We start from the raw sequence: 89783 nt of genomic DNA on the forward strand, positions 1-89783 counted from the left end.
CTGGGGGGGCAGGCAGCCCCCCCAGCCGGGTCCGCAGAGCGCCGTCCCTGACAGAGTGATCCGAACCACATGACCGAAACCCCGCGCGACATCGAAGCCCTGATCGACCTGATGGCACGCCTGCCCGGCCTCGGGCCGCGTTCGGCCCGGCGCGCGGTGCTGGCCATGCTCAAGCGGCGCGAGGGGTTGATGGCGCCCCTGGCCCAGGCCCTCGCCGGCGTGGCGCTTTCGGCGCGCGATTGCCGGGTCTGCGGCAATATCGGCACCTCGGACCTCTGTGCCATCTGCGCCGACCCGGCGCGGGCAACGGACGAGCTTTGCGTCGTCGAGGATGTGGCCGACCTCTGGGCGATGGAGCGCAGCCGCGCCTTCAAGGGGCGCTATCATGTGCTGGGCGGCACGCTGTCGGCGCTCGATTCCATCGGGCCGGACCAGCTTCGCATCCCCGATCTGATCGAGCGGGTGGCGGCTGAGGCGCTGCGCGAGGTGATCCTGGCGCTCAATGCCACGGTCGATGGCCAGACCACGGCGCATTACATCTCGGACGCGCTGCAGACGACGGGGGTGAAGATCACCTCGCTGGCGCAGGGCGTACCGATCGGCGGCGAGCTCGACTACCTGGACGACGGCACCATCGGTGCTGCCCTGCGTGCCCGGCGCGGAATCTGAGGCGGGATCTGATCCGGAGTTTTGCCCGGCTCAGTCGATCAGGATATGCCCGGCCAGACCTGTGGTGCTGTGCAGATTGACCAGCGCAATCTCGTCGGCGCCGAAGTCCAGCACGACATGGGTGTTGACGATGCGGGAAAACTCCTCGACCACCTCGGCTGCGGTCTTGACCACCCCACCCCACAGCGAGGCCGCAAGGCGCAGCACATCCAGCGCATTGTCGAAATCGTTGACGGTATCCCTGCCCGACCCCGCGCCGAAGACGAAGGTATCCGCCCCGCCATCGCCGGTCAGAAAGTCGGCGCCCGCGCCGCCGGTCAGCGTGTCATCCCCATTGCGGCCAAACAGCCGGTTGACCCCGGCATTGCCGATGATCGCGTCCGCCCCTACGCCGCCGACCGCATTTTCGATGCTGCAGCCCAGCGCGATCGACACATTGCCCTTATACCCTCCCACATCCGAGAAATGCCCAGCGTTGAGGTCGATCTTTTGCGCCTGCGTGAAGCCCGACAGGTTCAGCGTATCCTTGCCCGCGCCATCCCAGATGCACAGCAACGGCGCCTTGTTGGCGCTGAAATCATAGGCCCCGCCCAGCTTGCTGCGAAAGCCATAGGTGTCATTGCCGGCATGGGTGGCGGTATTGACGCCATAAAGCTGCTGCAGCGCGTAGATGTCATACATCATCAGCGTGTCGGCATAGTGCTGTGGCGCCGCCGATTCGGTATCCACCGCGTCGAAATAGCTCATCACCGTGTATTGTTCGCTGTCCTCGGCGAACTGGGCGCTGTTGTCATAGGTGATCGTCACCCCGGGCGCGGCATTGTAATCCCCGGGATGGGCCAGGCCCATCGCATGGCCCAACTCGTGCAGAAAGACGAACTGGCTGTAGCTGCCCATCGCAATCTTGTTGCCATTGACCCAATGCGTGTTGATCCACAGATCCCCCGCGCTCGAACCGGCAAGGGTGGAGCCGGGATACATCGCATAGGCCCCCGATCCGTCCGTGGTCGACGTATAGCCCCCGACCAGGATCGTCGCCTTGTTGGTGAAACCGCCCGGATTGACCTGCTGGAAGGTGATATTGGCCACATCGGAGAAATTCGCCAGCGCATATTCGGTCGCGTGCTGTTGGGCGGCGGTCATCCGGAAAAACGGCGACGCATCGCCGCTCGCATCCGTGGCGGGACCGCTGGAGCGAAAGCCCCAGGTCACGGTGGTGGCGGTCTGCGGCGTCGCAGCCCAGGACAGGCCCGGGCGGTACAGTTCGGCCGCCCCCAGCTCGACCCCGAAGGACACGCGGTTGCCCTCGGTCATGGCAAGGCCATAGCTGCCCTCGACCGCACCGGCGATGGATTTGACCTCGACAAAATAGGTGCCGCCGGTGACGGCGGTGAAGGTCATGCTGCTGCTTTTGCCGGGGCCGCCATTGTCGTCAAAGGCGATGGCAGAGCCGGTGGAATTGTGCAGGTAAAGCGCGGTGTTGGTGACCCCGCTTTTGACCGCGCCGAGGCCGACCGCCCCGAAAGTATAAGTGTGGCCCGCAAGAAGCGTCACCCCCACCCAATCCGACCGGCCCGCGCTGGTCCTGCCAAGAAATTCGTCGCCCACCTGCATCAGATAAGAGGTCGCCACGGATTCGGGCGCATCGGTGGTTTCAATGATCCTTGCCATCGGCTCCGTTCCAAGCTGAAATTGAGGCTCCTGCCCCACAATGCCGGCAGAGAACCACAGCCCGCCGAGGCCGGTCAACCTCCGCGCGAGGAATTTCCCTGCATTCAGGCACAATTAAAGGTTGAATTTTATGAAAAAGCCCGCGCATCGCTGCACGGGCCTGGCGGTACCGAACGTCGGTGTGAAACGCCGGTTCGGGAAGAGGGACGCGCGCTTACTCGTCGTCATCCTCGTCATCATCGCCCTGCGGCAGGTTGAAGAAGCTTTCGGCATCCGAGAAGTCGGCGGGCTTGGTCTCGCGCGGGCGCTCTTCCTGACGGGTGAAGGCATCGAGGCCCGAGGGCATCTTCGGCTCTTCCGACATGCCCAGCGATTGTTCGGTCGAAACCAGCTTGCGACGCTCGTCATCCGACATCACCACGCCTTCGGCAGCCTTGCGGCGGGCGGCGACCTGGACGGCGGCGTCAAGTTCGGACTGTTTGCACAGGCCAAGCGCCACCGGGTCGATCGGCGTGATCTGGCCGATGTTCCAGTGGGTGCGCTCGCGGATCGCCTGGATGGTGGGCTTGGTGGTGCCGACCAGCTTGCCGATGGCACCATCCGACAGTTCCGGGTGGAACTTGACAAGCCAGAGGATCGCAGCCGGGCGGTCCTGACGCTTGGACAGCGGCGTATAGCGCGGCCCGCGGCGTTTTTCCTCGCCGACGGCGGATTGGTTGAACTTCAGCTTCAGCTTGTAGAGCGGGTCTTTCTGACCGCGCTCAATCTCGATCGCGTCCAACTGGTTGTTGGACACGGGGTCGAAGCCTTTCACGCCGGTCGCCACGTCGCCATCGGCGATGCCTTGCACTTCAAGCTCGTGCATGCCGCAGAAATCAGCGATCTGGCGGAAGCTGAGCGTGGTGTTGTCCACCAGCCAGACGGCGGTGGCCTTGGACATCAGCGGCTTTGTCATCGGATCACTCCTTTACAAATCTTTCCCAAGCCGGGAAAACGGCTGCGGCCGGAACCGCGATCTTCTCGTTTTCAGGGGGAAGTCCCGCCCGCTATAGTGAAATTCTTTTTGCGAGGAAAGTGCCAAATGCGCCTTGTTGCCCTGGCCCTGCCCCTGCTTTTGCTGGCCGGGGCGTCAAAAGCTGATAGCGAGCGCGCCGGAGCCTTCGATTACTACGTCCTGGCCTTGTCGTGGTCGCCGAACTGGTGCGCCCAGGTGGGTGATTCCCGAAGCAATCCACAGTGCGATGCGGGGCTTGGGTTGACCTTCACCCTGCACGGACTTTGGCCGCAGTATGAGGCCGGCGGCTATCCCTCCGCCTGCCGGACCGGGGCTGCCGACCCGACCCGGGCCCAGACCGCCGCCATGGCCGACCTGATGGGCGGCGCGGGGCTGGCCTGGCACGAATGGAAGGCGCATGGCCGCTGTTCCGGGCTGGAGGCGCCGGCCTATTTCACTGCCATGCGCAAGGCCCGGGCCTCGGTCACGGTGCCGCCGCTCTTCGCCAAGGTCGCCCGCACTTTGAGGGTGGCCCCCGGGGTCATCGAGACTGCTTTTCTGGAAAGCAATCCCGGGCTCGCGCCAGAGGATATCGCGGTGACCTGCCAGGGTGCGATGATCCAGGAGGTGCGGATCTGCCTGACCAAGGACCTCGCCCCCCGCCCCTGCGGCCCCGACCTGCGCGCCTGCACGCTTCCCGCAGCCGAGATGGATGCCGTGCGCTGATTTGGGGCGCTATATTTTCCCAGTTAATCAAATCTGGCATTTATGCCATAACCTAGGTTAGCTGCGCTTTAACGCAGCACGGCAATGGCGGTCAGAAAGGCCGCCTTACAGCAAGGGACAGGCTATGATCAAAGAGTTCAGAGATTTCATTGCCAAGGGCAATGTGATGGACCTCGCCGTGGGGATCATCATTGGTGCGGCTTTCACCGCCATCGTCAAATCCCTCGTCGATGACCTGATCAATCCGATCATCGGTTTGATTTTGGGCGGCATCGACTTTTCCAATATGTATGTCGTGCTCAAGGGCACGGTGCCGGCCAGTGCCGGCTTGCAAGTCGCGCGCGATGCCGGGGCTGCGGTCTTTGCCTATGGCGCCTTCATCACCGCTGTCATCAACTTTCTCATCATTGCCTTTGTCGTCTTCCTTCTGGTCAAGGCGGTGAACCGGATGAAGGACGCCGCCATCAAGAAAGCCCCGCCGCCGCCCGCCGAACCGGCCGGTCCGAACGAGCTGGACGTGCTGAAGGAAATCCTGGTCACGCTGAAGAAATAAGGCAAAAGAAAGGCCCCGGCGCGCTGCCGGGGCCTTCTGCTCTTGGCCTTGGTGCGCCTAGATCTTCAAAGCCTCTGCCGCAGTGATCGTCGGCAGGCCAAGCGCCACACCCACCGCCGCATAGGTCAACTTGCCCGCATGGACGTTGAGCCCCGCCAGCAGGTGGCGATCTTCGGCGCAGGCCTTTTTCCAGCCCTTGTCGGCCAGGGCGAGCATGAACGGCATGGTGGCATTGCCAAGCGCGAGGGTCGAAGTCCGCGCCACCGCCCCCGGCATGTTGGCCACGCAGTAGTGCATGATGCCGTCCACCGCGTAGATCGGGTCCTGGTGGGTGGTGGCATGGCTGGTCTCGAAACAGCCGCCCTGGTCGATCGCCACATCAACCAGCGCCGCCCCGGGCTTGAGCTCCGACAGCTGCGCTTTCGAGATGAGCTTGGGCGCCGCCGCCCCCGGGATCAGCACCGCGCCGATGATCAGGTCGGCCTGACGGGCCAGCTCGATCGTGGTGGCCGCATCGGCATAGCCGTTCTTGAACTGACCGCCGAAGACATCATCGAGATAGCGGAGCCGGTTGACCGAACGGTCCAGCACCGTGACATCCGCCCCCATCCCCGCCGCGACCTTGGCCGCATGGGTGCCGACGACACCGCCGCCGATCACTAGAACCTTGCCCGGCAGAACTCCCGGCACGCCGCCCAGCAATACGCCGCGCCCGCCATTGGCCTTCTGCAAGGTCCAGGCCCCGACCTGCGGCGCGAGCCGGCCCGCCACCTCCGACATCGGCGCCAACAGCGGCAGCCCGCCGCGGTCGTCCGTCACCGTCTCATAGGCAATCGCCGTGACGCCCGAGGCGAGAAGGTCGGCCGTTTGCTCCGGATCGGGGGCAAGATGCAGGTAAGTGAACAGAACCTGCCCGGCGCGCAGGCGCTTGCGTTCAATGGGCTGCGGCTCCTTGACCTTGACGATCATCTCGGCCGCGGCAAACACCTCCTCCGCCGTGGCGAGGATCTGCGCCCCTGCGGCGACATAGTCAGCATCGGCAAAGCCGGCGCCAATCCCGGCATTGGTCTCGACCATGACCTGATGGCCACGGTTCACCGCCTCCCTCGCGGCGTTGGGCGTCATGCCGACGCGGAATTCCTGTGGTTTGATTTCTTTCGGACAACCGATTTTCATAGCTTTCCCTCCCATGGGCCATGGGACAGCTTCGCGCCATTCGCGCGCCGATGGGTCCAGATTTCGATGGCAGCAAGGCAGCGAAACGGTAGATTGTCGCGCAAAGTGGTCAAAAACCGAGAGGATTTCCCATGGCAGAGGAACTTGACGCAATCGACCGGCGCATTCTGGGGGTCCTGCAAAAGGACAGCCGGATCACCAACGCCGAATTGTCCGAACGGGTGAACCTCTCCGCCTCGGCTTGCCACAGGCGGGTGCAGCGGCTGGAGGAGGACGGCTTCATCGCGGCCTACGTGGCCCTGCTCGACGCCCGCAAGATGGGGCGGCCGACCACGGTCTTTGTCGAAATCACCCTGCAATCCCAGGCCGAAGAACTGCTCGACGCCTTCGAGCGCGAGGTGGCGCGCATCCCCGACATCCTGGAATGTCACCTGATGGCGGGCACGGCGGATTACCTGATCAAGATCATGGCCGAGGATACCGAAGACTTCGCCCGAATCCACCGCCGCTTTCTCAGCCGCCTGCCCGGGGTGCGCCAGATGCAAAGCTCCTTCGCGCTACGGACTGTGGTGCAAACCACCGCGCTTGCCGTCTGAATGAAAGCGAGATTTGTGATGTTTCGAACCGTGCGCACCACATTGTTTCTGCTCTTTGCTACAGCCGTCGCATACGGAGACACCTTCGCCGTCCCTGCCGAGGCGAATACTGCAGAGCCGATCTTATCCTGCACGGCCCCCAAAAGTCTGGTGCCCGTGATCTCTGGACTTCTTCCGCTGGATGCCTATGTCGCCCGCGCAACACGTTCTCCCGAAGGCGACTATGTACGGGCTTTTTATCAGCTGAACGGGCGCGTTGACGTCCAAGGCGATCAGATGGTCACTTTGGACCTCGACGCTGCGGCGATCTGTGAAAAGATCGCGGGTGGGGATGCCAGTCCCGAGCTGAAAACCGCGTTCGAAACGGCAATCTCACAAGAAGAATATTGGTGGCCCGCAAAGTGGACGCCACGGGCGATCGGCGGCACCGACGAGCTTTCAGATATGCAAACCGAAAGCGTCGTATATGTGTCCGCGAAATTCGTCTCCTTCGTCACGGAAGACGCGTGGAGGAAAGCGCAGCCTGATCTCAGCCAAGGAACCTTCCCGCTTGACGCACACCATGTTGAACTGCCGATCATCAGCGCGGACGGACTCGACACAAGCCACGCAAAGATCGTCGCGCAAGGTACCCCCGATGCCCTTGGCTATTGCCTCTATGCCTTTGCCTGGTACGACACCCCCTTTTGGATCGGGGAGACTGATCCTAAGGCCACGTTCAAGGCCCATGATCCATCCAGTGCCATCGAGGACGGGGTCTGGTCCGGGTGCCGCACCGGCGCAGAAAGCGAAATGATGGAGCCCAAACCCGGCGAGGTTTACGAGGCAAGGGCAGATTGCGTGACGGGGCGGATGACATTGCCGGACTTGGGCACCATCGACGTGGATAGTGATGTCGTCTTGGATGGCGTTGGGACCGGCGCTGGCGCGGGCGTCGCCGAACGGTTCATTGCGCTCTGTCCAAAGACGGCAAAGCGCATGTTCGCAGCGGCGTGTGCCGCAGGAGCCGCTGCAGCCTGCGAGAGAGGTAATTGAGTTGCCCCTACTTTCGCTGGCCTCGCCCCACTGATGAAGTCCAGCTTTGCCTTGCGCACCGTGGTGCAAACCACCGCGCTGGCCGTCTGACCCCGCGATTTTTCGCCGAAAAATCGACCCCGAATTTTCGACGAAAATTCGTTTCTGGCAGAGTTTTCGCAGAAAACTCGTCGCCAGACCTCATCCTGGAATTTCGTCCGTCCAGACCTCGAATTTCTGCAACACATGCGCCCCGAACGAGTGGATCAGCGGCACATCCGCCGCATCCCGCCCATAGGCCACGACGATCCGCCCGATCCGCGGCTTGTTGTTGCGCGGATCGAAGGTGTACCACTTGCCGTCAAGATAGCATTCCATCCAGGCCGCGAAATCCATCGGACCGGTGACCGGCACGCCGATATCGCCGAGATAGCCGTTCACATAACGGGTCGGGATGTTCATGCAGCGGCAGAGCGTGATCGCGAGATGCGCGAAGTCTCGGCAGACTCCGGTGCCCTCCTGCCAACCCTCATAGGCGGTGCGGGTGACGCGGGCGTTCATGTAGTTGAACTTGATGTGGTTGTGGACATAGTCGCAGATCGCCTGCACCCGGGCCCAGCCCGGTGTGGTCTGGCCGAACATGTCCCAGGCGAACTGGCTCAGCTTGTCGGTCTCGCAGTACCGGCTGCCCAGAAGATAGACCACCGCCTCGTCCGGCACTTCGGCGATCGGGGTTTCCTTCAGCCAGGGCATGACCGGGTCGGCGAGCGGGCTCGACTCGATCGTGCAATCGGCCCGCAGGGAAAACTGCCCGGCGGGCGCCACGAAGCGGCGGCAGGTGTTGCCGAACATGTCGCGGTAGGTCGTCGTCGGCACCGGGGGCGTGGTCACGATGGCGGCCTGCATCCGCAGATCATCCCGCCGCTCGTCGCGCACCGACATCATCGAGATCATCGGCGTGTCCTGCGGGCAAGAGACGGTGATATCGTAACCATAGCGAATGAGCATAGAACGCCTTTCAAAAGGGCCGCACCAAGGAGGCTTGGGCAAGCTGACCCCATGCTTAGGCGCATTTCGCGGCAAAGGCCGCTCAAATATGTAAGTGCGTCGGGGAAATGCACCCTTTGCCCGGAAAAGAGGCACAGGCGCGCGCGCGAGGGGGCGCGGCGCTACCCCCGCAACCTGTGGCCCGCCGCGGGCAGGATCGGCACTTGTGGCAAGACCATGGCACGCCCCCGGTGCGAAACCCTGCGGACAGGCCGTTCGAAGACCGCCGTTTTCCCGCATCCTGCCCCGCGGTTCGGCGGAATCGGAGCCCTGCGAATCGCTCCCGGCCCGGCCAGAGCGGCTTTTTCTCGCCACATTTGTTTCCTTCGGGCGCGGGATCGCCGGTTTATGCATAAACTTTAGGTCGATCCCTTGGCAAAACACACTGTGAAACCTGACTTCGGCATCCCAATGCAGATTTGTGATCCAAGAGGCAAACATAGATCAGTTTCTGCACCCGCATAATACGCCAGCCTTAATGTCGATGAACTCAAAGTGAACTTCCGGCTGCCAAGCCCCCTGAGCATATTACCGCAATCGCGTTGAATTAAGCGCGTCAACACCCCGAAAGGCGGTGATCGGGACAGGTCTGCGCCGCTTCGGAAGAACGCTCTGCATTTCGCAAAGTTGACGGCAAATAATCCTGCAAAATCATAAGGGAACGATAAAATATGGCGCGACTGTCTGTATTTGGAATTGGCTATGTTGGTGTGGTTTCGGCGGCCTGTCTGGCCCGCGATGGCCACCGGGTTGTGGCCGTGGATATCGTCCCCGAACGGGTCGCGATGATCAATGCGGGCCAATCGCCCATTGTAGAAAACGGGCTTGAGGATCTGATCCATGCTGCAGTTGCATCAGGCGCCCTCACTGCAACCCTGGATGCTGAACAGGCGGTGCAGGACACGGATGCAAGCTACGTTTGCGTCGGCACCCCCAGCAACAAGGACGGCTCGGTCGGGCTGGCCTATGTCTCGGAGGTCTGCGGCATCATCGGGCGGGCGATTGCCACCAAGACGGGCTTCCATTCGGTGATCATCCGCTCGACCATCGTGCCCGGCACGATGGAACAGGTCTGCGTCCCCCTGCTGGAGGCCGCATCGGGCAAGAAGGCCGGAGTGGATTTCGGCGTCGGCTATTACCCGGAATTCCTGCGCGAAAGCACGGCGATCGCAGACTATTACGACCCCGGCCTGATCGTCTTTGGCGCGCTGGATCAGCCGACCTTTGCCCTGCTGAACCTGCTCAACCGCGACATGCCCTGCGTGGCGCATGAGGTGGATCTGCGCACGGCCGAGATGGTCAAATACACCTCCAACTCCTGGCGGGCGGTCAAGGTCACCTTTGCCAATGAAATCGGCAATATCGCCAAGGCCTGCGGTCTGGATGGCCAGCTGGTGATGAAGCTTCTGTGCAGCGACGAGAAGGTCAATATCTCGTCCCATTTCATGCGGCCCGGCTTCGCCTTCGGCGGCTCCTGCCTGCCCAAGGATGTCCGTGCCCTGCGCCAGCTGGCAAGGGCCAAGGATGTGGCCGCCCCCTTGATGGGCGCTGTCCTGCAAGCCAACGAGGATCAGATCGAGCGGGCCTCGCAGATGATCTCGGACACCGGGGCGCAAAGCGTCGGTCTGGTCGGGATCAGCTTCAAGCCGGGCACCGATGACCTGCGCGAAAGCCCCCTGGCCGAGCTTGCCGCAAGGCTGATCGCCAAGGGTCTGGATGTGCAGGTCTATGACCCCAATGTCAGCATCGCCCATGCGCTGGACGAAGGAGCCGCTGGCCGGGGCAACGATGTGGTGCCCGATCTGCGCGACCGCATGGTGCCGACGATCGAGGCCCTGATCGACGGCGCGGATGTGCTTCTGGTCGGCAACAGCTATGCCGAGGCGAAGGACCCTCTGTCCCGCGAGATGGACAACCGCCCGATGGTCGATCTGGCGCGTCTGCAGGCGGGTGTCGTTTCGCACGGCACCTATCAGGGCATCTGCTGGTAAGATGCAGATCCTGGGTCACACGCTTTACCTGACGGTCATGGTGTTGATGGCATTCGCCATCCCACCTGCGGCCCTGTCGCATGTGCAGGGCGCGGTCTTCGTGCTGGGGGCCATCGGCGTCTGGCGCTATGCCTGGGCGGGGATCAACTTTGCCCGGGCCATCTGGTACCAGCGCGTGGCCTTCCCGCGGATGAAATCCCGGGTGCTGGCGCTTCATGCGGCGCGCACAACGGCGCCGCATGCCTTCTTCCTGGTCACCAGCTTCAAGATCGAGCCGGAGGTGACGACCAGGGTCTACCAGTCGATCTTTCTGGCCGCGGCCCGGGCAACCGGCGGCGGGGCCAGCGTGATCGCCTCGGTGGTCGAGGGCGGTGACGCCCGCCTGATCCGGGCGATCTTTGCCCAGATGCGGGTCGACATGACCGGGGTCAGCCTGCAGATCGACCAGATCGCCGGCACCGGCAAGCGCGATGCGCTGGCCAAGGGTCTGCGGCTGATCGCGGCGCAGGCGCCGTCCTGGCGCGACATGGTGATCTTTGTCGACGGCGACAGCTGCGTGCCCGAAGACATCGTGGCGCAATCAGCCCCCTGGTTCAGCGACACCTCGGTGGGCGCCCTGACCACCGACGAACAGGCCGAGATCCCGGACGCGCCGACATTCCGCGACTGGTTCGACCTGCGCTTCACCCAGCGCCATGTCCTGATGTCCTCGATGGCTTTGGCCGGCCGGGTGCTGACGCTGACCGGGCGGATGTCGGTGTTTCGCGCCGATCTGGCCACCGACCCGGGCTTCATCGCCCAGGTCCACAGCGACCACTTGCAGCATTGGCGGCTGGGCCGGGTCAATTTCCTGACCGGCGACGACAAGTCCACCTGGTTCTGGCTGCTGAAGTCGGGCTACCGGATGCTTTACCTGCCCGATGTCCGCACCCTGTCGATGGAGCGCCAGCCGCTGCCGGGCTTTGTCGCCTCGGCCACCACGCTGATGGTGCGCTGGTATGGCAACATGATGCGGACCAATGGCCGGGCGCTGGCACTGGGGCCTGCGCGGATCGGGGCCTTCACCTGGTGGTCGATCTTCGATCAGCGCCTGACGATCTGGACCACGCTGGCCGGACCGATCGGTGTGTTCCTGACCGCGCTGGTTGTCGGCCCAAGCATCCTTCTGGCCTATCTCGCCTGGGTCATGCTGACGCGCTATGCCTTTTGTCTTGCCCTGTCGCTGGTGCGCGGCACGGCCTTTCCGATCCGTTACCCTTTCCTTCTGTACTTCGGCCAGATCATGGGGGCGGCGGTCAAAAGCTTTGTCCTGTTCCGGCTCGACCGACAACGCTGGACCCGCCAGGCCAGCGGGGCGCGCCGCAAGGCCACCACCTCGGACCGCATCTCCACCTTCATTCACATCCTGACCCTCGGCTGGCTGACGCTGGGCGTGACCGTCATCTCCGGCCTGCTTTGACCCCTTTGAAAGATAGATTTCATGGAAAATTCCTCTGCCTTGCTTGAAGCCTCCCCGATTGCCCCGCTCAGCGCGGGAAATGACCATGCCGTGATCGATCTGCCCTTCACCGCGCTGATCGACGGGCGGCAGTTTCGCGGCCATGGGCTGTCGCTGGTCAGCGCCCATGTCGTGGGACTGATGGGCGCCACCATGCCCGGCCTGCCCCGGCTGGTCCGGCTCGTCTTCGGCTTTGACGGCTTTGCCGTGACGCTGGTCGTGCTGGCCGACGTGCGCGAAGCCCCGGCCGGCGATGGCGAGCTGGAGCTGAACTTCACCGAGCCGTCCGGCCCGCACTTGCCGCAACTGCGCCATATCCTGAACGCCTATATCGCCCGGGACCTCGTGTCGCTGGGCGCGGTGATCGGGGTGGCCGGCACCACGCCGCCCAAGCCCGCCCGCGCGGCCGCCGTCGATGACCGACGCCGTCTGTTTCAAGGCAGCGGTCTGGCGGCGCTGACCCTGGCGCTGGTCGCCCTGGCCGGCGGGCTGATCTACCAGCGCAGCTATGTTCAGCTGCTGCCCGACCTCGGGCAGGTGACCCTGCAGGGCGAGACGCTGCGCGCCACCGCCAGCGGCCAGATCGCCTTTCTCGACACCGCGGCCCCGATGGGACAGGTGGCCCTGGCCATCACCACCGCCAGCGGCGATGTGCTGAGCCTGACCAAGCCCTGCGACTGCACCGCTTCGAGCCTCGGCCTGCGCGTCGGCTCGACCGTTCTGGCCGGTGAGCCGGTCCTGCAGCTGACCCAAGCGCAGGCTGCCGTGGTCGTCGCCGTTCCGGTGCCGCCGGCGCTGGCCTTCGACCTCGCCCGCGGCGACCGGGTCGAAGTGACCCTGCCCGATGGCACCATCACGACGGCCAGCGCGGTGCTGAACGGCACCCAGCCGGCGGTCCTCACCCCGGCTGCGGCGCTCGACCCGGCGCTGGTCGGCGAGCCGGTGCAGGTGCGGCTGGTGCGCGATGGCGGCTGGCTGACCCGCCCGTTCTCCACGTTGCGCCAATGGTTTTATGTCATGTCAGGGAAGCTTTGAAATGCACAAGATTTATCCTCTCGTTCTGTGTGGCGGCATGGGGTCGCGCCTGTGGCCCATGTCGCGGATCGAACAGCCCAAGCAGTTTCAGCCCGTCGGCGGCAAGGACAGTCTGACCTATTTCCAGACCACCGTGCAGCGCCATCGCGGGCCGCAGTTCCATGACCCGATCGTGGTGACCAATCACCGCCACGCCGAACTGGTCCGCCAGCAGCTGGACGAAATCCAGTGCGGCGGCCTGATCATCGGCGAGCCGGTGGCCCGCAACACCGGCCCGGCGGTTCTGGCCGCGGCGCTGAAGGTCCTGTGTTCCGACCTTGACGCGCTGTTGCTGGTTCTGCCCGCCGATCACATCATTCTGGGCGATCTCAATGCCACGATCCTGCAAATGGCCGGGGCTGCCGCCGGCGGCCACATCGTCACCTTCGGCGTGGCGCCGGGCTATGCCGAGACCGGCTACGGCTATATCATCGATGGCGGTCCCACGGGGTCGCAGGACGGGTTGCATCTTGTCGAACGCTTCGTCGAAAAGCCCGCCGCGCACATCGCGCAAAGCCTGATCGACAGCGGCCGCGCCTATTGGGCCTCGGGGATCAGCCTGTTCAGCGCCAAGACGATTTCGGCCGAATTCAAGCGGCTCGACCCGGAAACCCATGCCGCCGTCCTGTCTGCCGTGATGCATGCCCGCAAGGAGATGCAGGGCATCACGCTGGAGGAAGGCGCCTTCCGCAGAACGCGGGAAGAGCCGACCGAACGCGCCGTCTTCGAACATTCCTCTGCCGTCCGGCTGGCACCGATCAAGGTGAAGTGGGATGACATCGGGGCCTGGGCCTCGGTCTATGACGTGAACCTCAAATCCGAGGCTGGCAATGTCACCACGGGTGATGTGCTGGCGATCGACACCACGAATTCGCTGATCCGTTCGGATGGCCGGCTGGTCGTCGTGGTCGGGCTGGATGACGTGATCGTGGTCGATACCAAGGATGCGCTTCTGGTCACCGACCGCGCCCATGCCCAGAAGGTCAAACAGGTCGTCGAGGCGCTGAAGTCCAGCGGCCGGCCCGAGGTTGTCAGCCACGTCTATCAGGCGAAATCCTGGGGCGGGATCGAGGATCTGTTGTCCGCCGCCGGCTTCAAGCTGGAGATGCTGACGATCCGCCCCGGATCGACCGCGCAGATCAATGGCCACGGCCTCGGTGCCAGCTTTCTGTCGGTGGTGACCGGCGAGGGCAGTTTCATGGAGGATCACGCCTGGCCGGGCCGCGCCCTGCCCGCAGGTGGCCTGGCCACGGCGGACGGGTCGGGGCCGGACCTTCCCGGCGCACCGCAACCTGCCCCGGCGCAACCTGGTCCCGATCTGCCCGGCCCTGATCTGCCAGGCCCTGATTTGCCCGGTACCGATCTGCCCGGCCCGAACGCGCCCGGCGACACGCAACCCGGCGTGCCACAGCCCGACCGGGCCGAGTTCGGCGCCTCGCAGTTCAGGGCGGTCCAGATGGTCCTGGGGCAGTTGTCCTCGTCCTTGTCGGTGCCCCGCCCGCGCGCGGCCCGGATCCGGCAGTCCATCGGCCTTGGCGCGATGCTGTCGATCGACAAGAACACCCAGGTCAGCCTCACCAACACGCAGTCGACCAACCTGCAGGCGCTGCTGTTGTCGACCGGACAGCACCTTGGCGCGGCCAAGGCCTCGCGCCATGATTGAGCGTTTGCGACTTGCGGCGGTTCTGGCCGTGATGGCCACGGGAGGCGTCTCTGGCAGTGCCGGGGCGAGCCCCTTCCTTACGGGCAAACCCGGGCTTGATGCGGCTTTGGCGGGGATCGGCGGCTTGCCCACCCTCGCCGAGGCGCAGGCCGCGGCCGCTGGACTGAAGGACAGTCTTGGGCTGGTCAGCGCCCTGCCCGCCGCCCCGCAACGCGCCCCGATCCCGGCCTTCCCGGCCACCGGCACCGCCGTGGTCGAGATGGTCGACATGCGCCTGCTTCTGGCGCAGATCGCGGTTCAGACCGGGGCCCGCGACCATCTGGCGCTGGCCCGTGCGCAAGACCCGGGCGCGCAACAGGTCATCCTGCTGCGCGGCGGCCATGTCACCCTGCCCGGGCTGCTGGCCCTGATCGCCAAGACGCCGGCTGCGGCCTTCGTGTCCAGGACACCCGAGGGCGTGACCCTGACCCGCGCCATCGTCCTTTGGCCGGACGCGGGGCTGAAGCTCGGCGCCAAGGACACGCTGATCCTCAGCCGGGCCGACGGCGCCTTTCTGGCCAATTTTGGCCGGCTCGACATCCAGGGCGCCGCCTTGCGAGGCACCGAGGCTGCCAATACCGGCGAGCCCGCCTTTCGCCCCTTTCTGCTGACCGCCGGGCGCGGCAGCCTGACCGTGTCGGGTGCCCGCTTTGCCCATCTGGGCTTTGGTGACACCCAGCGCTTTGGCGGCGTCGCGGTCGACACTTCCGGCCTGCAGCCGCCGCTTCTGGCCTCGTCCGTAACGGCGAGCGCCTTCAGCGATGTCGCGACCCTGGCCCTGATCAACACCGCCGACGCCAGAGCGTCGGGCAACTGGCTGAGCGGTGGCGCGATCCTGATCGCCCATGCCGCCCGGACCGAGGTTGCGGGCAACCTGGTGTCGGGCGCTGCGGAACAGGCGATCCGGGTGTCGAACGGCTCCACCGATGCACGCATCACCGACAACATCCTTCTGGGCGCGCAGGGCGGCATCGCTGTCGATCAGGCGAGCCTGCGTATCACCCTGACAGGCAATGTCCTGAGCGGTCAGACCAGCACCGGCATCAGGCTCGACAAGGTCGATTGCGTCCGCGTCTCGGGCAATCTGATGGCGCTTGGGCAGGGCGCGGGCCTGTCGATCTCCAAGACCGGGCGCGTCGCTGTCGCGGGCAATGTGATCGTGGACAATGGCGGCTCCGGCATCCTTCTGCGCGATCAGCAGGCCAAGGCCAGCGTCCAGATCACCGGCAACACGATCGCCGGCAACCACGAGGGCCTGCGCGGCGCCACGGCCGGGGCCCTGACCCTCAGCGGCAATGACATGGAGGGCCAGCTGCCCCGCCTCTTCGCGGGCGACCTCGCCCCCCGCACCATCGCCTGGCTCGAGGACCGCCGCTCGCGTGGCGCGCCGCAAGCCCTTCTCACCGATCTGTCGCCGGTCTGCCCGGCAGAGGGGAGCATCTGATGGTTTTCTCCTCTGAAACCTTCCTGTTTCTGTTCCTGCCGCTGTTTCTCGCGGTCTATTACCTCACGCCGATGCGGTACCGCTCGGTCACCATTCTGGTCGGCTCCTATGCCTTCTACGGCTGGTGGCGGATCGACTATCTGGCGCTTTTGTTCGCCACCACGCTTTGGACCTATATCTTCGGCCGCAGCATCGGGGCCGCGAAAAGCCAGCGAGCGGCGCGGATCTATCTGATCATCGGGCTTTCGGGCTGCCTTGCCGTGCTTGGCGTGTTCAAATACCTGAATTTCTTCATCGAAAGCTTTGCGGCGCTCTGGGGCACCACCTCGGACGGCCTTGGCGTGCACTGGCGCCTGATCCTGCCGATCGGCGTGTCCTTCTATGTGTTCCACGCGGTCAGCTATCTGGTTGATGTCTACCGCAAGGATGCGGTGGCCACGGCGCGGTTCTTTGACTTTGCCGCCTTCATCGCGCTCTTTCCGCAGCTGGTGGCCGGGCCGATCCTGCGCTTCAAGGACCTGACCAACCAGTTCGCCCACCGCACCCATTCGCTGCCCCTCTTCATCGACGGCACCACGCTGTTTGCCATCGGTCTGGCCAAGAAGGTGCTCCTGGCCGATACCGTGGCGCCTCTGGTCACGCTGGCTTACAGCACCGACCACCCCTCGCTTCTGGTGGCCTGGCTTGGGGCTGTCGGCTACATGATGCAGCTATACTTCGACTTTTCCGGCTACAGCGACATGGCCATCGGGCTTGGCCTGATGATTGGCTTTCACTTCCGGCCGAATTTCGACACGCCCTATATCAGCCGCTCGATCACCGAGTTCTGGCGGCGCTGGCACATCAGCCTGTCGGTCTGGCTGCGCGATTACCTGTATATCCCGCTGGGTGGCAACCGACTGGGTCAGGCGCGGACTTACGTCAACCTGATGCTGGTGATGTTTCTCGGCGGGCTCTGGCACGGGGCCAACATGACCTTCGTGATCTGGGGCCTGTGGCACGGCGGCTGGCTGGCTTTGGAGCGGGCGACCGGGCGGGCCAAGGGCAAGTCCGCGCTGGATCTGGCCGTCACCTTGATGATCGTCCTCCTTGGCTGGGTCATGTTCCGCGCTGTGGACCCTGCGCAAGCGGGCGGCATCTATGCCGGCATGCTCGGCCTGAACGGGCTTGTCACCGCGCCTGAGATTGCCCTGCAGGTGACACGCGAAAGCCTGCTCTTCCTGACCCTCGCCATCGCCGTCGCGGCCTTCGAGCCGCGCCTGAACCGCTTTGCCGCCACCCATCTGCATCCGGGCGACAACACGTTGAGCTGGCTCAACGCAATGGTGCCCGCCGGGCTGATGAGCCTTCTGGCCATCGTCACCCTGATGAAGATGTCCGAGCAGAGCTTCTCCCCTTTCCTCTACTTTCAATTTTAGGTTTCACATGGATCCCCTTTTCAAAACCGCCCGGCTTGTACTGCCGCTTTTGCTGTTCGGCTACGGCGTCGCGGCCAATATCTCGGTCCTGACCGGCCCGCCGACGCCCTTGCGCCTGCCCCATGCCGCCCTTCTGGCCGGTGGCCTGACCCGCGACTTCGAGCGCGATTACAAAGGCACCCTGCCGCATTTTGCCGCCTCCTTCGGGCTGATCGGCGCGGCGCGCTATGCCGTGCTGGGCGAAGCGCGGCATGGCGCGGTGGTGGGGCGCGACGGCTGGCTTTTCACCAATGAGGAAACCCGCCCTTTGCCTTCGGCCCCGCAGATGCAGATGGCGGTGGACCACATCAAGGCGGTGCAGGAGGAGCTGGCCGCGCAAGGCGTGGACCTTCTGCTCTTGCCCCTGCCCGCCAAGATCGACATCGCTGCGCGCCATGCGCCCGACCCGGCCCTGTCCGCCGCCATGGCGGCGCTGGACGCCGATTTTCTCGCCCGCCTTCAGGCGGCCGGAGTGAAGGCGCTGGACGCGCGCCCGGCGCTGATGGCGCAGGGCGACAGCGCCTTCTTTGCCACCGACACCCATTGGACGCGGCTTGGCGCTGCGGTGACCGCCGGCGTGGTGGCGGAAAACCTGCCGCACGGGCCTTTGACCTTCACCCGCAGCTCGGCGATCGAAAAGCCGCTGACCGGCGATCTGATCCGCTTTGTGACCGAGGATGCCATCGCCCCCCTGATCGGCCTGCCGCCCGAGAAGGTGACCCTGACCCATATCGCGGCAGAGGGCCCGCCCGCCGACATCTTCAACGCCGCGCCTCTGGATATCGTGCTGATCGGCACCAGCTACAGCGCCAATGCCGACTGGGGCTTTGCCGATGCCCTGAGCCAGGCGCTTGGCCGCGAGGTCGAGAACCTCGCCGCGGTCGGTCTGGGCCCGGTCGTCCCGATGCAGGCCTATCTTGCCGGGGCAGAGTTCCACGACACCCCCGCCAAGCTGGTGCTGTGGGAGTTTCCGGTTCGCTATCTGACCGACCCGACCCTTTGGCCCGAGGTGCCTGCCGCGACCCAGCCGCTGGCCGGCACCTTGCCTGCAACGGTGGCCTCCAATGGATAAAGCCCTGTTCCTTGCAATGCTCCTCGCCCTGACGCTGGGCGAGACGACCCAGGCCGGGCCGCTGCCCGCCGCGGTGATCCGCGTCGATTTCAAATTCGACAACAAGGTCAACCACACCAGGGACCTGCCGAGCATGTCCCTGCAATCCGCCCGCAAACGGATGGTGGGCAGCGGCAAGGTCTCGTTGAACGAGCTGCGCGCGCTGGCCGATGCCGGCGATGGTCTGGCGGCCTTCCGCTATGCCAAGGCGCTGCAAGAGGCGACCCCGCCAGCCAAGGCCGGGGCCGCGGCGCATTACTATGCGATCTCCGCCTATACCGGGCGCAGCTTTGCGGTAAGGCCGCTGGGCCGGCTCCTTCTGTCCGAAGGGGCGGGGTACAGCCCGAGCCTTCTGAAGCAAAGCCTGAACGCCCTGACCATCCAGGCGATCAGCGGCGATGCTGACGCGGCACAGCTCTTGGGCAAGATGTATTCCGACGGCCTGCCCTTTGGCCGCGATCTGGGCCAGGCGCAGCATTTCCTGGCGCTTGCCGGCCAAAGCGACCCCGGGGCCGCGCTGAAACTCGGGATCGCGCTGATGTCGGACCCCGCCGATGCCGCCCTCGACCATGTCGGCGCCCGGGCCGCCCTCGGGCTTGCCGCCGACGGCCCCAACCTGTCGGCCCGCGTCACGGCCGAGAACCTGCTGCGGCTTCTCGACGGCCCCGCACCTGCGGCTGTCGTTGCGTCCGGACCTGAGATCGTCTCCGAAGCCCCCCCGCCGGTGCCGCTTCTGGACGACGCCGCCACCAGCGCCCCGCCGGAGCGCCCCGCCGTTCCCGCCCTCCCCTCTGTCACAAAGGCCGCCCCATGACCCCTTACCTGTTGCTTGCGGCGCTTTTTGCCACATCCGCCGGTGCAGAGACCCTGCCCTCGGCCTTTGGCTGCGCCTTCATCGACACCGCTTCCTCCCTGCCGGCGATCGAGGGCAAGGACGGCACCTTCTTCCGCGTGCTCGCCGATCTTCGGATGCGCCACCCGATGGAGGATCCCGTCATTGCCCGCATGGCCGTGCTGTCAAAGGTGCTGGCGGCGGGCGGGACCACGCTGGTCTATGTCACCATCCCGACCAAAAGCGCGGTGATGCCCGCACTTCTGCCCGCGTCCGCGGCGGATTACCAATTCGACAGCACCACCGCGAAAATGGTCTATGAAGACATCATCACCCGGCTGAAGGGTCATGGCATCCTGGCGCCCGACCTTCTGGCCGCTCTTGCCGAGGCCAATCCGAAAGCCCCGCCCTTCTTCAAGACCGACTTCCACTGGACCGCCGAGGGCGCGCAGCTTGCCGCCACGGCGATTGCGGATGCGATGAAGACGGAGCCCTTCTTCGCCACCCTGCCGCATGCCGACTATATGACCACCTCAGGCCCGATGACCGCCTCCTTCTCGACGATGCGGCGCACCTTGCAGACCTTCTGCAAGACCGAGCTTCCCACCGTCGAAGGCAAGGCCGAGGTGACGAGCAAAAGCGCCGATCCGACGCAGAAGGCCGATATCTTCGGCGGCGATCAGGGCGCGCAGATCGTGCTGGTCGGCACCTCGTTCTCGGATGCGCCGCTGGCGAACTTCGCGGGCTACCTCTCGCAATCCTCCGGCCTCGATGTGCTGAACTATGCCGTGACCGGCGGCAACCAGTTCGGAGCGATCACCTCTTACCTCATCTCGCGGGATTTCGCCGAGGCGAGGCCGCGTTTCCTGGTCTGGGAGAACCCGATCTACAATAATCTGGCACAATTCGGTCCTGATGCTATGGAAGAGCTGATTGCGGCGGCGGGCCCGCCCTGCACCCTGGTGCTGCCGACCAAGACCACCGCCGCCGACACGCTGACCGCCGACCTGACAGGTCTGGACCTGAAGCCCTACGATTCCATCCTCGCCGATCTGGGCGCCGAGGGCGGAAGACGGGCGCAGTTCCGCTTCGAGACCGCCTCGGGCATCTTGAGGTCCGCCGTGATGGACCGTTCGGACCGGGTCCAGGCTTCGGGCCGCTTCTTCAAATCCTTGGGCACGCTCTGGCATCCCGACCTGCAAACCCTGTCGGTCACCTTCGATCACCCTGTCAGCGCCGCCACCTCGCTTTCGCTGTGCCGTTCCGGAAAGGAACCCTCATGAACCGTCAAGCCATTTTCCTGCTGTGCCTTTTGACCCTGCCGCTGCAAGCCCGGGCGCAAGACCTTTACGAACCGCCGGCCGACCCGAATTCGTCCTTCGTCCGCATCGTGGCGCCCGGAGAATCGCTGGCCGTGATCAACGGCACCACCTTTGACAGCTTCAAGGGCGGGGTGACGCCGTTCCTTCTGGTCGCCCCCGGCAAGATCAACGTGGCGATCGGCAGCCATGAGGGCGCGGGCGAGATTGCCCCGGCCTCCTTCTACACCTTCGCCCCGGCGCCGGATGGCACGCTGCAGATGCTGCAGGACAAGATCACCAACAGCCCGGCCAAGGCCGATCTGGTGTTCTACAACGATTCCGACCTGCCCCTGGTCGACCTCTACGTGCCTTCGGCGGCGGCGATGGCGATTGCCGACATCGCGCCGGGCACCTCGCGGCAGGTCACCCTGCGCGCCCCCCTGACGCTGGACTTTCAGGTCCAGTCCAAGGGGGCGGTTCTGGCCGAACTGCCCGCGATCCAGATGCAGCGCCGCTCTGGCGTGACCGTGGTCTTCTCGGGCACCGCCGGCGCCTACACCGTTTACAGCACGCAGAATACCTATGCGAAATAGCACCGGAAAGCGGAACGCCATGACCTTTTTCAGACCGGCCTCTGTCGCCCTGCTGCTGTTCGCGGCAACCAGCGGCCATGCCGAAACCACGCAGACCCTGACGCTCGACTTCGCGCCGCCCGACATGGCGGTCCAGCCGATCTGTCAGGCCCGCGCCCCCGATGCCGAGCTGATCGCCACCTGGGGCGGCTGGGATGGCAAGACCCTGCCCGACCGGCCGACCAGCCTGATCGCCCGCGATCTGCGCCGTCTGGCCGAGATGGACGCCGTGCGCTGGGACCCGACCATCCAGAAGATGATCCTCGCGATGGCCAAGGCCTCGCCCAAGTTCACCGCGGATGACGTGCTGCTGGCCCAGATCGGCCAGATGATCGCCACCGGCCAGCTCAAGGCACTGACCCAGGCCGGTCTGGTGCAAAAGCTGCTGGACCGCGGCGAGGCGAACTCGCCCCGGATGCAGTTCGAGCTTTCGGGCCTGTTGACCGAAGGCACGGGCATCGCCAAGGACCCCGCCAAGGGGACCGAGCTTCTGATCGCCGCGGGCTATGGCGGCAACCCGGACGCACTGCTGGCGCTGTCGCAGCTGAGCGTCACGGGCCAGGCCCCGGCGGACTGGGACATCAGTCCCGATCTGGCCGTGACCATGGCCTTTGGCGCGCTGGTCGGCCAGATGGACCCCCTGATCTGCGACCGCATCGCCCGCATCGCCCGGGAATACACCTCGGGCAAGGTGGTGACGGTCGATGATGCGCTGGCCCTGCGCTGGTACCGCTTTGCCGCCGATCTGGGCGACCCGATCTCGGCTTGGCGCGTGGTGGAATACCAGCTGCGCTCGGAACTGGTGGCCAAGGACAACGGCGTCCTTCTGACCTATCTGAAGAAGGCGTCCGATGCCGGGCTGCCCTATGCGATGGTCACGCTGGGCCGCCTGCTGGAGGTCGGCGCGCTGATCCCACATGACAACGAGGCCGCAAAGGCGCTGTACGAGAAGGCCGCCAAATTGGGCGACCGCACGGCGCTGGTCCGGCTCTCCGGTTCGCTGGAACGCCAGATGGAGGCCGACCCCTCGCTGCGCGCCACTTATCAGGACACGCTGCAGAGGCTGACCGCCCTGCCGGATGCGCCCGGATGGGCTTTTGCCAAACGCGCCGCGATGATCCTGGAGGAACAGGGTCGCTGGAAGGGCGAGGCCGAGGCCCTGCCCCTCTGGCAAGAGGCCGCCAAGCGCGACGACCCGGGCGCGCTGCGCGTTCTGGCCGAACGCGATCTGGGACGGGCCCATACCGACGTGGCCTTTTATGCGGCGGTGGACCCCCTGATCCAGATGGTCTCGAACCTGGGCGAGGTGGCGCCCGCGACCGATGTGAAGGAGGCCTTCCTGTGCAAGGCGCCCCATGCGCCGCAAGTGCGCGACGTGGCCTACTGGGCGGGGGTTGAAACCTCGATCGGCTCGACCTCGGTCGATGTCACCCCGGCCATGCTGGCCGACCTGAAGGCGAAGCGCGACCCGCTGGCGATGGCCGCCCTGCAGACGCAGGCGCTTCTGGGCCGGTCCAAGCCCCTGGCCAACATGCTGGCTTTGCTGAAAGACACCGACGCGGCGCCTTCGGCCCAGCAATTCTGGACGACATTCGCCACCGGCTTCTCGGAGGTGACAACTGCCTCGGCCGACCTCGCCCTAGAACGGGCGCAGACGCCCGCCCAAAGGGCACAGGCGCTGGCACTTTATGCCAAGGCCATCGCCCAGGGCGACAAGACCGCCGCCCTGAAGCTGGCGTCCGCCCTGCTGGAGAACCCGAGCCTCGCCAACCGGACCAAGGCGCTGGATCTTCTGGTGCCCCTGGCCAAGGCCGGTCGGGGTCAGGCCATGACCCTGTTGCAGATCGCCGACCCGGTGCGCTACCCCGACGCGAAGGCGGTCTACACCGAATTTGCCGCAGCGATCGCGGCGGGCGGTGATTTCAGCGCGCTCATGCTGGCCATGCCTTTCCTGACCGACCCGGCCGAGCGCGAGCTTTACCGCGCCCATGCGATCGAAGTGATGGGCTGCGCCTTCCCCGAGGCGATTGCCTTTGCCGGCGTCTCCACCGGACCCGACCAGGCGGACGAGGCCCGGCGCTGGCTTGCCGTCGCCACCGATCTGGCCGGGCAGGACCCGTGGCAGATGGTGGTGCTTGGCGACGCGCAACGCGCCGCCCTGGGCGCCGAAGGCTTGCCCACCGCCGTCGCCCTTTACGAAAAGTCCAGCGATCTGGGCAACAAGACCGCGGTGCAACGCCTGGTGAAGCTTTATGGTATAAGGGGCGAGCCGGGCTATGACGCGGCCCGCGCGGCCAAGCTGTACGGCGCGCTGATCGCCCTGTCCGATCCCGCGACGATCCCGCAGCTTCTGGCCGAACTGACCCGCCGCGACCCGGCTCTTGCCGTCACGGTCAGCACCAGCCTCGACCTCGACGCGATGTACCAAAAGGCCGCCGAGGCCGGAAACCCCGCCGGCATGCGCGAATACGCCCGCCGTCTGCGCGAAGTGGCGCAGAAACCGGAGGAACTTGCCACGGCCACCGACTGGCTGATCCGCGCCTCCGAGGCGGGTGACGCCAAGGCGATGGTCATGCTGTCGCAGGCCTATGCCCTGGGCGTGGGCATTCCGCCCTCGCTTGATCTTGCCCACAGCTGGCTGCAGCGCGCCGCCGATGCCGGAGACCCGACCGCCCTGGATCTGGTCAATCTGCTGCACGCCCAAGGAGAATCGAATTGATCTTGTCCCTGAAACATGCCCGCCCCTGGATGACAGCCCTTCTTGTCGCCCCGCTTCTGTCTCCGATGATGACCCTGCCCGCCCCGGCCGAGACACAGAGCCCGACCAAGGCGCAAACGCCGGACAAGACCCCGGATCAGGCGAAGGAAGAGCCCAAGCCCTTCGTCTGCCCGCCGCTGGCCGATCCTGTGGTTCAGCTTGACTATGGCAGCCGCTACAAAAGCAAGGACAAGAGCCGCTCCGCCTTTGACAAGACCAGCAATGCCGAGGTGAACAAGCAGCTCAAACCGGTCGACAGCTTTGTCAACGACATGATCACGGCGGCCAATGCCGCGCTGACCGCTTCGGCATCGGAAACTGGCGCGCCAGAGGCCAAGATCGCCACGGATTGCGTGGTGGCGGGTCTGGCCGCCTGGGCCAAGGCCGGGGCGCTGGGGGACATGGGCACGCCCAACGCCAGCCTTTCGGTGCCCTCGCGGGTGGCCGGTCTGGGCTATGCCTGGGCCGAGGTGAAACCGCTCGTCGCCAAAAGCGCCGAGACCGACCAGATCGAGGCCTGGCTCTCGGGACTGGCCACCGCCAGCATGGCCTTCTTTGACACCGACGCGCCGGGCAATTCGGCCAAGAACAACCTGCGCGCCTGGGCCGCCCTTGCGGTGGCGCGGGTCGGGGTGACCTTGCAGGACAAGACGATGACCGATTGGGCCGATGCCAGCGTGCAACTGGTGGCCTGCCAGGCCAAACCCGACGGCAGCCTGCCCTTGGAGATGGCCCGCAAGGATCTGGCGCTGCATTACCAGCTGCACGCCGTCACCGCCCTCGTCTCGGCGGCGGCGCTTCTGCAGACCGATGGCCATGCCCTCTTCGCGGCCTGCGACGGAAGTCTGCACCGCAGCGTCCGCTTCGTCCTCGACGCCTTTGCCAACCCCGACCTCACGACAGAGCTTTCCGGGGTCAAGCAAAGCTATTTTGATGGTTCGGACAAATTGCAGGGCTTTGAACTGGCCTGGGCCCCGGCCTATCTCGCAACTTTCTACGCGCCCGACCTCGCCGGCTTTGTCGCGCCCTTTGGCGACCTGGCCAATTCCAAACTGGGCGGCCAGCAATCGCTTCTCTGGGGCGGAACGCAATGAGCCCTCTTGGCGTTAGAGCTGCAGAGGCGGGGCCTTCCGCGCAGCTCCTCTTCCGCGACAGCGTGTCGGATGTCTCCTCTGCGCTCCACCCCGTGGGAAAGCTTGATCCCTTGCGAGACAATCCCCTTGCCCGAAAACTGGCGACCTTCACCAGTCTTCCGGCTGGCGATTTGCAGACGCTTTCGGATTGGCACGGCCTGCGGCGCAAGTTCTCCGCCAGCCGCAGCATGATCCACCACGGCGAAACCGCGCAATCCGCCTTCATCCTCGCCAAGGGCTGGGCCTGTTCCTACAAGATCCTGCGCAACGGCGGGCGCCAGATCTTCGACTTCAAGATCCCCGGCGATTTCATGGGCCTGCGCTCCATGCTGTTTCGCAGTTCCGACCATTGCGTCGAACCGATCACCGCGATCGAGGCTTCGCAATTCCTGCAAGGCGACATGATCGCGACCTTCAGCAAATCTCCCGGCCTCGCGGCCGCGATGCTGTGGGCCGCCGCACGGGACGAGGCGATCGTGGTCGAACACATGGTCGGCATGGGGCGGCGCAACGCGATGGAACGCACCGCGCATTGCCTGCTGGAGCTTGGCGCCCGGCTGCGGCTGGTCGGGTTGTCCGATACCGATGGCTATGATTGCCCGCTGTCGCAATACCTTCTGGCCGATGCCCTGGGCCTGAGCGCGGTTCACGTCAACCGCGTGCTGCGCGACCTGCGCGAGCAGGGGCTTTTGACCTTTCAGCACGGCAGGGTCAGCTTCGACAACCTCAAGGGGCTGGTCGACATGGCCGGCTTTGACACCGCCTATCTCGATCACGACGGCGCCACGCAGCCGCCGCCGTGATCCGCGCCTCACAGCAGAAGATCGCTGGCGGCGGGGCCTTGGCTGCCGAAGTTGATCGCCAGATCGGCCAGCCCGTCGCCGTTCACGTCGCCGTAAAGCATGCCTCCCGCCAGCCAAAGCACCCCGGCGCCGCCCGGCCCGGCCTTCAGGACAAAGTCCTGGTTCCCCGCAAGCAGCGTGTTGGCGTCGATGGCGCTGAGGTCGATGCGGTCCTGGCCAGAGTGGAAATCCCGCACCAGATCGGGCGCCGCCGCGGTGCTGTCCGCGACCGCGACAAAGACGAAGACATCCGCCCCGTCCCCGCCTTTCAGCTTGTCGCGCCCCGCTCCGCCGTCGATCACGTCATCTCCCGCCCCGGCAAAGAGCGAATCCGCCCCTTCGCCGCCTGAGAGATGGTCGTTGCCATTGCCGCCGTGCATCATGTCATCGCCGCCGAGACCCGACAGGATATTGGCCGCGCGGTTGCCATGGATCCGGTCCGCGAGGCCCGAGCCCGTGCCATTGATCGCGCTGGCGCCGGTCAGGATCAGCTGCTCCACATCCTCCGACATGGTGAAATCGACCGCGGCGTTCACGATGTCCCATCCCGCAAGACCATGCACGATGGTGCCGGCCACCGTCACGTCAAAGACATCATCGCCACCGGTTCCGGCCAGCGCCGGCGCCGGTGATGGCGTTGGCGTTGCGCCCTGCGCATAGGTGCCCGCACCGCCAAACACCCCCGCCACGGCCGAGGTCGCAAGGAAGGCCATGTCCGACACCCGCAAGGCGCCGTCGTCGAACAGCAGCCATTCGACCTGGTTCAGGATATCGCCGTAGTGGTTGGCAACGGTGTCGGTGACATGCACGCCATCCGCATCGGTGGAGATCTTGAAATTCGCCCGTACCCCGCTGTAGCTGGCGATATCCACCCCGGCGCCGCCGAAGAGCAGGTTGTGCCCGTCGCCTCCGGTCAGAAGGTCATTGCCGGCGCCTCCGGTCAGCGTGTCATTGCCGCCCATGCCCGACAGCCAGCTGCCATTGTCATAGCCGTGGACATCGTCCGAAAGCCGCGTCCCCACCACATGGCCGAACTTGGTGATATTGGTGCTGGCATCGGTCGCCGTGCCGTAATGCGAGCTTTCGGTGTTCACGAACACCGACATGCCGATGATGTCGGAGGCCACATCCCGGATCGAGGCATCGACCATCACCACATTGTCATGGTCGCGCCCGCCGTGAAAGTTGATGTCGCGGTCGGTCTGCAGCACATGGACGAAATTCCCCGCCGCCGAGGTCCAGGAGGCGAAGACCACCGAATGGCGCATGTCCTCATCGGTGAGGTTGGTGAAGCGGCTGTTGTAGACATCGCGGATCTGGATGGCATAACCATTGCCGCTGTCGCCCTTGTTGTGCGATCCGGTCATCGTCATGTGATCGACTGAGGCCCCGATGCTCGCCGCGACATTCACCCCCAGCGAGGGCACATCGCGCGAGGTGATATCGAACAGATTCAGCCCCGCCGTGCCCTTGACCTCGATCACCGCATTGCGGTCATAGTTCGACATCGTGTTGGAAAAGTTCGACGGATCCGCCTTGTTCAGCCCGTAGCTGACGGTGAAGCCGCCGACCGAGACCCGCTCGGCCATCGAAATCTCGCTGACCGTGGTTTCGCCCGGCACGAAGTCGAAATGCACGCCCGAGGCGAGGGTGATCTTGTTGCCATTGACCGAGGCGACCTGGGCAATCGAGGTGCGCAGGGCCACATCGGTGTTGCGCCACTCGGTATCGCCGATGGAATCATAGAAGGCCGTGGTGCTGGCGCGCGAAAGGTAGACGAAATCCCCTGCCACAAAGCTGTGCGACCCGGTCAGGGTGATTTCGGTGCTGCCGGTGGCCACATCGGCGGCCAGTTTGTAACTGCCCGACGTGTTGCCCTGCCCGATCTTGAAGGCCTCGGCGCCAAGGCCGGGGGCCACGTCGATGACGGTCTTGTCGGACCCCGCCCCCACCACGCTGATATCATCCCGCGCGACAAGGATGGTGCGGTCAAAGCTGAAATGCCCGGCGGCAAGATGGATCGTGCTGCCCGCCGCAGCGCCGTTGATCAGGCTTTGCAGCGCCGCCGCACTGGTGCCCGCCGCCACGGTGATCTGGTCGCCCATTGCCGGCGCGGCCGGAATGGCGCTGGGGGCCGCCAGTGTGGCCACAACCGGCGTGGCGCTGACGATCGACGCGGCAGGAGCTGCGAGGCCGGACAGAACCGGGGCCACAAGGCTTGATCCAGCGACAGGAACCGCAGTCACGCTATCCTGCATCAGCAAATGATGCGGTGCGGGTGCTATGGTCTGAGGAGAAGCGACATCATGCGTCCAGGTCGCATAGACAGACAGAGCCGAAAGATCGGTCATGGTACGCCTCTTGGATGGGGTGGAAGCAGCCGCCAGTGAGGTCATGCCCAGCAGAGTGCGGGGATTTCCTTTGGCTCGTGAGGGCATGTCGCACGACAAACACGCCGCTTGAATGGCGGAATTGAGGCGAACTTTGCCTTATTGACTCATCTCAGGGTTGGCCTGGCCATGATCATTCGGCGGGCCCTTGCGCGCTACACTGGCCCTTGCCGCCTCAACCCTGTGCCGCCGTCAGAATCCCGCCCAGCAGCACCCCGATGTCCGAGGCCAGAAAGGCCGGCCTTGCCACCAGATGATACCCGCGCGCCGAGGTCAGCGGCGCGGCGTCCAGCGCCACCAGCAGGCCATTGGCGATCATGTCGTCAATCACCCCGAGCCAGCCCAGAGAGATGCCCTGCCCCATCAGGGTCTGGTGCAGCGCGATGCCATGATTGGTCACCTGCACCCCAGGATCAAGGCGCTGCACCTCCGGCGCGCGGGCGCGCTGCCAGTCGCCCCAGCCGAACCAGCGCTGATCGGCGGAATCGAGGTGGATCAGCGGACCGCGCTCCAGCATCTCGCGACGCGACCAACCCTGCATCCGGGCGGCCACGGCAGGGGAAGCCACCGGCACCACCGCTTCGGGGATCAAGGCCAGGCTTTCAAACCCCGGCCAATGGCCATCGCCGAACAGGATCGCGCAATCCACCGCCTCCAGCTGCATGTCGCGGTCACGCTCGGCTGTGGTCACGCGCACCGGCAGGTCGGGGGCGAGGTCGCGCAGCCGGGCCAGGCGCGGCATCAGCCAGAACATCGCGATCCCCGGATAGGTCACCAGCGTCAGCCCCGCCGGACCCGCAGCCCGGCGGATCCGCTGGGTCGCCCGGGCCAGATCCTCGAAGGCCGCGGCGACGCTGCGGTGATAGGCCAGCGCCAGATCGGTCGGAATGGCCTGCGCGCCCCTGCGTTCAAAAAGCGCCAGACCCAGATCCTGCTCCAGCGCCTGAATCTGATGACTGATCGCCGGCTGGCCCACGTTCAACTCCGCCGCCGCCCGGGTGAAACTGCCAAGCCGGATGCAGGCATCAAAGGCGCGCAGCGCTTTCAGGGGCGGCAGATCATGCATGACGGGGCCTCGTCCACGGAGGGGAGCTGCGCCCTTCTTCATCGAAATAATTGATGAGTCAATGAAACTTTCCGGCCTTTTCAGCGGGCCGGAATTGCTGTCTCTCTGATCCATCCATGGACCCGCCGGCCGCAAGGAGCCTGAACCTCTCATGCCCCCATCAGCACCCTCGCCCGCCTTCGACTTTATCATCATCGGCGCCGGGTCCGCGGGCTGCCTTCTGGCCAACCGCCTCAGCGCCGACCCCGCCAATCGGGTTCTGCTCTTGGAGGCCGGGACGCGCGACACCTACCCCTGGATCCACATTCCGGTCGGCTATCTCTACTGCATCGGCAATCCGCGCACCGACTGGCTTTATCAGACCGAGCCTGAAGCTGGCCTGAACGGCCGCACCCTGCGCTATCCACGCGGCAAGACGCTGGGCGGCTGCTCCTCGATCAACGGCATGATCTACATGCGCGGTCAGGCGCGCGATTATGACGGCTGGGCACAGGCGACGGGCGATGAGGGCTGGACCTGGGACAATGTCCTTCCCGACTTCAAGGCGCATGAGGATCATTACCGGATGGATGGCGGGGCAGAGCCGGAACCCGCCCCCGGCGCCAACGCAAGGTTTTCCGACCTGCATGGCCACGGCGGCGAATGGCGCATCGAAAAGCAGCGCCTGCGTTGGGATATCCTTGATGACTTTGCCCGCGCGGCCGAGGCCACTGGCATCAAGCCAAGCCGCGACTTCAACACCGGTGACAACGAGGGCGTCGGTTATTTCGATGTGAATCAACGCTCTGGCTGGCGATGGAACACCTCCAAAGCCTTCCTGCGCCCCGCCAAGCACCGCCGCAACCTGACAATCTGGACCGAGGCGCAGGCCGAGAAGCTGCTGTTCGCGACCGATCCGCAAGGCGCGCGGCGGTGCAGCGGTGTGACCTTGCGCCGCAAGGGCCAGAAGGTCAGTGTGACCGCGACGCGCGAGGTGATCCTGTCGGCCGGCGCCATTGGCTCGCCGCAGATCCTGCAACTGTCGGGGATAGGCCCCGCAGCCTTGCTGAAAAACCTTGGGATCGCGGTGGAACAAGATCTGCCCGGCGTGGGCGAGAACCTGCAGGACCATCTGCAAATCCGCGCCGTCTTCAAGCTGAAGGGGGCCAGGACGCTCAACACTCTGGCCAACTCCCTGAGCGGCAAGGCGCGCATCGGGCTGGAATATGCCCTGTTCCGCAGCGGCCCGATGAGCATGTCACCCAGCCAGCTGGGCGCTTTCACAAGGTCGGACCCCAGCCGGCCCCATGCCAATCTGCAATACCATGTCCAGCCCTTGAGCCTTGATGCCTTTGGCGACCCGCTGCACGGCTTTCCCGCCTTCACCGCCAGCGTCTGCAACCTCAATCCCACCAGCCGGGGCCATGTCCGCATCCGCTCGCCCCATGCCAGCGAGGCCCCCGCCATCGCCCCCAACTACCTTGCGACCGAAGAAGACCGCCTGATCGCCGCCCAAAGCATCCGGCAGATCCGCCAGATCGTCGCCCAGAAGGCCCTCGCCCCCTATCAGCCTGAGGAATGGAAGCCCGGCATCCAGTTCCAGACCGATGCCGAGCTGGCCAAGCTGGCCGGCGACATTGCCAGCACGATCTTCCACCCGACCGGCACGACGAAAATGGGCCGGGCCGAGGACCCGATGGCCGTGGTCGACAGCCGCCTGCGCCTACGCGGCATCGCCGGGCTGCGCGTGGTCGATGCCGGCGTCATGCCCAACATCACCAGCGGCAACACCAATGCGCCGACCCTGATGATCGCCGAAAAGGCCGCGCGGCTGATCCTTGAAGACGCCCGCCTCTAACCCCAAAGCAGAGATGATTACGATGGACCGCTCAACCCTCCCCCTTTCCGGCGTCACGGTCGTGGATTTCGGCCAGTATATCGCGGGCCCCGCCGTCGCGATGATCCTCGGCGATCTGGGGGCCACCGTGGTCCATATCGACCCGCCCGGCGGGCCGCGCTGGGACAATCCGGCCAATGCCGTCCTGATGCGCAACAAGCTTTGCGTGACGCTGGACCTGAAAACCGCCGAGGGCCTCGCCCAGGCCAAGGCTCTGATCGCCAGCGCCGATATCCTCGTCGAGAATTTCCGCCCCGGCGTCATGGCCCGCCTCGGCCTCGACCCCGCCGAATTGCGCAAGGACAGGCCCGACCTCATCACCGTCTCAATCCCCGGTTTCGCCTCGGAGGATACGCTCCGCCGCGACTGGCGCGCTTTTGAGGGCGTGATTGCTGCGGCTTCGGGCGTCTATACCGACATGGGGCTGAACCGGGTGCTGATGGGCAAAAGCCCGTGCTATTCGCCCCTGCCCCTCGCCTCGGCCTATGGCACGATGCTGGCGGCCTCTGCTGCCGTTCTGGCCCTGCAGGCGCGCGAGGCCAGCGGTCTGGGTGACCAGATCGAGGTGCCCCTGGCCAGCGCGGTGCTGGAAGGCCTCAGCTACAACTCCCTCCTGATCGAGGATTACCCCCTGCGCTACCAGACCCAGCGCGAACGCGAGATCGAGCGCCGCCGCGCCGAGGGCCTGCCGATGAACGTCAGCTACGACGCCTTGCAGGAGTTCCTCGACCCCTTCTACCGCAGCTATCTCTGCCGCGACGGGCGGATGTTCTACGTCGTCTGCCCGAGCCACCGCCACCACGCCAAACGCTGCCTGCAAACCCTTGGCATCTATGACGAACTGATCGCCCAAGGCCTGCGCGAAGAGCCGGACACCTATCTGCCGGCGGCGGAATGGTCCTCGGATGTCTCGCTCGGCGTCTATCCCCTGCCCAAGGCCTGGGCCGACCGGATCGGCGACCGCATGAAGGCGGTCTTCTTGACCCGCACCGCCAAGGAGTGGGAGCGGATCTTCGGCAAAGGCCGCTTCCCCGGCGCCCCGCAAAGATGGCTGTCAGAGTGGATCAGCGACGACCATGCCGCCGTCACCGGCCTGATGATCGAGGTCGAAGATCCGGTTTACGGCCCGATGATCCAGCCCGGCCCGATGGCCTGGCTGGCGGAAACCGGTGCTGCCATGCTGACCCCCGCCCCACGCTGCGAGGTGACCGGGGCCGAGGCTCTGACGGCCTTGCGCGCCATCCACACCCCGCGCGTCCCTGCCGACGCCCAACCCGGCAAGGGCTGGCTGGAAGGCCTGCGCGTCCTCGACCTCTGCAACGTCATCGCCGGGCCGCATTCGGCTGCCTACCTCGCCCGCTTTGGGGCAGAGGTCATCAAGCTTGACCCCGCCACGCCGCTGTTTGACTGCTGGAACACGGTGATCTTCGGCATGACCCATATGCGGGGCAAACGGTCGATCCTGGCCGATATCACGCCGGGCGACGGGCGGGCGCTGTTCGAGGCCTTGGTGAAATCGGTCGATGTGGTGGTCTGGAATGCGACCGACCGGCAGGTCACCGCGATGGGGCTGGATGCCGAGGCGCTGGCCGCGCTGAACCCGGATGCGATCTTCTGCCAGCTCGATTGCTTTGGCGGGGTGCGGACCGGGCCGCGCACCGATTATCTTGGCTATGACGATCTCGTGCAGGCCGCCACCGGCATCATGCTGCGTTTCGGCGGGTCGATGCAGACGCCCGAGGAACATGCCCATGTCGGCACGATCGACGTGATGTGCGGCTTTGGCGCGGCGCTTGGGATCGGCGCGGCGCTGTTCCAGAAGGCGCGCACCGGCAAGGTGGGACGCCCGCGCACCTCGCTTTCGGCGCTCAGCGGCCTGGCGCAGATCCCCTTCTGTCACGACTATATCGGGCGCAGGCCGTTTGACGAGGCCTCCGGCCCCGAGGCGATGGGAAGCGATGCGCTCACCCATCTCTACAAGACCGCCGACGCCTGGATCATGCTGGCCACAACCACCGCCGATCTGCCGCGGCTGGCGGGATTGCCGGGTCTCGCCACCCTGCCCGCGCTGGATGAGGCCGGCAGGCTGGCCCTCCTGACCCGAACCTTCGCCACCGCCCCCGCCGCCGCATGGCTGGCCGCGTTGCAAGGCGTCGATGTCGGCGCGGCGCCCTGTGGCAGCCTTGGCGCCATCCGGTCCGCCACGACGCGCCCTGCCGATGGCTTGCCGGGGCTTGGCGCCGACAGCTACGCCTTCTCGCGCTTTGCTGACCATCCGAGCGGTCGCGGCGTCACCCTGGCCGACCCCTGCGCCGTGCGTCCAACACGGGGCCGCGTCTTCGCCCTGCCCTCGGCGGAGAAATACGGCGCCTCGACCCGGACGGTCCTGCAGGGGCTGGGCTACGCGGCGGCGGAGATCGACCGGATGCTGGCCCAGGGCACGATCAGCGAAAGCTGGAGCCGGGAGTATCTGCCCAGCTGAGCCAGCCCTGCTAGGCCAAACCCGGCAGGCCGGCCCCGTCAGGCCAACCCGGCGGATGCGGCGGCCAGCCGGGCGCGCAGCCTTGGCCCGGCGAAATCGACAAAGGCGCGCAGCTTTTGCGGCAGGGCGCCCTGCGCGTCGAAGACCAGGTTGACCGGCAGGGCCTCGGGCTCGAAGTCCTGCAGCAGCACCTCCAGCAACCCGGCCTGATGCGCGGCGGCGATCTGATAGGACAGGACCCGCGTCACCCCGAGCCCCGCCGCCGCCGCATCTATCGCGGCCTCGGCGGTGTTGACCACCAGCCGCGAGCGGACCTGCACCGTGCTGTCCGCCCCCGGTGCGGAAAAGCTCCAGCGGTCAAACTTGCCGAAGCTGCCGAAGGTGATGCAGCGGTGCGCGGACAGATCCTGCGGCAGCACGGGCCGCCCCATCGCCGCAAGGTAGGCCGGGCTCGCGCAGGTCACCAGCCGCACCGCCCCGACCCGCGCCGCCATCAGGCTGCTGTCGGGCAGCGTCCCGATGCGGACCGCGAGATCGACATGATCGTCATGCAGGTGCAAAAACCGGTCGGCCAGCATCAACCGCAGGTCAACCTCGGGATAGGCGGCCAGAAACTCCGTCACCACGGGCAGCACATGCAGCCGTCCAAAGACCACCGGCGCCGTCACCGTCAGTTCGCCCCGCGCCACGCTGAAGGCGCCGGAGGCCGCAAGCTCGGCCTCGGCCACCGCATCCAGAATGCGCCGACAGGCCGCGACATAGGATTGCCCCGCCTCGGTCAGACTGGCGCTGCGGTTGGAGCGCACCACCAGCCGCGCGCCCAGATGGCGCTCCAGATCCGCCACCTTGCGGCTGACCGTGGTCAGCGGCACGCCCAAGCTGCGCCCGGCTGCCGAAAACGAGCCTTCCTCGACCACCTTCAGCAAAACCGCCATCGCGTCAAACCGGTCCATCCCCGCCCCTTTCGCGCCAGACTTCCGAAATATGGAAAGCCAAGCACCGATATTGCCCAATATCCATATAAAATGAAAGGGCCTATCTCGGTGACACAGCGCCACAGTGGCCTGACAGCAGATGGAGAACGACATGACCCGCATCGCCACCCCCGCCTCGATCGCCGAAGCCCCCGCCGCCTCGCAACCCGCACTGGAGGCCGTGAACAAGCAACTCGGCATCGTGCCGAACCTGTTCCGCGTCGTGGCCAACAGCCCGGCCGCCCTCGAAGGCTATCTTGCCCTCTCGGGCGCTCTGGGCAAGGGCAGCCTCGCCGCCGCCACCCGTGAGCGCATCGCCCTGGCCGTGGGGGAGATCAACGGCTGCAACTACTGCCTGTCGGCGCACAGCTACATCGGCAAGAACATGGCCAAGCTGGATGACGCGGAAATCCTGGCCAACCGCCGGGGCCACTCGACCGACGCCGTGGCCGATGCGGCCGTGAGCTTTGCCGTCGCCGTGACCAAGGCGCGCGGCCATGTCAGCGATGCCGATGTCGCAGCCGTCAAGGCCGCCGGCTACACCGATGCGCAAGTGGTCGAGATCGTCCTGCATGTCGCGCTGAACACGCTGACCAACTACGTCAACGAAGTGGCGCAGACCGTCATCGACTTCCCGGTCGCCTCGGCGCTCGCCGCCTGATCGCCACCCCTCCCGGCGCTGCCCACCCCGGGCAGCGCCATCTCTCAACACCACGGAGCCAACATGTCACGTCCGCCCCTGCCGCCCTTTTCGATCGAGACCGCCGCCCAGAAGGCCCGCATGGCCGAGGATGCCTGGAACTCCCGCGATCCGGCCCGCGTGTCGCTGGCCTATACGCCCGACAGCCAATGGCGCAACCGGGCCGAATTCCTGACCGGGCGGGCCGAGATTGCCGCCTTCCTGACCCGCAAATGGGTGCGCGAGAAGGAGTACCGCCTGATCAAGGAGGTCTGGGCCTTTGACGGCGCCCGGATCGCCGTGCGCTTTGCCTATGAATGGCACGACGCCGCGGGCCAGTGGTTCCGCAGCTATGGCAACGAGAACTGGCAGTTCGACGGCGAAGGTCTGATGTCGCAGCGCCATGCCTCGATCAACGATCTGGCGATTGCCGAAAGCGACCGCAAATTTCACTGGCCCTTGGGCCCAAGGCCGGGCGACCACCCGGGCCTTTCCGAACTGGGATTGTAATCATGGACACGCTCAAACCTGCCCCCTCCGACACGGCCTTTTCCCCTGCGGTCAAGGCGATCCAAAGCCGCAAGGGTTCGCGCGCGGCCTATGCCCGGCAAGAGGCGGCGGGCGGCTGGGCGGACCACATCACCCCCGACCTCAAAGCCTTTGTCGAGGCGCAGACCAGCGTGTTTCTGGCCACCGCCTCGGCCTCGGGTCAGCCCTATATCCAGCACCGCGGCGGCCCGGAGGGGTTCTTGCGCGTGCTGGATGACCGCACCATCGCCTTCGTCGATTATGCCGGCAACCGGCAGTACATCACCCAGGGCAATCTGGCCGAGAATGACCAGGCCTATCTCTTCCTGATCGACTATGCTCACCGCCGCCGGATCAAGATCTGGGGCCGCGCCCGCGTGGTCGAAGGCGATGACGCCCTTCAGGCGCAGCTGATGCCGGAAGGCTACCGTGCCCGGCCCGAACAGGTGATCCTGTTCGAGGTGACGACCTGGGACGCCAATTGCCCGCAGCACATCCCGCAACGCTTCGAGGCGGCCGATGTGGCCGCAGCCTTGCAGGCCAAGGAGGACCGCATCGCGGAACTTGAGGCCGAAGTGGCGGCCCTGAAAGCCCGCGCCTAAAGGCTTTCGAAGGCCACCCGCGCCCGCGCGCCGCCCAAGGATTCAAAGGCGCGCTGGCGACAGGTCAGGACCAGTATCTGTTGGTCGCGCGCCACCCGGTGCAGGGCGGTGAACATCGCCTCGATCCGGTCATCGTCGCTGTGGACCAAAGCATCGTCCAGGATGACCGGCACCGGACGCCCGCCCTGGGCGAACAGGCGGGCAAAGGCCAGCCTTGTCAGGATCGCCACCTGTTCGCGCGTGCCCCCCGAGAGGATGTCCAGCCCCTCCTCCTGCCCGTTGCGCATCAGCGCGGCCGGGAGCAGGCTCTGGTCGTCGATCCTGAGCTGCGCGCCGGGGTGAAGGATCGCCAGCAGCGGCTCCAGCTCGCGCAGGACGGGGCCGAAATAGGCGTCGCGCGCCGCCCGCCGCGCGCCTTCCAGCGCCTGGCGCAGGCGGTCCAGCGCCTGAACCTCCGCCGCATAGCGCGCGGCGCGGGCTTCGGCGGCGGCAAGCTTGCCGGTCGCCTCGTCCAGCGCCTCCTCGATCCCCAGATCCGCCAGCGCCCCGATCGAGCCGTTGAGGGCGGCCAGTTCGCGTTGCAGGGTCTCGCGCCCGGCGCGGGCCTGCGCCTCGGCCGAGGCGGCACGGGCGAGGCCGGCCTTGGCCGTCTCCAGATCGGGCGCTGCGGCGACGAGGGCTGCAACGGCTGCGGAAGCTTCGGCCTGCCGTGCCTCGGCGGGGGCAAGGGCCGCGGTCGTGGTGGCAAGGCTGGCGGCCAGTGCCGCCGCATCGCCGGCCTCGTTCCGCGCGTCGGTCAGCGCGCGGTCCGACGAGGCGAGATCCGCCTGATCCGCCGCCAGCCGCTGGCCCGACGCCACCGCAAGCTTGTGGGCCGCCTCTGCCATGACGCGCGCCTCGCCTGCCGCCGCCTCGTCGCGGGAGAGAAGGTCGCTCAGGCCCGCCTCATCCAGCGTTTCAGTCGGGGCCTCCGGGGCAACGCCGGCTTCCGCCGTGGCCAGCGCCAGCGCCTGGTGCAGCGCATCGGTGCCCTGCGGCGCCAGGCTGGTCAGCACCGCCTGCGCGGTGCGGATCACCTCGTCCAGACGCTGCGCCTCGGCCAGCTTGCCGCGGGCTTCAGCCAGATCCACGGCATCGCAAACGGTGAGCTTTTGCGCCAGCGCCGCATCCAGCGCCGCCAGATCCACTTCCGGTCGGCCCGAGGTCTCGCCGGGGTTCAGGCGCAAGCTGCCGATGCCGGGCAGATCGAAACGCGTTTCGGCGGTGACAAGATGGGGGCCTTCGCCCACCTCCGCGCCGTCGCGCGTGACGCGCAAGGCGCCGCTGTAAACCAGAGTGACCGAAGCCGATTGCGCCGCGATCCTTGAGGCCAGCTGGTCGCGTTTGATCTGGTCGGCCTCGGCCTCGGCCACAGCGCGGGCGTTGGCCAGGATCAGCGCGCGGGCGGCCTTGGCGCGGTCGAGCGTCGTGCGCTGGGTTTCGGCCTTCGCGATCCTTTCCGCCAGATCCGCCGCGCGCAGGCGAGCGGCCGCAGCGGCGCGGGCCTTCTGCGCGGCGCCCAGACGCTGGCGCAGGCCCCGGGCCGCCGCCTCCGCCTCGGTCAGGGCCTTGGTGGCGGCGGCATCCTCGGCGCGGCGGGCCTGGGCGGTGGCCTCGGCCTCACCCGCGCGGCGGGCGGCTTCGGTGCGGGTGGCGAGGGCGGTCCGGACGCGAGAGGACAGGCCCGTCAGGCGGGCGATGTCATCCTGCAGGCTTTTCAGTTCCAGCCCGGCCACGGCCAGCCCCTGCCGGGCCGCGGTGATCCTGCCGGCATGGGCCTCGGCCGCCTCCAGGGCACGGCGGGCCGCGGTCAGGGCGTTTTGGCGGACGGCCTCGGCCTCGGGATCGCTCAACCGCTGCAATTCACGCGTGGCCGTGGCGCGGCGCGCCAGTTCGGCGGACAGATGCCGCGCCTTGGCGGCGAGGTCATCGCGCAGCAGGGTCAGCCTTTGCGCCTCGTCCACCGCGCGTTTCCATTCGCCTTCGGCCTTGGGCTTCAGCCCGCTCGTCGCGAGCTTCGCCAGTTCCTGCCCGACGCGCGCCAGAACGGCATCCATCCGCCGCCCGCCGGTCATCAGCTCGATCTCGCCCGCGACCGAGGACAGAAGATCGCGCCGCGCCGTCAGCCCCTTTTCGCGCTCCTGCTTGTCCAGCGTGCTGGTGCCCTCGGGTTCCAGCCCCAGAACCCCCTGCCGCACCCACAAAAGCCCGGTGGGCCCGGCAAGCCCCTGGCCCAGCAAGCGGTCGATCCAGGCCTCGGCCTCGTCCTCCTGCGCGATCAATTTACCTGTCGCATCAAAGACCTGCGCCGCAGGGCGCGACAGCCAGCGCTTGCGAAGGCGAAAGCGGCCCTCGGGCAGGTCAACCTCGACCTCGACCTCGGGTCCACCGCCGGCATGGGGTTGCAGCGCCTTGACGGCAGATTTCGTGCTGCGGTGGCGTTCGAAGAACAGGGCGTGGAGCGCGTCAAAGAAGGTGGATTTGCCAAATTCGTTCGGCTCGGACAGGACGGTCACGCCGTCGCCGATCTGGTCGATGCGGGCACGTTGCCCGGCAAAGCGGCGCACGTTGGACAGGGTGATGGCGCGGATCTTCATGCCTGCACCTCTTGCGCGAGCGCGAAAAGCCGGGCCAGCGCCGTGGCGGCCACGGCGCGCGCCGCGGTGGTCAGGGCGGGGTCGTCGCTTTCGGCGCGCAGCGCCTCGGCTGCCTGCCGCAGGGCGCCGCCCTTGTCGATCAGGTCCAGATCCTCGGGGCGGATTTCGGCGGCAAGGGCGGTCAGATCCGCCTCGAACCAGCCGAAGTCGGGGGCGGCGGCGTCCAGATCGGCCTGCAGCCGGGCGAGGTCGGCCAGCGCCAGACGCCCGCGCGCCGCGATCCGCAGCATCAGATCGCGCCGCCCCGCCGCAGCGGGCAAGGCGGCGGTCAGCATGAGGCCGGCATCGTCGCCGGGCAGCAGGTCGATCTCGGGGCAAAGCCAGCCGAAGGCGCCGGTCGGCACCCGGGTCACCTCGGGCGCGGCGCCCGGCGCGGTCAGCGTGACCATCAGGGCCGAGGCGCGGCCCGCGTGTTTGAAACTGTCGCCCTCCGGCGTGCCGGAATACCAAGTGGCCGGCCCGATCGACAGGCAGCCGTGCCAGTCGCCAAGCGCGAGGTAATCCAGCCCCGAAAGCCGCGCCCGATCGGGCGGGATGATCCCCGGCGCGCCCTCTTCGCCCGAGAAATCCGTCACGGCGCCATGGCCTAGACCCAAACGCAAAGCGCCGTCGGGGGTGGCGACCGACATCGCCTCGGTCAGATCGCGGCCCGGGCGGCGCTGGGTGCAGGGCGCGGGCAGAAGCCAGAGGCCGGGCGCAGCCTCGAAGGCCTGCGGCTCGGTCACGGCCCGCAGGTTGGCCGGGGCCTCGGCCGCGATGCGAAGCCAAAGCTCCGAGGCGGCAAGGCTGTCGTGGTTGCCCGGGATCATGACCCAGGTGATGTCCGAGGCTTCCGCCATCGCGCGCAGGGCGTGGCGCAGCGTCTCCGGGCCGGGGGTTTCGGCGTCAAAGGTATCGCCGGCCAGCAGGACCAGATTGCTGCCCCCGTCCCGCGCCGCCGCAGCCAGCCGCCCTATCGCGCCATGCCGCGCCTCGCGCAGGCGGTTGCGGATCGCCTCGGGGAAGCCGCCGAAGGCCTTGCCCAGATGCAGGTCGGAGGAATGCAGAAATCTGTACGCCACAAAATGTCCCATCCAGTAGCCGCAGCGCGCATGCGCCGCGCCTAAAGACCAAAGCCCGCGGCGGGCGCTTTGGCAAGCGGCGGCGCATCCTCCGGCGCGCCAAGCGAGGTCAGGATCGGGCAATCGGGCCGCCCGTCGCCGTGGCAATTGTGCGAGAGGTGTTCCAGCGTCGAGACCATCTCCTGCAAGGCGCGCATCTTGGCCTGCAGGTCGGCGATATGGTCGGTGGCGATGCGTTTGACATCGGCGCTGGCCCGGCTGCGGTCGCGCCAGAGCTGCAACAGCCCCTCGATCTGCTTGACCGAAAAGCCAAGGTCGCGGGCGCGGCGGATGAAGCGCAGGGTCTGGATGTCGTTCTCGCCATAGACCCGGTAGCCGGCCTCGGTCCGCTTGGCGGCGACGATCAGGCCGGTCTCCTCGTAATAGCGGATCATCTTGGCGGAGATGCCCGTGGCCGCCGAGGCTTCACCGATGTTCATGCCGCACCTCCTGTCATCGCGGGGGAAAAGCGCCGCAGCCTCAGTGCGTTGGTCAGCACGAAGACCGAGGACATGGCCATGGCCCCCGCCGCCAGCATCGGCGACAAGAGCGTGCCGGTGAAGGGCCAGAGCACGCCCGCCGCCACCGGGATCAGCGCGACGTTGTAGGCAAAGGCCCAGAACAGGTTCTGCGCGATGTTGCGCATCGTGGCGCGGCTGATGCCGAAGGCCTTGGCCACGCCAGTCAGATCGCCGCCCATCAGCACCACATCCGCGGTTTCAATCGCCACATCGGTGCCGGTGCCGACGGCGAGGCCGACATCGGCCTCGGCCAGCGCCGGGGCGTCGTTGATGCCGTCGCCGACAAAGGCCACCTTGCGGCCGTCCTTGCGCAGGGCTTTCAGCGCGGCAACCTTGCCCTCGGGCAGGACCTCGGCCACCACCTCGTCGATGCCAAGCTCGGCCGCGATGGCCTCGGCCGTGCGGCGGTTGTCGCCGGTGATCATCGCGACCTTGAGGCCGAGGTGGTGGAGGGCGGCAATCGCGGCGGGGGTCGTCGGTTTGATCGGGTCGGCCACGGCGATCAGCGCCACCAGCCTGCCGTCGATGGCGGCATAAAGCGGGCTGCGGGCCTTGGCGGCAAGGCTTGCCGCCTTGGGCGCGAGGGACGAGACCTCGGCCCCGATCTGCGCCATGAAGCGGTCGGCCCCGATCTCGACCCTGCGGCCCGCCACCACGGCGCGGATGCCAAGGCCGGGGATGGCGGTGAACTCGCTTGCGGGGACGAGCGTCAACCCCTCGGCCTTGGCGGCAGCCACGATGGCCGCGGCGACCGGGTGTTCGGAGCCGGCCTCGGCTGCGGCGATCAGCGCCAGAACTTCGGCGCGGGTCTCGCCCTCGGTCAGGATCAGGTCGGTCAGCACCGGGCGCCCCTCGGTCAGGGTGCCGGTCTTGTCCAGCGCCACCACGGTGATCGAGGTCAGGCTCTGCAAGGCCTCGCCGTTACGGAAGAGAACGCCCAGTTCCGCCGCCCGGCCGGTCCCCACCATGATCGAGGTCGGCGTGGCCAGCCCCATCGCACAGGGGCAGGCGATGATCAGCACCGCCACCGCATTGACCAAGGCCAAGGACAGCGCGGGCTGCGGCCCCCAGATCATCCAGACCGCAAAGGTCAGCGCCGCCGCCGCCATCACGGCGGGGACGAACCAGGCGGTCACCCGGTCCACCAGCCCCTGGATCGGCAGCTTGGCACCCTGCGCCGCCTCGACCATGCGGATGATCCGCGACAGCATCATGTCGGCGCCGACCTTCTCGGCGCGGTAGGTGAAGGCCCCGCTCTGGTTGATCGTGCCCCCGGTCACCGCCGCGCCCGCCGCCTTCAAGACCGGCACCGGCTCGCCCGAGATCATCGCCTCGTCGACGTAGGAGCTGCCCTCGACCACCGCGCCATCCACCGGGATGCGGTCGCCGGGGCGGATGCGGATCATGTCGCCGGGCCGCACGGCCTCCAGCGCCACCTCGACCACCTCACCGCCGCGCAGCACATGGGCGGATTTGGCCTGCAGGCCCACCAGCCGGCTGATCGCCTGCGACGTGCGGCCCTTGGCCCGCGCCTCAAGATAGCGGCCCATCAGGATCAGGGTCACGATGACCGAGGAGGATTCGAAATAGACGTTCACCGCGCCCTGCGGCAGGAGGCCGGGCGCAAAGGTGGCGACGACCGAATAGGCCCAGGCGGCGGTTGAACCCACCACCACCAGCGAATTCATGTCAGGCGACAGATGCCACAGCGCCGGCAGACCCTTGCGGTAGAAGCGCAGGCCGGGGCCAAACTGCACCGCCGAGGCGAGGAGGAAGGACAGGACATGCACGGTCCCGTCCCCCACGTTCATCATCAGCCACATGTGCAGCGCGGGGATCAGATGGCCGCCCATTTCCGCCACGAAGATCGGCAGGGTCAGCGCCAGGGCGATGCGGAAATCGCGGCGCAGGCGGTCCTGTTCGGCCTCCCGCGCGGCGGCGGCCGTGGCGCCGGACTCCTGCACGTCCAAAGGCTCGTAGCCGGCCTTGCGGACGGCGGCCGCGATGGCCGCACTCAGGTCCGGGGTCTTGCCCGAAACGGTGATCGTCGCCCGTTCGGTCGCAAGGTTGACCGAGGCCGCCTCGACCCCCGGCACCCCTTTCAACGCCTTTTCGACTCGCGCCACGCAAGAGGCGCAGGTCATGCCCTCGATCCCGAGGTCGAAAGTCTCGGGCGCCACATCATAGCCCGCCTTGCGGATCGCCGCGACCACGGCCTCGTGCCGGGCGGGGCCGGCATAGCGCACCTCGGCCTTTTCGGTGGCCAGGTTGACCGAGGCCGAGGCGACCCCCTCGACCTTGGCAATCGCCTTTTCCACCCGCAGCACACAGGAAGCACAGGTCATGCCCTCCACCGCGATGGATTCGGTGGGGCCGGCGGGGGAAGCGGGTGTGACGGTGTCTTTCATGGCTTTGGTCCTCTGGACTTGGCCGGAAGGGTAAGGCGGGCGCCTCAGACGGGTGAGAAGCCCGCCTCGGTGATGGCCTGTTTCACGGCGGCATCGCTGGCAGAGGTCTTGACCTGTACCTTGCGCGCCTCGATGTCGATGACAAGTTCTGCTGCCGGATCAAGCTCTTTGACCGCGGCGGTCACCCCGCGGGCGCAGCCGCCGCAGGTCATGTCGGGAATGGAAAGATCAAGCATCGGATATCCTTTCAAGTCAGACGTTGAGGGTCAGGCCACCAGGTTCAGGCGATCAGTTTCAGGCGATCTGGGTGCCCTGTGCATCAGATGGGGCTTCCCATGGTGTCAAGGTCAAGAGGCCCGCCGCATTTTTTTCCGCAACCCGGCGCCTCCGCGGTCAAGGCCAGATCCGCAGCAAATGCCTATGTTCTTGGCACATTCCGGCGCGCTCCGTGTTGATCCATGTCACACCGGGCCGCGACAGGGTGCCGAAGCCGACCCTTCGGCCTACAACCCCAAATTGCCGTGCGGTTATGCTGGACAGACTGCCCTCGTTGTGTAGTCTTTCGGCCAAGCGGGCGGGCCCGAAACGGCAAGACCCGCAAAATGTGCGACAAATGGGAGGACTACATTGGACAGACGTAAATTTCTCGGGACCGCCTCGGTAGGCGGCATCGGTGCTGCCGGCGCGGCGCTGCTGGCCACCCCGGTTGTGGCGCAATCCATGCCCAAGGTGACCTGGCGCATGACCTCTTCCTTTCCGAAATCGCTGTCGGACACGATTTTCGGCGGGGCCCTGTCGCTGTCGAAATATGTGAGCGAGGCGACCGGCGGCAATTTCGACATCCAGGTCTTCGCGGCGGGCGAGCTGGTTCCCGGCGGCGCTGCGGCGACCGATGCCGTGACCACCGGCACCGTCGAGGCGGCGCATACCGTGGCCTATTACTCCTTCGGCAAGGATCCGACCTTCGCGCTGGCCGCAGCCGTGCCCTTCTCGCTTTCGGCGCGCGGCATCAACGCCTGGCACTATTACGGCGGCGGCATCGACCTCTATAACGAGTTCATGAAGCAGCATAACATCTACGCCCTGCCCGGCGGCAACACCGGCGTGCAGATGGGCGGCTGGTTCCGCAAGGAGGTCAACACGGTCGAGGACCTCAAGGGCCTGAAGTTCCGCGTCGGCGGTTTCGCCGGCAAGGTGCTGGAACGTCTGGGCGTCGTCCCGCAACAGATCCCGGGCGGCGACATCTATCCCGCGCTGGAAAAAGGCACGATCGACGCCGCCGAGTGGGTCGGCCCGGCCGATGACGAGAAGCTCGGCTTCGTCAAGGTTGCGCCCTATTACTACTATCCCGGCTGGTGGGAAGGTGGTCCGACCGTCCACTTCTTCTTCGGTCTGGACAAGTTCAACGCCCTGCCGCCGCAGTACCAGGCGCTGTTGAAGACGGCCGCCATGGCCGCCGACGCCAACATGCTGCACGCCTATGACTGGTACAATACCTTCGCGATCAAGCGTCTGGTGGCATCGGGTGCGCAACTGCGGCCCTTCTCGAAAGAGATCATGGAAGCCTGCTTCGAGGCCGCCAACGGCGTCTATGCCGACATGGAAGCCACCAACCCGGCCTTCAAGACGATCTGGGATTCCATCAAAGCCTTCCGCAGCGAGTACTACACCTGGGCGCAGCTGGCGGAATACAACTACGACACCTTCATGATGATCCAGCAGAACGCCGGCAAGCTTTAAGCTTCCCGCACAGCGCGCCAAAGGAAAGCCCCGGCACCGCGAAGGTGCCGGGGCTTTTCGTTGCAAGGGGGGAAAGGCGGGGGGCGCGAAGCCCCCCTGTCAGGTCAGGGTGTGGTGGGCTTCGGCGCGCCCAAACCACCGCCGCCCAGGCCGCCACCCAATCCGCCGCCACCCAGACCACCGCCAAGGCCGCCACCCAGACCACCACCGCCCAGGCCACCACCAAGGCCGCCGCCCAGACCGCCACCTTCCGGCATCACGATCTTGACCTGGCTCACGTCGATCGGCGCGCCCTTGTAGCGCATGACGAGGCTCGGGAAGGCGATCACGATGCCGATCATCAGGACCTGGATCAGCACGAAGGGCACCGCCCCCCAGTAGATCTGGCCCGTCGTCACCGGCTCCATCATCTTGCCGGTCACCCGGTCCTTGTAGCGCGTCTTGGGCGCCACTGACCGCAGGTAGAACAGCGAGAAGCCGAAGGGCGGGTGCATGAAGCTGGTCTGCATGTTCACCCCGAGGATGACGCCGAACCAGATCAGGTCGATCCCGAGCTTGTCCGCCGCCGGGGCCAGCAGGGGCACCAGGATGAAGGCCAGCTCGAAGAAGTCGAGGAAGAAGGCCAGGAGGAACACCAGAAGCGAGACCGAGACCAGGAAGCCGATCTGCCCGCCCGGCAAGGAGGTCAGCAGATGCTCGACCCAGAGATGCCCGTTGACCCCGTAGAAGGTCAGCGAGAAGACCCGCGCCCCGATCAGGATGAACATGACGAACGACGACAGCCGCGTGGTCGAGGCCAGCGCCTGCCGGATCACCCCCATGTTGAGCCGCCCCTTCAAGGCCGCCAGCAACATCGAGCCGACAGCCCCCATCGCCCCGCCCTCGGTCGGCGTCGCGATGCCAAGGAAGATCGTGCCGAGCACCAGGAAGATCAGCGCCAGCGGCGGGATCAGCACGATGATCACCTCGCTGGCCAGCCGCGACATCAGGTTCAGCTTCAGGCTGCGGTCGGCGAGCGCCGCGACATAGACCAGCACCACCGCAAGCGTGAACCCGAGCACATCGGCATTCACGCCGTAGCCGGCGAAAAGCCAGACCGTGGCGAAGTAGCCGATGGCCCCGGTCAGGATCAGCGCCACCAGAAGCGAGGTCACGCCATGCCCCAGCGTGCGCGCCTCTTTCGGCAGGGCCGGGGCCCAGTTCGGCCGGATCAGGGTAACGATAAGCACATACCCCACATAAAGCCCGGTCAGGATCAGCGCCGGCACCATGGCGCCCTTGTACATGTCGCCGACCGACCGGCCCAACTGGTCGGCCAAAATGATCAGCACGAGCGAGGGCGGAATGATCTGCGCCAGCGTCCCCGAGGCCGCGATGACCCCCGAGGCCAGCCTGCGGTCATAGCCATAGCGCAGCATGATCGGCAGCGAGATCAGCCCCATCGCGATGACCGAAGCCGCAACCACCCCCGTCGTGGCGGCCAGAAGCGCGCCCACGAAGATCACCGCATAGGCCAGCCCACCGCGGATCGGCCCGAAAAGCTGGCCGATCGTTTCCAAGAGATCCTCGGCCATGCCGGAGCGTTCCAGCACGATGCCCATGAAGGTGAAGAAGGGGATGGCCAGCAGCGTCTCGTTCTGCAGGACCCCCCAGAACCGTTCCGGCAAGGCGTTCAGCAGATTCCAGTTGAGGTTGATCGCCCCGTCCGAGTTCGGCGCGAGATAGACCCCGATGATGAAGAACAAGAGCCCGTTGGCCGCCAGCGAGAAGGCGACCGGATAACCGGCGAGGAGGAAAACCACCAGGGAGGCGAACATGATTGGCGCCATGTTCTGCGCGATGAGATCCAGGATCATTTGTCCAGAAGCCCCGCCAGTTTCTCGCCCTCAAGCTCGGCCGCCTGATGGGCGGAGATGAAGGGCGTGGGGTCCTCCATGTCGCCGCGCATGATGGCGATCTTCTTGATGATCTCGGAAATGCCCTGCACCGTCAGCAGCAGGAAGCCGAGCAGCAGGAGAAGCTTGCCCGGCCACATGATCAGCCCGCCGGCATTGTTGGAATATTCGCCCGAATGGTAGGACAGCATCACATAGGGCAGAAGGTAGATGTCCATCAGGATGACGAAGGGCATCAGGAAGAACAGATGGCCCAGAAGGTCGATCCAGTGCTGCCCGCGCCGGGTCATGGTGCCGTAAACGATGTCGATCCGGATATGTTCGTTGTGCTTCAGCGTCATCGCGGCGGCCAGCAGGAAGGCCGCGCCGTAGAGATACCACTGAAGCTCCAGAAACGCGTTGGATGAGACGCTGAATACCTTGCGCACCACCGCATTGGCGGCACTGATCAAGACCGCCACCAGAATGAGCCAGCCCACCGTCTTGCCGATCCACTCCGTCGCAGTGTCGATGGCCCGTGCCAAAGACAACAAACTGCCCATAAGCAATTCCTCCCCTGTCCTGTCGCCATCTCTGATGGATGGCTCGCCCTATAGTGGCGCGGCGGGGGGAGGTGCGTCAACCGATTGATGCGCGCTTTGCCCGGTTCCGGGGGGAGCGGACGCAGGGTCAATATGCCGCAGCACGGCACCTGCGCGCCCAGTCCCGACATTTTTTGGGCATTATCGTCGGATTTCGACGTTAATTTAGGCATTTCGCCGGGTGGGGCCAAAGCGCCGGGATCGGGCGGCCTCCCGCGCGGGGCGCCAGTCCGGCCGGCGGTCGTCATCGGGCGCATCTGCCGCATTGCAACGTGCCGCAAAGCGCGCAGGATCAAGCCGTCGCCAAACCGTCAGGAGAGTCCCATGCTGGAATACAAGGTCGCTGCCCGCCGGACCTCAAGCCACGGCGCCGAGGCCACCACCAAAGAGGCGCTTATCGTGCTGGACACCGACCTTGCCGGGCGTCCCGATGCGTTCAACCCCGCCGAGCTTCTGCTGGCCAGCCTCGCCGCCTGCATCCTGAAAGGGGCGGAGCGGGTGCTGCCTTTGCTGAACTTCTCCCTGCATGGGATCGATGTCGCCATTCAGGGCCAGCGTCAGGATGCCCCGCCGAAGATGACCAGGATCACCTATCAGATCGTGGTGGACACCGAGGAAAGCGACCAGCGGCTTGACCTTCTGCACCGCAACATCCGCAAATACGGCACGATTTCCAACACTCTCGCCGATGCGCTGGATCTCTCGGGCACCATCGCCCGACGCCAGATCACCCCCTGAACGGCTGCCCCAGCGAGGCGACCGAGTTCAGGCGCAGCCGCCTGCGGTTGGACGAGATCACCGCCAGCATCAGGATCGTCACCCCGTAAGGGATGCAGGCCAGAAGCTGCGAGGGCACCGCCACCCCCATCGCCTGCGCGGTCAGGTCAGTCAGGGAAAGGGCGCCGAACAGAAAGGCGCCAAAGACCACGCGCCCGGTCTGCCAGGTGCCAAAGACCACCAGCGCCAGCGCGATCCAGCCCCGGCCCGCGATCATCCCATCGGCCCAAAGCGGCGTGTAGACGGTCGAGGCATAGGCCCCCGCCAGCCCCGACAAGGCCCCGCCAAAGGCAATCGCCCCGCAGCGGATCGACAGCACTGGAAAGCCGAGCGCCCGCGCCGCCTGCGGATTCTCCCCCACCGCGCGCAAAACCAAGCCCAGCCGGCTGTGGTTCATCACCGCCCAGATCGCCAGCGCCAAAGCCAGGGTCAGCCAGACCACCACATCCTGCGCGAAAAGCCCTCCGACCCCCGGCAACTCCGCCAATCCCGGCACCGCCAGCTTGGGCAGCGGGATCAGCGTCTGGCTCTCAAACGCCTTGCCAAACAGCGCGGAGAGCCCCTGCGCCAGGATCCCCACCGCCAGCCCCGCCACGACCTGATTGGCGACAAAGCCCAGCGCGAGCGCCGCAAAAACCAGCGAAATCGCCACCCCGCCCAAGCCCGCCGCCAGAAACCCCAAGGCGTGGCTGCCGCTCGTATAGGTCACGACAAAGCCCAGCGCCGCGCCAAGGGCCATCATCCCCTCCAGCCCGAGGTTCAGGACGCCCGATCGCTCCGTCACCATCTCGCCCAGCGCCGCCAGAAGCATCGGCGTCGCGGCGGCGAGCATGCCGGCCAGAATGAACTCCACCGCGCTCACGATGCGGCCCCCCGGCGCGGCACCCAGACCAACCGGTTGCGGATGAAGATCAGGCTGGCGAGGTAAAAGACCAGAAGCAGCCCCTGAAACACATAGACCCCCGCCACCGGCAGATCGGCCGACACCATCGCATTATCCCCGCCGATATAAAGCGCCGACATCAGGAAGGCCGAGATCACGATGCCCAAGGGGTTCAGCCCGCCCAGATAGGCCACGATGATCGCGGCATAGCCGTAGCCCGTGCTGACCGAACGCTGCAGCTGCCCCAAAGGCCCCGCCACCTCGCAGGCCCCGGCAAAGCCCGCCGCCAACCCGCCGAGCAGCAGGCTCAGCCAGATGCCCCGGCTTTCGCTGAACCCGGCATAAGTCGCCGCCCGTGGCGCCAGCCCGCTGACCAGCAGCTGATAGCCCGAAAACCTGTGCCGCATCATCACCCAGGCCAAAGCCGACACCGCCAAAGCCGCCAAAAGCGAGATATTGACCCGCGTGTCCGGCAACAGGATCGGCAACAAGGCCGCATCGGGAAAGGTCACCGATTGCGGAAAGTTGAAGCCATCCGGGTCCTTCCACGGCCCCAAGAGCAGATAGTTCAGCACCTGGGTCGCAATCAGCGTCAGCATCAGCGTCACCAGAATCTCGTTCGCGTTGAACCTTGTGCGCAGCAAGGCTGCAATGCCGGCCCAAAGCATCCCCGCCAAGGCCCCCATCGCAATCATCGCGGGCAGCATCCAGCCCGAGGTACCTTCAGGATACCAGACCGGCAGCGCCGAGGCCGCAATCGCCCCGATGATCAACTGCCCCTCGGCCCCGATGTTGAAGACATTGGCGCGAAACCCGATCGCCAGCCCCTGCGCGATCAGGATCAGCGGCGCGGTCTTCAACAGCACTTCCGAGAAGTTGTACCAGCTGAGAAACGGCTCCAGCAGCAGCGAATACAGCGCCTGCCCCGCCGGTTTGCCCAGCAATGCAAACAGGATCAGACTAGCCAAGGCACTGAGCGCCAGGGAAATCACCGGCGCCACAACCATCGCCAACCGCGAGGCGCGCGCGCGGCGGATCAGAACCAGCCTCATGCCGCGCCCTCCGCGCCCGCGCCGATCATATAGGCGCCGATCTGATTGACCGTGGTGGATTTGGTGGCCAACGCCGGCGAAAGCCGCCCCTTGTGCAGGACGTGGAGCGTGTCGCAGATCTCGAACAACTCCTCGATTTCTTCCGAGATGACCAGAACCGCCACACCCGCATTGCGCATCGCCACCAGCCTTTGGCGGATCTGGGTCGCCGCCCCGATATCCACGCCCCATGTGGGTTGCGAGACCAGAAACATCTGCGGCGCCAGCATCACTTCGCGGCCCATGATGAATTTCTGCAGATTGCCGCCCGACAGCGCCCCCGCCTCGGCCTCGGGCCCCGGCGTCCTCACGTCGAAATCCGCGATGCAGGCGGCGGTGAAGGCGCGCTCCGCCCGGCGCGAGATGAACCCGCGCTTCACCAGCCCCTGCCCATGCGCCGTCAGCAAAGCGTTATCGGCCAAGGACATCTCGGGCACCGCCCCGCGTCCCAGCCGCTCCTCAGGCACAAAGGCAAAGCCGAGCTTGCGGCGGCCTGCTGCCCCCATATCCCCTACCGCCTGCCCCATCAGCCGCACCGCATCACGCTGCGACCGGGGCAAACTGACCTCGCCCGAGATCAGCGCCGCCAATTCCTGCTGACCATTGCCCGAAATCCCCGCGATGCCGACAATCTCGCCGCTGTGCACCGCCAGCGAGATCCCCGCCAGCGAGATGCCGAACGGGTCGTCATTGGCAAAATCGAGGCCCGAAAGCTGCAACCGCACCTCACCCAGACCATGCGGCGCCGGGTGCAACGCCGCCGGCATCTCGTGCCCGATCATCAGCCGGGCGAGCTCCTGCGCCGAATGCTGCGCCGGGTCGACCCGCCCGGTGACCTTGCCCAGCCGCAGGATGGTGGCGCGGTCGCACAGCTCCTTGATCTCTTCCAGCTTGTGGCTGATGAACAGGATCGCCATGCCCTTGGCCTGCAACTTGCGCAGGGTTTCAAACAGGCGCTGCACATTCTGCGGCGGCAGGACCGAGGTTGGCTCGTCGAGGATCAGAAGTTCGGGGTTCAGGAGCAGGCAGCGGATGATCTCCACCCGCTGGCGTTCCCCCACCGACAGGGCATGCACCATCGCGGCGGGGTCGACTGAAAGCCCGAACTCCTCGCCCAAGGCGCGGATGCGGCGGGAAAGGTCGGCCTGCGCCCCTGGCACCACCAGCGCCATGTTCTGCACCACGGTCAGCGTCTCGAATAACGAGAAGTGCTGGAACACCATCCCAATCCCCAGCCGCCGCGCATCGGCGGGGCTGGAGAGGCGCACAGGCTGGCCCTTCCACAGGATTTCACCCTCGTCCGGCGCCTCCACCCCATAGATCAGCTTCATCAGGGTGGATTTGCCGGCACCATTCTCGCCCAGGATGGCATGGATCGACCCGGCCTCGACCGCCAGATCGATGCCGGAATTGGCCACGACCCCGCCGTAGCGTTTCGATACACCCGAAAGCGTCAGCAGCGGGGTCGTGCCCATCTTATTTCGGCAGCGGCGTGGTGACGCCCTTCACATGCCAATCCATCGACAGGATCGCGTCATCACCCAGCGTGACGCCCGCCGCCACATGTTCGGCGCCGCTTTGGTCCATGATCGGCCCGGTGAAGGGCGAGAAGGCGCCCGAGGTCAGCTTGGCCTCGGTCTCGGTGATCTTGGCCATCAGATCGGCGGGCACATCGGCACTCCAATCCTCGACGATCACGCATTTGTCGGCCATGCCGAGCCAAGCCGAGCTGCCCTTGAAAGTGCCCGCCAGATGCGCCGCCACCGATTGCTTGAAGAAGGGCGCCCAGTCGGTCGCCACACAGCCGAGGTATTTCTTCGGCGCATAGGTCTTCATCGAGGAGTTGAGGTTGAAGACATAGGCCCCCGCCGCCTCGCAAGCCGTCACCACCGAAGGCGTGTCCTGCGCGTTGGAGAAGATCACGTCGCAGCCCTGCGACAGCAAGGCCTTGGCGGCGTTCTGTTCCGACGCCGGGTCGAACCACGAATTCACCCAGACCACCGAAACCTCGATGGACGGGTCCACCGACTGCGCGCCCAAGGTCCAGGCGTTGATCGAAGTGATCAGTTCCGGGATGGCAAAGGCGCCGACGCAGCCGATCTTCTTGGTCTTGGTCAGGGCGGCGGCGGCCATGCCCATCAGGTAGGTGCCCTGATAATAGCGCGCCCCGAAGGGCGAGAAGTTCGGCGCGGTCTTGTAGCCGGAAGCATGCAGCACCGTCACCTCCGGGTGCTTCTTGGCCAGCTTCAAGCCGCCTTCCATATAACCGAAAGAGCCGAGGATGACGAAGGTGTTCCCGTCCGCCACGGTCTTGTTCATGATGCGGTCGCCGTCCGGGCCCTCGGCCACGTTTTCCAGCACGGTCACCTTGATCTTGTCGCCATATTCGGCCTCCAGCGCCTTGGTGCCGAGCTCCAGCGTATGCGACCAGCCCACATCAGCGGCGGGCGAGGGCACGATCAGCGCCACTTTCAGCACATCGGCGGCAAAGGCCGGAACCGGCAGCGCCAAGGCGGTGCCTGCGGCGAGCGAGGTTTTCAGAAAGGCGCGGCGGTTGACTTGTGTCATGGGTTTTCCTCTGTTGGATCAGTTTGTTATTGTGTGAAGGGCGGCTTCGGCCTTGGCGAAAAGGTCGCGCTCATCGAGGCCGGGGAAAGCGCCATCGGCCCAGACGATGCGCCCGTTGATCATGGTCATATCCACCGCCATGCCGACGCCGACCTTGGCCAGAAGGCTCGCCGGGTCATGCCGCGTGCCGACATAGTCGAGCCTGCGGGTGTCGATGGCGAACAAATCCGCCGCCATGCCGGGCGCCAAAGTGCCGATATCCTTGCGCCCCAGCACATCCGCGCCGCCCTGGGTCGCGTAGTGCAGGAAGGCCGAGGGTTCGGGCACCGGATGCTTGCGGCTTTTTGCCACCAGACATTGCAGCATGTAGCCGGAATGGATGCAGTGCATCAGGTTGGAATTGTCATTCGACGCGGTGCCATCGACGCCAAGCCCCAGCCGCAGCCCAAGGGCCTGCATCGCGGGAATGTCGGTGACCTCGGCGCCGACCAGATGGACTGGCTCGGGGCAATGGGCGACGCCGGTCCGGCTCGCGGCCAGCTGCGCCAGCTCGCCATGCGACAGCTCCCAGCAGTGGGCGTACCAGACGTCCGGGCCGGCAAAGCCGATGTCTTCCAGATAATCCACCGTCCGCTTGCCGGTGCGGGCCTGCATCACCGGGCTTTCGCCCTCGCCCACATGGGTGTGCAAAAGCACGCCCTTGTCGCGCGCAAGGCGGACCGATTCCACGAAAGTCTCCCGATACCCATTGACCGGCTGACAGGGCGAGACCGCCACTTGCCGCATGCTGAAGGGCCCGGCATCGTGGTAGCTGTCGATCAGCCGCTCGCAATCGGCGAGGAACTCATCCGTCGTCTCCAGCATCTCGTCGGGGATCGTGCTGCCCTCCGACTTCGGCAAGGAGTTGCCGCCGCGCCCCGCGTGCAGGCGGATGCCGAACATCGCGGCCGCCTCGAACTGGCGGTCGACGATGCGGGAGCCGGCATGGCGGGGGAAATTGTACTGGTGGTCAAAGGCGGTGGTGCAGCCGTGCTTGATCAGCTCGGCCAGCGCCACCACGGTGGAATGGTAAAAGGCATCCTCGGTCAGACGGGCGAAGATCGGATAGATCCGGTCCAGCCATTCGATCACCGAAAGCTTGGTCCAGTCCAGATCGGCGCGGTTCCTCACGAAGGTCTGGAAGAAATGGTGATGGGTGTTCACCAGACCCGGGTAGACAAACCACCCCGTCGCATCAAGGACTTGGGTGCCGGCAGGCAGGGGGCCGCCGGACAAGTCCGCCCCGATGGCCCTGATCGCGGGGCCTTCGATCAGGATGTCCTGCCCGGTCCGAACCGGTGCCGTGGCCGAGCTGACAATCGCGGCGCAGTTCTTCAGCAGGTAGCCCATCACACCGCCTCCGCCGCAGTTTCCGGTGCGGGGCGGAGTTCATGCAGACGGTGAATGCCCGGCATCTCGATGAACCGGTCCAAAGACCGCAGCGCCCGGCTCCACAATCGGACCGAGGGATAAGCATCAAGGGTCACCCCGCCATCCGCCGCCAGCGCCACGGCGGGGAAGCAGGCGATATCGGCAATCGAGGGCGCATCACCGACCAGCCAGATGCCACCCGCAAAGCGGCGTTCCACCAGATGCGCCTCGATCTCGCGCAGGCAGTCATGCCCTGCGGCGCGCAGGGCCTCGATGTCGCCGGGGTAAAGCAGCATGTCATGCAGCCGCGCCATGCCCAGGCTGGCACCAAGCCGGGCCGAGAAGGCCAGCCATTGCTGCACCTGCGCGGGGGCGCCGCCCATCCAGCCGGTTCCTTCAGCCAGATGCACAAGCATGGCGGTGCTTTCGGTCAGGGTCAGGTCGCCATCGACCAGAACCGGGATTGTCCCCGCCGGGTTGATTGCCCGAAAGGCCGCCGAGCGATGCTCGCGCCCCGGATGGAAATCCACCGCGACCTGGTCCAGCTTCACGCCCACCAGCGCGGCCATCAGGCGCACCTTGTAGCAGCTGGCACTCAGCACATAGTCGTAAAGGATCATGCCGCCACCATCTGCGCGCCGTAGGTCAGGCCCCGCCGCTTCAACCAGCGCCGATAGGCGATCGAGGTGAGGTCGGCCTGGGTCGGAATCTCCATCCCCGGGTCGAGCGGCAACAGCCGCGGGATCTGGTTTTCCAGGATCGAGCGGTCCTGCAGGAAGATCATCTGCTGAAAGGCGATCAGTTCGGCTTGCGGCGTCGTGTCGTCATAAAGCGCCATCCAGGGCCAGACATCGCACAGCTCTTCCGTCAGGGGCTGGACGAAAATCGCGATCACGTCCCATGCGTCGGGCCTGACCGGGCAGGTCTTGTAGAGGACCGAGGCAGTGGGCGCCGGCACCCGGTACATATATTCCGTCACGATGCCGCCCTCGGCCGATTTCGCGGCCTGCGGCTGGTAGAAATGCACCTTGGTCGCCCAGACTTCATCCACCTCCTCGCGGATCTGCACCTCGTAGCGGTTGACTTCGGTATGCGGCTCGGCCCCCAGAATATCGGTGTGGACAAAGGGGAAATGCGCGATGTCGAGGAAGTTTTCCACCGCGCGCAGGGGCGAGCATTTGACCCGCACCACGCCCACATCGACCAGACGGCGGCCGGGTTGATCGGCCTCGGGAATGGCGAACAACGGATGCGCATGCGTGCCAGGGCAGGCCCAGACATGGCCATAGGCCAGGGTCACCGCCAGATCGCCCGCAGCCGAGGTCACCCGGATGCCCGAAGCATCGCGGAAGACGCGGATCGCCGCACCCAAAAGCTGGGTGTCGCGCCCGGCTTCGGTGACCATCGCGGTCATTCCCACCGGATACCATTGGTTCAAAACCGCAGGACTGATCATGCCGCCGCTCCCTCTTCCACCTGCCGCCGCAAGCCCTCCAGCCAGCGCGAGACGGCGACCCGATCCCCCGCCGCATCGCACAGAGCGTGCACCGTGGTCTGGCCTGAGGCGCGGCGCTGCAACACCAGACACAGCGCCACCGGACGCCCGCCCAAATCCACCGTACCGCGCAAGATCCCCTCGCCCGCAAACCCCGCCACCACCACCGGCGCGTCAAGGGTCAGCGAGCGGACGGGGGCAAACCCCGCAAGGTCCGGCAAAGCCTCTTCGGTGCCGGCAGGTGCCACCCAGATCACGCCATCCGCCTCGGCACAGGCAAAGGCCGTGGCGCGAATGGCCGCGGGCGGCACGAGGTCGGGATGCGCCGGGATCCGGCTGCAAGCGCCCGAGGTGCCATAGACCCAGCCGTGATAGATGCAGGACAGCGTCTCGCCCCGCACGAAGCCATGGCTCAGCCGCATGCCGCGATGCTGGCAGCGGTCCTTCCAGGCCGCAATCCGGCCCGAGGCACTGCGCCAGATCGCCAGATCCTGCCCGCCCCAGGCGCCCGCCATCACCACCCCGGCGGGGAGGTCCTGCGACAAGCCATTGGCGACCCAAGCTGATGTCATTCGTCTTCAACCTTTCCCCGGCGCCCTCCGGCGCTGCTGCCGCATTGCAGCCCAAGGCCCGGCAAAATGCACGTCCCGAGACGCTTTGCTCGCCAATAAAAGCCCTCAAATTGGGCGACACCCCGAAAGATGATCACAAATCAGGCGCAGGTCTAAGCCGAATCCGACGGCTCTGCGGGGTTTTTCGGTTTGCGCAGGACCTGATCCACCATGACCTCCTGTGGGCCAAGGCTGCAGCCCAGCGCCATGGCGTCCAGAAGGTCGGGCGGGCCCGAGACCGTCACCTCGACCAGATCGGCCCGCTGCGCCTGAACCGAGGCGAGCAGCCCCAGCCGCCCGGCATGGCGCAGGATCCAGCCGGGAAACACCGCGGCGCCGACATCGCCGGTGATCGCAAAGCCCTCGGTCCGGGTTGCGGGCGCGCCCAGATCAGCCGCCCGCCATGGCGGACAAAAGCACCGCATGGTCGCGGGCGATCAGCGCCTTGTAAACGGCGAGCTTTTCGGGCGTGAAATGATGCTCCTCGGCCAGAAGGTTGACGGTGCCAAGCACCGGCCCGCCTTCGGCAAAGATCGGGATGTTGATACAGGAGCCGAGGCCAAGCGAGGTGATCAGCGCATGGTCAAAGAAGTATTTCGCGAACTCCGGCACGGTATTGGCCACGAAAACCTGCCGCGCGGCGATGCACTGGTCATACCAGCCATCCTTCTCGATCGGCTTGGTGCCGCTGACCGGATATTCCACCGGATGCGAGGTATAGGACCGGCGCGCCAGGCCCGCGGCCTCGTCCTGCACGGTCACGGTGAACAGAAGCGTGCCCAGGGCCGCGCAATCGGTGTGGAGGGTGTCATATATGCTCATGACGCGCATATCGCCACAGGCCCGCGGGCAAGACAAGCCGGGATCGCACGCGAAATTGTGCAGGAAATGCGCGGGAAGATCGGCGCCACGCCGAAAGCCCGCTTGTCACGCAGCGCCTTGCGGCGCAAACCGGGATCACCCCTGCAGGAGACCGCCATGTCCGCCAAACGCAAGATCCGCATTCCGGTGATGCGCCGTTCGCGGGCGCTGATGGCCTCGTCGCGGCTGTGGAAATCGCGGCTGGTGTTCTGGGCCGGGGCCTTGGCGACCGGCGTGATCTCGGCCGGGTTCGCGGTGGCGGCGGACCGGGCGCAGGGCCTGTTTGCTTCAATGACCGCGGGGGGCTGGCACCGCTGGCTGCCCTTGCTGATCACACCCCTGGGCATGATGTTCAGCGCCTGGATGGCCTACCGCCACTTTTCCGGCGCGCAGGGCAGCGGCATTCCCCAGGCCATCGCCGCCCGCCACCTGCGTGACGACGAGGAAAGGGCGCATCTTCTGTCGCTGCGGCTGGTCTTCGGCAAGATCCTCCTGACCATCCTCGGCCTCGCCACCGGCGCTTCGATCGGGCGCGAGGGGCCGACGGTGCAGGTCGGCGCCTCGCTCATGCTGTTGTCGGCGAGGGTCGGCGGGATGGCCCATGCCAAGGGGCTGATCCTCGCCGGATCGGCGGCCGGGATCGCCGCCGCCTTCAACACGCCCTTGGCCGGGATCGTCTTTGCGATCGAGGAGATGTCGCGCGCCTATGACTCGCGCTCGAACGGCGTGGTCCTGTCGGCGGTGATCATCGCGGGTGTGGCCGCCCTGGGGCTGCAGGGCAGCTACACCTACTTTGGCGTCATGCAGGACACCGCGCGCTTTCCCGGCGACTGGCCCCTGGTCATCGCCTGCGGCGTCTGCGGCGGGGCTTTCGGCGCGGTCTTCAGCGCCCTGACGCTGCGGATCGGCCGCCGCCTGCGCCGCTGGCACGCCGGGGCCGAGTGGCAGAAGGTGGTGATGGTGGCCGGTGTCGCGGGCCTGGTCGTCGCCTGCGTCGGCATCGCGACCGGCGGCCTGACCTTCGGCACCAGCTACGCCGAGGCCCGCTTGGTGGTCGAGGGCCATCCCCTGCCCTGGTACTTCTTCCTCGGCAAGTTCGTGGCCACCCTCGCCTCGACCGTCTCGGGCATTCCGGGCGGGCTCTTCGCGCCCTCGCTCGCCGTCGGCGCGGGGCTTGGCAGCGTGATGGCCATGGCCTTCGGGTCCAGCGCCGGACTGGCCGCGGTTCTCGGCATGTCAGGCTATTTTGCCGGTGTCGTGCAGGCGCCGATGACCGCCTTCGTCATCATCATGGAAATGACCGGCACGCATGAAAACGTGGTGCCGATCATGGCCGCGGCGATGCTGGGCTATGGCACCTCACGCCTGATCGCGCGCGAGCCCTTGTATCATGCGCTGAGCCGGATCTGGGTCGCCGACACGATCCGCAAGATGCGCCATGCCGCGGCGGAAGTCCCCGCAACACCGCTGCCCTAAGCCTTGGTCCCGTCCCAGCGCCCCGATGACAGGATCGTCCAGCCCTCGGCGGCCTCCGGCGCCGGCGGCGGCGTGGCGCCCTGTTCCCAGACCATCAGGAGGATATGGTCCGGCGCCGTCGTGCCCGCCTCGGCCATGGCCTGCCACAGCAGCCCGAACCCCTCCATCATCAGCCCTTCGGCATAGAAGGGGATCTCCTCGGCATCGAGCATCTCGGTCGCGTCATCCTGAACCTGCCAGCCCTCTTCGACCTCGGCGGCCCACAGCACTTCGCCCTCAAGCCCGGGATGACGGGCGGCAAGGCGGGCGAGCGGGGCCAGAAAGGCCTCGGGGGTCGGGGCGGGTGTGGTTGCGGGTCCGGTCATGGCCGCAGTCCTGCCGCAAGCCTCGCCTCCTGGCAAGAGGTCCCTTCCATTTGCCCTCCCCGCTGCCCATATCTGCCAAGGGGTGCGGCGGTTCAGAACCCACCCAGGCCGGAGGATCTGATGCCGTTCATTCTGTTGCTGGTGGTGGGCGCTGCGGCGGGGTTTCTTGCCACGCGGATGATGCGGCTGCAGACCGACATCCCCACGACCATCGCCATCGGCGTCGGTGGCGCCATCATCGGCGGCCTGGTGATCCGGGTCCTGGTCGAGCTTACCAGCTACATGGCGGGCTTTGTCGGCGCCATCCTCGGCGCCCTCGTGCTGATCTGGCTGTGGAAAACCTACATCCGCCGCCGCTGAGGCCTACGACAGCCGCTTCAGCGCATCCTTCAGCTTGAAGCCCTTCTCGCCGGTGCCCTCCCACAGGATCTGCCCCTGCCAGGCCGAAAACACCATGGCGGCGCGTTCGGCGTCGTGCAGCCGCGCGGTGAGCAGGCCTTCGACCCTTGCCCGCCACTCCGCCGCCCGCAACCGCAGCCTTGCATGGCGCAGGCTGCCCGCCAGCAAGGCCGCCATCGGCAGGCTGGCGCTGCGCTCGGTCAAGGCCTTCAGAAGCGCCTGCGGCCCCTTGTCATTGGCCACGACCTCGGACTCGACCTCCGAGGCCAGGTCATCCAGAATATCCCAGCCCCAGGCCAAGGCCGCCTCGACCATCGCCGGCAGCCCGCCATAGCGCTGCACCAGCGAGGCCCCGGCCAGCCCGGTCGCCCGCGAGACCGAGGAGAAGGCCACCGCCTTCTCGCCCTCGGCAGCGATCAGCTGAAGGATGGCGGAAAAAACCTGGGAATCGGGAAGGGTGCGGGGACGGGCCATGGCGCAACGGTAGCCAAGCCTCCGGGAATGGCAAGCCGAACCTCGGGCTGAGCCCACAGCCCTACCGCCCTTTCGCCCCCGCGCCGGCCTGCGGCCCAACGCCGCGCCGGTTGGCCGCAGGCCAGAGGCGAGACAAGGACTTGCGCCGCAGGCGCGCCGTTTTTTACCCGCTTACAACAGGATCCCGGGGTCCGAACCAAGATCCAGCCCGGGAAACACGCTCGACTGCAGGCCCGCGGCCTCAACGCCGAACATGTGGCGCAGCGCCCAGGCCGGATAGGCCCGCACGTCGCCCGTGGGCATCAGATCGCGCTCGGCCAAGAGGTTGCCATCGCCAAGCCCGGGCCATTTGCCCAGCACGCGACCGCCCTTGAGCGCGCCACCCGCCAGCACCGCCATGCCGCCGGTGCCATGGTCGGTGCCGCCGGTGCCGTTTTCCCGCGCGGTGCGGCCGAACTCGGTCATCGCCAGCACCAGCGTCGTGCCCCAGGCCTTGCCCAGCGCCGCTTTCATCGCAATCAGCGCATCCGACAGGCCGGTCAGCTGCAGCACCATGGTCTTTTGCTGCATGTTATGGGTGTCCCAGCCGCTGAACGAGAAGCTGGCGATCCGCGAGGGGCCCAGCAGCCGTTCCGCCACATAGGTGCCAAGCAGGTCATAACCCGGCCCGCCCTTGGGCAGCGTCGCCCCATCCAGATTGCGCACCAGATGCTGCGCCTCGGCATAGGGCTCGGCGAACAAGGGGTCGGCGGCATTGACCGCGTTCAGCAAGGATTGCCCCTGCGCGGACAGCGGGCTTTCGGTGACCGGATACCAATGGTCGGTGTCATGCGCCCCGTCGAGGATCAACAGCCGCTGCTGGCCGACCGAAACCGCGGTGTCCTTGTGCGCGCCGGGGATCAGCGACAGGGCCCGGTTCATCCAGCCGTCGTGATTGGGCGTCAGGCTGCCATCGGCGCCGCCGGTGCCGTTTTCCAGCGCATCCTGCCCGATGAAATGGCTGCGCCCGGTGCGGTAGGGCGTGGCCACGGCATGGGCAAAGGCCAACTCGCCGGCCTGCCACAGGGGCATCATCCCGGCCGCCGCCGGGTGGAGCGTGAAGAAGTCGTTCAACGCCGGCCCGTCGCCCGCATCGGCGGCAAGCTTCGGGCGCAGGCCGGCATAGGCCGGGTCGCCCACCGGGCGCACCACATCCAGCCCGTCCATCGCCCCGCGCAGCACGATCACCACCAGACGGTTCTCGCCCGGGGCGGCGGCAAAGGTCACCGGCGTCAGCAGGGGCGAGGCCGCCACCGAACAGCCGATCAGAAAGGCACGGCGCGACATCAACAGATCATGGGCCATCTCGGGCTACCTCCGGCTGAATTCGGGCGAGGCGATCAGCACGGCCAATCCCTCCCAGCGCTGTTCGGCGCCCGCCACGGCGCGCAGCAAAAGCGGGCTGGCCGTGTCGCCCAGCGCGAAATTGGTCAAGGCGACCGGATCGGCCCGGTCGCCGGTGGCGCGGGCCAGATCGACGGCAAAGTCGACGCGGGCCGCCATCATCGGCGGGGTCATCCAGCCGCTGGCGACCTCGGGCCAGCCATCGGGGCGCAAGGCCTTGAAGGGCACCTGCCCCATGCGGCCCACGGCCGCGGGGATCTGCATGGATTTCTTGTTGAAGCCGGCCATCCCCTGCTCCTGTCCGCTCAACCCCATCAGGCGCAGACCCGCAGCCGCATATTCCTGCGGGCTGCGCACCTTCTGCCGCGCCGGGTCGCTGGCGGCGGGATGCTGCAACAGGGTGCGGTAGACCGGCACCAGCTGGGTGTCGTTGGCGAGATAGGCCGCAGACAGCGCCTGCACCAGATCAGGCGGCGGCACATCGGCGATGAAATGCCGCGCCATGAAGAAAGCCACCGCATCCGCCGTCTCCTGGCGATGCGCCACGGTTTCGACAAAGCGGCTGATCTGGTCCATCCCCTCGCCATAGGTGGCGCCAAGGATGGTCTTTTCCCCCGGCTCGGCCCGGGCTTTCATCACGCGCGGGCCGGTCTCGTCATTCGCCATCCCGGACAGAAGCTTGGCAAATTCCGTCACATCGGCCTGGCTGTAGCCATGGCCCATCGTATGCAGTTCCAGAAACTCGCGCGCGAGATTCTCGTTCAGCCCCAGGCCCTTCTTCAGCCCGATCGGCGAATGCGGCCCGATCGAATCGGTCTGGGTCAGATAGACCTGCATCGCCGGATGCCAGAGCGTCGCCTGCAGCATATCGGCATAGCGCCCGGCGATATGGGGCCGGATCGCCTCGTCCCGGAACGACTGGATATAGCGCCCGACCCCGGCCGAGACGTTGGACACGGTGATCCGGTTGGCCCAGAGGTTCACCAGCCGCTCGACAAAGAACAGATCCGCCACCGCGGGACGCGAGACGAAGCTTTGCAGGTCCATTGCCTCCATCGCCTTCAGCTGCATGCCGGTGTCGCTGAGGTCGGCATCCTTCGGCGCGACATTGTTCTTCAGCGCCATCTGCTTTTCGCTGCGAAACGACGCGATCATCGTCAGCCGCTCGGTCAGAGGCGGGCGGTCCCAGACCGCGGCAGCGGGGTCCTTGGCCGACAACTGGGCCAAAAGCCGCTCCGGCTCCACCCCGCCGGGCGCAGGGGTCGTGCCTGCACGCGGGCCATAGCCAAAGCGAATTTCCTCAATCAGACTCGATGCGTCCACGGCAGCCTCCGATCAGGTTCTGATCCCAGATGGGCCTGCCTGCCGATCAGATCAACTGACATTTCCGCGATTTGCCGTGCACCGCCGCAGGCCCTGCCCTATTCGGCGGCTTCCTGCCCGGATGCGCTGTCGTCGGCCGGCGCGCTGGCCTCAGCCGGCGGCAAAGCGCCGGTTTTTTCCGCTTTCTTGAGAGCGCGGGCCCGGTTGCGTTCCTTGCGCTCACTCTTGTCGGCGGTGTTTTCGACCTTGGGCCCCTTGGCCAGGTTCTTCTCGAACCGGCGCTTGCGGCGCAGCGCCTTGGGGTCGTCCTCGGCCTCTGCCTCGTCAGCCAGGGCGACCTTCTTGATGCCGACATGGGTGATCAACAGCTGCTTGGCATAGGCCGACAGGCCCAGTTCCTTGATCAGCGCCCATTGGCGGTAATGCACGGTGAAGATCTCGCGGTCGGTCGGCAAAGGCTCGCCCCGCGCCTTGCCGCCGAGGATGAAATGCTGCGCATCGGGGAGCAGGTTCCAGGTCAGCCCGGCCTTCTGGATCGCCAGGGGCAGGCTCATCTGGTCCAGATAGGGCCGCTTGGCGGGCAGGTCGGGGGCCGCGTCCAGCGTCTGGGCGACCTCCATCCAGACCTCGGGAAAGCTCTTGCCCTCAGGCGTCCGGTAAGCTTCCGGGAAGGAAAACAGCCCCGAAGAGAAATAGGGCATCCGCCCATTGCCCTTCTTCTGCTTCATCAGGCGGATGCGCTCGGTCGGCATCTCCATCCCGGCGGCTTCATAGATCGCGGGCCAGATCGACTGTTTCGCCCAGCCCATCGAGGCGGCCGGCGTCAGGGAAACGCAGCCCTCCTTGATGATGTTCTCGACCTTGTTGGGCCGCAGCGTCAGAATATCGCTGTCCATGAAACAGGAAAATTCCGTGTCGCGCTTCTCCAGCGTGGCGAGGATCTTGTTGCCATGCGGATAGGCCGGCGAGAAGCGCCCTTCCGTTTTCATGCTGCGCAGATCGCAGCCCAGTTTGGCCAGAACCGCCTTCACCTCGGGATGGACGAGGTCGATCTTGTGCTCCGGACAATAGCCGACCAGCGCCACCGTATCCCCGAAATTCTCGCGCAGCGAGGCCGAGAGATAGACCGCCATCACCTGATATTCCGGCGGCTCGACAATGAAATAGACGGTCAGCTTGGGGGCCATGCAATCCTCGATCCGTTCGCAGCGCCCCGCGTCGGTCGGGGCATGGCACCGGGGTGCCTAGTTGTCGTAACAGGCACCGGTGGGGCGTCGGCCCTTCGGCGCGGGTTCGTTCTGGCCGAACCATGCGCAAGCGGCACGGCTCTGTCACCCGTTTTGTGGCATCGCCGCCCGATTTGCCTCCGATTCGGGGCCAAACTGCCGGTTTTGGGCCGCTCCGCCCCGGCAAACAGCTTGCCGCCGCTTCGCCGCCGCGCCTAGGATCGCGCCAAAAGGGCGGGCAGGACCAGATGAGCGAAGACGCGAGCGAAAAGGCGGCGAAACCGGCCAAGGGCGGCGGCAAGGGGCAAGGCGGCGGCAAGGGTGGCGGCGGCCGGGCTGGCGGTGGGCAGGGCGGCGGTGGCAAGGGAGGCCCCGCGAAGAAACTACGCCTGCTCGCCCCGCTGGAGGGTCGCCCGCGTGGCGCGGCACCGCTTTGGGGCAGCGTCGATTTCCCGCTGAAAGCGCATCAAAGCCCGCATGGCCAGGTCACCGCCGTCTCGATGATGAAGGACGAAGGCCCCTATGTCATCGAATGGGTCGCCCATCACCTGGCGGTCGGTTTCACCGACCTTGTGGTCTATACGAACGATTGTTCGGATGGCACCGACGACATGCTGATCCGGCTGGAAGAGCTGGGTCTCGCCCACCACCGCCGCAACGTGATCCCCGAGGGCATCCGCCCGCAACCCTCCGCCCTGAACTACGCACAGGAAGAGCCTGTCGTCGGCCTCTCCGACTGGGTCATGGTGTTTGACGCCGACGAGTTCCTCTCGATCCGCTATGGCGACGGCACGCTCGACGACCTCATCACCGCCGCCAAGGCGCAGGATGCCAATGGCGTCGTGGTGACCTGGCGCATCTTCGGCTCGGGCGGGGTGGTGGACTGGTCGCGCGATCCGGTGACCGAACAATACCGCCTCGCCGCCCCCACCACCTGGAACAAGGGCTGGGGGGTCAAGACCCTGTTCCAGTTCGACCCCGACTATTGGAAGCTCGGTATCCACCGGCCCAAGATGAAGACCCGCCACATCAAGACCGATTTCCCCGACCGGGTGAAATGGCTGACTGGGTCCGGCGCCGTGATGGAGGATTACTTCAAGTTCCGCGGCTGGCGTTCGATCACCCGCACCGTCGGCTACGACTGGGTCCAGCTGAACCACTACGCGGTGAAATCGGTCGACAGCTACGCGATCCGCAAGCTGCGCGGCAATGTCAACAACAAGAAAGACAAGTATAATTCCGACTACTGGTCGCTGCAGGACCGCAACGAGGTGCGCGACGACACCATGCTGCGCTACACCGCGCGCCGCAACGAGATCATCGAAGCCCTGCTGTCGGACCCCGAGCTGAACCGCCTGCACCACGCCGCCCTTGCCCGCGCCGAAAGCCGCCTGGCCGAGCTGCGCGGGACCGAAGCCTATCAGCTTCTGGTCGCCGACCTCGCCCGCGCGAGCCAGGTGCCGATCAGCCAGATCGTCGCCAAACCACCCCAGGCCCGCGACAAGGAAAAGATCGCCGCCCTGATGACCGAGGTCGAAAAAAGCCGCAACGCCAAGGCGAAAGAGGACCGCAAGGGCGAGCCAAAGACCATCGCCCCCCAGGTGCCGATGGGGCTTTATGTGCCCGGCACACCGGATGTCTCGGCCGATCTGCCGCTGGATTGGGTGGAAAACCACGGGCTGAACCTGCCGCTGGATGGCCGCATCTTCCCGCCCTCGGCCCTGGCCCTGATTACCGCGGGCAAGTTCGACCGCGGTCTGGCGCGCAAGCTGCCGCAGGTCATCCCCAAGGCCTGCGCGGTGCTGGAAATCGGCGCGGCGGTGGGTTTCATCGGCCTGCATCTGGCGCGCGAAAGGCCCGACCTGCGCCTGACCCTGCAAGAGGACAACCCGAGCCTGCGCGCCACATTGGAGCGCATCATGGCCAAAAACGAACGATCGTTCACCGACCGTTTCGCCCTGTCTGACGCCACCCTCTCCGACCCCGCCGCAGCGATGGCCGCCCTCGTCCACAGCGTCAAACCCAAAGTCCTCCTGCTGGCCGACCCGCGCCTTTCGCCCGAGGTTCTGGCCGCCGCCCTGCCCCGCCTCGCCCCCCTTCCGGCGCAGATCCTGCTCTACGGCCGCCTGCTCGAAAGCTGGCACGACCGCCTGCCCGAGGTCGCTTCCCTGCTGGAGGAGCTGGACTACGCCCCTGCCTTCAGCTTTGACCCCAATGTCGCGCGCGGCTTTCAGCTGGGCGATGATGCCGACTGAACCCGCCTTCTGCCGCCATTCTGCCCCGCCAGCGCCGCGATATGCCCGCAGTTGGGCAACACATTCCGCCAGCGGGGCTGAATCGGTCCATCGCTGGACAGAACGCAACCCCTCCGGCATTGTGCCGGAAAACCAGACATTTCTTTGAGGTTCCTGATGAGCACTGAAGTCCGCCGCCCCGTCGCCTCGCTTTGGATCGGCGAAAAGCTGCATTACCTCAACCAGTTGTGCCTGCTCAGCCATGTGCAGCAGGGCCATCCGACCACCCTTTACTGCACCGATACGGTCAGCAACGTCCCCGACGGCGTCATCGTCAAACCCGCCTCCGAGATCATGACGATCGACCGCGAGATCGTGGCGCAAACCTCGGAAAGCTTCCTCTCCAACGTCTTCCGCTACAAGATGATCCAGGCCACCGATGCGGTCTGGATCGACTGCGACGCCTTCTGCCACAAGCCCTTCCCGGACGAGATGCAGAACATCTACGCCGGCCACGGCATGCGCGGCGCCCTGAACTGCGGCGTGGTCTATATCCCGAAAGACGGCGAGCTGATGGGCCGCCTGTTGGATTACTACTTCAACCTGCCCGATGCGCCGCCGTGGTTCTCCAAGCACCAGCGCAAGAAGATCGAAAAGCAGGACCCGAAACTGCCGCTCGCCGTGCGGATCTACAATGCCGAGCGCACCGCCTTCGGCCCGCAGGCCTTCACCTATTTCGCCCAGCAGACCGGCGATTACGAAAAGGCCCTGACGCCGGATTACCTGTATCCGGTGCCCTTCCAGTTGAACGACGTCTTTTACGACCCCTATGGTCGGGTCGAGGGCCACTTCACCGACAACACCCTCTCGGTCCATCTCTACACCAACGGCACCAAGCCCTGGTGGCGCAAGAACCCGCCGCTGCCCGGCTCTTATGCCGCGCGGATGTGCGAGCAGGTCGGCATCGACCCGAGCAAGGCTCTGGAAGAATGATGGACCAGAGCGCCGCCGACCCTCTGCCCGAGGCCGAGGTCGACAGCCCGGCCGAACCCAAATCCGCCGCCGAGAAAAAGGCGCAGAAGATGGTCCGCCGTGCCAAGCGCGACCTGCGCAAGGCCTGGGCCGAGGGCTACATGAAGGGCATCACGACCCTGCTTCGCCCCGGTGATCTGGTCTTCGATCTGGGCGCCAACAAGGGCGAGGTGACCGAGGTTCTCGCCGCCACCGGCGCCGATGTCGTGGCCTTTGAGCCCGACCCGGTGACCTTCGCCAAGCTCATCGCCCGATTTGAAGGCCGTGCCAATGTGCGGCTGGTCCATGCGGCGGTCGGCGTCGGCTCCGGCACGGTCACCCTGATGCGCGGCGCCAATTTCGACGACAACGAGGCGCAGGCTTCGGTCAAAAGCTCCATCCTGGCCGGCGGGCGCGGGGTGGATGCGGGAAATTCGGTCGAGGTGCCCCTGATCGACTTCCCCGGCCTTGTCCGCGACGAGGTGGCCAAACGCGGCCAGATCGCTTTTGTGAAGATGGATATCGAGGGTGCCGAGCTGGAAATCCTTGAAGTGATGGACCGCGAGAACCTGTTCGAGAACATCCGCGGCCTCGTCGCCGAAACCCATGAGCGCAAGTTCCAGGACCTGCGCGAGCGTTACAAGGCTTTGCGTCTGGCGATTGCCGACCATCAGCCCAGCGGCAAGATCAACCTCGACTGGATCTGATCAGCCCTTCTTGAAGGGCGCCATCCCGGCGCGGGCCAACTCGTCGGCCCGCTCGTTCTCGGCATGGCCAGCATGGCCCTTGATCCAGCGCCAGGTCACCTTGTGGGCCAGCCGCGCCGCATCAAGCCTTTGCCACAGATCGACATTCTTGACCGGCGGGCCGCCCGCCGTGCGCCAGCCCTTGCGCTTCCAGTTGTCCATCCACTCGGTGATGCCGTTCTTCACATAGGCGCTGTCGGTGATGATGGTAATCTCGACCGGCTTGGTCAGCGCCTCCAGCGCCGAGATGGCGGCAAGCAATTCCATCCGGTTGTTGGTGGTCTGCGCCTCGCCGCCCGACAGCGTGCGCTCCTTGATCACCTGGCCACCCTCGCGCGCCAACATGAGGACACCCCAGCCGCCGGGGCCCGGGTTGCCCGAACAGGCCCCGTCGGTATAGGCGAAAAGATCGGGCATCAGGCGGGCTCCCTCAGCAGCCGGGGGACTTTGAATTCGATGTTTTCGGTCGCGGTTTCAACCACTTCCACCGTCACCGCATAGCGGGCGCGGAAGGCGTCGATCACCTCGTTGACCAGCTCTTCCGGGGCCGAGGCGCCGGCCGTCACCCCCACCGAGCGGATACCCGAAAGCGCGCGCCAGTCGATATCCGCCGCGCGCTGCACCAATTGCGAATAGGCGCAGCCCGCCGCCTTGCCTACCTCGACCAGCCGCTTGGAGTTTGACGAGTTCGGCGCCCCGATCACCAGCAAAGCATCAATCTTGCCCGCAATCGCCTTGACCGCCGCCTGGCGGTTGGTGGTGGCGTAGCAGATGTCTTCCTTGTGCGGCGCCGCAATCAGCGGAAACCGCGCCTGCAGGGCCGCGACGATGCCAGCGGTGTCATCGACCGACAGCGTGGTCTGGGTGATATAGGCGAGCTTCGCCGGATCGCGGACCTGAAGCCCCGCCACATCCTGAGGCGTTTCGACCAGCAGAACCTCACCCTCGGGCAATTGTCCCATGGTGCCAATGGTTTCGGGATGGCCGGCATGGCCGATCATCACCATCTGCAAGCCGTTCTCCGAATGCCGCGCCGCCTCGTTATGGACCTTGGTCACCAGGGGACAGGTCGCATCCACCGCAATCATCGCCCGCGCTTCTGCCGCCAAAGGCACCGATTTCGGCACACCATGGGCCGAGAAGATCACCGGACGATCGGTGGGGCAATCGTCCAGCTCCTCGACAAAGACCGCACCCTTCTCGCGCAGGGCGTCGACGACGAATTTGTTATGCACGATCTCGTGGCGCACATAGACCGGCGCGCCCCATTTCTGCAGCGCCAGCTCGACGATCTTGATCGCCCGGTCAACGCCGGCGCAAAAGCCGCGCGGGGCGGCGAGGTAGAGGGTCAGGTCCTGGGTCATGATGGCCAGACCTAATGCCAAGCCTGCGGCGCGTCTAGTCCGGTGCGTCAAAGTAATAGGGCCCGCGCGCCAGTTCCTGCAGATGGGCGGCCAAAGCCTCGGCCTCCGCCGCATCGGTGAAAGCGGTGCGCGGCACCACGATGGCGGTCTCATAATTGCGGATGAACAGATGGGTCGGCGTCAAAAGCACCTCGCCGATCAGTTCGGGGGAGAGATAGGCCACCTCACCACGGAAAATCTCGGTTCCGGCGATGCAATCGATCCATTCCTCCAGCACGCCAGGGATCGGCGCAGACACCATCCGCCGCGCCCGCAGCCGGCGCCAGAGGTCGCGGCCAAGGAAGATCAGGGCGATCAGCCCCGCCTCGACCGCCAGAAACACCGGGAACAGCCGCCCCTCCGGCGCCAGAAGCCCAGACAGCGCCCCCCCGGCGAGACAGGCCAAAGCAAAGCCGATCTTGGCCCAATCCGGCCATTCGCGGCGCAGGCGCAACAGGGCCAGGGCATCGGCCGCGGTCAGGGTGAAGTGCCAGCGCGCCAGAAGGCCGCCGTCAAAATCGCGGGGGGCCGAAGAAACAAGGGCCGGATCAGTCACCCGATCCGGCCCTTCATGGTCTGCTGCCAAGATCAAAGCCTTACTTGGCTTCGATCGAGATATCCTCACGCTCCATCTGGCGCGGTTCGCGGGGCGGGCGGCCGATGACATCGCGCAGCTCGTCCAGTTCGATGAAATTGTCGGCCTGACGGCGCAATTCATCGGCAATCATCGGCGGTTGGCTGCGGATGGTCGAAACCACCGAAACCCGCACACCCTGCCGTTGCAGGCTTTCCACCAGCGGGCGGAAATCGCCGTCGCCGGAGAACAGCACGATATGATCGACGCGGGGCGCGAGTTCCATCGCATCCACCGTCAGTTCGATATCCATATTGCCTTTGACCTTACGGCGGCCCTGGCTGTCGGTATATTCCTTGGCCGGCTTCGTCACCATGGTGAAGCCGTTGTAGTTCAGCCAATCCACCAAGGGACGGATCGGCGAGTAATCGTCGTTTTCCAGCAGGGCGGTGTAGTAGAACGCCCGCAGGAGCCTTCCTCGGCGCATGAATTCCTGACGGAGAAGCTTGTAGTCGATGTCAAATCCAAGTGCTTTGGCAGCGGCGTAAAGGTTCGAACCATCAATGAACAGCGCAAGACGCTCGTCTTTGTAAAACATCAATTTTCCCCTTCAGTCCTTTCGCCCATCCTAAAAATGCAGCGAAAGCGATAATCGTTCCAGCCCTTTGCATTTGCCCCCGGGCTGTAGCATTGAGCTATCAGCCGGGATAAGTCCTCACAAGTATCCCTATACGAAAGTGTACCGCGAAATGACGCAACGATATACAGGTGTGTTGATCGCCCTCGGCGGTAATCTGCCATGGAATGGACAAGATTCCGTTAACATTCTGAAGGCGGCTCTCGCGGCACTGGACCTTGAGGGATTGACCCTGCGCAGGGCCAGCCACTTCTATGCCACCCCCTGCTTCCCCGCAGGGGCCGGGCCGGATTATGTCAATGCTGCGGCCCTCTTGGCCACCGATCTGACGCCGCCGCAGATCCTTGCCGCCCTGCACCGGATCGAGGCCGCCTTCGGCCGCGACCGCAGCGCGCCGCAGGCCCGGCGCTGGGGCGGGCGCACGCTCGATCTGGATCTGATCGCGGTCGACGGCGAAATCTCGCCTGACCCTGCAACCTGGACACATTGGCGTGACCTTCCCCCCGAAGACCAGATCCGCACCGCACCGGAGCATCTGATTCTCCCCCATCCGCGCCTGCAGGACCGCGCCTTCGTGCTGGTCCCCCTGGCCGATGTCGCCCCCGATTGGCGCCACCCGATGCTGCAAAAGACCGTGACCGAACTGCTCCAGGCCCTGCCATTGCACGATATTGCGGCGGTTCGTCGGCTCTAACCGGGCCATGCGACCAATTTGCCGCTTGTCAAGAGATTTTCACGGGACTAGATAGTCCCTTCCCGAGCCCCCAACTATTGGAGCATCCATGGCCCGCGTGACGGTTGAAGATTGCGTTGACAAGGTTCCGAACCGGTTCGAACTGGTGATGCTGGCCGCCCATCGGGCGCGCGAGATCCAGTCCGGCTCTCCGGCCACGGTGGACCGTGACAACGACAAGAACCCGGTCGTCGCCTTGCGCGAGATCGCGGACGAAACGCAGATCGCTTCGGTCTTGCGCGAACGGATGATCGAAAGCTACCAGACCCAGATCGAGGTCGACGAGCCGGAAGACGATCAGATGGCGCTTCTGATGTCGGGTGAGATTGACCGCCCGATGCAGGACGACATGTCCGAAGAAAAGCTGCTGCGTGCGCTGATGGAAGCGCAAGGCGACAACTAAGCAGAACCCTGACCCCTCAGGGTCAGAAAGGCAGGACGGGGATGATCGACGTCGACGACCTGATCGCCCTCGTCCGCAACTACAATCCGCGCACGAACTCCGCCCTGATCCGGCAGGCCTATGCCTATGGGCTAAAAATGCACGAGGGCCAGTTCCGCAAGTCGGGCGAGCCCTATTTCACCCATCCGGTCGCGGTCGCCGCCATCCTGACCGAGCAGAACCTCGATGACGCCACCATCGTCACAGCACTTCTGCACGACACGATCGAAGACACCAAAAGCACCTATACCGAGGTCGAGCGCCTGTTTGGCCACGAGGTCGCCGAGCTGGTCGATGGCGTCACCAAGCTGACCAACCTGCAACTGTCCTCCGGCCAGAGCGAGCAGGCGGAAAACTTCCGCAAGCTCTTCATGGCGATGTCCAAGGATCTGCGCGTCATCCTGGTCAAGCTCGCCGACCGTCTGCACAACATGCGGACGATCAAAAGCATGAGCCCGGAAAAGCAGATCCAGAAAAGCCGCGAGACCATGGATATCTATGCCCCCCTCGCCGGGCGCATGGGGATGCAGTGGATGCGCGAGGAACTTGAGGATCTCGGCTTCCGCGTGCTGAACCCCGAGGCGCGCAATTCGATCATCCGGCGTTTCCTGACCCTGCAGAAGGAAAGCGGCGACGTGGTCCACCAGATCACCGCCGACATCCGCACCGTGCTGGAGCGGGAAAAGCTCGAGGCCGATGTCTATGGCCGCGCCAAGAAGCCCTATTCGATCTGGCGCAAGATGCAGGAGAAGGACCTCGCCTTCTCGCGCCTGTCGGACATCTACGGCTTTCGGATCATCTGCCTGAACATGGGCGACTGCTACCGCATCCTCGGCGCCATCCACCAGCGCTGGCGCGCCGTGCCCGGCCGGTTCAAGGATTACATCAGCCAGCCGAAGTCGAACGGCTACCGCTCGATCCACACCTCGGTGTCGGGCCGCGACGGCAAAAGGGTCGAGGTGCAGATCCGCACCCGCGAGATGCACGAAGTGGCCGAGGCGGGCGTCGCCGCCCACTGGTCCTACCGCGAGGGTGTCAGGGCCAAGAACCCCTTCGCCGTCGATCCCGCCAAATGGATCGCGGGCCTCACCGAACGGTTCAACGAAGGCGACCACGACGAGTTTCTCGAAAATGTGAAGCTCGAGATGTATTCCGACCAGGTCTTCTGCTTCTCGCCGAAGGGCGATGTGGTGCAGCTGCCGCGCGGCGCGACGCCCCTCGATTACGCCTATGCAATCCACACAAGGATCGGCAATTCCTGCGTCTCCGCCAAGATCGACGGCATCCGCGTGCCCTTGTGGACAAGGCTGAAGAACGGCCAGTCGGTCGAGATCATCACCGCCGAAGGCCAGCGCCCGCAGTCATCCTGGATCGACATCGTGACCACCGGCCGCGCCAAGGCTGCGATCCGGCGGAGCTTGCGCGAAGAAGACCGCGGCCGTTTTGTCAAGCTGGGTCAGGAACTTGCCCGCGCCGCCTTTGACCATGTGGGCCGCAAGGCCACCGACAAGGCCCTGCGCACCGCCGCCAAGATGCTCGGGCTGGCCGATGAGGTCGAGCTTCTCGCCCGCCTCGGCTCCGCCGAACTGACCGCCCGCAAGGTGCTGGAAACCCTCTACCCCGAACTTTCGACCTCGCAGGCCGACGAGGTGGACGCCCAGCGCCCGGTGATCGGCCTCGGCGCCGACCAGACCTTCAAACGCGCGCAATGCTGCCAGCCGGTCCCGGGTGAGCGCATCGTCGGCATCACCTACCCCGGCCGCGGCGTCATCGTCCACGCCATCGACTGCCGCGCGCTGGAGGAGCTGGAGGAGCAGCCCTCGCGCTGGGTCGACCTGCACTGGGAATCGGGCCGCCACGCGCCAAGCTATTCCGTCTCGCTCGACGTGGCGATTTCGAACGATGCCGGGGTGCTGGGCCGTATCTGCACAGTCATCGGCGATCAGAAAGCCAATATTTCCGACCTGAAATTCACAGAACGGAAACCGGACTTTTACAGATTGCAGATAGATGTTGACCTCCGGGATGTCGAACACCTTCATATGGTGATGACCGCCCTTGAAGCGGAGACCGATGTGGCACAGGTTGCGCGCATCAGGAATGTCGCGCGCAAGCCATAGCGCTGCCATTCCAACACCTTGGCTCGAAAGGGGGCAGATATGTTCAAACGCCGCACCCCCCAGACCTGGACCGAATGGTCCAAGGAACAGGTTTATCCCAAAGGCGGCTTCAAGCGGAGCGGCCGCTATCTCTGGCACCGGCTGCGCCGCCTGCCCGACCCGCCGCACCGCATCGCGCGCGGGGTCTTTGCCGGGACTTTCGTCAATTTCCCGCCGATCTTCGGCTTCCAGATCATCGCCGCCGCCGCCTTCGCCTGGGCCCTGCGCGGCAATATCCTGGCGGCGATTCTGGCCACGCTCCTGTCGAACCCGGTCACCACGCCGCTGATCGCGCTGGTCTCGCTCAACCTCGGCCACTGGATGCTCGGCACGCCCGAGGGGATCAGCATCAACGGCGTCTTTTCCGCCTTTGCCGCAGCGGGGGCCGATCTCTGGCACAATTTCCGCGCGATCTTCACCGCCGACACCGCGCATTGGGACGGGCTGATCCTGTTCTGGCACCGGATCTACTGGCCCTATCTTCTGGGCTCGATCCTGCCGGGCATCGCCACTTCGGCGCTGCTGGCCTGGGTGACGGTGCCGGTGCTGACCGCCTACCAGACGCTCTCCCGCCGCCGCAGGCAGCAACGCGCCGCCCTGCGCCGCCCGCAGCCGCCGCAGGACCCTGACGCCACGCCGTAAAACCTGCAAAGCGCCCTTTCCTTGCGCGCCCGATCCGGTCTAAGTAAGCGCCAAGGACAAAGGGGAGACGCCATGACTTCGCTTGGAAAACTGCGCCTTGGCGTGAACATCGACCATGTGGCCACCGTGCGCAACGCGCGCGGCACCGTCTGGCCCGACCCGCTGCGCGCGGCCCTCCTGGCCGAGGCTGCCGGCGCCGATGGCATCACGGCGCATTTGCGCGAAGACCGCCGCCACATCCGCGACAGCGACATGGCCGCGCTGAAAGCCGGTCTCGGCATCCCCCTGAACTTCGAATGCGCCGCGACCGAGGAGATGCAGGCCATCGTGCTGGCCACCCGTCCCCATGCCGTCTGCCTCGTCCCCGAAAAGCGGACCGAGCGCACCACCGAAGGTGGCCTCGACGTCGCAGGCGACGAGGCGCGTCTGAAGGCCTTCATCGCCCCGCTGCGCGATGCCGGCGCCCGGGTGTCGATGTTCATTGGCCATGCCGCGAACCAGATCGAAGCCTCGGCCCGCATCGGCGCCGCCGTGGTCGAACTGCACACCGGCCTTTATTCCGACCTCCACGCCGAAGGTAAACTGGCTGAGGCCGAGGCCGAGCTGCAGGCCCTGAAAGCCGGCGCCGCCCTCGCCCATTCCCTCGGGCTCGAGGTCCATGCCGGCCATGGCCTGACCTATGACAACGTGTCCCCGATCGCCGCGATCCCTGAGGTGATGGAGCTCAACATCGGCCATTTCCTGATCGGCGAGGCGATTTTCCTTGGCCTCGAGGATGCTATCGCCGAGATGCGCCACCGCATGGACCAGGCCCGCAGCGCGACCTGACCCCAAGCCCTCAATCGGCCAAAGACCCGATTTTTCGCAGAAAAATCGCCCCCTCCGCCGGCGGCAAGCCCCGATTTTTCGGCGAAAAATCGTCCCTGGCCAAAGCCGTGCGCTATCTGGTCACGCGCAGCATCCTCCACCCGCAACATCGCCCCCCTGCGCCACCCGGCAGCAGGGGGCACGATTTTTCGGCGAAAAATCGTCGCTGGCCCGGGCCGCGCGCTATTCGGTGACGGTCAGGATCGTCCACATGCCGTCGATGAAATGGCCCGGGATGTTGCAGTAGACGATGTATTTGCCCGGCTTCAGCTCCACCGTCAGGCTGCCGCTCTTGCCAGGGTCAAGCTCGGCCACCTCGCCCAGATGGCCGGCCTTCTCCTCATCGACGCGGTTCTCGTCCTTCAGATAGGGCAGTTCCGTCGCCCCCTCCGGCACCGGCGAGACGATCATCTCGTGGATGATATCCTTGCTGTCATTGGTGGCATCGAAGGTCACCTTGCCCGCCGCCACCGAGGTCTTGTCGAGCGTGATCCCCATCATCCCCATGCTGGCCATCTTCATGTCCATCATGCCCATCCGCTTCATATGGGCGTCGTCCATCACCATGGAATCCGGCCCCTTGTCCCAGAGCGAGACCTTGATCGTCGCATCGGCAAAGGCGGCCGTCACCGGCAAGCCGAGAAACAGGCCCAGGGTCGCAATCGTCAAACGTGCTGAATGTTTCATCTCTTTGGTCCTTGTCGGTCTCGGGCGAATTTGCCCTGCCCCATCAGGCGCCCGAACAGAAACCGCCGCCATGATGCAAGTCATGACGGCGGGATGATTTGCCGCAAGTTTCGGACCGCGCGGCGGCTCTGCCCGGGCGTTTGCCTAGTCGACGGTGATCTCGGTCCACATGCCATTCATGAAATGCGCCGGGATGTTGCAGAACAGGATGTATTTGCCCGGCTTCAGATCGACCGTCAGCGCCCCCGACTTGCCCGGGTCAAGCTCGGAGACCTCGCCGAGGTGCCCTGCGGCGTCCTCGTCCACCTTCAGCTGGTCGGCGAGATAGGGCAGCGGCTTGCCCCCGGCGGGCAGCGGCGAAAGGATCATCTCGTGCACGATGTCCTTGGAGGCATTGGTCACCTCGAAGGTCACCTTGCCGGCCTTGACGGTCTGGGCATCGGCCTTCACGCCGACCATCGCCATCTTCATGGCCGCAGCGGCCCCGGGGCTGCCGAGGCCCATCGGATGCGCGTCATCCGGCGTGGCCGAGTCCGGCCCCTTGTCCCAGAGCGTGACTTTCACGACCGCGGCCTGCGCGGCAAAGGCCGTGCCGCCGAAGGCCAGAAGCGTCGCAGCGGCAATTCGGGTCATCGTGGTGGAAAGCTTCGTCATCTTGATGTCCATGCTTGGTACGGGCCTGGATGCCCGGGGCTCACTAACCGTCTGCCGCAGCGCAGCACCATGCGCCAAAGGCTGAGGAGCCTCCGCCTCAGGGGGTCTGCAACCCAAGTTGCACGCGGCGTTCCGCCCGGCGTTGCGCGGAACATCGCGCAGAACCTGACCCGGCATCTGGCTCCGAAACCCGCCCCGCTTCTGCTGGACAGCGCCGCCCGGCGCCCCTAGGTTGCGCTCCGACCGTGGGGGAAACCCCCAACAGACAGGGCAAGACGGCATGATCCTCGGCATCGGTGCGGACCTCGCGAATATCGAGCGGATCGAGGGCACCATCGCCCGTTTCGGCCCGCGCTTCCTCAACCGGGTCTTCACCCCCGTCGAACAGGCCAAGGCCGACAGCCGCCCGCGCAATGTGGCCGCCACCTATGCCAAACGCTGGGCGGCGAAGGAGGCCTGCTCCAAGGCGCTTGGCACCGGCCTCAGGATGGGGATCGCCTGGCGCGACATGGCGGTGGGCAATCTCTGGACCGGCCAGCCCACGCTGCACCTGACCGGCTGGGCCGCCGACCGCCTGACCGCCATGACCCCGCCCGGCCACCACGCCGTCCTGCACCTCACCCTCACCGACGACCACCCCTGGGCCCAGGCCTTCGTCGTGATCGAGGCGCTGCCGCTCGCCCAACCGGCCCCCATCCCGCCCGAGTTCGCACCAAGTTGACCGCCGGCATCCCCCGGCACGGCCCCTTTGCCTTGACTCGCCGGGCCTTCCCGCGCATCTAGCCTCCGAACCAATGAGGAAAGCCCCTTTCATGGCATCCAAGGACAAGTCCGACGGCGGCATCGTCGAAACCATCAAGACCGTCGTCTATGCGCTTCTGATCGCGGGCCTGTTCCGCACGCTCCTGCTGCAACCCTTCTGGATTCCTTCCGAATCCATGAAGGACACGCTGCTGATCGGCGACTTCCTCTTTGTGAACAAGATGGCCTACGGCTATTCGAAATACTCCTGCCCGATGGCCGCCTGCCCGATCTCGGGCCGCATCAAACTCCCGCTCCTGTCGGGCGATCCGCAGCGCGGCGACGTGGTGGTCTTCCGCCACCCGGTCAATGGCGAGGATTACATCAAGCGTCTGATCGGCCTGCCCGGCGACAAGATCCAGATGAAGGACGGCCTTCTCTACATCAACGGCGAAGTGGCCCCCCAGGTGCCCGATGGCGTCTTCCAGGAGGTCTACGAGAAGCAGGGCTCGATGGGCGGCACGCCGCGCTGCTCCAACGCCCCGGTGGGCGAGGGCGGCACCTGCGAGAAGATCCGTTCGATCGAGACTCTGCCGAATGGCGTCAAGCATGACGTGTTGAACATCGACACCAACGGCGATGCCGACAACACCGATGTCTTCACCGTCCCCGCCGGCAGCTATTTCTTCATGGGCGACAACCGCGACAACTCGATGGACAGCCGCTACAGCCAGAGCGTCGGCGGCGTGGGTTTCGTTCCGGCCGAATATCTGATCGGCCGCGCCGATCGGATCATGTTCTCCTCCGCCGGCTCCTCGCTGTTCCAGTTCTGGACCTGGCGCTCGGACCGCTACTTCAAAGCGATCCAGTGACCCGCGCATGACAGAGGCCTTTTCGCCCCCTATACTGCGGTTCTTCGGTACAGCCTCGCGCAAGCGGGGCTGGATCGTTTTCAGCCCCACCCCTGACACAGGCGCCGCCGCATGGCTGTGAAGCTTTCGACCGACCTGCAGATCTTTTCCAAGCGCATCGGCTATGCCTTCCGCGAGCCTTCCCTGCTGATCCAGGCGCTGACCCATGCCTCGATGTCGTCGTCCACCAGGGCCGACAACCAGCGCCTTGAATTTCTGGGCGACCGCGTGCTGGGTCTCGTCATGGCCGAGGCGCTCCTCTCCGCCGACACCGCCGCCGCCGAGGGGCAACTGGCCCCGCGCTTCAACGCGCTCGTCCGCAAGGAGACCTGCGCCGACGTCGCCCGCGAGCATGGTCTGGGCGAGGTCCTGAAACTCGGAAGGTCCGAGATGATCTCCGGTGGCCGCCGCAAAGAGGCGCTTCTGGGCGATGCGATGGAGGCGGTGATTGCCGCCGTCTACCTCGACGCCGGTTTTGACGCCGCCCGCAGCCTGATCCTGCAGCTCTGGGGCAAGCGCATCAATGCGGTCGAGGCGGATGCACGTGACGCCAAGACCAGCCTGCAGGAATGGGCGCAAGGCCGTGGCATGGCGCCGCCGAGCTATACCGAAGCGGCCCGCGAAGGGCCGGACCATCAGCCGATCTTCACCGTCCGGGTGACGCTGGCCGATGGCAAAACCGAAGAGGCCCGCGCCGGATCAAAGCGGCAGGCCGAACAAATGGCAGCGCGGGCCCTGCTCGCGCGGATAGAGGGTAAGAGATGACCGACGAAGTCAAAGCCGACAATGCACCGCACCGGGCGGGCTTCGTCGCCCTGATCGGCGAGCCGAATGCCGGGAAATCGACGCTGCTGAACAAGATGGTCGGGGCCAAGGTCTCGATCGTGACGCACAAGGTCCAGACCACCCGCACCCGGATTCGCGGTGTGGCGATGCAGGACGCCAGCCAGATCGTCTTCGTCGACACGCCCGGCATCTTCCGCCCGCGCCGCCGCCTCGACCGCTCGATGGTCGCTGCCGCCTGGGGCGGTGCCGCCGATGCCGATGTGATCGTCCTGCTGATCGAGGCGCACCGTGGCCTGACCGAGGGCGCCAAGGCCATCATCGACGGCTTGAAAGACCGCTTCCCCTCGGGCGGGCAGGTCGCTTTGGCGATCAACAAGATCGACAAGGTCAAGGCCGAGACGCTGTTGCAGCTCGCCGAAGAGGCCAACACCCTCTTCCCCTTCACGACCACCTTCATGATCTCGGCCGAGCGCGGCCACGGCGTCGACAAGCTGAAGACCTGGCTCGCCGAAACCGTGCCGGAAGGCCACTGGTTCTACCCCGAAGACCAGATCGCCGACCTGCCCGAACGCCAGATCGCCGCCGAGATGACGCGCGAGAAACTGACCCTGCGCCTGCACGAGGAACTGCCCTACCAGCTGACGGTCGAGACCGAAAACTGGGAGGATCAGCCCGACGGCTCCGCCAAGATCAGCCAGATCATCTATGTCGCCCGCGACGGTCACAAGGGCATCATCCTCGGCAACAAGGGCGAGACGATCAAGGCCATCGGCATCGCCGCCCGCGCCGAAATCTCCGCCTTCCTCGGCCGCACGGTCCATCTGTTCCTTGAGGTGAAGGTCCGCCCGAACTGGCTGGAAGAGCCCGAGCGCTACACCGAGATGGGCCTCGATTTCAAAGACGGCAACGCGCCGAAATAGGGCGTGCACGGGGCGGTGAAATCGTAAACGAAACCCTAACGGAGTTTTTATTTCCGTTATGGTTCAATGATTTGACAAACCTTGCACGCGTGCAATCGCGTGCAAAAGGGGGCTAAAATGGGCTTTCGTCTGGCCAGCGGCATCTGGGTCTCGGCCTATCTCAACCGCCTGAGGCTGGCCGATATCCCGGCCTATGTGACGCAAAAAGGCGACACAACCGCCGGCGCCGTCATCGTCAAGGTCGCCACCCTGAACGGCCAGGCCCGCGCCTTTCAACGCAGCTTCGACCTCGCCGCCGACGCCCGGATCTGGATCCTCCTGACCGAAGGCCCCGAGGTCGAGGTCGACGCCCACCTCACCCGCCAGAAAGCCCGCGACCGCGACCTCTGGGTCATCGAACTCGAAGACCGCCAGGGCCGCACCCTTCTGGAGGAAGACGGCCTCTCCGACTGATCCCGATCCCCCAAATCACCACCCCGCCGAGGGCAAAGCCAAGCAGGATGCCGCCCAGATTGACCGCAACCTGCGCCCCGGACAGCTTCGACAGATCGAGGAACGGATAAGGATAGATCCCGGTCGCCGCCCCCCTGATGAGGGCATAGGGCCCGTAAAGCACCGGCGGCAGCAGCCACAAGGGCAGCGCCCGCAGCCGCAGCCCTCCCGCGCCCCAGATCAGCCACCAGACCAGGGTCAGCACCGGCACCGCCCGATGCAGCAGGAAATCCGGATACCAATGCGGCGCCGGCATGGGCTGCGGCAGGGCGAGGACAAAGTGATAGACCAGCCCCACCATCACGATCGCCAGCGTCGCCGTGGCCTGCCAATTCCGCCCCAGGTGAAACCCGAGCGTGACAGCCACCAGAAGGTTCGCAAAGTTGGTGAAATACCGCAGCATCAGCCAAAGCCGGATCCCGACGCCCGACAGGCCCGGCTTGGCGGCATTGATCTCGAATTGCCAGAACAACCCGCCCAGGGCGAGGGCGACAATCAAAAGGGCGAAAGCGCGGCGCATGGGGCCATGATCCTTGGCCAAAGCCTCCGGTCAACGGATTTCTTGCGCCCGCCCCGCGGCCCGGCGATACTCCCCCTTATGGAATGGCGGGACGAGGGCGCGCTTCTTTCCGTGCGGCTGCACGGCGAAAGCTCGGCGATCATCGAGGTTTTCACGGCCAGCCACGGCCGGCATCTGGGCATCGTCCGGGGCGGAGCTTCGCGCCGGATGGCCGGGGTGCTGCAGCCCGGCGCCCAGCTGGCCCTGGTCTGGCAGGCGCGGCTGGATGAGCATCTGGGCCACTTCAAGGCCGAACCCCTGCACGCCCGCGCCGCCCTCTGGGCCGACCGCGCCGCCCTCGATGCCCTGAACGCGGTCTGTGCCCTTCTCCATGCGGCCCTGCCCGAACGCGCCAGCCACCCCGGGTTTTACGACCAGACCATCCGCCTTCTGGACCGGATGGAGGCCGGGGTAGACTGGCAGGTCGCCTTTCTTCTGTGGGAGGTCGCTTTGCTGGAGGAGATGGGCTACGGCCTCGACCTGTCCAGCTGTGCGGTGACCGGCGCCACTCAGGACCTCGCCTTCATCTCGCCGCGCACCGGGCGGGCGGTGTCGCGCGCGGCCGCCGCCGACTGGGCGCCGCGGCTGCTGCCCCTGCCCCGCATCCTCAGCCTGCACGACGGCACCGCCGCCGAGGTGGCCGAGGGGCTGGCGGTGACCGGTCATTTCCTGACCCGCGCGCTGCCCGACGCCCCCCTGCCCGAGGCCCGCAGCCGCCTTCTTGCCCAACTGGCCAAACCGGGCGGCTGACCCCCCGCCAAGTCGTTGCGAGAAAGCCCGCCCAAAAGGCAAAGTCCCGCAGCCTTCGCCCATTATTCCGTCGCGGACCGACTCAACCCGTCGCATCAAGGCCAGACGGGGCGGCGCGCGCGTGGTTTCGATAGCCATGGCCGCCGATCATTTCCCCCTGCCCCGCACCCCCGCGCTTTGGAACTTTGCCCTTCTGGCGGGGCTTGAGGCCTGTGTCAGGGGCTCGCTCATCTCGGTCATGCCGCTGGTGGTGCGCGATGCGATGGGGTCCACGGTGGGCTCCTCCAAGGCCTATTTCATCGTCGGCCTGATCTCGATGACCTGGGGGCTCATGGTGCCCTGGTTCACCCGGGTCGTGCCGCGGCGCTGGATGTATACCGGCGGCTGTCTTCTGTACTTCCTCGGCATGGCTTTGGCCTTCGTCGGCACGCCCCTGTCGGTCACCCTGTCCCTGATGGCCAATGCGATGGCCACGGCGACCACCTTCGTCTGCTTCAACGCCTATGTGCTGGACTATGTCGAGCGCGAGAATCTGGGCCGTGGGCAAAGCTTGCAGATGTTCTTTGCGGCCACACCCTGGGCGGTCGGGCCGATGCTGGGGGTCTGGCTGCATTCGGTCTGGCGGCCGGCGCCTTTCCTGATGGCGGGCTGCTTTGCCCTGGCACTGGTCATCGCCTTCTGGGTGCTGCGGCTGGGCAATGGCAAGGCCATCTCGCGCGCCAGGGGGCCGACGATCAACCCGCTGGCCTACCTCGGCCGCTTCTTCGCCCAGCCGAGGCTGATCGCCGGGTGGAGCTTTGCCGTCATCCGCTCGACCGGCTGGTGGGTCTATGTCGTCTACCTGCCCTATTTCTGCATCGAGCAGGGCCTCGGGCCCAATGTCGGCGGCACCGCCCTTTCGGTATCGAACGCGCTCTTGTTCCTCGCCCCGGCGCTGTTGAAATTCGCCCGGCGCTCCTCGGTGCGGATCTCGGTCCGGCGCGCCTTTGCGATCTGCGGCGGCCTGTTCTTCCTGGCGAGCCTGGTGGCCCCGCTGCCCTGGCTCGCGGTGGCGGCCCTGATGCTGGCCTCGACCATGCTGGTGACGCTGGATGTGGTCGGTGGCCTGCCGTTCCTGATGAGCGTCAAACCCTCGGAGCGGACCGAGATGTCGGCGATCTATTCCAGTTTCCGCGACGTCTCCTCGGTTGTCACACCCGGCATGGCCTGGGCCGTGCTGGCCGTGGGGCCGACCGCCGCCATCTTCACCGCGACCGGGGCGCTGATGGGTCTGGCCTTCACCGTGGCGGGCAAGCTGCACCCGAGGCTCGGCACGCCCCGCCCCTCGCGCGGCAGAGCCTGAACGGCAGGGGTTGAACGGCGGGGCCTGAGCGGCACGGAGTCTGGCCAACGACCCGCCTTTCTGGCATAGGCTGGCCCAAAGAGGTGCAACATGCTGGATGATGAAACCGATTTCGACGATGCCGCCGGCCCGGATGGCGCCGAGATCCATCCGCTGTTCTTTGGCGCCCCGCAATCGACCGAATTTCGCAAGCTGCGCAAACGCCTCGTGCGCGAGGTTCGCTCGGCCATCGACACCTATGGCATGATCGAACGCGGCGCGCGCTGGCTGGTGTGTCTTTCGGGCGGCAAGGACAGCTACACCCTTCTGGCGGTGCTGACCGAGCTGAAATGGCGTGGCCTGCTGCCGGTGGACCTGCTGGCCTGCAACCTCGATCAGGGCCAGCCCGGCTTTCCCGCCACTGTCCTGCCGGAGTTTCTGACCCGGATGGGCGTGCCGCACCGGATCGAGTATCAGGACACCTATTCCGTCGTCACCTCCAAGATCAAACCGGGCGGCACGATGTGCTCCTTGTGCTCGCGCCTGCGGCGGGGGAATCTCTACCGCGTGGCCCGCGAGGAGGGTTGCTCCGCCGTGGTCCTGGGCCATCACCGCGATGATATCCTTGAGACTTTCTTCATGAACCTGTTCCACGGCGGCAGGCTGGCTTCGATGCCGCCCAAGCTCTTGAACGAGGAGGGCGACCTGTTTCTCTATCGCCCGCTGTCCTTCGTTTCCGAGGCCGATTGCGAGAAATTCGCCCGGGCGATGAACTATCCGATCATCCCCTGCGACCTCTGCGGCAGCCAGGAAGGCCTGCAGCGCGCCCAGGTCAAGAAGCTGCTGGACGAATGGGAGACCCGCACCCCCGGCCGCCGCCAGATCATGTTCCGCTCGTTGATGAACGTGCGCCCCTCGCATCTGGCCGACCCCGGCCTGTTCGATTTCGCCGGATTGCTGCGGAATACTGAAGAAATTGGGGAAAATCCTCCGCAACTTCGGGATGTGGATTAAGGAACGCTTCGTAATCGGCTTCTAGGTTGGCTCGGACGCGGACTGCCATCCGCGCTCGCAGAGGAGCCCATCCCATGACCGTTCGCGACCGGACTCATGCCGTCTCTCAAGCTTTCAGGGGGCTCAGGTGGCTTGCAGGACAGTTCCGCCGCCCCGAGCTTATGGTTTTTGTCCCGGCGGTGACCCTTGCGGCCTTCTGGCTGGGCGGGGAAAGGGTGCTGATCCTGACGGCCCTCGGCGCGCCCTTACTGTTCACGATCGCCGGGGCTTGCGGCTTCAGTGCCGGGCCACAGGCGCTGCTGCCGGACGCGCTCAGCGGGCTGGCCCTGCGCACGCAGATGGTGGCCATTCTTGAAAAGATCCTGCGCGATGCGCCGATCACCGGGCTGAACACGGCCTGTGTGGTGGTGCAGTTCGACGGGATGACCGAATTGGTCGATCAGCACGGCCGATCGGCCCAGACCGAGATTCTGACCCGCTGTGCCGAACGCCTCTGCGCGGCCCTGCGCACTGGCGACGTGGTGGCCCGGCTGGAGGGCGGCGGTTTCGCCGTCGCCGTCAGCCCGGGGCGGCGGCTCGACCTCGAAAGCACGATCCAGCTCGCCGCGCGCCTGCAATCGGCCCTGACCGCGCCGATCAGCCTGAATGGCGCGCGGATCTATGTGACCGCCTCGATTGGCTTTTGCCTGGGCGAACGGGCGCCGGACGCGACGGGGGCGGGCCTGCTGGACGCGGCCCAGGTTGCCGCGGACGAGGCGTTGCGCAATGGACCCGGGGCGATCCGGGCCTATGCGCCGGATATGACCCGCACCCGCGCCGACCGCGACGCGCTGCGCGAGGATCTGGAAATTGCGCTGGACGAAGGCCAGATCCGCGCCCATTTCCAACCGCAAATCTCGACCGACACCGGCGCCATCTCCGGCTTCGAGGCGCTGGCGCGCTGGCATCACCCGACCCGCGGCCTGATCTCGCCCGCCGATTTCCTGCCCGCGATCGAGAATTGCGGCCTGTCCACCCGGTTGAGCGAGGTCATGGTCTACAACGCCCTGATGGCGCTGACCCGCTGGGACAAGGCGGGTTACAAGGTGCCGACGGTTGCGGTCAACTTCTCCAAATCCGAATTGCGCAGCCCGGGCCTCGCCAGCAAGCTCAAGTGGGAGCTGGACCGCTTCAACCTGACCACCGACCGGCTGACCGTCGAAATCCTCGAAACCGTGGTGGCCGATACCGAAAATGACGTGATCGTCTCCAACATTGCCGCGGTGGCCCAGATGGGCTGCGGCGTGGATCTTGACGATTTCGGCACCGGCCATGCCTCCATCACCTCGATCCGCCGCTTCTCGGTGCGGCGCATCAAGATCGACCGCAGCTTCGTGACCAAACTGGACGAGGACCGCGAACAGCAGAAGGTCGTCTCGGCGATCCTGTCGATGGCCGAACGGCTGGGGATGGAGACCCTGGCCGAAGGCGTGGAAACCCCCGGCGAACATGCGATGCTGGGCCAGCTTGGCTGCAACCATGTGCAGGGCTTCGGCATCGCCCGCCCGATGCCGGTGGATGAGACGCTCGACTGGATGGCGCGCCACGTCGCCCGTCAATCCGGCGCGCCACGCATCGGCAACCGTGCCCGCTGAGGCATCGGGCACAGGCAAGCCCGCGGCAAGGCCCGGATGATCCCCGCTTTTGCCCCCTCGCGGCACAGGAGTCCCGCCCAGCCCCTTGGTTTACGGCGAAACCGCTTGACCTTTTGCCCCCCCTGTCGTTGAACGTCGCCTGATTCAGCTCAAGAACGGCGGCAGTCCCCATGGACGATCAGAACAAGAACCTTCTCCTCGCAACGGTGCTTTCGGCCCTGGTCATCGTGATCTGGTTTGTCGCCGGCCCCATGCTCTTCCCCAGTTGGTTCCCGAAAGAGACGCCGACCCTGACCGCCCTGCCGCCCGAGACGGCGACGGCCGTCACGCCGCCCGCGGCCTCCACCTCGCCCGCTTTGACTGCGACGCCCGAACCTCAGGCGCCGCGTTTGACGGTGGATACGCCCAAACTCACCGGCAGCATCTCGCTGCTGGGCGGTCGGATCGACGATCTGTCGCTGAAAACCTATCACGAGACGGTCGACCCGAGCTCGCCCACCGTCAAGCTGCTGTCTTCAGTCGGCACCGCCAAACCCTATTACGCCGTTTTCGGCTTTGGCGCCGGTCAAGGCACCGACGAGGCCGATGTCCCCGGCTCCAAGACGCTGTGGACGGCACCCGCGGGCGAGACGCTGACCCCGACCACGCCGGTGACCTTGACCTGGACCAACAGCAAGGGCCTGACCTTTACCCGCACCATCTCGGTCGACGGGAACTTCATGTTCACCATCAGCGACACCGTCAGCAATGCCGGCACCGCCGAGGCGCATGTCTATCCCTATGGAATCATTGCGCGCCACGGCCTGCCCAAGCTGGAAGGCGTCTATGTCGTCCATGAAGGCCCGGTCAGCCGCATCGACGGCAGCATCACCGAGCAGAAATACTCCGACCTGCCCAAGCTGGACGCGTTCGAAGGCGTCAACGGCAAGCAGATGGAAAGCAAGGGCGACGGCTGGCTTGGCTTCACCGACCACTACTGGATGACGACCCTGATCCCCGATCAGGGCAAGCCCTTCACCGCGGTGGAAAAATACACGCCGACCGCCGACATCTACCAGGCCGAGATCCGCCAGCCGACCATGGCAATCGCCCCGGGCGCCTCGGCCACGACCTCGACCCGGTTCTTCGCCGGCGCCAAGGAATGGGAGACCATCGTCGCCTATGAAAACGACCCCGGCCTGCTGCTGCGCCTCTTCGGCTACAAGGCAAGTGCGGACGTGCAGGCCGTACCGGGTTTCATCGACTCGATCGACTGGGGCTGGTTCTTCTTCCTGACCAAGCCGATCTTTTTTGTGCTGCACGAACTGCACCGCCTGATCGGCAACATGGGTCTCGCGATAATCAGCCTGACCTTCTTCCTGAAGCTGCTGGTCCTGCCCTTGGCTTACAAGAGCTATGTCTCGATGGCCCGGATGAAGGAATTGCAGCCCGAACTGGAGGCGTTGAAGGCCAAGGCCGGCGACGACAAGGCCAAGCTGCAGCGCGACATGATGGCGCTGTACAAGGAAAAGAAGGTCAATCCGGCGGCGGGCTGTTTGCCGATCTTCATCCAGATCCCGATTTTCTTCAGCCTTTACAAGGTGATCTACGTCACGATCGAGCTGCGCCAGTCCCCCTTCGTGGGCTGGATCAAAGACCTCTCGATGCCTGACACCTCGACCCTGTTCAACTTCTTCGGCCTCCTGCCGTGGAGCGCGCCGGATGCGACCAGCATGCTGCATACGGTGTTCATCGGGCTGCTGCCGATCCTGCTGGGCGTGTCGATGTGGCTGCAACAGAAGCTGAACCCGGCGCCCCCGGACCCGGCGCAGGCGCAGATCATGGCCTGGATGCCCTGGATCTTCATGTTCATGCTCGGCCGTTTCGCTTCGGGTCTGGTGCTGTACTGGATCACCAACAACACGATCACCTTTGCCCAGCAGTACATCATCATGTGGAGCCACGGCAAAAGGCCTGACATATTCGGCAATATCCGCGCCAAGGCGAAACCCGTGGCGGCGAACAGTCCGAAGGCGCCGAGCAAAAAATGACAGGTCGGTTGACCCATATCTTCCGCCACCCGATCAAGGCACACGGACGCGAGGCTCTCGCGTCCGTTGCGCTTTCGGCAGGAGAGGCTTTGCCCTGGGACCGCCGCTGGGCCGTAGCTCATGAGGCGGCGCGGATCTCGCCGGGCTGGAACAACTGCAACAGCTTCCTGCGCGGGGTGAAATCGCCGCAACTGATGGCGATGGAAGCGCGTTTTGATGAGGCTTCTCAACGGGTTCACCTGTCGCAACCGAAGATCGGCGCCCTGTCGGTGAACCCCGATGACGAGGGCGATGCCGCCCGCCTGATCGATTGGGTGCGCCCGCTGATCCCGCAGGATCGGGCGCAGCCGGTCAAGATCGTGCGCTTTGACGGCGGGATGACGGACAGCGATTATCCGACGGTCTCGATTCTGAACCTTGCCTCGCTGGCCGATCTGTCGGCGCGGATGGAGATGGATCTGTCGATCCACCGCTGGCGGGCGAATTTCTGGATCGACGGGCTGGCGCCCTGGGGGGAATTTGACTGGATTGGCAAGCACTTGGCGATCGGGGATGCTGTTCTGGAAGTCACAGAACGCATCGGGCGCTGTCGCGCCACCTGCGTCAACCCCGTCACGGGCGAAGTCGAGGGCGAGACGCTTGCGGCCCTCACCCAGGCCTTTGGCCACACGGATTTTGGAATTTTCGCCCGGGTGATCCGGGGCGGAACGGTCGCCCTTGGCGACGAATGGAGCCTGCAATGAGCCTGACTTTCCCCCTCGCCGAAGAACCGGAATTCGAGGCCAGCGAGAAGGGCCGGCTGTTGTTCGCGGGCCCGGTTGACTTCCTCAAAGGCGTGGTCGCCATGGTGCATATGCCCCCGGCCGACCGGCTGGAGGTCTGCTTTGCCGGGCGCTCCAATGTGGGGAAGTCCAGCCTGATCAATGCCTTGACCGGGCGCAAGAACCTCGCCCGCGCCTCGAACACGCCGGGCCGGACGCAGGAGATCAACTTCTTCACCCTGGGGGAGACGCGCTATCTTGTCGACCTGCCGGGCTATGGCTATGCCGAGGCGCCGGTGGCGGTGGTGGCGAAATGGCAGGCCTTGCTGAAGCAATATCTCGCCGGGCGGCAGACGTTGCGCCGGGCCTTTGTGCTGATCGACACGCGGCATGGCGTGAAGGAAGTTGATGAAGAGATTCTGACCCTTCTCGACAAATCCGCCGTGACTTTCCAGGTCGTGATGACCAAGGCCGACAAGGTCAACCGCGAGACGCGGGAGGCCAATATCGCCCAGGTGCAGAATGCGCTGAAGAAGCACCCGGCGGCCTATCCGGAGATCATCGTGACCTCCTCGGAGAAGGGTGAGGGGATCGAGACCCTGCGCGCGATCATCGCGACTCTGGTGTGAGAGCGCGGGGTTAACCAGCAGAAAACGCTGGGAAAACGCGGTCTTGCTTGCGTCTTTTTTCCGTCTTCCTTCCGTCTCTACGCGCGGGAGAGAGGGAAGCCGTTAACCTTTGATGCGAATCGCCACGATTTTTCGGCGAAAAATCGACTGGTACCGAATTTTCGCCGAGGGTCTTGACTAGCATAGAGCCAGAAAACTGGCGCAATGCTATGAAAAGGCTTATGAATCGCTACGCAAAAAGTTCGAAACTTTCTGAAGCCCAATTTCGGGCCTTCATCAGGCTCGTCGCGGCCGATCTCACGGCCAGTCAGATCGCGCAGGTCAGCGGCCTCAACCGCAACACGG

At 65.8% G+C, this 89783-nt stretch carries 83 protein-coding genes and 1 pseudogene; 48 read left to right on the forward strand and 36 right to left on the reverse strand.

Annotated features, from left to right (window positions below; genetic code table 11):
• Positions 1-69: 69 nt before the first annotated feature.
• Positions 70-669: a recombination mediator RecR gene (gene recR / locus AC1DVR_RS18580; RefSeq protein WP_478002097.1), complete on the forward strand. Its 600-nt coding sequence runs from the start codon at positions 70-72 to the stop codon at positions 667-669.
• Between the two features lie 30 nt (positions 670-699).
• Here recR and AC1DVR_RS18585 read toward each other — a convergent pair whose 3' ends face one another.
• Both AC1DVR_RS18585 and AC1DVR_RS18590 read right to left on the reverse strand, forming a co-directional pair.
• Positions 700-2340 (reverse strand): M57 family metalloprotease, encoded by a 1641-nt coding sequence (locus tag AC1DVR_RS18585; protein WP_478002098.1) that lies wholly within the window; start codon positions 2338-2340, stop codon positions 700-702.
• Between the two features lie 214 nt (positions 2341-2554).
• Entirely contained in the window at positions 2555-3295 is a 741-nt protein-coding gene (locus AC1DVR_RS18590) for a DUF1013 domain-containing protein (protein ID WP_478002099.1), read from the reverse strand.
• Between the two features lie 126 nt (positions 3296-3421).
• Here AC1DVR_RS18590 and AC1DVR_RS18595 point away from each other — a divergent pair, with 126 nt between their 5' ends.
• Together AC1DVR_RS18595 and mscL are read left to right on the forward strand one after the other, a co-directional pair.
• A complete protein-coding gene (locus AC1DVR_RS18595) occupies positions 3422-4060 on the forward strand; it encodes a ribonuclease T2 family protein (RefSeq protein ID WP_478002100.1) in 639 nt (212 codons plus the stop codon).
• A gap of 124 nt (positions 4061-4184) precedes the next feature.
• A complete protein-coding gene (mscL, locus tag AC1DVR_RS18600) occupies positions 4185-4613 on the forward strand; it encodes a large conductance mechanosensitive channel protein MscL (protein ID WP_478002101.1) in 429 nt (142 codons plus the stop codon).
• Between the two features lie 57 nt (positions 4614-4670).
• Here mscL and ald read toward each other — a convergent pair whose 3' ends face one another.
• Complete coding sequence (ald, locus tag AC1DVR_RS18605) at positions 4671-5789, reverse strand: alanine dehydrogenase (protein WP_478002102.1); 1119 nt, start codon at positions 5787-5789, stop codon at positions 4671-4673.
• A 131-nt stretch (positions 5790-5920) separates the two neighbouring features.
• Here ald and AC1DVR_RS18610 point away from each other — a divergent pair, with 131 nt between their 5' ends.
• Positions 5921-6385, forward strand: a complete 465-nt coding sequence (locus AC1DVR_RS18610; protein WP_478002103.1) for an Lrp/AsnC family transcriptional regulator — start codon at positions 5921-5923, stop codon at positions 6383-6385.
• An 18-nt stretch (positions 6386-6403) separates the two neighbouring features.
• Positions 6404-7420, forward strand: a complete 1017-nt coding sequence (locus tag AC1DVR_RS18615; RefSeq protein ID WP_478002104.1) for a hypothetical protein — start codon at positions 6404-6406, stop codon at positions 7418-7420.
• A 180-nt stretch (positions 7421-7600) separates the two neighbouring features.
• On the opposite strand, the gene AC1DVR_RS18620 is transcribed toward AC1DVR_RS18615, so the two are convergent.
• Positions 7601-8407 (reverse strand): transglutaminase-like domain-containing protein, encoded by an 807-nt coding sequence (locus AC1DVR_RS18620; RefSeq protein WP_478002105.1) that lies wholly within the window; start codon positions 8405-8407, stop codon positions 7601-7603.
• A gap of 710 nt (positions 8408-9117) precedes the next feature.
• Between AC1DVR_RS18620 and AC1DVR_RS18625 the strand changes: the two genes are divergently transcribed.
• From AC1DVR_RS18625 to AC1DVR_RS18685, 13 genes are all read left to right on the forward strand, one after another.
• Positions 9118-10437, forward strand: a complete 1320-nt coding sequence (locus AC1DVR_RS18625; protein ID WP_478002106.1) for a nucleotide sugar dehydrogenase — start codon at positions 9118-9120, stop codon at positions 10435-10437.
• Position 10438: 1 nt separating this feature from the next.
• Positions 10439-11896, forward strand: a complete 1458-nt coding sequence (locus AC1DVR_RS18630) for a glycosyltransferase (protein ID WP_478002107.1) — start codon at positions 10439-10441, stop codon at positions 11894-11896.
• A 21-nt stretch (positions 11897-11917) separates the two neighbouring features.
• The gene (locus AC1DVR_RS18635; RefSeq protein ID WP_478002108.1) at positions 11918-12970 is read left to right on the forward strand and encodes a hypothetical protein; all 1053 of its coding nucleotides are present in this window, start codon (positions 11918-11920) and stop codon (positions 12968-12970) included.
• A 1-nt stretch (position 12971) separates the two neighbouring features.
• Complete coding sequence (locus tag AC1DVR_RS18640) at positions 12972-14672, forward strand: mannose-1-phosphate guanylyltransferase (RefSeq protein WP_478002109.1); 1701 nt, start codon at positions 12972-12974, stop codon at positions 14670-14672.
• Positions 14665-16155: a right-handed parallel beta-helix repeat-containing protein gene (locus AC1DVR_RS18645; protein WP_478002110.1), complete on the forward strand. Its 1491-nt coding sequence runs from the start codon at positions 14665-14667 to the stop codon at positions 16153-16155. The genes AC1DVR_RS18640 and AC1DVR_RS18645 overlap by 8 nt, the downstream gene beginning before the upstream one ends.
• Positions 16155-17573 (forward strand): MBOAT family O-acyltransferase, encoded by a 1419-nt coding sequence (locus tag AC1DVR_RS18650; protein ID WP_478002111.1) that lies wholly within the window; start codon positions 16155-16157, stop codon positions 17571-17573. Before AC1DVR_RS18645 ends, AC1DVR_RS18650 begins: the two co-directional genes overlap by 1 nt.
• Positions 17574-17580: 7 nt before the next feature.
• A complete protein-coding gene (locus AC1DVR_RS18655; protein WP_478002112.1) occupies positions 17581-18684 on the forward strand; it encodes an alginate O-acetyltransferase AlgX-related protein in 1104 nt (367 codons plus the stop codon).
• The gene (locus AC1DVR_RS18660; RefSeq protein WP_478002113.1) at positions 18677-19537 is read left to right on the forward strand and encodes an SEL1-like repeat protein; all 861 of its coding nucleotides are present in this window, start codon (positions 18677-18679) and stop codon (positions 19535-19537) included. The genes AC1DVR_RS18655 and AC1DVR_RS18660 overlap by 8 nt, the downstream gene beginning before the upstream one ends.
• Positions 19534-20838, forward strand: coding sequence for an alginate O-acetyltransferase AlgX-related protein (locus AC1DVR_RS18665; protein ID WP_478002114.1), 1305 nt, complete (start codon positions 19534-19536; stop codon positions 20836-20838). Before AC1DVR_RS18660 ends, AC1DVR_RS18665 begins: the two co-directional genes overlap by 4 nt.
• The gene (locus AC1DVR_RS18670) at positions 20835-21449 is read left to right on the forward strand and encodes an alginate O-acetyltransferase AlgF (RefSeq protein ID WP_478002115.1); all 615 of its coding nucleotides are present in this window, start codon (positions 20835-20837) and stop codon (positions 21447-21449) included. Before AC1DVR_RS18665 ends, AC1DVR_RS18670 begins: the two co-directional genes overlap by 4 nt.
• Before the next feature lie 19 nt (positions 21450-21468).
• On the forward strand, positions 21469-24207 hold the full coding sequence (locus AC1DVR_RS18675) for a hypothetical protein (RefSeq protein ID WP_478002116.1): 2739 nt from the start codon (positions 21469-21471) through the stop codon (positions 24205-24207).
• Positions 24204-25340, forward strand: a complete 1137-nt coding sequence (locus AC1DVR_RS18680) for an alginate lyase family protein (RefSeq protein WP_478002117.1) — start codon at positions 24204-24206, stop codon at positions 25338-25340. The genes AC1DVR_RS18675 and AC1DVR_RS18680 overlap by 4 nt, the downstream gene beginning before the upstream one ends.
• Before the next feature lie 110 nt (positions 25341-25450).
• Positions 25451-26182, forward strand: a complete 732-nt coding sequence (locus AC1DVR_RS18685; RefSeq protein WP_478002118.1) for a Crp/Fnr family transcriptional regulator — start codon at positions 25451-25453, stop codon at positions 26180-26182.
• A gap of 8 nt (positions 26183-26190) precedes the next feature.
• On the opposite strand, the gene AC1DVR_RS18690 is transcribed toward AC1DVR_RS18685, so the two are convergent.
• Positions 26191-28572 (reverse strand): M10 family metallopeptidase C-terminal domain-containing protein, encoded by a 2382-nt coding sequence (locus tag AC1DVR_RS18690; RefSeq protein ID WP_478002119.1) that lies wholly within the window; start codon positions 28570-28572, stop codon positions 26191-26193.
• 214 nt (positions 28573-28786) lie between these two features.
• The gene (locus AC1DVR_RS18695; protein WP_478002120.1) at positions 28787-29677 is read right to left on the reverse strand and encodes a LysR substrate-binding domain-containing protein; all 891 of its coding nucleotides are present in this window, start codon (positions 29675-29677) and stop codon (positions 28787-28789) included.
• Positions 29678-29828: 151 nt separating this feature from the next.
• On the opposite strand from AC1DVR_RS18695, the gene AC1DVR_RS18700 reads away from it, so the two are divergent.
• A complete protein-coding gene (locus AC1DVR_RS18700; protein ID WP_478002121.1) occupies positions 29829-31514 on the forward strand; it encodes a GMC family oxidoreductase in 1686 nt (561 codons plus the stop codon).
• A gap of 22 nt (positions 31515-31536) precedes the next feature.
• Positions 31537-34035, forward strand: a complete 2499-nt coding sequence (locus tag AC1DVR_RS18705; RefSeq protein ID WP_478002122.1) for a CoA transferase — start codon at positions 31537-31539, stop codon at positions 34033-34035.
• Between the two features lie 38 nt (positions 34036-34073).
• Here the strand turns inward: AC1DVR_RS18705 and AC1DVR_RS18710 are convergent, their stop codons facing one another.
• Positions 34074-34988: a LysR family transcriptional regulator gene (locus tag AC1DVR_RS18710; protein ID WP_478002123.1), complete on the reverse strand. Its 915-nt coding sequence runs from the start codon at positions 34986-34988 to the stop codon at positions 34074-34076.
• Positions 34989-35121: 133 nt separating this feature from the next.
• Between AC1DVR_RS18710 and AC1DVR_RS18715 the strand changes: the two genes are divergently transcribed.
• The 3 genes from AC1DVR_RS18715 (at position 35122) to AC1DVR_RS18725 (ending at position 36818) form a co-directional block, all read left to right on the forward strand.
• A complete protein-coding gene (locus AC1DVR_RS18715; protein WP_478002124.1) occupies positions 35122-35670 on the forward strand; it encodes a carboxymuconolactone decarboxylase family protein in 549 nt (182 codons plus the stop codon).
• Positions 35671-35733: 63 nt separating this feature from the next.
• Entirely contained in the window at positions 35734-36198 is a 465-nt protein-coding gene (locus tag AC1DVR_RS18720) for a nuclear transport factor 2 family protein (RefSeq protein WP_478002125.1), read from the forward strand.
• 2 nt (positions 36199-36200) lie between these two features.
• On the forward strand, positions 36201-36818 hold the full coding sequence (locus tag AC1DVR_RS18725; RefSeq protein WP_478002126.1) for a pyridoxamine 5'-phosphate oxidase family protein: 618 nt from the start codon (positions 36201-36203) through the stop codon (positions 36816-36818).
• On the opposite strand, the gene AC1DVR_RS18730 is transcribed toward AC1DVR_RS18725, so the two are convergent.
• The 5 genes from AC1DVR_RS18730 to AC1DVR_RS18750 are packed head-to-tail and all read right to left on the reverse strand — an operon-like array spanning position 36815 to position 43779.
• Entirely contained in the window at positions 36815-39454 is a 2640-nt protein-coding gene (locus tag AC1DVR_RS18730) for an AAA family ATPase (RefSeq protein WP_478002127.1), read from the reverse strand. The genes AC1DVR_RS18725 and AC1DVR_RS18730 overlap by 4 nt on opposite strands.
• A complete protein-coding gene (locus tag AC1DVR_RS18735; protein ID WP_478002128.1) occupies positions 39451-40575 on the reverse strand; it encodes a metallophosphoesterase family protein in 1125 nt (374 codons plus the stop codon). The genes AC1DVR_RS18730 and AC1DVR_RS18735 overlap by 4 nt, the downstream gene beginning before the upstream one ends.
• Before the next feature lie 41 nt (positions 40576-40616).
• On the reverse strand, positions 40617-41054 hold the full coding sequence (cueR, locus tag AC1DVR_RS18740; protein ID WP_478002129.1) for a Cu(I)-responsive transcriptional regulator: 438 nt from the start codon (positions 41052-41054) through the stop codon (positions 40617-40619).
• A complete protein-coding gene (locus tag AC1DVR_RS18745) occupies positions 41051-43543 on the reverse strand; it encodes a heavy metal translocating P-type ATPase (RefSeq protein WP_478002130.1) in 2493 nt (830 codons plus the stop codon). Before AC1DVR_RS18745 ends, cueR begins: the two co-directional genes overlap by 4 nt.
• A gap of 44 nt (positions 43544-43587) precedes the next feature.
• Positions 43588-43779, reverse strand: a complete 192-nt coding sequence (locus AC1DVR_RS18750) for a heavy-metal-associated domain-containing protein (protein WP_478002131.1) — start codon at positions 43777-43779, stop codon at positions 43588-43590.
• Between the two features lie 391 nt (positions 43780-44170).
• Here AC1DVR_RS18750 and AC1DVR_RS18755 point away from each other — a divergent pair, with 391 nt between their 5' ends.
• Positions 44171-45283 (forward strand): TRAP transporter substrate-binding protein, encoded by a 1113-nt coding sequence (locus AC1DVR_RS18755; RefSeq protein WP_478002132.1) that lies wholly within the window; start codon positions 44171-44173, stop codon positions 45281-45283.
• A gap of 104 nt (positions 45284-45387) precedes the next feature.
• Here the strand turns inward: AC1DVR_RS18755 and AC1DVR_RS18760 are convergent, their stop codons facing one another.
• Entirely contained in the window at positions 45388-47139 is a 1752-nt protein-coding gene (locus AC1DVR_RS18760; RefSeq protein WP_478002133.1) for a TRAP transporter large permease, read from the reverse strand.
• Positions 47136-47720, reverse strand: coding sequence for a TRAP transporter small permease subunit (locus AC1DVR_RS18765; protein ID WP_478002134.1), 585 nt, complete (start codon positions 47718-47720; stop codon positions 47136-47138). The genes AC1DVR_RS18760 and AC1DVR_RS18765 overlap by 4 nt, the downstream gene beginning before the upstream one ends.
• 363 nt (positions 47721-48083) lie before the next feature.
• On the opposite strand from AC1DVR_RS18765, the gene AC1DVR_RS18770 reads away from it, so the two are divergent.
• Positions 48084-48497 carry an OsmC family protein gene (locus AC1DVR_RS18770; protein ID WP_478002135.1) on the forward strand — a complete coding sequence of 138 codons (414 nt, stop codon included), beginning with the start codon at positions 48084-48086 and terminating at the stop codon, positions 48495-48497.
• On the opposite strand, the gene AC1DVR_RS18775 is transcribed toward AC1DVR_RS18770, so the two are convergent.
• The 10 genes from AC1DVR_RS18775 to AC1DVR_RS18820 form a co-directional block, all read right to left on the reverse strand.
• Complete coding sequence (locus AC1DVR_RS18775; RefSeq protein WP_478002136.1) at positions 48487-49398, reverse strand: ABC transporter permease; 912 nt, start codon at positions 49396-49398, stop codon at positions 48487-48489. The two genes, AC1DVR_RS18770 and AC1DVR_RS18775, sit on opposite strands and share 11 nt — an antisense overlap.
• On the reverse strand, positions 49395-50471 hold the full coding sequence (locus AC1DVR_RS18780) for an ABC transporter permease (RefSeq protein WP_478002137.1): 1077 nt from the start codon (positions 50469-50471) through the stop codon (positions 49395-49397). The genes AC1DVR_RS18775 and AC1DVR_RS18780 overlap by 4 nt, the downstream gene beginning before the upstream one ends.
• Positions 50468-51985 carry an ABC transporter ATP-binding protein gene (locus AC1DVR_RS18785; RefSeq protein WP_478002138.1) on the reverse strand — a complete coding sequence of 506 codons (1518 nt, stop codon included), beginning with the start codon at positions 51983-51985 and terminating at the stop codon, positions 50468-50470. Before AC1DVR_RS18785 ends, AC1DVR_RS18780 begins: the two co-directional genes overlap by 4 nt.
• 1 nt (position 51986) lies before the next feature.
• Positions 51987-53078: a BMP family ABC transporter substrate-binding protein gene (locus tag AC1DVR_RS18790; protein ID WP_478002139.1), complete on the reverse strand. Its 1092-nt coding sequence runs from the start codon at positions 53076-53078 to the stop codon at positions 51987-51989.
• Between the two features lie 18 nt (positions 53079-53096).
• Positions 53097-54467, reverse strand: a complete 1371-nt coding sequence (locus AC1DVR_RS18795) for an amidohydrolase (RefSeq protein ID WP_478002140.1) — start codon at positions 54465-54467, stop codon at positions 53097-53099.
• Complete coding sequence (locus AC1DVR_RS18800) at positions 54467-55108, reverse strand: glutathione S-transferase family protein (protein ID WP_478002141.1); 642 nt, start codon at positions 55106-55108, stop codon at positions 54467-54469. The genes AC1DVR_RS18795 and AC1DVR_RS18800 overlap by 1 nt, the downstream gene beginning before the upstream one ends.
• Positions 55105-55944 carry an aromatic ring-hydroxylating dioxygenase subunit alpha gene (locus AC1DVR_RS18805; RefSeq protein ID WP_478002142.1) on the reverse strand — a complete coding sequence of 280 codons (840 nt, stop codon included), beginning with the start codon at positions 55942-55944 and terminating at the stop codon, positions 55105-55107. Before AC1DVR_RS18805 ends, AC1DVR_RS18800 begins: the two co-directional genes overlap by 4 nt.
• Entirely contained in the window at positions 55941-56555 is a 615-nt protein-coding gene (locus AC1DVR_RS18810; RefSeq protein ID WP_478002143.1) for a Rieske 2Fe-2S domain-containing protein, read from the reverse strand. The genes AC1DVR_RS18805 and AC1DVR_RS18810 overlap by 4 nt, the downstream gene beginning before the upstream one ends.
• 152 nt (positions 56556-56707) lie before the next feature.
• The gene (locus AC1DVR_RS18815; RefSeq protein ID WP_478002144.1) at positions 56708-57019 is read right to left on the reverse strand and encodes an acylphosphatase; all 312 of its coding nucleotides are present in this window, start codon (positions 57017-57019) and stop codon (positions 56708-56710) included.
• Entirely contained in the window at positions 56985-57416 is a 432-nt protein-coding gene (locus AC1DVR_RS18820) for a GAF domain-containing protein (protein WP_478002145.1), read from the reverse strand. Before AC1DVR_RS18820 ends, AC1DVR_RS18815 begins: the two co-directional genes overlap by 35 nt.
• A 156-nt stretch (positions 57417-57572) precedes the next feature.
• On the opposite strand from AC1DVR_RS18820, the gene AC1DVR_RS18825 reads away from it, so the two are divergent.
• A complete protein-coding gene (locus AC1DVR_RS18825; protein WP_478002146.1) occupies positions 57573-58931 on the forward strand; it encodes a chloride channel protein in 1359 nt (452 codons plus the stop codon).
• On the opposite strand, the gene AC1DVR_RS18830 is transcribed toward AC1DVR_RS18825, so the two are convergent.
• The gene (locus AC1DVR_RS18830; protein ID WP_478002147.1) at positions 58928-59296 is read right to left on the reverse strand and encodes a hypothetical protein; all 369 of its coding nucleotides are present in this window, start codon (positions 59294-59296) and stop codon (positions 58928-58930) included. The genes AC1DVR_RS18825 and AC1DVR_RS18830 overlap by 4 nt on opposite strands.
• Before the next feature lie 120 nt (positions 59297-59416).
• Between AC1DVR_RS18830 and AC1DVR_RS18835 the strand changes: the two genes are divergently transcribed.
• A complete protein-coding gene (locus AC1DVR_RS18835; RefSeq protein WP_478002148.1) occupies positions 59417-59656 on the forward strand; it encodes a GlsB/YeaQ/YmgE family stress response membrane protein in 240 nt (79 codons plus the stop codon).
• A gap of 3 nt (positions 59657-59659) precedes the next feature.
• Here the strand turns inward: AC1DVR_RS18835 and AC1DVR_RS18840 are convergent, their stop codons facing one another.
• The 4 genes from AC1DVR_RS18840 to AC1DVR_RS18855 all read right to left on the reverse strand — a co-directional run bounded on the left by AC1DVR_RS18840 (position 59660) and on the right by AC1DVR_RS18855 (position 64062).
• Positions 59660-60169, reverse strand: a complete 510-nt coding sequence (locus tag AC1DVR_RS18840; RefSeq protein WP_478002149.1) for a TetR/AcrR family transcriptional regulator — start codon at positions 60167-60169, stop codon at positions 59660-59662.
• Positions 60170-60340: 171 nt separating this feature from the next.
• Positions 60341-61513, reverse strand: coding sequence for a DUF1501 domain-containing protein (locus AC1DVR_RS18845; RefSeq protein WP_478002150.1), 1173 nt, complete (start codon positions 61511-61513; stop codon positions 60341-60343).
• 6 nt (positions 61514-61519) lie between these two features.
• Entirely contained in the window at positions 61520-62875 is a 1356-nt protein-coding gene (locus AC1DVR_RS18850; protein ID WP_478002151.1) for a DUF1800 domain-containing protein, read from the reverse strand.
• 98 nt (positions 62876-62973) lie between these two features.
• Complete coding sequence (locus tag AC1DVR_RS18855) at positions 62974-64062, reverse strand: hypothetical protein (RefSeq protein ID WP_478002152.1); 1089 nt, start codon at positions 64060-64062, stop codon at positions 62974-62976.
• A 287-nt stretch (positions 64063-64349) separates the two neighbouring features.
• Between AC1DVR_RS18855 and AC1DVR_RS18860 the strand changes: the two genes are divergently transcribed.
• The 3 genes from AC1DVR_RS18860 to AC1DVR_RS18870 all read left to right on the forward strand — a co-directional run bounded on the left by AC1DVR_RS18860 (position 64350) and on the right by AC1DVR_RS18870 (position 68053).
• Positions 64350-66356, forward strand: a complete 2007-nt coding sequence (locus AC1DVR_RS18860; RefSeq protein WP_478002153.1) for a glycosyltransferase family 2 protein — start codon at positions 64350-64352, stop codon at positions 66354-66356.
• Positions 66357-66512: 156 nt separating this feature from the next.
• Positions 66513-67328 carry a hypothetical protein gene (locus AC1DVR_RS18865; protein ID WP_478002154.1) on the forward strand — a complete coding sequence of 272 codons (816 nt, stop codon included), beginning with the start codon at positions 66513-66515 and terminating at the stop codon, positions 67326-67328.
• The gene (locus tag AC1DVR_RS18870; RefSeq protein ID WP_478002155.1) at positions 67328-68053 is read left to right on the forward strand and encodes an FkbM family methyltransferase; all 726 of its coding nucleotides are present in this window, start codon (positions 67328-67330) and stop codon (positions 68051-68053) included. Before AC1DVR_RS18865 ends, AC1DVR_RS18870 begins: the two co-directional genes overlap by 1 nt.
• Here AC1DVR_RS18870 and rnhA read toward each other — a convergent pair whose 3' ends face one another.
• Genes rnhA through AC1DVR_RS18890 form a run of 4 tightly spaced genes read right to left on the reverse strand, consistent with a single transcriptional unit; the run spans position 68054 to position 70667 of the window.
• Entirely contained in the window at positions 68054-68509 is a 456-nt protein-coding gene (gene rnhA / locus AC1DVR_RS18875) for a ribonuclease HI (protein WP_478002156.1), read from the reverse strand.
• Entirely contained in the window at positions 68509-69456 is a 948-nt protein-coding gene (gene ispH / locus AC1DVR_RS18880; protein ID WP_478002157.1) for a 4-hydroxy-3-methylbut-2-enyl diphosphate reductase, read from the reverse strand. Before ispH ends, rnhA begins: the two co-directional genes overlap by 1 nt.
• A 34-nt stretch (positions 69457-69490) precedes the next feature.
• Positions 69491-70051, reverse strand: coding sequence for a hypothetical protein (locus AC1DVR_RS18885; RefSeq protein ID WP_478002158.1), 561 nt, complete (start codon positions 70049-70051; stop codon positions 69491-69493).
• Between the two features lie 40 nt (positions 70052-70091).
• On the reverse strand, positions 70092-70667 hold the full coding sequence (locus AC1DVR_RS18890; RefSeq protein ID WP_478002159.1) for a LabA-like NYN domain-containing protein: 576 nt from the start codon (positions 70665-70667) through the stop codon (positions 70092-70094).
• A 151-nt stretch (positions 70668-70818) separates the two neighbouring features.
• Here AC1DVR_RS18890 and folK point away from each other — a divergent pair, with 151 nt between their 5' ends.
• From folK to AC1DVR_RS18915, 5 genes are all read left to right on the forward strand, one after another.
• Positions 70819-71400 (forward strand): 2-amino-4-hydroxy-6-hydroxymethyldihydropteridine diphosphokinase, encoded by a 582-nt coding sequence (folK, locus tag AC1DVR_RS18895; protein WP_478002160.1) that lies wholly within the window; start codon positions 70819-70821, stop codon positions 71398-71400.
• Between the two features lie 88 nt (positions 71401-71488).
• Complete coding sequence (gene rpoZ, locus AC1DVR_RS18900; protein WP_478002161.1) at positions 71489-71842, forward strand: DNA-directed RNA polymerase subunit omega; 354 nt, start codon at positions 71489-71491, stop codon at positions 71840-71842.
• 41 nt (positions 71843-71883) lie between these two features.
• Positions 71884-74001 (forward strand): RelA/SpoT family protein, encoded by a 2118-nt coding sequence (locus tag AC1DVR_RS18905; protein ID WP_478002162.1) that lies wholly within the window; start codon positions 71884-71886, stop codon positions 73999-74001.
• Positions 74002-74040: 39 nt separating this feature from the next.
• Complete coding sequence (locus AC1DVR_RS18910; protein ID WP_478002163.1) at positions 74041-74682, forward strand: DUF2062 domain-containing protein; 642 nt, start codon at positions 74041-74043, stop codon at positions 74680-74682.
• 72 nt (positions 74683-74754) lie between these two features.
• Positions 74755-75510 carry a pyridoxine 5'-phosphate synthase gene (locus tag AC1DVR_RS18915; protein ID WP_478002164.1) on the forward strand — a complete coding sequence of 252 codons (756 nt, stop codon included), beginning with the start codon at positions 74755-74757 and terminating at the stop codon, positions 75508-75510.
• A gap of 222 nt (positions 75511-75732) precedes the next feature.
• Here the strand turns inward: AC1DVR_RS18915 and AC1DVR_RS18920 are convergent, their stop codons facing one another.
• Both AC1DVR_RS18920 and AC1DVR_RS18925 read right to left on the reverse strand, forming a co-directional pair.
• Complete coding sequence (locus AC1DVR_RS18920) at positions 75733-76236, reverse strand: hypothetical protein (RefSeq protein WP_478002165.1); 504 nt, start codon at positions 76234-76236, stop codon at positions 75733-75735.
• 144 nt (positions 76237-76380) lie between these two features.
• Positions 76381-76890, reverse strand: coding sequence for a plastocyanin/azurin family copper-binding protein (locus AC1DVR_RS18925; protein WP_478002166.1), 510 nt, complete (start codon positions 76888-76890; stop codon positions 76381-76383).
• A gap of 280 nt (positions 76891-77170) precedes the next feature.
• On the opposite strand from AC1DVR_RS18925, the gene acpS reads away from it, so the two are divergent.
• From acpS to AC1DVR_RS18950, 5 genes are all read left to right on the forward strand, one after another.
• Positions 77171-77611 (forward strand): holo-ACP synthase, encoded by a 441-nt coding sequence (gene acpS / locus AC1DVR_RS18930; protein WP_478002167.1) that lies wholly within the window; start codon positions 77171-77173, stop codon positions 77609-77611.
• Positions 77612-77702: 91 nt separating this feature from the next.
• The gene (lepB, locus tag AC1DVR_RS18935; RefSeq protein WP_478002168.1) at positions 77703-78503 is read left to right on the forward strand and encodes a signal peptidase I; all 801 of its coding nucleotides are present in this window, start codon (positions 77703-77705) and stop codon (positions 78501-78503) included.
• 117 nt (positions 78504-78620) lie between these two features.
• The gene (gene rnc, locus AC1DVR_RS18940) at positions 78621-79307 is read left to right on the forward strand and encodes a ribonuclease III (RefSeq protein ID WP_478002179.1); all 687 of its coding nucleotides are present in this window, start codon (positions 78621-78623) and stop codon (positions 79305-79307) included.
• Complete coding sequence (gene era, locus AC1DVR_RS18945; protein WP_478002169.1) at positions 79304-80248, forward strand: GTPase Era; 945 nt, start codon at positions 79304-79306, stop codon at positions 80246-80248. The genes rnc and era overlap by 4 nt, the downstream gene beginning before the upstream one ends.
• Positions 80249-80365: 117 nt before the next feature.
• Positions 80366-80701 (forward strand): DUF1491 family protein, encoded by a 336-nt coding sequence (locus AC1DVR_RS18950; RefSeq protein ID WP_478002170.1) that lies wholly within the window; start codon positions 80366-80368, stop codon positions 80699-80701.
• On the opposite strand, the gene AC1DVR_RS18955 is transcribed toward AC1DVR_RS18950, so the two are convergent.
• Positions 80640-81260 carry a Pr6Pr family membrane protein gene (locus AC1DVR_RS18955; protein ID WP_478002171.1) on the reverse strand — a complete coding sequence of 207 codons (621 nt, stop codon included), beginning with the start codon at positions 81258-81260 and terminating at the stop codon, positions 80640-80642. The genes AC1DVR_RS18950 and AC1DVR_RS18955 overlap by 62 nt on opposite strands.
• A 78-nt stretch (positions 81261-81338) precedes the next feature.
• On the opposite strand from AC1DVR_RS18955, the gene recO reads away from it, so the two are divergent.
• The 8 genes and pseudogenes from recO to AC1DVR_RS18995 all read left to right on the forward strand — a co-directional run.
• Positions 81339-82049 carry a DNA repair protein RecO gene (gene recO, locus AC1DVR_RS18960; RefSeq protein ID WP_478002172.1) on the forward strand — a complete coding sequence of 237 codons (711 nt, stop codon included), beginning with the start codon at positions 81339-81341 and terminating at the stop codon, positions 82047-82049.
• 121 nt (positions 82050-82170) lie between these two features.
• Entirely contained in the window at positions 82171-83391 is a 1221-nt protein-coding gene (locus tag AC1DVR_RS18965; RefSeq protein ID WP_478002173.1) for an MFS transporter, read from the forward strand.
• A gap of 90 nt (positions 83392-83481) precedes the next feature.
• Positions 83482-84384, forward strand: coding sequence for a tRNA 2-thiocytidine(32) synthetase TtcA (ttcA, locus tag AC1DVR_RS18970; RefSeq protein ID WP_478002174.1), 903 nt, complete (start codon positions 83482-83484; stop codon positions 84382-84384).
• Positions 84385-84458: 74 nt separating this feature from the next.
• Positions 84459-86018 carry a putative bifunctional diguanylate cyclase/phosphodiesterase gene (locus tag AC1DVR_RS18975; RefSeq protein ID WP_478002175.1) on the forward strand — a complete coding sequence of 520 codons (1560 nt, stop codon included), beginning with the start codon at positions 84459-84461 and terminating at the stop codon, positions 86016-86018.
• A 170-nt stretch (positions 86019-86188) separates the two neighbouring features.
• Positions 86189-88048, forward strand: coding sequence for a membrane protein insertase YidC (yidC, locus tag AC1DVR_RS18980; RefSeq protein WP_478002176.1), 1860 nt, complete (start codon positions 86189-86191; stop codon positions 88046-88048).
• Complete coding sequence (locus tag AC1DVR_RS18985) at positions 88045-88791, forward strand: MOSC domain-containing protein (protein ID WP_478002177.1); 747 nt, start codon at positions 88045-88047, stop codon at positions 88789-88791. The genes yidC and AC1DVR_RS18985 overlap by 4 nt, the downstream gene beginning before the upstream one ends.
• Entirely contained in the window at positions 88788-89438 is a 651-nt protein-coding gene (yihA, locus tag AC1DVR_RS18990; protein WP_478002178.1) for a ribosome biogenesis GTP-binding protein YihA/YsxC, read from the forward strand. Before AC1DVR_RS18985 ends, yihA begins: the two co-directional genes overlap by 4 nt.
• Before the next feature lie 221 nt (positions 89439-89659).
• Positions 89660-89783 (forward strand): annotated as a pseudogene (locus AC1DVR_RS18995) (IS1595-like element ISTne1 family transposase); the annotation flags it as partial.

Source organism: Rhodobacter sp. P2_H5, assembly GCF_056403335.1.

What these genes read in the sequence shown, in the direction of transcription:
- AC1DVR_RS18730 (WP_478002127.1), bottom strand. Translation starts at nt 39,454, where the DNA reads ATGAAGATCCGCGCCATCACCCTGTCCAACGTGCGCCGCTTTGCCGGG.
- lepB (WP_478002168.1), top strand. Translation starts at nt 77,703, where the DNA reads ATGGCATCCAAGGACAAGTCCGACGGCGGCATCGTCGAAACCATCAAG.
- AC1DVR_RS18635 (WP_478002108.1), top strand. Translation starts at nt 11,918, where the DNA reads ATGGAAAATTCCTCTGCCTTGCTTGAAGCCTCCCCGATTGCCCCGCTC.
- ttcA (WP_478002174.1), top strand. Translation starts at nt 83,482, where the DNA reads ATGCTGGATGATGAAACCGATTTCGACGATGCCGCCGGCCCGGATGGC.
- ispH (WP_478002157.1), bottom strand. Translation starts at nt 69,456, where the DNA reads ATGACCCAGGACCTGACCCTCTACCTCGCCGCCCCGCGCGGCTTTTGC.
- era (WP_478002169.1), top strand. Translation starts at nt 79,304, where the DNA reads ATGACCGACGAAGTCAAAGCCGACAATGCACCGCACCGGGCGGGCTTC.
- AC1DVR_RS18630 (WP_478002107.1), top strand. Translation starts at nt 10,439, where the DNA reads ATGCAGATCCTGGGTCACACGCTTTACCTGACGGTCATGGTGTTGATG.
- AC1DVR_RS18665 (WP_478002114.1), top strand. Translation starts at nt 19,534, where the DNA reads ATGACCCCTTACCTGTTGCTTGCGGCGCTTTTTGCCACATCCGCCGGT.
- AC1DVR_RS18705 (WP_478002122.1), top strand. Translation starts at nt 31,537, where the DNA reads ATGGACCGCTCAACCCTCCCCCTTTCCGGCGTCACGGTCGTGGATTTC.
- AC1DVR_RS18780 (WP_478002137.1), bottom strand. Translation starts at nt 50,471, where the DNA reads ATGAGGCTGGTTCTGATCCGCCGCGCGCGCGCCTCGCGGTTGGCGATG.
- AC1DVR_RS18815 (WP_478002144.1), bottom strand. Translation starts at nt 57,019, where the DNA reads ATGCGGTGCTTTTGTCCGCCATGGCGGGCGGCTGATCTGGGCGCGCCC.
- ald (WP_478002102.1), bottom strand. Translation starts at nt 5,789, where the DNA reads ATGAAAATCGGTTGTCCGAAAGAAATCAAACCACAGGAATTCCGCGTC.
- cueR (WP_478002129.1), bottom strand. Translation starts at nt 41,054, where the DNA reads ATGAACATCGGTGAAGCCTCGGCGGCCACGGGCATCTCCGCCAAGATG.
- AC1DVR_RS18915 (WP_478002164.1), top strand. Translation starts at nt 74,755, where the DNA reads ATGACTTCGCTTGGAAAACTGCGCCTTGGCGTGAACATCGACCATGTG.
- AC1DVR_RS18625 (WP_478002106.1), top strand. Translation starts at nt 9,118, where the DNA reads ATGGCGCGACTGTCTGTATTTGGAATTGGCTATGTTGGTGTGGTTTCG.
- AC1DVR_RS18640 (WP_478002109.1), top strand. Translation starts at nt 12,972, where the DNA reads ATGCACAAGATTTATCCTCTCGTTCTGTGTGGCGGCATGGGGTCGCGC.
- AC1DVR_RS18975 (WP_478002175.1), top strand. Translation starts at nt 84,459, where the DNA reads ATGACCGTTCGCGACCGGACTCATGCCGTCTCTCAAGCTTTCAGGGGG.
- AC1DVR_RS18910 (WP_478002163.1), top strand. Translation starts at nt 74,041, where the DNA reads ATGTTCAAACGCCGCACCCCCCAGACCTGGACCGAATGGTCCAAGGAA.
- AC1DVR_RS18720 (WP_478002125.1), top strand. Translation starts at nt 35,734, where the DNA reads ATGTCACGTCCGCCCCTGCCGCCCTTTTCGATCGAGACCGCCGCCCAG.
- AC1DVR_RS18695 (WP_478002120.1), bottom strand. Translation starts at nt 29,677, where the DNA reads ATGCATGATCTGCCGCCCCTGAAAGCGCTGCGCGCCTTTGATGCCTGC.
- AC1DVR_RS18805 (WP_478002142.1), bottom strand. Translation starts at nt 55,944, where the DNA reads ATGATCAGTCCTGCGGTTTTGAACCAATGGTATCCGGTGGGAATGACC.
- AC1DVR_RS18750 (WP_478002131.1), bottom strand. Translation starts at nt 43,779, where the DNA reads ATGCTTGATCTTTCCATTCCCGACATGACCTGCGGCGGCTGCGCCCGC.
- AC1DVR_RS18660 (WP_478002113.1), top strand. Translation starts at nt 18,677, where the DNA reads ATGGATAAAGCCCTGTTCCTTGCAATGCTCCTCGCCCTGACGCTGGGC.
- rnhA (WP_478002156.1), bottom strand. Translation starts at nt 68,509, where the DNA reads ATGCCCGATCTTTTCGCCTATACCGACGGGGCCTGTTCGGGCAACCCG.
- AC1DVR_RS18925 (WP_478002166.1), bottom strand. Translation starts at nt 76,890, where the DNA reads ATGACGAAGCTTTCCACCACGATGACCCGAATTGCCGCTGCGACGCTT.
- AC1DVR_RS18860 (WP_478002153.1), top strand. Translation starts at nt 64,350, where the DNA reads ATGAGCGAAGACGCGAGCGAAAAGGCGGCGAAACCGGCCAAGGGCGGC.
- AC1DVR_RS18830 (WP_478002147.1), bottom strand. Translation starts at nt 59,296, where the DNA reads ATGACCGGACCCGCAACCACACCCGCCCCGACCCCCGAGGCCTTTCTG.
- AC1DVR_RS18845 (WP_478002150.1), bottom strand. Translation starts at nt 61,513, where the DNA reads ATGGCCCATGATCTGTTGATGTCGCGCCGTGCCTTTCTGATCGGCTGT.
- AC1DVR_RS18700 (WP_478002121.1), top strand. Translation starts at nt 29,829, where the DNA reads ATGCCCCCATCAGCACCCTCGCCCGCCTTCGACTTTATCATCATCGGC.
- AC1DVR_RS18890 (WP_478002159.1), bottom strand. Translation starts at nt 70,667, where the DNA reads ATGTTTTACAAAGACGAGCGTCTTGCGCTGTTCATTGATGGTTCGAAC.
- AC1DVR_RS18770 (WP_478002135.1), top strand. Translation starts at nt 48,084, where the DNA reads ATGCTGGAATACAAGGTCGCTGCCCGCCGGACCTCAAGCCACGGCGCC.
- AC1DVR_RS18585 (WP_478002098.1), bottom strand. Translation starts at nt 2,340, where the DNA reads ATGGCAAGGATCATTGAAACCACCGATGCGCCCGAATCCGTGGCGACC.
- AC1DVR_RS18855 (WP_478002152.1), bottom strand. Translation starts at nt 64,062, where the DNA reads ATGGCCCCCAAGCTGACCGTCTATTTCATTGTCGAGCCGCCGGAATAT.
- AC1DVR_RS18800 (WP_478002141.1), bottom strand. Translation starts at nt 55,108, where the DNA reads ATGATCCTTTACGACTATGTGCTGAGTGCCAGCTGCTACAAGGTGCGC.
- AC1DVR_RS18870 (WP_478002155.1), top strand. Translation starts at nt 67,328, where the DNA reads ATGGACCAGAGCGCCGCCGACCCTCTGCCCGAGGCCGAGGTCGACAGC.
- AC1DVR_RS18835 (WP_478002148.1), top strand. Translation starts at nt 59,417, where the DNA reads ATGCCGTTCATTCTGTTGCTGGTGGTGGGCGCTGCGGCGGGGTTTCTT.
- AC1DVR_RS18760 (WP_478002133.1), bottom strand. Translation starts at nt 47,139, where the DNA reads ATGATCCTGGATCTCATCGCGCAGAACATGGCGCCAATCATGTTCGCC.
- AC1DVR_RS18725 (WP_478002126.1), top strand. Translation starts at nt 36,201, where the DNA reads ATGGACACGCTCAAACCTGCCCCCTCCGACACGGCCTTTTCCCCTGCG.
- AC1DVR_RS18825 (WP_478002146.1), top strand. Translation starts at nt 57,573, where the DNA reads ATGTCCGCCAAACGCAAGATCCGCATTCCGGTGATGCGCCGTTCGCGG.
- AC1DVR_RS18715 (WP_478002124.1), top strand. Translation starts at nt 35,122, where the DNA reads ATGACCCGCATCGCCACCCCCGCCTCGATCGCCGAAGCCCCCGCCGCC.
- AC1DVR_RS18610 (WP_478002103.1), top strand. Translation starts at nt 5,921, where the DNA reads ATGGCAGAGGAACTTGACGCAATCGACCGGCGCATTCTGGGGGTCCTG.
- folK (WP_478002160.1), top strand. Translation starts at nt 70,819, where the DNA reads ATGACGCAACGATATACAGGTGTGTTGATCGCCCTCGGCGGTAATCTG.
- AC1DVR_RS18645 (WP_478002110.1), top strand. Translation starts at nt 14,665, where the DNA reads ATGATTGAGCGTTTGCGACTTGCGGCGGTTCTGGCCGTGATGGCCACG.
- AC1DVR_RS18790 (WP_478002139.1), bottom strand. Translation starts at nt 53,078, where the DNA reads ATGACACAAGTCAACCGCCGCGCCTTTCTGAAAACCTCGCTCGCCGCA.
- AC1DVR_RS18810 (WP_478002143.1), bottom strand. Translation starts at nt 56,555, where the DNA reads ATGACATCAGCTTGGGTCGCCAATGGCTTGTCGCAGGACCTCCCCGCC.
- AC1DVR_RS18690 (WP_478002119.1), bottom strand. Translation starts at nt 28,572, where the DNA reads ATGACCGATCTTTCGGCTCTGTCTGTCTATGCGACCTGGACGCATGAT.
- AC1DVR_RS18865 (WP_478002154.1), top strand. Translation starts at nt 66,513, where the DNA reads ATGAGCACTGAAGTCCGCCGCCCCGTCGCCTCGCTTTGGATCGGCGAA.
- mscL (WP_478002101.1), top strand. Translation starts at nt 4,185, where the DNA reads ATGATCAAAGAGTTCAGAGATTTCATTGCCAAGGGCAATGTGATGGAC.
- AC1DVR_RS18655 (WP_478002112.1), top strand. Translation starts at nt 17,581, where the DNA reads ATGGATCCCCTTTTCAAAACCGCCCGGCTTGTACTGCCGCTTTTGCTG.
- AC1DVR_RS18950 (WP_478002170.1), top strand. Translation starts at nt 80,366, where the DNA reads ATGGGCTTTCGTCTGGCCAGCGGCATCTGGGTCTCGGCCTATCTCAAC.
- AC1DVR_RS18985 (WP_478002177.1), top strand. Translation starts at nt 88,045, where the DNA reads ATGACAGGTCGGTTGACCCATATCTTCCGCCACCCGATCAAGGCACAC.
- AC1DVR_RS18650 (WP_478002111.1), top strand. Translation starts at nt 16,155, where the DNA reads ATGGTTTTCTCCTCTGAAACCTTCCTGTTTCTGTTCCTGCCGCTGTTT.
- recR (WP_478002097.1), top strand. Translation starts at nt 70, where the DNA reads ATGACCGAAACCCCGCGCGACATCGAAGCCCTGATCGACCTGATGGCA.
- AC1DVR_RS18595 (WP_478002100.1), top strand. Translation starts at nt 3,422, where the DNA reads ATGCGCCTTGTTGCCCTGGCCCTGCCCCTGCTTTTGCTGGCCGGGGCG.
- AC1DVR_RS18765 (WP_478002134.1), bottom strand. Translation starts at nt 47,720, where the DNA reads ATGGGCAGTTTGTTGTCTTTGGCACGGGCCATCGACACTGCGACGGAG.
- AC1DVR_RS18920 (WP_478002165.1), bottom strand. Translation starts at nt 76,236, where the DNA reads ATGAAACATTCAGCACGTTTGACGATTGCGACCCTGGGCCTGTTTCTC.
- AC1DVR_RS18745 (WP_478002130.1), bottom strand. Translation starts at nt 43,543, where the DNA reads ATGAAAGACACCGTCACACCCGCTTCCCCCGCCGGCCCCACCGAATCC.
- yidC (WP_478002176.1), top strand. Translation starts at nt 86,189, where the DNA reads ATGGACGATCAGAACAAGAACCTTCTCCTCGCAACGGTGCTTTCGGCC.
- AC1DVR_RS18590 (WP_478002099.1), bottom strand. Translation starts at nt 3,295, where the DNA reads ATGACAAAGCCGCTGATGTCCAAGGCCACCGCCGTCTGGCTGGTGGAC.
- AC1DVR_RS18955 (WP_478002171.1), bottom strand. Translation starts at nt 81,260, where the DNA reads ATGCGCCGCGCTTTCGCCCTTTTGATTGTCGCCCTCGCCCTGGGCGGG.
- AC1DVR_RS18710 (WP_478002123.1), bottom strand. Translation starts at nt 34,988, where the DNA reads ATGGACCGGTTTGACGCGATGGCGGTTTTGCTGAAGGTGGTCGAGGAA.
- recO (WP_478002172.1), top strand. Translation starts at nt 81,339, where the DNA reads ATGGAATGGCGGGACGAGGGCGCGCTTCTTTCCGTGCGGCTGCACGGC.
- AC1DVR_RS18620 (WP_478002105.1), bottom strand. Translation starts at nt 8,407, where the DNA reads ATGCTCATTCGCTATGGTTACGATATCACCGTCTCTTGCCCGCAGGAC.
- AC1DVR_RS18670 (WP_478002115.1), top strand. Translation starts at nt 20,835, where the DNA reads ATGAACCGTCAAGCCATTTTCCTGCTGTGCCTTTTGACCCTGCCGCTG.
- AC1DVR_RS18615 (WP_478002104.1), top strand. Translation starts at nt 6,404, where the DNA reads ATGTTTCGAACCGTGCGCACCACATTGTTTCTGCTCTTTGCTACAGCC.
- AC1DVR_RS18840 (WP_478002149.1), bottom strand. Translation starts at nt 60,169, where the DNA reads ATGGCCCGTCCCCGCACCCTTCCCGATTCCCAGGTTTTTTCCGCCATC.
- yihA (WP_478002178.1), top strand. Translation starts at nt 88,788, where the DNA reads ATGAGCCTGACTTTCCCCCTCGCCGAAGAACCGGAATTCGAGGCCAGC.
- AC1DVR_RS18905 (WP_478002162.1), top strand. Translation starts at nt 71,884, where the DNA reads ATGATCGACGTCGACGACCTGATCGCCCTCGTCCGCAACTACAATCCG.
- rpoZ (WP_478002161.1), top strand. Translation starts at nt 71,489, where the DNA reads ATGGCCCGCGTGACGGTTGAAGATTGCGTTGACAAGGTTCCGAACCGG.
- AC1DVR_RS18795 (WP_478002140.1), bottom strand. Translation starts at nt 54,467, where the DNA reads ATGGGCTACCTGCTGAAGAACTGCGCCGCGATTGTCAGCTCGGCCACG.
- AC1DVR_RS18820 (WP_478002145.1), bottom strand. Translation starts at nt 57,416, where the DNA reads ATGAGCATATATGACACCCTCCACACCGATTGCGCGGCCCTGGGCACG.
- AC1DVR_RS18785 (WP_478002138.1), bottom strand. Translation starts at nt 51,985, where the DNA reads ATGGGCACGACCCCGCTGCTGACGCTTTCGGGTGTATCGAAACGCTAC.
- acpS (WP_478002167.1), top strand. Translation starts at nt 77,171, where the DNA reads ATGATCCTCGGCATCGGTGCGGACCTCGCGAATATCGAGCGGATCGAG.
- AC1DVR_RS18675 (WP_478002116.1), top strand. Translation starts at nt 21,469, where the DNA reads ATGACCTTTTTCAGACCGGCCTCTGTCGCCCTGCTGCTGTTCGCGGCA.